Genomic DNA, 115,343 nt, shown 5'->3' with positions numbered 1-115,343 from the left:
AAGCTGCGCGGGGGCTACGGCCAGACCGGCAACCAAGGCATTGGCTCGTACCGGTCGCTGTCGCTGTTCAGCTTCTCGCCCTACCCGCTGGGTAACAACCTACAAGCTGGCTACGCCGAGCCGACGTATCGTGGGGTGTCCGACGAGAACCTGCGCTGGGAAACCACCGGCCAGTACAACGTTGGCCTGGACATGGGCTTCATGCAGAATCGCCTGAACGTGACGGTAGACGTGTACAAGAAGCGCACGGTTGACCTGTTGCAACCCATCCAGACGCCAGGCAGCACGGGCTTTGGCCAGCAGCTGACCAACTTTGGCACCGTGGAAAACAAGGGCCTGGAAATTTCGGCCTTTGGCTCGGTGGTGAACACCTCCCTGCTTAAGTGGGACGTGAACGCCAACATCTCCTTCAACCGCAACCAGATGCTGGACTTGCCGGGCGACCAGTTCTCGCAGCGCCTCTACTTTGGGGTTGATAACCTGTTTTTGCAGCGCAACAACCAGCCCATCGGCGTGCTCTACGGCTTTGTGGAAGACGGTTTTTACGACAACCTGGCCGAGGTGAAAAACGACCCCCAGTACGCCAACAAGCCCGAGAACGTGCAGCGCATGATGATTGGCGAAATCAAGTACAAGCAATTTGACGAGGACGGCTCCACGCTGGGCGCGAAGGACCGCCAGATTATCGGCAACACCAACCCGAAGTACACCTTCGGCGTGACCAATAATTTCAGTTACCGCAACCTCACGCTGAGCGTGTTCTTCCAGGGTGTGCAGGGCAACGACATCGTGAACACCAACCTCTACCAGATTCGGATGGGCAAAGTGGCCAACATCCCCGAGTTTGTGTACAACGGCCGTTGGACCCCCGAGAACGCCGCCAACGCCACTTGGCCCAAGGCCCTGGCCGCCGACACCCGCTACATGCCCCTGTCAAACCGCCTGATTGAGGACGGCTCCTATGTCCGCCTCAAGAACATCAACGTGGGTTACCTCTTCAAAAAGCCGGTGAGCTTTATTGAGTCGGTGAACCTATACGCCAGCGTGAGCAACGTGCTGACCTGGACCAAATACAGCTGGTTCGACCCGGACGTGAACGCCTTCGGCGGCGACCCCTCGCGCCGGGGGGTCGACATGAATTCTTACCCCAACAGCCGCGTGTTCACCCTGGGACTTCGCGCCGGATTCTAACCCTTTAGTAAGCGCCCTTATCCCCATGAAAAAGGTCATCACTATTGCTCTCCTCGCCGTTGCCTCGCTGGCAACCACCGCCTGTAAAGACTTTCTAACCGAAACCCCGCTCGATGCCGTTAGCCCCGACCAGATAAAAGACCCCAACCTGTATGGCAACGGGGCCCTGAATTCCCTCGTGTCGGACGCAATGTTCCGCTACGGGCAGTTCCCTAACCTCTGGGATTACGACAACGACGACGCCACCGGCCCGAGCTGGGCGTTTGGCGATGTGGGAGCGGGCAACTTCCAGAATTACTGGGGCATCGACACCGGCTGGAACGGCCCCTACGTGCTAATTCACCGGTGCAACTATGGCATCTCGCAGGTGCAGGCCATGGCCGGGGCCGACGAGGCCACCAAGAAAAATGTGTTGGGCCAGCTGTACTTCCTGCGCGGCTGGGCCTACTTCCTGCTGGTGCGCTCGTACGGCGACGTGCCGCTGTTCAGCAAGTCGATTTCCGAAGGTACGTCCCCGCAGCAGCCCCGCACCCCGGTGAAGGACATCTACGCTTTCGTTATCGAGAACCTGAAACTGGCCGAGGCGAACCTGTACGGCAAAGCCGATGCCGGCTTCCAGGCGGGCCGGCCCAGCAAGGGCGCGGCCAGCAGCCTGCTCGCCAAGGTGTACCTCACCATGGCGTCGGGCTCGCTGCCAAGCGGCCAAGTTACCGTGCTTGGTGGCCCCACCACCCAGCAGGTAAACGGCAAAAAGGCGCTGCTGGCTCCCCGTGCCATTACGCACAGCAAGACGGTGGTGGCGGGCCTCGATGGCCTGAATTCGGCCGATTACTTTAAGCTGGCCCGCGACAAGGCCCAGGAGGTGATGACCAGCAACCAATACCAACTGTTTGCCACGCACGCCGACCTGTGTACCGCCGCCAACCAGAACGGCAGCGAATACATCTGGACGCTGCAGACCATCTCGGACGACCCGCTCTACGGCAACGAGATTTCGCTGTTTCGCGCCGGTCGCATCGTGCCCACCTCGGGCGAAATCGAAGGCGGCTGGATTGGGGCTTCCGACCACTGGTACAACCTGTTTGAGCCCGCCGACCAACGCATCAATGAAGGCGTGCTGCACCGCTGGAAAATGTGGGGCGGCGTGCATTATTACCCCCTGAGCGACAGCTCCGTTGTGAAGGGCCTCGACAACAGCCCGGCCGCCGTGACGCGCCGTGCCTTCTACGGCTACCTGCCCACCGACCAGTCAGGCATCGACGACGCCCACATTGCCCGCCTTCGCAAGTTTGAGGCCGTGAGCGACCGCGGCAAGAACCGGGCGAACTACAACTTCTCGCTGCTGCGCTACGCTGACGTGCTGCTGATGTACGCCGAAGCCGCCAACGAAGCCAACGGCGGCCCCACCGCTGAGGCCCGCGAGGCCGTGAACAAGGTGCGCCGCCGCAACAGCGCCTCCGAGGTGAGCACCTCACTCAACCAGCAACAGTTCCGCTCGTTTGTTTTGGAGGAGCGCCGCCGCGAGCTGGCCCTGGAAGGCGACCGTCGCTGGGACTTGATTCGCTGGGGCATTTACCTGCCCGTGATGAATGCCCTCGACATCGACGAGAACAGCGTCATCAAGCGCCGGCAGCAAAAGCACCTGCTGTATCCCATTCCACAGGCCGAGCTTAATTCCAACAAAACCATCACCGGCAACAACCCCGGCTGGTAGTGTGTGCCGGCGCGGGTCCCCGACCACCGGGGGCCCGCGCAAAGGCTTTCCCACCCACCTAACTTCAACTATATCATGAACTTTACTACTCAGCTCAATAAATTCTGGGTTGCCGCGCTCGTGCTGGGCACCGTTGCCTTTTCGGCTTGCAAAAAGGAAACCGAAGACGTGTGCGGCACCCCCTCGATTACCGACATCACCAAGACCACCAAGCGCGATACCACGCTAACCACCGGCAACCTGGCCGATTGGATTATCATCCGCGGCAACAACTTCTGCAACGTGAAGCAGGTGATGTTCAATGACGTGGAGGCTCCGCTGGCTGACGCGTATGTGACGACTTCGGAAATTACGATACGCATTCCGCGAGCCGTGCCCAAAGTGGTGAGCAACAAAATCACTGTCACCACCGACGGGGGCATGGCCGAAAAAACCTATACCCTGTCCATCCCGCCGCTGTCGGTGCTGGGCTTGAGCAACGAATACACGGCCCCCGGCCAAACAGCCGCCGTGGTCGGCCTGAACTTCGACCTGTACGGCATCTCAAAAACCTCGGGCAAGGTGCTGTGGGCGGGTGCCCAAGTGCCCATCACCCGGGCCACCAGCGACTCGGTATTCTTCGTCGTGCCGGCTTCGGCCACGCCGGGCAACACGGTGAAAGTAGTGGACGCCAATAGCACGGAAGCGGCCGTGCCCGGCCGCTACAAGGACGACCGCAACGTTGTTTTCGGCTATGACACCGGAGGCAGCGTGTGGGGCGGGACCACGTTTATCACCACCGGGCCCACGCCGGCCCCCGTCAACGGACCGTTCATACGCGTGAACCAGACCATTGGTGCCTGGGCCTGGACCGAGTTTTCGGCCACTAACCTGACCGTACCGGCCGATGTGGTGACCAACCCCGGCAACTACCTGCTTAAGTTTGAGGTGAATACCCTCAAACCCTTCAGTACCAACGTCATCAAGTTTATGATTGACGGCGACGCCGGCTCGACCAACACGTACCAGTGGAAGCCACCCGTGAACACCCGCGGCAAGTGGAGCACGGTCACCATCAAGATGAGCGACATTGTGAACAAGGGCCTGCTGGCTTCGAAGCCGCAGCACGAATTCAAGTTCATCTTCCACGGCGACGGCGCCCTCGATGCCGACATCTCGTTCGACACCTTCCGCGTGGTGCCCAAAAACTAGGCCGACCGGGCAATTGACTGATAAGGGAAAAGAGGTGAGCTGATTACGTTATCATTCAACGGGAGCAGCGGCTTGCAGTGTCAGGCCGCTGCTCCTTCGCTTGGACCCCATCCATCCCGAACCTATTTAGCTACATGAAAAAACTGCTTTTCCTTTCTCTGCTCGGCCTGTGCGCCGCCCGCCCGGCCCGGGCGCAGGGCGACAACTACGTTCAGAACTACAAAAAATACGATGGCCTGGCCCTGACTCCGCCCATGGGCTGGAACAGCTGGAACAAGTTTGCCTGCAACGTCGATGAAAATCTGATTAAGCAGGTGGCCGATGCGCTGGTCAGCTCGGGCATGAAAGATGCCGGCTACACGTACATCAACATCGACGATTGCTGGCACGGCGACCGCGACGCGCAGGGCTTCATCCAGCCCGATGCCAAGCGCTTTCCCAGCGGCATGAAGGCCCTGGCCGACTACGTGCATAGCAAAGGCCTCAAGTTTGGGGTGTATTCCGATGCCGGCTCGCAAACCTGCGGCGGCCGGCCCGGCAGCCGTGGCTTCGAGTTTCAGGATGCCCAGATGTACGCCAGCTGGGGCGTGGATTACCTGAAGTACGACTGGTGCAACACCGAAGGCCTGAAGGCCGAAGGCGCGTATAAAACCATCACCGCCGCCCTACGCAAGGCCGGCCGGCCCATGGTGCTCAGCATCTGCGAATGGGGCAACGACAAGCCCTGGACCTGGGGCCAGAGCGTGGGCCACCTCTGGCGCACCACCGGCGACATCTACAACTGCTTCGACTGCGTGCAGGACCACGGCACTTGGAAGTCGTTCGGCGTGATGGCCATTCTCGACAAGCAGGACGGCCTGCGCCAGTACGCCGGCCCCGGCCACTGGAACGACCCCGACATGCTGGAAGTGGGTAACGGCATGGTGGCCAACGAGGACCGCGCCCACTTCACGATGTGGGCCATGCTGGCCGCCCCGCTCATTACCGGCAACGACGTGCGGGCCATGAAACCTGCCACCGTGGCCATTCTCACCGACAAAGAGGCCGTGGCCGTGAACCAGGACCAACTGGGGGTGCAGGGCTTCCGCTACGCCGCCCAGGACAGCCTCGAAACCTGGCTCAAGCCCCTGGCCGGTGGCAAATGGGCCGTTACCTTCCTCAACCGCGCCAAGCGCCCCCGCCCGGTGCGCTTCGACTGGCAAGCCACGCCGGTAGTGGATGAATTGTCGAAGGCCGAGCTGAAAGCGGCCACCACTACCTACAAAGTCCGCAACGTGTGGGCCAAAAAAGACGTGGGCACCACCAAAAAGCCCTTCATGGCCACCGTGCCGGGCCACGACGTGGTGCTGCTGGTGCTGGGCAAGTAGCCCGTTTCCCGACGCAAAGAAGCCGCGCCAGCAATGCTGGCGCGGCTTCTTTGCGTCGGTTACTTATGCGCGACTACTTTAGCTTGCTGCTCACCAGCGTGGTGTAGGTCCGGGCATCGAGGGTGAATTTGGCTTCGCCCCGGCGCACGCGCACTTTGCGCCCGTGCTGCACGGCGCGCTTTTGGTCGGTGGTGTAGGTGTAGAGCTTGTGCAGGGTGGGGGGCAGGCCCGTGAGAGTGACTTCGCGGGTAGCGGCGTTGTTCACCAGATGGAAGGCGTATTGGCCCCGGGCGGCGTCGCCGAGGGCCGCGCAGGTTAGGTTGGGGCGGTCGGTGGTGATGGGCAGGGCGGCCAGGCCGGCGGGCGTGGCGGCCAACTGCTTCAGGTTGTGGAAGCGCTGGGTGGGGTGCAGGGGCGCGTCGTTGCCGAAGATGCCACCACCGGCCAGCGGCGAATAATCCGACGTAAGCTGCCATTGCAGAATGCTGGCCGGCTGGCAGATGTTGAGCAGGCGGGTGTAGAGGCTGATTTCGGCCAGGGCGTAGGTCTCTTCCTCAAACACCGCCGGGTAGCCCCAGGCTTGCGCATCGATGCTGCCCTCGCCCACCAGCAGAGGCAGTTGCAGCTTGGTGGCGGCATCGGCCCATTTTTGCAGCGTCTCGGTGTCCCAGCCCCGCCACGAGTGGAACGACACGGCCCCGATGTAGGGCCGGGCCGCCGCGTCGGTCATCGCCGGGTAAATGAATTCGTAAGAAGTGGCATCCGAATTATCGCCCAGCAGCAGCTTGGTTTTGAGGCCGCGCGAGGCCAGGTAAGCCCCCAGGCCTTTGATGAGCTCGGCGTGCTCTTGCCCGGTCTGGCGCACGTTGATGCCCAGGTCCGATTCGTTGAACGAGAACATGGTTGCCTCCACCCCATACTGCTCCTTGAGGTATACGAGGTAGTCGGCAATGGACTTATAGCTGGCCGCCGTAGCGCTGGTATTCAGTGGGTTGCCCCAAATACCGTTGGGCCCGGGCCCGTTGTGCGCGGGTGGCCCCACGATGGCCCAGTTTGGGGCCGACCACGCCGTGACTACCACCGGCATGCCCAGCTTGCCCAGGCGCTGGGCCATTTCCATCGATTCGCGCACATGCGGATGCAGCTGGCCGGTGCGAGCAAGGGCCGTGGGGTCGGTATTGGCCTCGGGCTGCCAGAATTGCCACGGCATTTCGACACGGCCCCAGGCCACGCGCAGGTTTTTTAGGGCGTAGTCGATGACCAGCGGGTCGCCCTTTGGGTTTTGCAGGCGGAAGTTGCCCCCGAACCCATCGAATGGCCGGCCCGGCCGGGCCGGGTCTACGGCCAGGCGCACGGGCGCACGGTCAATGTCGCCGGTGGCCATCAGGCCAAAGGTTTTTTGGCCGGTCTGTCCCTTGGTAAGGCTGCCAGCTTGCAGGAGCAGGGCTAACTGAAAGGTTTTAGCATCGGGCGAAACCGGGCGGAGCGTGACGAGCGTCGGCTCGGGTAGGCTCAGCTCGACCTGCCGGCCGGGGGCCCGCAGCCGCACCCGGCTGGCCAGCACCGGCGCAACGGGCGCGGCCGTGAGGGCCTGCTGCGCAACCACGGCCCCAGCCGCGTCGAGCAATTCCAGGGTGCCGGCGGCGTAGCCGTCGCGGGATACGCCCAGCGTGAGGGAGGTGCCTTGCAGGGCGCGGTTGGCCAGGGCCTGCCAAGCCACATTCAGGGTAGCCTGGCCGGGCTGGGTATCGGCCACCGTTTCGGTGAAGGCCACGCTGTCAACCACCGTCGTCACGACCTGCTGGCCGTTCTGGCGGATGTATTTGGGGCGTTGGCGCTCCTTGCCAGTGGCCGCGCCACGGGCACCGTTCAGGCCCACTGTGCGCAGGCCGGTTTCGAACTCGAGCAGCTGGCCTTCTACGCGAATGCCGCTGAGGTTACCCCAGGGCTCCAGTACGGCTTGGGCCTGGGCGTGGGGCAGGGCAAAACCCAGCAGCAGGCTGGTGGTGGCCAGCCACCGCCGGCCTGCTGCCGAAATGGAAAGTTGTTGTTTCATAAAAGCGCTAAAGGAGAAAAGTGAGCAGGGGGGCTTAGCGGCCGAAATCGTCTTGCACGCGCACGATATCGTCCTCGTCCGAGGGCTGCCCGGCGTGGGTGTGCTGCCAGATTTCGGCAATTATACCCCAGTCATCGAGCCCTACCAGGCGATGCCGCTCGCCCTGCTTCAGGGTGATAATATCGCCGGGCGCGAACGTTTTCAGGGGGCCTTCCTCGTCGGTGGAGCTCTTTACCACGCCCACGGTGCCTTGCACTACCTTCCAGATTTCGGCACGGCGGTGGTGGTACTGCCAGCTCAGGCGCTGGTGGGGGGCCACCAACAAAATTTTGGGGCTCAGCTGGCCAGAAATGCGCAACTCCTCTACAGGCATGCCGTCGAAATAAATGTCGGCAAATTGCTGGGCCTGGTCTTCGTTTAGCACGAAAAAACCGCCCCAGGGCCGGGTTTGGTCCTGCCGGTCGATGGTGAGGCCCAAGTGGTGGATTTGTTGCGCCGTTTGCTGGAAAAGATGTACTTTAGAAATCGAACTCATGAATGTTAATTGAATGGTAAGCAGTTTGAATGCCAGGTAATTAAGATAAGATGAAGGGCGTCCTGTTGAGCGGAGTCCCAGCCTCTCTAACGCGCCAGTGGTCCATCGATGCAACCGAGCGGTGGAGATGCTTCGGCTGTGCGCAGCAGGATGCACTGCACGGTCTATGACAGAAGGAATAACACTGCTCGGCTACCGTACGGGTGCTAAGCTGGCCTGCGAGCGGTGCAGCGACGACTCGCGGATGAAGAGCTCGGGCTTGAGGATGAGGTGGGGCGGCACGTAGGCCGGGCCCCGTTTGAGCAGTTGCAGGAACAGCCGCACGGCGGTTTCGCCCATTTGCTCGGGGCGTTGGTCGACCACCGTGATGTGTGGCTGGGTCATGGCCGTGAAGGGGTCGTTGCTGAAGCAGGCCACGGCGATGTCCTGCGGCACGCGGAGTCCCTGCTCGCGCAGCACCTCCAACGCCCCCACCGTGGGAATGGCGTAAGCGGCAAACACGGCATCGAGCGAGGCGTCGAGCGCCAGCAAGTGCTGCATCCCCAGCCGGCCGGCTTCGTTCGTCAGGGCGGGCAGGGCATACGTCCATTCCTCCTCGTAGGGCAGGCTGTGGGCGCGCAGGGCCTCACGGTAGCCGAGGTAGCGGTTGCGGGTGGTGTTCAGGTGCTGCGGACCGGCTAAGTGGGCAATGCGGGAGCAGCCCTGAGCGATGAGGTGTGCCACGGCTTGATACGCGCCCTGAAAGTCGTCCAGAATCACAGCCATGCTGTGCGGGAGCTCGGGCACACGGTCGAAAAACACCAGTGGAATGCCCTGCCGCCGGACTTGCTCAAAATGCTGTAAGTCGAGCTGCGTTGTGGCCGATACGGAGATGAGAATGCCTTCCACCTGCGCGTCGAGCAGGGTTTCCACGTTGCGCTGCTCCCGCGCCAACTCTTCGTTGGACTGGCACAGCAGCACGTTGAAGCCCTCGCGGGTGGCCACCTGTTCGATGCCGTTCATCACGGCCGGAAAAAAATAGCCCTTGATGTGCGGCACAATCACGCCCAGCGTTTTGCTATGGCCTTTGCGCAGAGCGGCAGCCAGCTGGTTGGGCCGGTAGCTCAGCTCCTGCGCCAGCTGCCGCACGCGCTGTTTAGTGGCTTCGCTGATGTCCTTGTGGCCGGCCAGGGCCCGCGACACGGTGGAAATGGACAGGTTGAGCTGCTGCGCCAGGTCGCGAATGGACGTTTGCTGTCTTCTAGCGGCCATGGGGGAAATGTTAATAGAATGGGAGCATCGCCTGCACTACGCCGGTACTGCCGCCGCGTGGCGGCTGCCGCGCAGCCCATACCACACGATGTACAGGTAGCACAGCACCGGCAGCAGCAGGGCCAGACGCAGGCCGCCGTGGTCGGCCACCACGCCAAACAGCATGGGCACCAGGGCGCCGCCCACCACGGCCGTACACAGCAGGCCGGAGCCTTCCTCGGTGTGCCGCCCCAGCCCCGAGAGGGCCAGCGGAAAAATTACCGGCCACATAATGGAGTTCATCAAGCCTACGGCCAGCAGGCTCCACATGGCTACTTCGCCGGTGGTGTTGATGGAAACCAGGACCAAAACGGCTGCCGACACGGCGTTGAAAGTCAATATTTTGGCGGGGGAAAACTTGTTGAGCAGGTAAGCCCCCAGGAAGCGGCCCACCATGGCCGCACCCCAATAAAACGAAACCCGGTTGCCGGCCGCTTCCGGGGCCAGCCCCATCACATCGGGCAGGGCCAGGTAGTTGACGAGGTGCGAGCCAATGGCCACTTCGGCCCCCACGTAGGCAAAAATGCCCACCACCCCGAGCACCAGATGCCGGTAGTTCCAGGCCCGCGTCGAGCCCACGGCCACGTCGCCGGCAGCTTCGGTGGCCAGCTCAATCTGCGGCAGGTTCACCCGGCTCAGCATCAGGCTGATGAGCAGCAGTACCGAGCCAATTATCAGGTAAGGAATCTGTACGGCTGTGACATCGATGGCCGCCGCGCTGGCGGCGGTATTCAGCTTGGGCAGGTGGCTCAGAATGAGGGCGCTGCCGAGCAGCGGGGCCAGCGAGGTGCCCAGCGAGTTGAACGCCTGCGTGAGCGTGAGCCGCGCCGCCGCCGAGCGGGCCGGCCCCAGAATGGCCACGTACGGGTTGGCGGCTACCTGCAAAATGGTGATGCCCGACGCCAGCACGAACAGCGCGCCCAGAAACAACCCGTACACCCGCTGCGCCGCCGCCGGATAAAACAGGTAGGCCCCCAGCGCCGCCACGGCAAAGCCCATGAGCATGCCGCGCTTGTAGCCCACCCGCGCCACCAGCCACCCGGCCGGGATGCTCATAAAAAAGTAAGCCCCAAAAAAGCACAGGTTAATCAGGTTGGCCTGCGCGAAGCTTAGCTGAAAAATGGCTTTCAGGTACGGAATCAGGATGTCGTTAAGACAAGTGATAAAGCCCCACAGGAAAAACAGGGTGGTCACGGCGCTCAGCGCCGTGGTGTAGCGCGGTTGCGTGCCAGTGTCCGTGGCAGACGAAGGGGTCAGAGTAGGGGAGATGGAAGCCATAAGAACAAGCCGAATTAAAAGGAAGATAAAGGAAAGAAGGGACTGTTTAACAGCGGGCTTAGTGCCCGCCCGAGCCCGACGGAACGGCGGAAACGGCGCTTTGGGCCACCGGGCCGCCCGCGTAGCGGAACCGCTTGGTCTGCGAGCCCACGCGCAGGGTAAAGTAGCCGTCTTCCAGTCTCGGCAGGCCATCGGGACCGGGGTAGCTCAGATGCGGGCGCGGCTGGATGTCGAACGTCAGCTCGCGGGTTTCGCCGGGCTGGAATGTTGGCTTCTCGAAATGCTTGAGCAGACGCACGGGGCGCGTGATGCGACCCACCTCATCGGTCAGGAACCACAGCACCGCTTCTTTGCCGGCGCGCGGGCCGGTGTTGGTGACGCGCACGGTGGCCCGCACCGTGCCCGCGCTGTCCACGATGGAATCGGAGAGCTGCAGGTTGGAGTAGCGGAAGGTGCTGTAGCTCAGGCCATCGCCAAACTCGGTGAGCATGGCGGCCTGGTACTTGGGCCCGCGCTGCTCGAATCCCGCGCCAAAGTCGCTCAACTCCAGGCTGTTCTCGTTGTTGTCGTGGTGGTAGTTCGAGATGTGGCCGGCAAACTGCGGGTAGGTGAAGGGCAGCTTGCCGCTCGGGTTCACTCGGCCGCTGATGATTTCGGCCAGGGCCTGGCCCCCGCCAAAACCGGGCAGCCCGGCCCACAGAATGGCACTGGCCCCACCCGCTACCGCCCGGATGATGGTGGGCCGACCCCCAATCATGACGAGCACCGTGGGCTTGCCCGCGCCTTGCGCCGCGCGCACCAGCTGCAGCTGGTCGTCGGGCAGGGTCAGGTCGCTGCTGTTGCCGATGCCTTCGGCGTAGGGCCACTCACCCAGTGCCAGCACAATGGCATCGGCGCGTTGGGCGGCGGCCAGCACCTTCGGCAAGGCCAGCCGGCCGGTGGCGGTTTGGTAGGGCACGGTTTCTACCTGCGCGTTGGGAAATTCCTTTTTGAGGGCCGCGAAAATCGTTAGCACTTCCTTTGGATATGCTTCTTCGGCGCGGCCCTGCCAGGCCAGCGTCCAGCCGCCGGCGAGGTTGGCGCGCGAGTCGGCCGAGGGCCCTACCACCAGCAGGCGCTTCATGGTGGTGGCCAGGGGCAGGGTGCTTTGCTCGTTTTTGAGCAGCACCACCGATTCGCGGGCCGCTTCCAGTGCCTGCTGCTTTAGCGCAGGGTCTCCGATGCGGGCCAGGCGGTCGGCGCGCGGCATGGGCGTGTCGAACAGGCCGATATCGTCCTTCATCTGCAGCACCCGGCCCGCCGATAAGTCGATGCGCTCCGGGGTCAGGCGGCCTTCCTGCACGAGCTCCTTCACAATGCGGCAGAAGTTGGTGTTGTAAGGCGTCATGGCCATGTCGATGCCCGCGTCGAGGCACATAAACGTGGCTTCCTTCTCGTTAACAGCCGTTTTCTGCACCGTCACCAATCGGATAATGTCCTGCCAGTCGGTCACGGCCACACCTTTGAAGCCCATTTGCCGGCGCAGCAAATCAGTGAGAATGGCCTTGGACGAATGCACCGGCTCGCCGTTGATTTCGCCCGAGTTCACCATAATGGATTTCAGGCCCGCATCGATGGCCGCCTGAAACGAGGGCCGGAAAAACTCCTGCAGGCGCTGGTCGGGAATGAGGGCGTTGGTGCGGTCCCAGCCGTTGCGCGGGTCCGAGTAGCCAAGAAAATGCTTGCCGCAAGCCGCCACTTTCTCGGGCAGAATGTCCTGGTTTTCCTGGAGCTCTTTTATGTAGGCGGCACCCATTACGGACGCTACCAGCGGGTCTTCGCCGTAGGTTTCGTACAGGCGCGGCCAGTACACGTTCACGCCCAGGTCCAGCACCGGCGCAAACACCCAACGGTGCCCCAGGTCGGCCGATTCCAGTACCGTGGCGCGGGCCTCCTGCTGCGCGAATACCGGGTTGAAAGTGGCCCCCAGGTTCAGGTTGTGCGGAAAAATAGCCGACCCCGACACGTAGCTGGCCCCGTGCATGTGGTCGACGCCGTAGATGATGGGGATGTGCAGCCGCGACTCGCGCAGGGCAATGCGCTGCATGGCCGCCAGGTACTTAATCCACTGCGCGGGCGGCACGGCCTCGCCGTTCAGGAACGAACCCACATGATAATTCCGGATAAAAGGCACCAGCTTGGCCGAGTCCAGGGTCACGTCTTTCTGCTGCCCCGTGTGGTTAACGGTGGCGTTGGTGAGCTGGGTCATCTGCCCGATTTTCTCTTCCAGTGTCATCTGCCGGAGCAGGGCGGCCACGCGCGGGCTCCATTGCGGGGCGGCGGGCATAGAAGCGGCGGTGCTGGTAGCCGGCTGGGCAATGGCGGGCGGCGCGGCCACGCCGGCGCGCTGGCAGGCCCCGGCCAGCAGCACGGCTCCGATAAAGAGCGGCAAGGCCACTTTTTTCGGGGTGTTGACATGTGGGTAAGGCAAGGTAAACATCGGCGGGAAAGTAAAAAACCGTGATTTAAAATGCGTCCACCAGCGAGCGCACCACTAACTGCTTGCGCAGCTCCTCCAAGGTTATCGGGCCCTGGCTTTTAAAGGTCAGCTCCTTCTTTTCGCCGGGCAGCAGGTCGAAGAAGTTATCCGCAAACACGCCGTCCCGCTCGCGTAGGCCGAGGTGGACTTCGCGGGCCAGGGTTTTGCTTTGCAGCGTCACCTGAAAGGTGCTGTCGGTGGCCTGCTGCCAGGTGGCGGCGATGGCCGGCTGGGGCAGGGCCATGTCCTTCGGAATGGCGAAGTAGTAGGTATTGGTGCTCAGGGCCGGGCCGGTGGCGGGCAGCAGCTCGCAGCTGAGCACCACTTTCCTGGGGTCGTTTTTGCCCAGCAGCTTGCTGCGCGGAATATCGAGGTACACCTTGCTGGTGAGGGGCTCGATTTGCACGGCGGCGGTTTGGGCAAACAGGCTGCGGCCGTTGAAATCGAGCAGGCGCACCTGTAGCTTGGCCGGCAGGTCCGTGGTTTTGTCCGACACCACGTAGAAGCGCACGTTGCCGTCTTCCTCGTGGGGGCTCACCAGCACGTCGGCATAAAAGCGTTTGGCGAAGTATTGCAGCGCCTTCCAACGTCCGTAGTAGTCGATGGATGCCCACGAAGCCACGCCCCAGCAGTCCTCCAGCTGCCAGTACATCGAGCCCATGGTGCGGGGCCGGTTGCGGCGCAAGTGTTCGGCGCTCAGCTTGATGGCGTGGGCCTGCAACACCTGGCTCACGTACAGAAAAGACTCAAAATCCTTGGGCTCCTTATAATCGCGCAGCAGGTATTCTTTCAGGCGGGGGTTGCCCACCATGCTGCGCTGGTGCTCGCGCATCACCGGCGACATGATGTCGCGGTCGGCCGGCGTGGTAAACTGGGCCACCGATTTTAGCTCCGGGAACGACTGGAAACCGTACTCGCTCATGAAGCGGGGCAGTTGCTTTTCGTAGTCGTCAATGGGGGCCGTACCGCCCCACACGTTCCAGTAGTGCATGTCGCCGTTGGTTTGCGAGCCGGGTAGGTCCTCGAACTCGGCCGACGGGCTCGACGACATGTAGGGCCGCGTGGGATCTTCGGCTTTGAGCACGGTCGGAATCAGGTCGCGGTAAAGCTTGAGGTAGTTGCCCCACACCTCGTTTTTGAACGGCCCGTTTTTCACCGGTACGCCCCAGTCCTGCCAAGCTGACTCGTTCTCGTTGTTGCCCACCCAGTTCGACAGGCTTGGGTGGTCGCGCAGGCGGCGCACCTGGTAGGTGATTTCTTCCCGCACGTTGTCGGTAAACTCCTTATTGCCCGGGTAAAATGAACAGGCGAACAGGAAATCCTGCCACAGCAAAATTCCCATCTCGTCGCAGGTTTCGTAGAAATACTCGTTTTCATAGATGCCACCGCCCCACACACGCAGCATGTTCATGTTGCAGTCTTTGGCGGCTTGCAGCAGCCGGTGGTACTTGGCATTCGTGACGCGAGTAGGGAAAATATCGGCCGGAATCCAGTTCGCGCCCTTGGCAAAAATCGGAATCCCGTTCACCACGAACTCGAACGACTTGCCGTACTGGTCGTGCTCGCGGCGCAGTTGCAAGGTGCGCAGGCCGGTGCGGGTTTTCAGCTCGTCGAGGGGCCGGCCGGCTTGCAGCAGCCGCGCCCGAAACGTGTAGAGCGGCTGCGCCCCGTAGCCGGCCGGGTACCACAGCTGCGGATTATCGAGGTGCAGTTCGGCCGTGAGGGTGTGGCGGTTGGGTTGGAGCGTTACTTTCTGCTCGCTGCGCGGGCCGGCGGTCTGGCCATCGGGGCCAATGGTTTCCACCACCAGCGTGGCCTCGCGGCCGGCGTTGGAGGCTCCCTCGTAGGTCACCTCCAGGCCCAGGTCGGCGGCTTGCTTGCTGAGCTGCCGCTGCACCACATGCACGTTGCTGAGGCGGGCGGCATCCCAGGCTTCGAGCTGCACGGGCTGCCAGATGCCGGAGGTCACGAAGCGCGGGCCCCAGTCCCAACCGTATTGGTAGGGGGCCTTGCGGGTGTAGGGGCTCAGCACGGGCCCTTTGTCGCCCACAAAGCCCATTGCCTGCTCGTCGTTGATGGCAAACAGGTCGTAGCCGTACTTTTTAGGCAGGCCAGCCACCTCGTTCAGCGGCGAGCGAAAATGCACGCGCAGGCGGTTTTCGCCGGACTTCAGCTGGGGCTTCACATTGGCCCGCCACTCCCGAAACATGTTGTCGGTGTGCAGAATGGCTACGTCGTTCAGCGTCACGTCGGCGTAGGTGTCAAGGCCTTTAAACACTAGCTCTAGGTTGCTGCGCTGCAACGTGGCCGGGGCCACCGTGAACGTGGTTTCGTAGTCCCAGTCGACCTTGCCAATCCACTGCTGCTTCATCTCGTTGTCGCGGTACAGGGGGTCTTCTATCTGCTTAGTGGCCAGCAGGTCGGTATGCACGCAGCCGGGCACGGTGGCCGGGGCCCAGTTTTCTTTGCCCACCTGCCGGAAGCGCCAGCCGGCATTGAGCGAGGTGGTAGTTTTGCCGCCTGTTGCGGAAGTACTGACGGATTGGGCCACGGCCGGCCCTACGAGCAATAGGCCGAGCAGAACGCCGGCCAATTTGCGCCGGAAATGTACGGGTGGGAGCATAGAAAGGAGTTTTTTCACGAGAAGCAAAGAAAGAAGACGCGCCAGCCGGGCCGGCGACCACCGCTGGAACCAAGCCTACCGCAGGCCCGCCACAAAGGCTTCCAGGACTGCCGGCATGAGCACATTGCAAAGCTAAAAGGTTTTAGCAATTACAAACGTTTGCGGCTACACTTTTTTCAGGGGCTACTGCTACTTGCATAGCTCAGCCCATCGAATTGCAAAGCCTGTATTTATGCATAAAATATTTACCATCAGCAATATAACCTTGGTTTAAGTATTCTTCACGCGGGTCCGAAACTAGCATCCACGTCTAATCTGCGCCCAAAATTCCGCAACAGTTGCATAAGCCGAGCGTTAGAAATGATGGAGGATGAGCGACTGCCACCACCTAAGCCCCCGGAAAATTCCCCGGACCCTTAGCTCCCGACAGGTCCTTTAGTGGTCCAGCCAAAGGCTCGGCACAGCCTCCTGCACAATCAATAATAACCAGTGGCGGGCGCTATTCGAAAAAAAAGCCACATATTAGCTTGCAAATACGTTTTAGCAGGCTGCCGTACGTTGAGAAATCGAGAAGCAAAGCGAAGATTGAAAAACCCATTCCTTAAGAAAGCAGCTTCGGTTGGCTGGCGGCCCACGGCCGATGCTTCTTGTTGCCAACATCACCAAGCCGCCCGGCTTGCCTACCTGCAAACGTTTGTTTGTCAGCACTGCGGATAGGCGTTCGCTTCGCAAAGCGGACGCTTTCCATCCATTACGGCCCGTTCACTTCCATCCTTCATGCTTGTAAAATACCTGCTTGCGCTCTCTTTCGGTTTGCCGCCCGCCGTCGTTACGGCAGCCGTGCGCGTGCCGCCCCTGGTAGGCGACCACATGGTGCTGCAACGCGACCAGCCGCTGGCCGTCTGGGGCTGGGCGGAGCCAGGCGAAAAAATTACCGTTGATTTTCGGCAACGCACGGTTTCGGTGGTAACCCCCACGAGCGGCCGGTGGCAGGCCACGCTGCCCGCTACCGGCAGCGGCGGACCGTTTGTGATGACCATTAAGGGGACAAATACCCTTATCATCAACGATATTCTGGTGGGCGATGTGTGGCTAGCCTCGGGCCAGTCGAACATGGAGCTACCGCTGCGCGACCCCAATGCCCCCAAGCCCGGCGCTTACCCTCTGATTAACAACGCCGAGCAAGAAGTCGCCCAGGCTAATTTCCCGCAAATCCGGCAGTTCACCGTCAAGAAGCAGCCCGCCGCGCAGCCCCAGGCCACTGTGGACGGCTACAACTGGCGGGTGTGCAGCCCCCAAACGGCAGCCGGTTTCTCAGCCGTGGCCTACTTCTTCGCCCGCGATTTGTACCAGCGCTACCACGTCCCGATTGGCATCATCAGCAGCCCCTGGGGTGGCACGCCGGCCGAGGCCTGGGTAGGAGGAAGCACCTTGCTCCAACAGCCCGATTTCAAGGAGAAAGTAGCGATGCTGCAAACCGCGCCCGTCCCGGCTTTGCTCGAAAAAGACCCTCAGAACACACCTACTGCCTCGTTCAACGGCATGATTGCGCCCCTGATTCCGTACACGCTGAAGGGTATTATCTGGTACCAGGGCGAGAGTAACGTGGGCCGGGCGGCGCAGTACCACACCCTGTTCCCGGCCATGATTCAGGACTGGCGGCAGCGCTGGGGGCGGGAGTTGCCCTTCCTGTTCGTACAGTTGGCCAACTGGCAGCCCGCCCAGACCCAGCCCACCGACTCGGACTGGGCGCGGCTGCGCGAGGCTCAAACCGCCGCGCTGGCGCTGCCCCGCACGGGCATGGCCGTAGCTATTGACCTGGGCGATGCCGTCGATATTCACCCCGCCAACAAGCAGGACGTAGGACACCGCCTAGCGCTGGTAGCGCGCTCCGTGGCATATGGCGATAAGCTGGTGGTGGCCGCCGGGCCGTTATTGAAAAAAATGCAGGTGCAAGGCAATACCATGCGGCTTGATTTTGAGCAAGTTGGCTCCGGACTCGTGCTGCAGGCTGGAGCCGGGCTGCCGGCCGCGCCCGGCGGCCTGCGCGGCTTTGCCCTGGCTGGGGCCAACCGGCAGTTTCACTGGGCCAACGGCACGGTGCAAGGCAACACCCTGCTGCTGAGCAGCCCTGAAGTGCCCGCCCCGGTGGCAGTGCGCTACGACTGGGCCGACAACCCCAACGGCAACCTCTACAACCGGGAGGGCCTGCCGGCCGCGCCTTTTCGCACCGATACTTGGTAGGCCGGCTGCCTGCCCCCCCCGCATTTTCATGAAAAAGCTCTTCCTTGCCTTATTGTTGTTATGCACGCGCCCGGCCTTTTGCCGCTCCGCCGATAAATTCTATCCGGCCGATGACAAGCTCATTCAATATGTGGGCCGCGTCGATTTTTCGGATGCCCGCAAGCCCCGGTTCTGGTCGCCGGGCGTGTACGTCACGCTGCGTTTTCGGGGGCCGTCATGCACGGTTAGCCTCAACGATGAGATGCTGTATGGCAAGAATCACAACTACATCGAGGTTGTGCTGGATGGCCAGCCGCGCCGGCTGCAATTGACTGAAAAAACCAACGTGCTCCCCCTGGGCACTGGCCTAGCCGATACCGAGCACACTCTAGTCGTTTGCAAGAACACGGAGTCGAACATCGGTTACCTGGAATTTGTGGGCATCAGGTGCCGGCAGCTGCTGCCACCGCCCGCGCTGCCCCGCCGCAAAATCGAGTTCATCGGCAACTCCATCACATGCGGCACGGGCAGCGACCTTTCGGAAGTACCTTGTGGCCAAGGAGTGTGGCACGACCAGCACAACGCCTACCTGGCCTATGGGCCCACGGTGGCCCGCTCGCTGGGCGCACAATGGGCGCTCACCGCCGTGTCGGGCATTGGCCTGATGCATAGCTGCTGCGGCATGGACGTGGTGATGCCCCAGGTGTTCGACAAAGTGAGCCTGAGGGAAAATAAGATAGCCTGGGATTTTGCCCGCTATCAGCCCGACGTAGTGACCGTCTGTTTGGGTCAGAATGATGGTATTCAGGATTCTACAACGTTTTGCTTGAATTACGGACAATTCCTCCAGACCCTGCGTCAGTATTATCCAAAGGCCGAAATTGTGTGCCTGACCAGCCCCATGGGCGATGCCCGGCTCACAGCCGTGCTCCGGAATTACTTGGCCAGCATCGTGCGCACAGCCGGGGCGCGGGGCGACCAGAAAGTGCATAGCTTCTACTTCGCCCGCCGCTATACTGCCGGGTGCGACAGCCACCCCAGCCTGGCCGAGCACCAACTCATTGCTGCCGAGCTAAAGGCTTATATCCAGTCGATTACCGGCTGGTAGGCTCATTTGTTGCCTCACCCTCCCATACCGAAAACAACTACTATGGAAAAATTAACAACCATTTATCAAAGCACCCTTGATATGAGTGATTTTACGCTAGCAGCTGCAATGCCTACGGCTGAGGCAGAAGCCTCATTCGGTACCAGTGCCCGCACGGTAACCACGTTTGACGAGGGCCTGAACTTATGGGGGCTGGATATGGGCGGCACAAAAATCGAAGGCGTGATTCTGAAATCAGCCCACGACCCGGAAGTGCTGTTTCGCGACCGGATACCCACGGAGGCCAGCCAGGGCTACGAACACATGCTGGGCCAGGTGGCCAGGCTGGTGGCACGCATGGAGCATGCCGCCGGCTACCGGGCGGGGAAGCTGGGCATCGGCACTCCCGGCACGATGATTCCGCAGTCGGGCCGCATGAAAAACTGCAACACCACCGCCCTCAACGGCCGCCTGCTGAAGGCCGACCTGGAGCAGCTACTGGGCCAGCGCGTGAGCCTGGCCAACGATGCCAATTGCTTTGCCCTTTCCGAAACGCGCCTCGGCATCGTGAAGCAGCGGTTCCCGAGCGCTAAGGTCGTATTCGGCATCATTCTCGGCACCGGCGTGGGGGGCGGGCTGGTGGTGAACGGGCAGGTGCTGGAAGGCTTCCACGGCATTGCCGGCGAGTGGGGCCACAACCCCCTGAGCGAAGCCAACGGGCAGCCCTGCTTCTGCGGCAAAACCGGCTGCATCGAAAGCATTCTGGCTGGCCCGGCCCTGGAGCGCTACTACGCCACGCACAGCGGCCGGCCGCGTCCGCTGAAGGAAATCATGGCGCGGGCCACGGCTGGCACCGATGCCGCCGCCACCCAAACCCTGGCCCGGCTCACGCACTATTTTGCCTTGGCCATTAGCGCGGTGGTTAACGTGCTCGACCCCGACGTGATTGTAATCGGCGGCGGCGTGGGCAACATCCCGGAGCTGTACACTACGGGCGTGGCCAACATCAGCCAGCATATCTTCGACCACCACTTTGCCGCGCCGGTAGTTAAACCCTTGTTGGGCGACAGTGCCGGCGTATTTGGGGCGGCCTACCTGGTGGCCTGAGCCGAGAACCAACCAGGCAAAACGGCCCCACCGCAACCTTAGCCACCAGCCCGGCCCATGCGGCCGGGGCACGGAAGGCACTAGCTAAATGGTTTGAGGTGTTCTACCTTTGGCCATATCAAGCACGCTGTGCCCCAAAGATGAGCGAAAAGGTTAAAAAACGTACGCTGATAAACGACATCGCCAGCCACCTGGAGGTGTCCATCGCCACCGTGTCGTTGGTGTTGAACGGCAAAGCCAAGCAGAGCCGCATCAGCGACGCGGTGGCGCAGCGGGTGCTGGCCTACGTAGAAGAAGTGGGCTACAAGCCCAACCAGCTGGCCAAAAGCCTGCGCACCGGCAAAACCAATGTGATTGGGCTGGTGGTGGAGGACATATCCAATCCGTTCTTCGCCACCGTGGCCTGGCTTATTGAAAAACAAGCCTTCGAGCGCGGCTACCGCATCATCTACTGCAGCACCGATAATAACCCGGAAAAGACCCGGGAGCTCATTTCGATGTTCCAGGAGCAGCACGTTGATGGCTACATCATTGTGCCGGCCGAAAACATTGAAAAGCAGATTAATATGATTCTGCGGGCGCACAAGCCCCTGGTGCTCTTCGACCGCTACCTCCCCGAATTGCCCACCAACTACATCGTAGTCGATGGCAAGCAGGGGACGTACGAGGCCACCCAGCACCTGCTGGCCCAGGGCTTTGCCAACATCGCCTTGGTCACCACCGACTCGCTGCAAATCCAGATGGAGGGGCGCCTGGATGGTTACGCGCTGGCCTTGGCCGAGCATCACTTGCCCCAAACCGTAAAGCGAGTGGCCCTGACAAAAGATACGAACGCCATCATCGCCGATATTCAGCACTTTATCCAAGCCAATGAACAGTGTGATGCCATCATCTTCTCAACTAACTACCTGAGCATTTACGGCCTGGAAGCCATTTCTCACCTGGCGCTGCGCATCCCCGACGACCTGGCCGTTATTTCCTACGACGACCACGACTTGTTCCGGCTCTACACCCCGGCCATTACCGTGATTGCGCAGCCGGTGGAAAGCATTGCCAAAAATGTGATTGACATCCTGCTTGAAGAACTCAAGCATAGCTCCGACCAAATCTCGCCGCCCATGCAGCACGTCGTGCTCTCGCCCACGCTCATCGTGCGCAAATCGTCGTTGCGCAACTCCACCCCGGCCGCTAAGCCATCCCCGGCAAGTGCAAGAAGCTAAAGCCAGCGTAAAATCGGGCGCGGTACGGTGATGCGCTATTCGCAACCACCCGCGATACGGAGGCTACAATTGCGCCTGCGATTTCTGGACCGGTGAGAAACTGGTTTGTACGCGCCGAGGCTTGGGCACGGTGTAAAGGCGAGGCTGGTCGTTTTCGAACGTGGTGAGCGAATCCTGGTAGAAGCGCAGGAAACCGGGCACGCTGGCGTGGCCGGGATAGGGGGCGTAAAAGTGGCCCTCATGGGCATTGCGCCATACCAGCAGGTAGGAAATTTGGCGGGCTTTGGGGCTGGCTTTGATTTGCCCCAGCAGGTTTTCGGGGTACCAATTAGGGTTGGGAAGTTTTTCGAGGCCGGTTTCGGTGAGGGCCGCTATTTTGTTGCGGCTGTGCGCTTCGTCAACCATCATTTCCAGCGTGGCGACGCCTCTGTTGGGCGTGGCTATGGTGTTGAAATCCCAGTAATTGTCGTGGCCCAGCACGTCCACGAAGGCATCACCGGGGTAGCGCTCAAAGTACTCGGTCGCGTTGGGCACCCGGTCGGGCGAGTAGGCGTAGAGCAGGTTATGCACCTTCTTCTCATCGCGCAGGTAGCGCACCGTAAACTGCCAGAGCTGCACAAATTCGGCCTGCGTGCAGTGGCTCTTGCCCCACCAAAACCAAGAGCCCGTGTGCTCGTGCAGGGGCCGAAACACCACGGGTACCAACGTGCCATCGGCCGCTTTCAGGTGGCGGAAATAGTCGGCAATAACGTCGAGGCTGCGCGTGTAGGCCGCGTGCTGGGCACCACCCGGCAAAATGGCGGCCACCACAGCCGTCGTATCATAAAAATTGCGCCCCGTCACGAAATTTTCCATGTGCCAGCAAAACGTGTTCAGGCCGCCCCGCTCGTAAGCGGCAATCACCAATTGGCGCGTATGGGCCAGCGCGGCATTGCCTTTGAGCGTGCCCTGCTTGCTGGCCCGCACCACATCGGCCACGTCCCACCCATACACGGCCGGATTGGAGCCGCATACGCTCTTGATGTCGCTGCGGTCGGATTCATTTTTCCAGCCAATGCCGTATTGAGTAGCATCCTGCTGGCCGAAGAGCAGGCCGTTAGCCTCCGGGTGCTGTAAGTTGTAAAAGAGGGCTTTGGTCTGGTAAGTGGCCTTGCCGTCCACGAGCGGGGCAGGGTAGGGGAAGCGCCGCCCCATGCGGACGCTGCTGCAAGCCGCAAGCCCAGTTGTAGCTAGTAGTAGCAGCAGCGTCGCGTTTCGGAGGTTCATAGCTGTCAGGGTAATTATCGCAGGACTATTGTTCAATGAATACCCGTTTGGTAATGGCGGGCAGGTCCGCGCCCTTCACCGTGAGCAGGTACAGGCCGCTGCTTAGCTGCGCGATGGGCAGCTGAAACGTATTGGCCCCGGCGTGCAGATTAGCCACTTGTTGCCGCACCTGCTGGCCCAGGGCATTGGTCAGGGTGAGGACAACGGCCTGCCCGGCGGGCAGCGTTAAGCGGGCATTCAGGCTGTAGCCAGTGGCCGGGTTGGGGTACACGGCCAGCGCATCCGGGGCCAGCGCCTGGGGGCTGCGGCTGGCCGTGGTGGTGCGCGCCCAGTTCGGCAGCTCGTCGAGCGTGATGATGTCCTGGTCGTTGTACACCCGCTGGAGCAGCGCCAGTGGCTGGCTGCGGATATAGTTGGCCCCTTCCCACACACTAAACCACGACCACCACGTAGCAAAAGCACGAATTTTGACGGGGTCGGGCAGGTTGCCACTTTCGGTGAGGGCCACCAGCTTACGGCCCCCAAACTGCGTTTGCAGGCCGGCCCAGTCGCCGCTCATGTTGGCAGTAGGCGGCAGGTAGAGGTCTACGCCCGCGATGTCCACGTAGGCATCGCCGGGGTACCACGGGTTGCTGGGGTTCTGCACGCCTGCGTACACCCAAATCAGGTTGTGCAGTTGGTGGTAGTTGGTGAGGCGGTTGTATAGCAGCTGCCAGAGCTGGCGGTAAGCCGCCGGCCCTTTGGCTCCCCACCAGAACCAAGCGCCTTCCGCCTCGTGCAAGGGGCGCCACAGCACGGGCGTGCCGGCAGCCTGAAACTTGCGCAACTGCACCGCTATACTATCAATGTCACGGAGCAGTAATTGGTAGCGGGCACCAGTGGGGTCGGCCAGCACGGCCTGCACATCGAAGGTGCTGCCGTCGGTGTAAAAGCCGCGCCACCACGGGTTCGAGGCGCTGTTGATGAGGTCGGTGGGTGCATTCCAGTGCCACATCAGGCTCACGATGCCGCGGCCGTTGCCGTGCTGGGCCCAACCGAGGTACTGCTCGGCATAGCCCCGGGGATTGGAGCCGTTGGCTCGGCGAGAGGGCGAGTATTCGATAAGGTCGAAGCTAGCCAGGGCGGCCTCTTTGCCGGTACGCCGCTGCACGTAGCGCAGCGCCGCCAGCGTGTCTTGCGGCGAAGCATGCTGGCCGGCCAGCACTTTGGTGCCGTATACGCCGCGCAAATAGGTGAGCAGCGCCCGGGCCGTCGGGGTGGCCTGCGCGTCGACCAGGGGCGTAGCCACGGCAGCGGGAAGCGGGGCCGTGGTGGACGTAATTTGCAAGTAGTCAACCCCAAAATAACCCCAGCCTTGGCCTATTACTACGGTATTCAGGCCCTGCGTGAGCAAGAAAGTGCCTGCGACGGCGCTGCTAAAGCTGCTGCCGGTTTGTAAAAACTGCCCCGAGCTTTGGTCGCCGTTTACAGTCAGGTCGTAGTTTTTATTTCCAAACGGCGACGTGTACCCCAGGGCAATGGTGTAGAGGCCCGCCGTGGTCACATCAAAAGTGATGCTCACCTTATCGGTAGCGGCGTCAAAACCCGTTACGTAGCCGGTTCCGGAAAAGCCGGCGGGGGTTGCCGACGCCTGTACGCCCGTTAAGTCGCCCAATTCCGCTTCGGCCCGGCCGTTGATAAGCGGCACCGTACTTAAGACACGGGCCGCCGGTGCAGGCGTTAAGCTAATATAGTCGATGCCGAAATAGCCCCAACCACGCTTTAACGTGATGGTGTTGGTGCCGTCCTTGAGCTGAAATCGTCCCACCCGGCTAATGCCGAAGCCGGCCACGGGGCCTGCCAGCGAGTAGCCACTCTGCTGGCCATTCACTGCCAGCTCGTATTCTTTATCACCGAATGGCGATGTGTAGCGAATCGCCAGGTCGTACCAGCCGGCGGCGGCCGCGAAGCTGAACGTTAAAGAGTCTGTGGCACCCTCAAAATTGCCGGCATAGCCCGCGCCCGAGTAGCCCGGCGTGTTGCTGAGCACTCCCACACCGTGTAAAGTGGCGCTCTCAGCCTCCAGCTTGATAGGAGTAGCCGCTCGTAGCGCCCCCGGTAAAAGGACCAGTAACCACAGCAGGAAGTATACCGCATGGCTGCGCACCGGCACAAGGGAGAAGTAAATGTGTTTCATTGGGAAAAGGTTTAGGAGGCGTAAGAATTCGGGTAAGAGCGGCGGCAAACCCACGGCTGCTACCGGTCCGCAATCGGTTTCGGGACAGAAAAGTAGTCAAGCTAAATCGATTTAGCAACTTTACCTGTATATTGCGTCAGCTATTCGCAATAGCGCGTGCCGATTTCCTTGAGTGGTGGGAACAATCCAAGGTTGTCGGTAATTGAAAAAAGGGCCGTACTGCTTTAGAGTGGTGCGGTCCTTTTGTCTTTTAAGCCCTGAAGCACGGCCCGGCAATATCTTGGCATCTCCCTATTGAGTAGCAATGCACCATTGCCAAGTCGCTTTTCTCCGATTGCCGGGCACCTGTTTTCCTGCCGGAACCCAAAGCATTGCCGGGGGATTTCTGCTTCAAAAGGAAGACAGAATCCTCAACAGCTCAACAAACTTTACAGGTGCGACCAGTGAAATGACCATGCATCGTTTGGCGGTTAACCACGCGGAGCCTTGGCTAGCATAAGCAATGATTTTTTCAATGTATTCTCTATCAATTAGTTTCATGCGCTGTACATGTCTCACCACGGTGCTGTTGCTGATAGGTACGGCCGCTTCGGCGCAGTCCACCGCTTCCGAATGGGAAAACCCGGTGATGTTCGAGCAGCACAAGGAGAAGCCCCACGCCAGCTTCATGGTGTATGAGAGCCCGGCCGATGCCGTGGCCAACAACTACCAGCAATCGCCTTACTACCAGTCGCTCAACGGCACCTGGAAATTCAGCTATGTGGACCGACCCGCCAAGCGCCCCTTAGATTTCCAGCAGCCCGGCTTCGACGACCAAGCCTGGAAAACCATTGCCGTGCCGGCCAACTGGGAATTACAAGGCTTCGGCGTGCCGATTTATACCAACATTGTGTATCCCTTCCCCAAAAATCCGCCCTTCATCGACGGGCGCGACAACCCGGTGGGGAGCTACCGTCGCACCTTCGCCGTGCCGGCCGGTTGGGCGGGGCGCGAAGTGCTGCTCAACTTTGGCTCCATCTCGGGCTGCGCTTTTGTGTTTGTGAATGGGCAGCGCGTGGGCCTGAGTAAAGTGGCCAAGTCGCCAGCCGAGTTTGATATTACCCGGTTCCTGCAACCTGGCGAAAACACGCTGGCCGTGCAGGTGATGCGCTGGCACGATGGCAGCTACCTCGAAGACCAGGATTTCTGGCGGGTGTCGGGCCTCGACCGCGACGTGTACCTCTACAGCTTGCCTAAGCAGACCGTTTGGGATTTCTTCACCCACGCCGACCTCGACCCAACCTATAAGAACGGCCAGTTTAGCGCCGACATCACGTTGCGCAACTTCGCGGATGCCGCCGGCCAACCCGGCCGCCTCACCGTGGAGGTGCTTGATGCCAGCGGCAAAACCGTACTGCGCCGGCAGCAGGCCGTAGCAGCGCTGCCGGCCGGCGGCACCCAAGTGGTGGGCCTGCGCGGCACCGTGAAAAGGGTGCAGCCCTGGAGCGCCGAAATTCCCACGCTATACCAGTGCCGCATCAGCCTGGCAGACCAACAGGGTAAGCAATTGGCTGTTACCGGGTGCCAGGTTGGCTTCCGCAAAGTTGAAATCAACAATGCCCGGCTGCTGGTGAACGGACAGCCCATTGAGGTGCATGGCGTGAACCGCCACGAGTGGGAGCCCACCACCGGCCGCGTGGTGAGCGAGGCCGGCATGCGCCAGGACTTGGCGCTGATGAAGAAGTTTAACATCAATGCGGTGCGTACCAGCCACTACCCCAATGCCGAACAATGGTACCAACTCTGCGACGAGTATGGCATGTACCTGATTGACGAAGCTAACATCGAGAGCCACCACATGGGCGCTATGTGGCAGGGCGGATTCGACACCCTGCGGCATGTAGCTTACCTGCCAGCGTGGGCACCTGCGCACCGGGACCGCATCGAGCGGATGATGGAGCGCGACAAAAACCATCCTTCTGTTATCCTCTGGAGCATGGGCAACGAGTGCGGCAATGGTCCGGTGTTTCACCAGGCCTACCAATGGTTGAAGCAGCGCGACCCCAGCCGCCCGGTGCTGTTTGAGCAGGCCGGCGAGCAGGAGAACACCGACATCGTGAGCCCCATGTACCCCAGTATAGGCTCCATGCGTGCCTACGCCGACGCCAAGAACGTCAAGCGGCCGTACATCATGTGCGAGTATTCGCACGCAATGGGCAACAGCAGTGGCAATTTTCAGGAGTATTGGGACGTCATTCGCAGAAGCCACCACCTGCAGGGCGGCTTCATTTGGGATTGGGTAGACCAAGGGCTGCAAGCTACGGACCACGGCCTGCCCTACTTTGGTTACGGCGGCGACTTTGGCGGCTACAACCGCCAGAATGACGAAAACTTTTGCGCCAATGGCTTGGTGGCCGCCGGCCGCATTCCGCACCCGGGCCTGTGGGAAGTGAAAAAAGTTTACCAGAACATTCGCTTCAGCGCGGCGCAGCCCGCCACCGGCCGCGTCACGGTGCATAATGGGTTTACGTTTAGCACTCTGGCCAACTACACGTTTCGCTGGGAGCTGCAGAAAAACGGCCAAATGGTGAAAACCGGCACCTTTGCCCTCCAGCAGTTAAAGCCGCGCCAGCAGCAGGAGGTAAAGCTGCCACTGCCAGCCCTGACCCAGGTGCCCGGCACTGAGTACGTGCTCAACGTATTTGCTCAAACAAAAACCGCTGCGCCCCTGCTGCCCGCCAAGCACGAAGTAGCCCGCGAGCAATTTCTGCTGTCCCCCGCCAATATCTACTTTGCCCGGCCAGCCCTTCCCGCCAACCACTTAAAAGTGAGGCGCGAAGGCGACAAGCTGACTTTTTCGGCCGGCGAAGTGAGGGGGGAGTTCAACACGGCTCAGGGCCGCCTGACCAGCTACCAGTTGCGCGATAAGTGGATGATTAACCAATATCCCGAGCCCTATTTCTGGCGCGCGCCCACCGACAACGACTTTGGCAACAACATGCCCCTGGCGCTGGGCGTGTGGCGTACGGCCCACGCGGCCCGCCAGGTGCTGCAGGTAACGGTGGGGGAGGAGTCGGCGGCTGGCCTGCCCATCAAGGTCAAATACCTGCTTTCTGATATCGACGCGCCCTACACCGTGGACTATCTCATTGCCCCCGACGGCGCTATACAGGTTACCGCCGCCATTACCCTGACCGGCAAGTCCCTGCCCGAAATGCCGCGCTTCGGTATGCGTCTGGAGCTGTCGGGGCGCTACCAGCTGCTGGATTATTACGGCCGCGGGCCTTGGGAAAATTACGCCGACCGTAACTCGGCGGCCTTCCTCGGCGTGTACCGCGATTCCGTGCGCAACCAGTTTGCCAACACCTACATCCGGCCGCAGGAGGGCGGCTACCACACCGACGTCCGCTGGCTCACGCTTAGCAACGGCACGGGCCAGGGACTGCGCGTAGAAGGTTTGCAGCCGCTCAGCTTCAGCGCGCTCGATGTGCGCACGGAAGAGCTGGACCCCGGCCTCAGCAAAAAGCAGCAGCATATGAGCGACGTGAAGCGTCACGACCGGGTGTTCCTCAGCGTGGACCTGAAGCAGCGGGGCGTGGGCGGCGACAATAGTTGGGGTGCCCTCCCGCACGACCCGTACCGCCTGCTGGCCAAGCAGTACCGCTACAGCTACACCCTGCGGCTGGTGGATGAGCAGCGGCCGCCTCAGCCGTAAGCCAGCCACCTGCCGTCGAGAGTACGACGGGCTCTGGAAATGCCCCCACCAGTTCAGCATTACCTGCCTGTGGGAGTTGTGTCGCTTAGCTACTGGCGCTGGGAAGTCTACAGGCATGAAGTAGAGGCGTCCCTTTTTCTTCACAATCCTTTGTGTCGGCTCAAGTTTACATAGATTGCTAAAAAATTGCTAAATCAATTTAGCAATCCACTAGAGATTATGCAGCGTCGCCTAGCCAGATGGCATATCCTGATTTGGAAAACGGATTCAGTAATGACTGTTGGCGCTGCGCGACGGACCGCCACCGTCAGGGCTCATTCACCTTCTAACACGTCACAATGGCTTGCTCGCAACGCAAGTAGTACCCATCGTTTAGCCCACCTTTAAGCGCTATGTTTTCACGCCGACTGCTTGCTTGTTTGTTGCTGCTGATTGGAATTGTTTTGCCCTTTTTATCTTACAGCCAGCAGCTTGCAGGGCGCGAGCACCTGCTGATGGACTTTGGCTGGCGCTTCGCTTACGGTCATCCTTCCGACGCCAAACAGGACTTTGACAACGGCACCGGCTACTTCTCCTACCTCGCCAAAACCGGGTACGGCGACGGGGCCGCCGCCCCTGGTTTTGACGACCGTTCCTGGCGTCAGCTCGACTTGCCCCACGACTGGGCTGTGGAACAGCCATTTGACGAAAAGGCTAGTTTTAGCCACGGCTTTAAGGCCATTGGCCGGCCGTTTCCGAATGCCAGCGTGGGGTGGTACCGGAAGTCTTTTACGGTGCCGGCAACTGACCTGGGGCGGCGCATCAGCATCGAGTTCGATGGGGCGTTTCGCAACGCCATTGTGTGGGTAAACGGGCACTATCTCGGCACCGAGCCCAGCGGCTACCACGGCTTTCAGTACGACATCTCCGACTACCTGAACTACGATGGCCGCGACAACGTGGTGGCCGTGCGCGTGGACGCCACGATGGAAGAAGGCTGGTTCTACGAGGGTGCCGGCATCTACCGCCATGTGTGGATGAGTAAAACCGCGCCCGTACATGTGGCGCCCAACGGCACTTTTGTTACCACCCAGCTGGCGGGCAATGCTGGCACGGTTACCGCGCAGGCCACCATCGCCAACGGCAGCACTACGGCGCAAACCTTCGACGTGGTGCAGGACATTGTGGATGCCGCCGGCAAAACCGTGGCGACGGGGCATGTGGCGCAGCTGCGGCTGGCCGGCGCGGCGCAGCAGGACGTCACGGTTCGCCTACCGGTGGCGGGGCCGCAGCTGTGGTCGTTGGAGTCGCCCTACTTGTACACGCTGGTGACGCGGGTGCGGCAGGGCGGCAAAGAGGTCGACCAGTACAAGACCCGCTTCGGGATGCGCACCATTCGCTTCGATGCGAACGAGGGGTTTTTCCTCAATGGCAAGCACGTGAAGCTAACGGGCACCAACAACCACCAGGACCACGCCGGCGTGGGCACGGCCATGCCCGATGCGCTGCAAACCTGGCGCATTGCCCAGCTCAAGTCCTTTGGCTGCAACGCCTACCGCACCTCGCACAATCCGCCCACGCTCGAACTGCTCGACGCCTGCGACCGGCTGGGCATGCTGGTTATCGACGAAAACCGCCTCATGGGCATCACGCCGCAACACCTGGGCGACTTGAAGCGGCTGATGGTGCACGACCGTAACCACCCGAGTGTCATCAGCTGGTCGATTGGCAACGAGGAATGGGCCATCGAGAGCAACGTGCTGGGCGCTCGCATCGGGGCCACCATGCAGGCCTTTGCCAAAACCGTGGATTCGACGCGGGCCATTACAGCAGCCATCAGCGGGGGCTGGGGCCAGGGTACCTCTTCGGTGATTGACGTGATGGGCTTCAACTACATCGGCCAGGGCGACACCGACGTGCAGCACGCCAAATTCCCCCACCAGCCCAGCATGGGCACTGAAGAAGGCTCCACGCACGCCACCCGCGGCGTGTACGTCACCGACCACGACAAGCATTATATCGCGGCTTACGACGCGAAGCCCAGCCCGAAATTCTACAGCATCGAGGGCGGCTGGCAGCACTACGCGGCGCGGCCCTACCTGGCGGGCATGTTCATCTGGACCGGCTTCGACTACCGGGGCGAGCCCACGCCGTTTGGCTGGCCGTCCATCACCTCGTACTTTGGGATGATGGATTTGTGCGGCTTTCCGAAGGACAACGTCTGGTATCTGAAGTCGTGGTGGACCACCGAGACCGTGCTGCACCTGCTGCCCCACTGGAACTGGAAGGGCCGCGAAGGCCAGCCCATCGACGTATGGGCCTACAGCAACTGCGACGAAGTCGAGCTTTTTCTCAACAAGAAAAGCCTGGGCAAGCAGGCGATGCCCAAGAACTCCCATCTGGAGTGGAAGGTAAATTATGCCCCCGGCACCCTGGAAGCCGTGGCCTACCGCAACGGCAAAAAGATTGCCACCGACGTGGTGCATACCACAGCCGAAGCTTCCGCCATTCAACTCACGGCCGACCGACCAACGGTACAGGCCACGCGGGAAGACCTATCGGTAATCACGGTGCAGCTGCGGGATAAAAACAATCTGCCGGTGCCCGCCGCCAACCAGGAAATCATCTTCCGCCTGAGCGGCCCCGGGCGCATTATTGGCGTGGGCAACGGCGACCCAACCTCGATGGAGGCCGACAAATACCTGGAAAGTGTGCGCTCCCTGCCCATCGACAACCTGAAGGAACGCGGGGCTGAGGGCACGAGCGCCGGCCTGGAAGTAGCGGCCAATTTTGACGATTCTGCCTGGGAAACCTTTAAGTCGCGCAAGTACGACGCCACGCAGCTGGTGCCCGCCGCGAAAGTGTATATCAGCCGGGGCAGCTTCGAGCTGCCGCAGGATTTGACTGGCGCTCGGGTCACGTTCTTCTACCAGCCCATTGGCCGGGAGCAAAGCATTTACGTCAACGGCAAAGCCATTGCCCAGAACCTGACCGGCGAACAGGCCGCCAGAGACGGCTTTGTGCTGAACCCGAAGCTGCTGAAGCCCGGCAAAAACAGCATTGTTTTCGTGGCCACGCCTTTACTCAAAAAACAGGTGTGGGATACGCCGAACACCAATCCCGGCACCATTCAAGTGTTCATCCCGGCCCCCACCTGGAAGCGCAAAACCTTCAATGGAATGGCGCAAGTGCTGGTGCAAACCACGGCGGCCGCTGGCGACATTACGCTTACTGCCACCGCTCCGGGCCTGAAGACCGGCGTGCTGACCATCAAATCCGTGGCCGCGTTCCCGCGCCCCGCTTTGTAGGAAAATGCAGAACTTTTCCAGAACGTCATGCTCATCTGGCGTCCGCGCAGCCGAAGCATGACGTTCTGATGACATTTCACCGACTTTTTCCACACACTCCCAAGTAGTTATTTCCCGCCCGCCTCTCCTTCTTCCATAACGCCATGAAATTCCGACTACTTCTAACCAGTTTCATCCGATTGGTCGCCCTCTTTTTGTGGTTTCTGTCCGTTGGGCACGCCACTCAGGCGGCGGTTATTTTCTACAGCCAAAGCGGAAACAACGTCACGTTTAAGCTGGACAAAGGCCTGATGCGCGTGCGGGTGTGCAAGGTCGACATTGTGCAGGTGCAGTACACGGTGCTGCCCGCTTTTCCAGCGAAAACCTCCCTGGTAGTGAACAACCCTTGGGAGGGGAAAACGCCGTTCAACATAGCGGAGAAAAACGGGCGCATCACCATCACCACGGCCAAGATGAAAGTGGTGGTCGACAAAGCCACCAACGCCCTGACCTACACCGACCTCAACGGCGCGGTTATCGCCGCGGAGGCGGCGAACAACAAGACCATGACAGCGGCCACCATTGCGGGCATCCCGACTTACACCTGCGCAACGCAGTTCCGTTCGCCGGCCGATGAAGGGCTGTTTGGCCTGGGCTGCCACCCCGAAGATTCGCTGTCCATCAACTACAAGGGCCGCAATCAGGACCTGCTGATTAAGTACCTGACCGGGGCCATTCCGGTGCTGCTTTCCACAAAGGGCTACGGGTTGTTATGGGACAATTATTCGGCCTCCAATTTCTACGGCTCCGAGGCCAATAAAACCGCTTACAAGTACGTATCGGAAAGCGGGCAGCTGGTGGATTATTATTTCTTCTACGGCCCCGAGTTTGACCATATTATCGACTCATATCGTACGGCCACGGGCAAGGCGCCCATGTACCCGAAATGGGCTTTCGGGCTGTTCCAGTCGCAGGACCGGTACAAGTCCCAGGCAGAGGTGCTGTCGGTGAAAGACGGGTACCGCAAAAACCACATTCCGGTGGATGTAATTGTGCAGGATTGGTTCTACTGGGAGCCGCTGCCCATTGGCTCGCACATCATGAACCCCGCCCGCTACCCCAACCCCCGGGCCATGGTGGAGGAATTGCACCAAGCCAACCTGCACGCCATGATATCGATTTGGCCGGTGTTCGGCAAAAACACCGCTAACTACGACGCCATGGCGAAAGCCGGCAACCTGACCAGCATCACCTGGGACAATTTCGTGGCCAAAACCTTCGACACGTACTACGACGCCCACAGCCCGAAAGCGCGCGCCATGTACTGGCAGCAGGCCCGCGACAGCCTTGTGAAAAAAGGCAACTGGGACGCATGGTGGGTGGACCAGTGCGAGCCCGACAACGGGGCCTTGCTCGATGAGCGCCGCAAAGCCGTGTTCTCGGTGGGCAAGGGCATCGACTACTTCAACAGCTATTCCCTGGAGCACACCAAAGGCCTATACAAGGGCTGGCGCGCCGACATGCCCGGCCGGCGGGCCTACTTTCTGGTGCGCCAGGCTTTTGCCGGCCAGCAGCGCAACGCCACCACCCTGTGGTCGTCGGACATCCTCACCACCTTCCGGGATTTGCGCAACCAAGTGCCCCAGGGCCTCAACGCCTGCGCGTCGGGCATTCCGTACTGGACCTCGGACATTGGCGGCTATCGGTCGAACACCGCGCCGGAGGGCATTCCCGACTGGAAAGACCCGCAGGCGCGGGAGCTGTTCACGCGCTGGTTTCAGTTCGGGGCCTTCAGCCCCATTTTCCGCATTCACGGCAAGGGCGAGCGGGCGTTATTTTCCGACAATTGGGACGCGCCTACCAAAGCCATTCTGCTGAAATACGACCAGCTGCGCTACCGCCTGCTGCCCTACATCTACTCCCTGGCCGGCCGCGTTACCACCGAGAACTACACCCTGATGCGGGCGCTGCCCTTCGACTTCCGCCAGGACCCGAACGTGTACAGCATCCCCGACCAGTATATGTTCGGTCCCGCGTTTTTGGTTAATCCTGTGACGCAGCAGCTGTATACCGGCTCGAAGGCCGCGGCCCATGTGAGCACCCGCAAAGTCTACTTGCCGGCCGCCACCAAATGGTACAACTTCTGGACCGGCGAAACCCTGGACGGGGGCCAGACCATCGACGCGCCCGCGCCCATCGACACTCTGCCGCTCTACGTGCGGGCCGGCTCCATCATCCCGATGGGGCCCAATGTGGAATATGCCACGCAAGAAGCCACGGGCCCGCTGGAGCTGCGTATTTACCCCGGCGCCGATGGCGAGTTCACGTTTTACGAGGACGAAAACGATAACTACAATTACGAAAAAGGCAGCGCGGCCACGTTCAAATTCCGGTGGAATGATAAGGCGCGGCAGCTCACCATTTCGGGCCGCAGCGGCACGTTCCCCGGCATGCAGGCCACCCGTTCTTTCAACGTGGTGCTGGTGAAGCCCGGCGTGGGCGTGAACGTGGCCCTGGCTACAAAATTTGATAAAATTGTGGCCTATAACGGCCAGGCCACTACCGTCAAATTGTGATTCCTCCCTTGAGCCTTGTTAATGCTTGTCTGTAGTAACGGAACAGCCTGTTGAGCTTGTCGAAACATATTCCCCGCAGAACCAGCTCTGATTAGTTACTCGGGAAAGATGCTTCGAAAAGCTTAGCACAACGGCCTGTTTTGTAACTAGAAGGTTTGTTCACTGGGCTGCACTCTCAGTGGGGCGCAGCGTTCCGAACCTACTTTTCAACGTTATACTTCCGCAGATACTCGCGCACTTTCAGGCCGGCCTCTTTCAGGTCCTCGTCTTTCCAGTGGCCGGTGGCGCTGGCCGTCTTTTTGAGGATGGAGCAGGTTTCGTCCTTGTCCGACACCGACCAGGTGACCCAGCTGAGGCGGTGGGCTTCCATCCAGTCGATGTACTCCTGCCAGGCCGCGTAGTTGAGCGGGCCGTCGCCGGAGGCTTCCATGCCGGCTGATTCGGAGATGAAGATTGGCAGGCCGCTTTTGATGGCTTCATCGGTCCGGTCGCGCAGCGGCTTTTGGTGCGTGGCGGCGTAAAAATGCATCGTGTACATCAGGTTTTGCTGGCCCGTGATGGGGTTGGCCGCGGGCAGGTTCACGTCCTGGTCCCAATGTGGGGAACCAACCAGGATGACGTTGTCCGGGTCGTTCTGACGAATTACCTTGATAACTTCTTCAGCGTAAGCCTTTACTGCGTCCCACGTTTCGTAATCGGGCTCGTTAAACACCTCATAAATGATGTTCGGGCGCTTGCCGTACTTCTTCGATATTTCCCCAAAGAAGGCCTTAGCTTCCGCTAAATTGATGTTGTGGCTATGCCAGTCCACGATGACGTAGATGTCGGATTTGATGGCACCGTCAATCACTGCCGTGGTTCGCTCCATCGAGAAAGCCGGGTCTTTCTGGTAGCTGCGGTTGCCAACTTCAATGCCCATAGCGGCGCGCACCACGTTGCAGTTGAAATCCTCTTTCAGCCACTGCACCGCTTCCTGGTTGTAGAAACGTGGCCACAGGCTATGCCAGCCAAAGCTCAGCCCGCGCAACACAATGGGCTCCCCCTTTTTACCCACGAGCTGCGTGCCTTTCACGCTCAGCTGGCCGTGCCGACGCACGAAGTTTGGCTTGCTCCTGGCTCCGTGTTCCGCCGCACGCAAAGCCATTGGGACAATGGTTTCGGCTGGCTCACGGGGTTGCGCGGCCGCTGGCAGCAACAAAGCTCCCAGCACGACAAGCGCTGCGGTTTTTCTCAAACGCTGCATAGGGGCTGACTGATACAATTGGTGTAATCCAGAACTGCGCGGGTAACGCGGAATAGGCCATTATTAGTTAACCGGATAAATTCGGGCCGCCCAGCCGCCGCCGGGGCTAAGGGCTATTTTCAGCCGGTCTTTCGACGAGATTTTCACTACTTCGCGCTGGTAGTCGGTGGCGTCGCGGTCGGCGTTCATGCCATCGCGGAAAATGACGGCTTCGTAGGTACCATCGCCCAGAAACGAGCAGTCCAGGGTCATTTCGCGGGCGTTCCAGTTGCTCATGGCGCCCACGTACCAGGTGTCGGCTTTTTTGCGGGCCAGGGCCACATACTCGCCCACCTTGCCATCAAGGGCCACGGTCTGGTCGAAGGTGGTGGGAATCCGGGCGATGAAGTCGGTGCTTTCCTGCTCCTTTTTGTACGCCGTGGGGCTGTCCGACAGCATTTGCAGCGGGGCTTCAAACACCACGTACATGGCCAGTTGGTGGCTGCGCGTGCCCTGGCTCATGGGCAGCGAGTGGCTGAGGTGGTATTCCGATTTGATGGCGTTGCGCATGGCACCGGGCGTGTAGTCCATGGGCCCAGCCATCATCCGGATGTAGGGCAGCGTCACGTCGTAGCGCGGCACGTCGTCGGCGGGCGTCCACTTGAAGTTTTCGAGGCCCTTCACACCCTCGTAGCCTATCACGTTGGGGTAAGTGCGCTGCAGGCCGTCGGGCTTGTGCATGCCGTGGAAGTCGACCAGCAACTTGTAGTCGGCGGCTTTGCGGGCGAGTTCGTAGGAGGACCGCACCATCTTCTGGTCGTCGCGGTCGAGGAAGTCAATCTTGAAACCCTTGACGCCCATGGCCGAATACTGCTTGTAAGCCGCCTCCATTTTCTCGGTGAGCGAGCGCCAGTTGGCCCACAGCATGATGCCCACGTTCTTCTGCTTGCCGTAGCTAATGAGCTCCGCCAAATCAATCTTCGGCGAGACTTTCAAAAAGTCCGTTTCCTCCGACCAGCCTTCGTCCAGAATGACGTAATCGAGGTTGTTGGCGGCGGCAAAATCGATGTAGTATTTGTAGGTGGGCGTATTCAGGCCGGCCTTGAAGTCGACGTGCGAAATGTTCCAGTCGTTCCACCAGTCCCAGGCCACTTTGCCCGGCTTTATCCACTTTGCGTCCTTCACCCGCGACGGCGACGCCAACTTGTACACCATGTCGTTGTCGGCCAACTGCTTGTCTTCCGAGCTAATGACCACTGCCCGCCACGGGAAATTGCGATTGCCACTGGTTTTGGCGATATAGTTTTCGCGCCGGGGCACCACCAGTTGAATATCGTGGAAGCCGCCGGGCTGCTCCTCGGCCGGGTACCGGGCAAAATCGCCGTGCAGGCCCGAAGCGGGCACCTCATTGCTCTTGAGGAACATGCCGGGGTAGTCCTCCACGTCGGCCTCCAGAATGACGGCCTTTTTCTGCTCGCCCACGGCCACCAGCGCCGGCAAAAAGGCCAGGGAGTCCTTATTCGCTCGCGACAGCTTTTGGGCCGAATACAAGCTCTCGAACGACGACATGTAGGGGTCGTTCGGCACCCGCAGGTCGCGCACAAACGGAATCAGGGACTCGTAGTCCTGCGCGAAATTGAAGGTGGCCTGCTCGTTGAGTACGGTTAAGCTGCCCTTGCGGCTGGTGAAGAAGCGGTAAGCCACGCCGTCGTTGTAGGCGCGGGCCACCAGGCCGTAGCCGCCCTTCAGCGTGAGCGTGAGCTGGTTGTAGTTATCCGAAATCTGGCTTCGCTTATAGATGGGCGACGCGATGGTGGTATTGACGGAAGTGGTTTTGATGCTGCTCACGACCGGGTTTCTGCCGAGCACTTCGCCGCCGGCCAGGGCCAGTGAGATTTCCGAGGGCGTGATGACGGGCGTGGCTTCGTGCTGCACCGACCAGCGCAGCGTGGACCCGGCCTGCACCAGCAGGTCCAGCTTGCCATCGGGCGACTTGAGGTGATAGTCGCGAGTGGGGGGGGATGCGGCGGCCCCGCCGGTGGCAAAGAACAAGCCCAGAAGGGCAATACGATGGGTCATAGCGAAGCAAGGTGGGTGGGAAATCAGTATCTCAATCGACAACTGAATACATTGCAGCAAAATCGTTTAAGCACCGCCAAGAAACAACTTTTTTGATACAAATGCTGCGAGACTACCTTCGCTTTCGGCTGTGCTTTCTTGTTGAGGAGCGCCAATCCTCTGCCCCCTTGGCTTGCGCTCCCGCCAAAACCTTCCACTAAGTAATCCAGAGGCCTTTATGTACACTTGCTTCCAGCTAAAACTGCCGAGCAGTCGGAGCATTTTTTTTACGAATGGCTTTTTCCATCCCACCCGCAACCATGAATTTCCCGCTCGACAAACGAAAATTTTTATGCGTTTTATTGGGATTATTTCTCTTGACTTGTGCCCCTGCCATGGGCCAACCCACGCAGGTTCAGTACCTCTCCGGCCGCGGCAACGATGACCCGGTGAAGTGGGATTTTAGATGCACCCGCGGACGCAACAGCGGCAAGTGGACCAAAATCGGGGTACCATCCAACTGGGAGGCGCAGGGCTTCGGCACCTACAGCTACGGGTTTGCGAAAGAGGACCCCGAAGAAGCCGGGCTCTACCGACGCACGTTTTCCGTGCCTGCCGCCTGGCAGCAGAAGCGAGTCTTCCTGGTGTTCGATGGCTCCATGACTGACACCGAGGTGAAGGTGAACGGGCAGTTGGCCGGTCCCATTCACCAAGGCTCGTTCTACCGCTTTCGCTACGACATCACGCCGCTGGTGAAGGCGGGCCGTCCGAACAAGCTGGAAGTGACCGTGCATAAGGTGTCGGCCAACGCGACGGTGAACGAGGCCGAGCGCACCGCCGATTTTTGGGTGTTTGGCGGCATTTTCCGGCCCGTGTTTCTGGAAGCGTATCCGCAGGAGCATTTGGAGCGGCTGGCTCTCGATGCCCGCGCCGATGGCTCGCTGCGGGTGGATGCGTACGTGGCCGGCGTGCAGGCGGCCACTACGGTGCAGGCCCAGGTGAAAACCCTCGCCGGGCAACCCGTGAGCACCCCGATTACGGCCGCCATTATGCCGGGCAGCGCGGTGGTGCGGCTGCAAGGGCAATTCCCGAATCCGGCGTTGTGGTCGCCGGAATTCCCCAACTTATACCGAGTGGAAGTGACCTTGAAAAACGGCGCCACTACGCTGCACTCCGTCACCGAAACCTTCGGCTTTCGCACCGTGGAACTGCGCCCGCGCGACGGCTTCTTCGTAAACGGGCAGCGCATTCGGTTCAGGGGCGTCAACCGGGGCTCGTTCTGGCCCACTTCAGGGCGCACCACCAGCCGCCGCATCAGCGAGCTGGATGCCAACCTGATAAAGGACATGAACATGAACGCCGTGCGCATGTCGCACTACCCGCCCGACGAGCATTTCCTGCAAGTGTGCGACTCGCTCGGGCTGTTGGTGATTGACGAGCTGACTGGTTGGCAATACCCGCCCTACGACACCGAAGTGGGCCACAAACTGGTGAAGGAAATGCTGTTTCGCGACGTGAACCACCCCAGCATCGTGCTGTGGGCCAACGGCAACGAGGGCGGCTTCAACTACGACCTGCTGCCCGACTACCCCAAGTACGACCCGCAAAACCGCCCCGTGATTCAGCCCTGGATGAACATCAACGGCATGAACACATCGCACTACATCGGCTACGATTACGGCCTGAACACCTTCTTCAACGGCCCTGATGTGTTCTTTCCCACCGAATTTCTGCACGGCCTCTACGACGGCGGGCACGGTGCCGGCCTCGACGATTTCTGGAACCTGATGCGCAGCCGCCCCACCTCGGCCGGCGGCTTCTTGTGGGACTTTTGCGACCAAGCCGTGGTGCGCCTCGACCGCAAAAATGCCTTGGACACCAACGGCAATTCCGCAGCCGACGGCATTCTGGGCCCCTATCGTGAAAAGGAAGGCAGCTTCTTCACCATCAAAGAAGTATGGGCGCCCATTTTCTTCCCCAAACGCTACCTCACGCCGCAATTTGATGGCAAGCTGGCGGTGGAAAACCGCTTCGATTTCACCAACCTCAGCCAATGCACCTTCCGCTGGAAGCTCAAGAAGTTTAACAGCTTCAGCCCTGCCGATACGGCCACAATCGTCGGCACCGCGCCCGCGACTGACGTGCTGCCCCAGGCCAGCGGCACACTAACGCTGTCCCTGCCCACCGGCTGGCAGACCTATGACGTGCTCTACTTGACGGCGCGCGACCTCTACGGCCGGGAAGTATTCACGTGGTCGTGGCCCATTTCGCGACCTGAGCAAGTGGCCCAGCGGTTGGTAACGAAAGGCACGGGCCCCATAGCCGTCCGCGAAGACGCCGAGCAGTTGACCCTGGAAGCCAGCGGGGTGGAAATAACCCTGGACAAGAAAACGGGCCTGCTCAAAAGCGTGCGCAACGCCAAAAAAGCCATTTCGCTGGCCAATGGACCCGTGCTGCTGGAGAGCGACGCCCAGTTCCAGGGCCTGCGCCACACCGACACGCTGGGCACCCATGTGATAGAAGCGCGCTACACCGGTAAAGACCGATTCCAAGTGCGGTGGACGATGTACCCCTCGGGCTGGCTCGAATTGCGCTACCAGTACCAGCAGGGCGGCGCGCACGAGCTGCTGGGTGTGACGTTCACCTACCCCGAAGCGCAGGTGACGGGCATGCAGCTACTGGCCAACGGCCCCTACCGCGTTTGGAAAAGCCGTCTGAAAGGCACCACGCTCAATTCCTGGAACAAAACCTACAACAACACCGTGACCGGCGAAACATGGCTCTATCCCGAATTCAAGGGCTACTACGCCAACTTCTACGGGGCCCGCCTGCACACCCGCGAAGCCGATTTTACGGTGCTCTCGGGCAGCGAGAACCTCTTCCTGCACATGCTCAACCCGGCCGTGCCCAATGGCGCGGCGCGCACCAATTCCACTGCCGCGTTTCCCGTAGCGGGCGGCATCTCCTTTCTGCACGGCATCAGCGCCATTGGCACCAAAACCCAGAAAGCCGAAACCCTAGGTCCACAAAGCCAGCTGAACATAGTCACCGCCAACGGCCACACCGACGACCAGCGGGGCATTCTATATTTCGATTTCCGCTAGAAAGGCTGTTGTCTTCGGCAGCATCGCGCTCATCATGGCACTGCTCAACGCCCTAATCCTTTATAAGACCAGGCGCTCTTTGAAAGCAAGCCCAATGATGGGCAGATAATCGAGCTTCTGGCTACAGCGTCGGAGACTACTTGCGCCAACTTTGTTTTCCGGCTCGCCCAGCGCCGCGAGTATGTATTCCAGTCACACCCTCTGCAGGCAAACGCCGCAGTTAGGAACCCTACTGAAAGACTCTTTGACATTGGCCGAGCACAGCCAATTCCGCAGGAAGCATTTACGGCAAGCTGCGCCTCAAGACCAAGCAAGCAAAGTAACGGAGCTTCGGTTTCCCATTCCTCCAACTGCTGAGCAGGCTACTTGCTCTTCAGACCTTGGCCGGCTGGAGTCTGCCGCTGTGCCCGGTTGCAACTGTACTCGGCGAAGCAGTCCTCTGTGGGTGAGATAGTGAATATTGAACACCTGACCCGTGCGGCCATTGCCATCTTTAAACGGGTGAATGGCCTCGAACTGGAAATACCATCATGCACTTTTTCGACCGGCTTCCCGAGTCTATGTAAAAACTCGCGTCTCGCATGACGCTCCACTATCACTTACTCGATTAGCATTCTGTTTCGTGACGAGTATAACCCGTTGATATTTCAGTACAACAAGTCTTATCAGCGTAATCATTGTTGTCACTCCTCTTCAAGATGCTGGATTAGACCATTTGATTGAACCTCTTTTTGAATGAGAAAAAATCCTTCTAAACCTCGTTTAGAAAGAGAATCGAGAACTATACCAGCAACTTGTCAATCTAATTATCGACTTGTGTAGCAATACCAAAAAGGGATTGAATCTCCTGAAGGCAAGCTGGCAAACATGATGTATAGTCTATGAAGCTGTTTAGGAAGTAGGTAACGGTATGCAAAAACGCAAAAACCTCCCACAATACAGGCGAAATTTGGGATGCGACCCGACTCATTTCACTTGCCTCATGTGCCTTCTTGTAGCAGCGAGGGGATAAAATTACTCTAAGCGGTCTCGGCTGGCTTTCGCAGGCTGCGCAGCCCGTTGGGCTGCACCTCCACTTGGCTAGGAAAGGTATACTTGCCCAAGCGGTTGATGTACTCGTACCGAGCAGGTGAGAGGCGTGCCAAGTCCTCGTCGCGCACCTCCACGCCTTCGGCCCGTAGTGCTTGCACTACCTGCTGCAGGTAAACCGTATTCCAGAGCACAACGAGGTTGGTGACCAGGTTCAAGGCACCTACGACTTCCTGTTGGGCTTCTTCCTGCTTGCGGCGGATGTGCCCGTCGCCGCCAAACCAGAGAAACACCCGCAACGCGTGCAGCCGCTCGCCCTTGTTGAGTTGCACGTGAATTTTGCGCCGCAAGGGCTGACTGAGCAGGTAGCGCAGGATGAGGTTGGTCTTGATAAGCCACCCATACTGCTGCAAGACATAGGTCAGGTTGTGCTGGCGCGGGTAGGCCTGCAGCTTGCTGACGAAGAGCGAGGCAGTCACGTAGCCGAGCTTAAACGAGCCGGCTACCCACAGTAAGTCGTCGAAACGAGCCGCGATGTAGCCCGGCTGCACGTGGCCCGTGAAGTGCAGGCCGGGATAAGTCAGTTCCCGGCCCTGGATGCGGCAGAGCTTCTGGTCGCCAATGTCACGCAGCCGCGGCGAGTACTGCAAGCCCAGCAGGTCAAAGAGCCCGAAAATCAGGTCGGTGTAACCATGCGTATCGGTCGCGTGCTCAACGATGACCACGTCGGTCTCGTGGCCCAGCACTTCGTCCAGCACGTAGGTGGCGTCGCGTTCGGTGGCGGGGATGACTTTGCTGCCGTACTGGACGTAGTAGTCGGCCGTGTGGGTGTAGAAGCTTACTCCTCGCCGCCATCGGCTGCGAAAAAGCGGTAGCCCTCAACCTGAACACCGCCGCTGCGCAGCTCGTCATCGAAGCCAAGCTTGCCGACGACGGGCAACCCTGCCAGGTGCAGCTGAGCCGCTCGGTGAACTACACCGATTCCAACGTTTACCCGCCCGTGACCGGGGCCGTGTTAGTGCTGCGTTTCGTGGAAGAATTACTGGCCGAAGAAATTTGTCAGGAACTGAGCCTGTCAACGTCCAACCACCAAGCCTTAAGCCGCACATACCTCGCGAGTAGGAGAGTCGCCGGACCAAAGTTTAAGCGCAAAACCCTGGCAGCTGTGCAGCTGCCAGGGTTTTGCGCTTGGATACTACGTAGAAAAACGGTTAGTTGTAGCGAAGCTGCTTAAGTTATTGAATAACGATACGCTGGGTTTTAGTAGTATCACCTTTGAAGCGCAGCAGGTAAACGCCGGGCTTCAGCATTTCGCTGGGAAGGCTAATCTGTGTTTGCTTTCCCACGCTCACCTGCGCCAGCACCCGACCCATAACATCAAGCACCTCAATGATGCTTACATTCATGCTGCTGTTTTTCAACTCAATGTTTATCCGGTCGTTGGCGGGGTTAGGATAAACGGAGATGGCATCGTTAGCTAAAGCGCTGGCCGTTGCCGAAACCACGCTGCAATTGGTGGCTGTAGCGCCCAGGCCAGTAATGGGGGCGCTTGAGCTGGCAACCAAAAGCTTATCCAGTTGCGCCCCGCCGCCGGCACTGTAGGCAATGGTTACCGTGTGCGGGCCTACTGGCAGGGTCGCGTCTTTCAATTTTACCCAACGCCAGGTACCGCCGGCATTCACTTCTTTCACGCTGGCATCGTCGATGTAATAGGTATTGGCAATCTGGCCCATATCGAACAAAAAAGTGGTGGAGGCGAGGGAAGCCGTGATGGTCCAGGACACTTGCTGCCACGCCGTGCCGATGGTTTGGTCGGCTTGGTATTGGGCACTGCTGGGGCCGCTTGACAGCCGGATGGAGCCGCCGGCCGCCGCAGCTTTCACCCAGTAAGAAATCACATATTGTTTGCCAATAGTCGTTGGAAAGGCGGCGCTTGACACCTGCACCTTCCACTGGTTGCCGGTTTGGGCGGTTGGGTTCACCACTTTCAGCGAGCCGCTGCCGGTATGGGCCTCTGCCGCCACCGAATTGGCCGTGATGGTCGCGCCATTCACATTCAGCGTTGTCCAGCCGGTTAGGCCACCTTCAAAGTCCGTGTTGGCTAATAACTGGCTACTCACGGTTTGAAAAGCCCCGTTGTCAACCTTCATCCAGTAGGCATAATCTTCCGTGGCGGGCACGTTCAGCCGGGCCAGAAAATTGTAAGTGCCGGCGCTATCCGTGGTAAAAGGTAGCACTAGGGAGGCCGCCGCCGCAGTGGGGGCGGTGGCCGGGCTGCTCAGCCCGGCCTGGACTTTGACATAGCTTCCGTTGGAGGCGGTGGCATCGCTCACCACGCTCCAGTTCGAGCCTACCGTGGCGCACTCGGCTTCCAGCCAGATTCTTTTCCCCAGCGGCTCGGCCGGCAAAGCCGGTAAAACGGGGTTGTTGGTGCCCCACCACTGGTACCAGCGCTGGTAATCCAAGGTGGGGAATGGATGCACCGCAATATTGGTGTTAACGGTGGTGTTGCCCACTAAGAATTTATCGACAAACGCTTCCATGGCGGGCAGTTGGGTAGCCGGCACCGCGCAGTGATTGTGTGCGCCGTCGATGTAAAAACCAAACCGGTCGCTGATGCCAAACGTGCTCCACACTACGCTCGCCGCCCGGGCCGATACATACGCCGCCGGGTTGGCGAGCCACTCGAAATCGGTGTTGGCCGTCACCAGCAGGGCTCGCGGCGCAATCATGGCCATGAGCTCGTGGTGGTCGTGCGGCATCCTGACCACGTTGGTGTCGGCAAACTGTACCATGTCGTCCTTGAACCAGCGGTAGTCGGTGGCACCCAGCTTTTCCACGGCACCCAGGGTTTCCGATACGCGCCAGGCCGGCGCGCCGCCCCCGCCCGATTCCTGCGCTATGGTGAGGGCCACACGCTCATCAAAGGCTCCGGAAAACAGCGCCATCTTGCCCGCGTAGGAACAGCCGGTGACGCCAATGCGCTGCAGGTTGATGGGCAGGCTGGCCTGCACCAGCTCCAGGCCGTCGATGATGCGGCTCACGCCCCAGGCCCACGCGCTGTACTGGCCCGAATTGGCCAGCGTTTGGTTGGGGTACAGCCGATAGTAAGGGTCCGTGAGTTGGGGGTTGCCGTAGGTGGTTACCTGGTTGTGGTTGAAGGTGATGGTGGCAATATTGCGGCTGGAAAACACGGTGGTCGGCACACTCCCCGAAGGGCTGTTCATGCCAATAATGGCCGGAAATGGCCCGGTCCCCGTGGGCAGGGTCACCTGCGAGGTCAGCGTCATCGTTTGTCCGTTGGCCGTCACGTTCACGGTGAGCACGCCGGCCGCGTAGCTGGCCGTAATGTTCTGCGGTCGGGTCGGCTTGGTGCCGATTTCGTAGTTCTCAATCTGGGCCTTGATTTCATTGCGTCGGCATTCCCAATCGCTGAAACTCGTGGAGCGCCCGTTGCCATTGGCCCACTTGAAGGGGTCGGGGAGGGGCGCTATTTTGGGTAGCTGGCTGAAGATTGGCAAAGCCGGAGCGGCGCAGTTGGCCCCCGTGTTTTCCGCCGAATACACCAATGGGGTTTGCGCAAAAACGCCCAGGCCGCTGACGCTCAGCAACAGGGCTAAAATCGTACTTTTCGTTTTCATGTTCTACTGGGTGGGTGAAAGAAATGGTGTGACAGGATAGCAAAACAGGCCGGTTTGGTTAGGTGGCCGGGCAGGTCATCGGGGTGTAGTCATAGGCGATTAGTGAGGAGCATGGGTAAAAAAGGAGCGAAATCCAGCAAAATGATGGTTGCCAGCTGCTAGCGCTTTTCAATCGTCCGGGTTTCCACCAGATGTCCATGTTGACTGATTTTCACCAGGTAGGCCCCGGCCGGTAAGCCCGTCCCCACTTGCAGGCTGCCGCTGCCCCGGTGAGTGCTCACCAGCTTGCCATCCAGCGAATAAATAGCGGCCTCGAACTGGCCGGGCAGCGCCACGGTCAGTTCCTCGGCGAAAGGGTTGGGCCAGGCGCTGGCGCCCGCGCCGGCCCCCTGGGAGCGGGTGCCGGTCACGGCCGCGTTGGCTATCTGGATGGTCCCCTGGTCGGGGGTGGCCTCAAACACCACGTACCGCACCCCGCCGCTGGTTACCACGCTGGACGCTACCGGCGTGGTGCCCCGCGTGATGGCGGCTCCGGTCCAGGCCGTGGGCAGCTGCCGCCGCACCGTTATGGGCACGTCGTACACCAGGTCGGGCAGGTTGTCGGTTAGCGTCATGGTGAACTGCGTGGCCGACACGGTGGTCTCGGTCAGCACGGCCGCGTTGCGCTCCTTGATGTACTTCACCACGTCGGAAAACGTGCCTACCCAGAAGTCCCCAATGTTGGTGTTCATGTAAGCCAGGTGCCCGGCCAGTTCCGTCGACTGCGTGGGCGAGTAGCCGCCGTCGCTGTTGATGCCGTGGGTCAGGAATACGCACCAGCCCCGGGCCGTTTTAGCCGCATCGACCTTAGCATTGAAGTTAGCCGCAGTCTGCACCATGCCCGTGGTGCCCGTGATGATGGCGCTGAGGTTGTAGAAGTCGCCGGGCGTGGCCGGCATTATCTGGCCGCTGCACACCCGGCCCGCGATGTAATAGCTCTGAATGGTCGGCACGTCCCCCGCCACGCAGTTCGGGTAGGCCACCGTTTCGCATTTGGCCGTGGGCACGTTGGCCTTGATGGTGGCCTGCGACTGCTGCAGCTCCGTGAGCTGCTGGGCCACAGGGAGGCCGCCGAGGCTGGGGTGCGTCACGGTGTGACTGGTCACCTCGTGCCCATTAGCCGAGGCCGTGCGCAGGCCCGCCCAGTTCGGCCCCCAGTTGGTGACGGTGAACAGCGTGGTCTTGAAGTTGTACTGGTCGAACAGCGGGATGGCCACCGGCAGCTGGTTGCTGGTATTATCGTCCAGCGTGTAGGTCACGGCGGCTGTCTTAAAGCCGCGCCAAGGGGCTACCTCATAGGCGGAATTCACCTGGGCCCGCAGCGTGGCGGGAATGCCTATCACCACGCCGGTAGCCAGCAAAAAGGGGTATAACTTATTCATTACAAATGGAATGGAAGACTATAGAAAAGAAAGCCTGATAACACGGTCGGGCATGCCAAACCCTGGGGCTGCCCCGCCGTCCTGCTGGTGGCAGGGCAACCCCGTAATCTGGTCAGTTGGTTGATGCGTTACTCCACCAACAGCTTCTGGCTATTGACGCCCGCCGCGCTTTGCAGGCGCAGCGTGTAGAGGCCCGGGGCTACGCCCGGCAGCGCCAGCGAGCGCACGGCCTCCGCGCTGGCGGGCAGCACGTGGCGAAGCACCGGCTGGCCCAGCGTGTTGAGCAACTGTACCTCCACGGCCTGCTGGCGAAGGGCCACCGGCAAGCTCAGCGACACTCTTCCCGCCGTGGCCGGGTTGGGGTACACGGCGATGCCCGCGCTGGCCGCCGAAGTCGCTTTAGTGGCCAGCGCCATAGTCTGGACATAGTTGCGTAGCCACACCATGGTCGGGCGCTCGGTGGCGTCGGCGTTCACCAGGTTTGCGCCCTGGGCGGTGCGCCAGTGGCCCACGCGGTAGCCCCACATCGTCACGCCCTTCACGCTGGGGTTCTCCCAAAACAGGGGGAACACCCGCTGGTACTCGGCCAGCTGCGCAGCATCGCCAGGGCCGTCAGAGTCGTACTCCGTGACGTAGAGCGGCACGTTGGTAGCGGCCAGCGTGGCCAGATTGCCGTTGATGGTAGCGGCCGTCTGCCCCGCCGTGGAGAAGGCGTGGCCCTGAATGCCCACGCCGTCAATCAGATTGCGGAGTTTGAGCAGGTTGATGATGGTGGCGTATGTGGCCGCCCGGGTGGCGGAGTTCTCCACGCTGTACTCATTTATCATGAGCTTGGCATTGGGGAAATACTGCCGCGCCAGCTGGAACGAGGCGATAATCCAGTCGTAGCCGGTGGTACCGGTGCCGCCCAGCGCGTTGATGTAGCCGCCCCCGTCGGCCGCCGCCGAGCCGGCCGGCGTGCTGGGTGAGCCCACCGTGACAAAGCCCGTTGGCGGGGTATTGATGGGCTCATTCACCACATCAATGTGGTCGATATTGGGGTAGCGGGCCGCCACCGCCGCAAACCACGCGTTGATGGCCGCCAACTGGTCGGCGCTCGACAGGTTCTTGACCCAAGTAGGCTGCTGGGCTCCCCAAATCAGGTTGTGCATCCGAAACAGGTATTGCGGGCCGGTGGCGGGCTTGGCCTGGGCGTAGGCATTGTCGAGGTCGGTCCAGTTGAAGGCACCCTGCGTGGGCTGCACGCTGCCCCACTTGCCGCCATTTTCGGGCGTTACGGAGTTCCAGTAGGCCCCGAAGTTGGGGGCTTGCTGTGCGCTGTGGGCGCAGCCCAGGTACTTGGGCTTGCCGGTGGTCAGCGGCGGGCCGGTGGGCACAAACGTCGAGGGCACCGTGGTCGAGCCCGCCGTGCCGTTGTCGAGGTTGGCCACCGTGAAATACAGGCCCGTTCTACCAAAAGCGAACTTATCGAAGTCCAGACCGTCCTCGCGGGCCCCAATCTGGAAGGTTTGGGTGAGCGCTCCAGTCGGCACCGTGAAGGTGGTGCCGGTAACGCCGTAGCCCGCGTATTTTGACATATTCAGCCATTTCCACACGCCGGTACCGCTGCCTCCGCCGCCGTCGACGGGCAGGGTGGAGTTGGGTTCGTAGCCCACGTTAAATAGGCCGTTGGCATTCAGCCAGTCACTGCCCATCACGGGGCTCTTGGCCCCAAAGCCTGTGGCGTAGAAGTAGCTGTCGTCATTGGCCCCGCCGGCCCCCACCCGCATCCGGGCGTAGAGGTCGTAGGTGCCGGCCGCCGGAAACGTGACGGTGTACGTCAGCACCCGGTTGGCGGTGGCCGGGGCCGAAGCTCCCACACCGCCGCCCGGCGAGGTTGTGGCCGTAAAGGCTGCCACATCTGTCAGCGACGTGGCGTAGGTGACGGCCGGGACCGTACCAGTAGCCGTAGCGGTCAGGAAAGACCAGTCGCCGGCCAATGCACTGGTCGAAGTTGGAGCAGTTGACGTACCGGTTTCGGCCTGCACGACTACGGGAGTATTCTGGGCCAATAGCGGGCTAACATGGCTACTGAGCGCAACTGCTAATGCCAGGAGGTAGGGTTGAGGTTTCTTCATAATGAGGAAGATGGGGTGGGAGTAAGGCGTTCAACCGGAACATGGGCCGCCAGTGGCAACCCCGTTGAATACCTTAAAATTAATTCCCTTATTACCTCATTAATACACTGTTTATTAAGGTTATGTGTTGATTATTTACTGCAAACGTTTGTGATATATATAACAACCGTTTGTGATAGGAAAATAATTTTTGTTTCGTTTATCATTGAGAGTCCGCCGCGCACAAGTGGCGTAGCGCGGAGTAGGTTGTCGCGACTCGGTACCCAGGATATGAACCCGCGCTAAATGCTCAGTCTAAATAAGTCGCCTTGGCCCTTCAGGGATGACTGCCGAATTATCAAGTCGCCAGCGATAACGAACGTGCGCGGCTGAAAAGCTTCCTTCTCCCGAATCTGCTCCAGCATAAGCCGCGCAGCCTGCTGGCCAATGCGGTAGGGGTGAAGGTCGACCGTAGTGAGACTCGGCTCAATCATGGCGGCCATGAACTCATCACCAAACCCTACGACGGCAATATCCTGGGGCACTCGGTAGCCCCGTTTTTTCAGGGCCACCAACAGGTCAAAGGCGTTGGTGTAGTTGATGGCGAAAATGGCGTCGGGGGGCACGGGCAGGGCTAGCCATGCGTCGAGTGTGGCTTCGGTTTCCTCGGTCCGGAACTCAATATGCACTTCGTATTCGGGGTATAGGGGCAAGTTGTAGCGCTTGAGGGCGTGCTGGTAGCCGCTGACGCGGTTGCGGCTAATTAGTAGGGACTCAGGCCCCGCCAAAATGGCAATGCGCCGGGCTCCCTGCTGAATAAGGTGCTCAGTGATGTTGAAAGCGCCATTCCAGTCATCGAGAATGACTTTAGCGCTATCCACTTCGTCGCTCACCCGGTCGAAATGAACGACCGGAATGTTGCGGCAGGCCCGGGATTTTACGTGGTCGAAGTTTTCGGTTTCGCGGGAGTGGCATATCAGCAGGCCATCTACCTGGCTGGCCACCAAGGCCTGCACGTTGCTCACTTCGGTGCGGTACGACTCCTTGGACTGGCAAATCATGACCCGGTAGCCCGCCTCGGTGGCCACAGCCTGAATGCCGCTTACGGCCGTGGCAAAAAATGGCCGCTCCAGGTCCGGAATCAGCACGCCCAGGGTATGGGTTTCGCGGCTTTTTAGGCTCTGTGCCAATAAATTGGGCTGGTAGTCGAGTAGGCGGGCCGCATCCAGAATGGCTTGGCGCGTGACGGGACTAATGTCCGTGTGCCCGTTAAGCGCCCGCGAAACGGTGGAGGAGGCTACCCCCACCGCCTTGGCCACGTCGCCGATGGTAGTCTGGGTTCGGCGGCGGTCCGGGGCGGGGCCGGGTTTCTCCTCCGTGAAGTGGTAGTCGCATGCCTTGCAGAGGTAGCGCTGCCGCCCTCGCACAAAGCCCGCCTTCAATACCGAATCAGCAAGTTTACACTTGACGCAGGTTGTCATGAAAAATTGAATTTAAATTAGAAAATGACCCTAATAGCACTCCCTTTATGACCCTCTTGTGAGTACTCACTCAAATGTAACGTGCAAAAATATTTTTTGGCTGAGTAAATACAAAGTTACCTATCGGCATCGTTTCCGGAAACGATGCCGATAGTTTTGGTTGGAATACATTGAAATTTGGCAGATTTTATCAGAATCGATTTTCTGAATCCTGCCCTACATTCGATAGTAAGTCAGCTAAACGACCTATCGGATGCATTTACGAACATTGTGTCGTAAATGCATCTGGGTATAACACAAATTGTATTTTACTTAAGAAGCACCATGTTGCACACCATGCGTTGGTTCGGTTCTCATGACCCCGTTTCGCTCTTCGACCTGCGCCAGGCCGGGTGCGCGGGCGTGGTGACGGCGCTGCACCATCTGCTGGTAGGAGCGGAGTGGCCAACGGCAGAGATTGAGGCGCGCCAGCAACTGATTGAGGCCCACAATGCCACGCACGCGCCCCCACACTGGGCCGTGGTGGAGAGCCTGCCGGTGCATGAAGACATCAAAAAAGGACGCGCTTCGCGTGAGGGTTATATAGCGAACTACAAAGCGTCGTTGCGCAACCTGGCCGCCTGCGGCATTCGCACGGTGTGCTACAACTTCATGCCGGTGCTGGACTGGTCGCGCACCAACCTGCGCTACGAAATGCCCGATGGCTCGCGGGCCCTGCGCTTTGTGTGGCAGGACTTTGCGGTGTTCGACCTCTGCATTCTGAAACGGCCGGAAGCATTGGCCGACTATGAGGTGCCTGTGGCGGAGGCCGCCCGGCAGCAGTTTGCCGCTATGAGCAGGGAGGAAATTGCCGGCCTGACCAGCACCGTGCTGCTGGGCCTGCCCGGCTCGGAAGAAGCCTTTGAGCTGGCCGGCTTCCAGGCGCTGCTGGACGAATACGCGGCAATCGGTGCGGCCGAGCTGCGCGACAACCTGCACTACTTCATTCGGGAAGTGGCCCCCGTGGCTCAGGAAGTGGGTATTGGCTTGTGCATTCACCCCGATGACCCGCCCTACCCGCTGCTGGGCCTGCCCCGCGTGGTGAGCACTGCCGACGACCTGGCCCAGCTGTTTGCGGCCTGTGACGTGCCGGCCAACGGCCTCACGTTTTGCACCGGCTCGCTGGGCGTGCGGGCCGATAACGACTTGCCGGCCATTGCCCGGCGCTTTGCCTCGCGCATTCATTTCGTGCATCTGCGGGCCACGAAGCGCGAGGAAAACCCGCGCAATTTTCACGAAGCCGACCACCTGACGGGCGACGTGGACATGTACGCCGTGGTGCGTGAGTTGGTGCTGGAAGAGCAGCGCCGCGCCGCGCAGGACGGACACGCCAGCGCCATTCCCATGCGCCCGGACCACGGCCACCAGATGCTCGACGACCTCAAGAAGAAAACCTACCCCGGCTATTCGGCCATCGGCCGCCTGCGCGGGCTGGCCGAATTGCGGGGGCTGGAATACGGCATCCGGCGCGGCCTGATGGACGAGGTACCGCCGGACCGGCACCGCATCGAAACCCCGCACTACGCCTCCTAGCCTCCGCTTCCCAATCCCACCCAATCCCATGTTGCTCCGGTTACTCCTGTTATGGTTGGTTATCGTTGTCGCCGCGCCGCGCTGCCGGGCCGACGACGGCTACCGGCTGTGGCTGAAGTACGACTTGCTGGGCAATGCGCAGCAGCGCGCTCAGTACCGGGCCGGCCTGCAGTTTATTGCCAGCAGCAGTGCGGATGGGGTGGTGAAAACGGCTGCCACGGAGCTGCAGCGCGGTTTGCAGGGCCTGTTGGGCCAGCCGGTGCCGGTGGTAGCCCAGGCGGCTGATACCAAGCGCGGCATCCGCCTTATGGTTGACCCCTCTGCAAACGTTTCCGGTAGCTCGGCCAGCCCGGACGGCTACCGTATTGCAACCCAGGGCCAGCAGCTGCTGGTGACGGGCCGGAGTGGGGCCGGGGTGCTCTACGGCGTGTATGCGCTGCTGCGGCAGCTGCAAACCGGCCAGTCCATCGCGGGCCTGAACCTGAGCAGCAGCCCGCGCATTCAGTACCGCCTGCTCAACCATTGGGATAACCCGAATGGCACGGTGGAGCGCGGCTACGCGGGCGCTTCCATCTGGAAATGGAACGAACTGCCCCAGCGCCTCGACCCGCGCTACACCGACTACGCCCGCGCCAATGCCTCCATTGGCATCAATGGCGTGGCCATCAACAACGTGAACGCCAGCGCGCGCTACCTCACGCTGGAGTATCTGCAAAAGGTGAAGGCACTGGCGGGCGTGTTTCGGCCCTACGGCATTCGGGTGTATTTGTCGGTGTTTTGGGCCGCGCCCAAAGTCATTGGCGGCCTGAAAACCTCCGACCCACTCGACCCGCAGGTGCGGCAGTGGTGGGCGGCCAAAACCGCCGAAATTTACCAGGCCATTCCGGATTTCGGTGGATTTCTGGTGAAGGCCAACTCCGAGGGTGAGCCCGGCCCGCAGGACTACGGCCGCAACCACGCCGAGGGCGCCAACATGCTGGCTACGGCCCTGGGCACCCACGACGGCATCGTGATGTGGCGCGCCTTTGTGTACAAGGCCAACTCCAATGGCGACCGATTCAAGGAGGCCTACCAGGAGTTTAAGCCGCTTGATGGGCAGTTTGCACCCAAAGTGCTGGTGCAGGTGAAAAACGGGCCGATTGATTTTCAGGCCCGCGAGCCGTTTCACCCGCTGTTTGGGGCCATGCCCAAGACGCCGCTGGTGCTGGAAGTGCAGATTACCCAGGAGTACCTGGGCATGGCCACGCACCTGGTGTACCTGGCCCCACTGTTCAAAGAATGCCTGGATTCGGACACCCAAACCAAAGGTCCCGGCTCGACAGTGGCCAAGGTGGTGGATGGTAGCCTCGACCAGCACCGCATCAGCGGAATTGCGGGCGTGGCTAACATTGGGGCCGACCGCAACTGGACCGGTCATCCCATGGGCCAGGCCAACTGGTACGCCTTCGGCCGCCTGGCCTGGGACTACACCCTGACCTCGGCCGCCATTGCCACCGAATGGACCCAAATGACCCTGACCCGCGAGCCCGCGGCCGTGGTCACCATCGTGGAGATGATGGAACAGTCGCGCAGCATCTACGTGCGCTACACCACCCCGCTGGGGCTGCACCACATCATGGGCCAAAGCATTCACTACGGCCCCGAGCCCTGGCTGGCCCAGGCCGGCCGCCCCGACTGGACCGCCGTGTACTACCACAAGGCCGACTCCGTGGGCCTGGGCTTCGACCGCACCGCCACCGGTTCCAATGCGCTGGCCCTGTATTCGGCCGGTGTGCAGCAGATGTGGGGCAACCCCCAAACCTGCCCGCTCAATTACCTGCTCTGGTTCCACCATGTGGGCTGGCGGCAACCGCTGAGCAGCGGCCGCAACCTCTGGAACGAGCTATGCACCCGCTACTACACCGGGGCCGACTCGGTGACGTGGCTGCAGCAGCGCTGGGCCCGCGTGCAGCCCGCCGTGGACGCGGCCGTGTTTGCCGAGGTGGCTGCCCGCCTGCAAATCCAGCGCCGGGAAGCCCTGTGGTGGCGCGATGCCTGCGTGCTCTACTTCCAAACGCTGGCAAAACAGCCCATTCCGGCCCCTTTTGCGCCGCCCGCGCGCACCCTGGCCGATGTGAAAAATCTGGTCGACCTCTACCAGCTCAAGTAATTATTCCCCGCAAAGAATACCGACATGAATAAGCAGTCGCATACCAACGGGCTGGTTGCCGAAAGCCAGCCGGGGGCTTCCAATGATGCAACAACGGCCGCGCAGCAGCGGCACGCCAAGGTGTTTTCGCTGGATAGCAAGCTGGCGCTGGTGACGGGCGGCGGCACCGGCATCGGGCTGGAAATTGCTCGTTGCATGGCCGAGGCCGGGGCCACGGTCGTCATCACGGGGCGGCGCGAGGCGGTGCTGCAAGACGCCGTGGCCGCGCTGGGCGAATCGGTGGAGTACGTGGTGAACGACATCACCGACCTGAGCTCGATTGACGGGCTGGTGGCGCAGGTGGAAGCCACTTACGGCCCGCTCGATATCCTGGTCAACAACGCCGGCATCAACCTCAAAAAACCTGCCCTGGAGGTAACCGACGATGAATTCAGCCGCATTCTGCACACCAACCTGCACTCGGTGTTTGCCCTCACGCGGGCCTGTGCCGCGCGCATGGTGGCCCGCAAAAAGGGCGTCATCCTCATGATTTCGTCGATGGCGGCCTACTATGGCATCGACCGCGTGGTGGCCTACGCCGCTTCCAAATCGGCGGTGGAGGGCATGGTGAAGGTGCTGGCTTCGGAGTTTTCCTGCCACAACGTGCGCGTGAATGCCATTGCCCCCGGCTTCATCGAAACGGCCATGAGCCGCACCGCCATGAATTCCGACCCCGACCGCCGCGACCGTGCTATGCGCCGCACCCCGATGGGCAAGTTTGGTCAGCCCGAAGACATTGGCCACGCGGCGGTTTTTCTGGCTTCGGCGGCGGCGCGCTACATCACCGGGGTCTCGCTGCCCGTGGACGGCGGCAACTCCATCGGTTTCTAATTATTACTCCCACTCACTGCACTCACTAACCCACCACAAACCCACTCAATACCATGCAACTACATTTATCAGACATTGCGCCCCGGCCGGTTCGGCGGTGGGCGCAGCTCCTGGGAGCGGCCGTGCTCCTGATGGGCGGCATGCTGCCCGCGGCCGCCTGGGCCCAGGCGGGCCGCACCGTATCGGGCACCGTGACCTCGGACAAGGGCGAGCCCCTGCCCGGCGTGACGGTCATCGTGAAAGGCACTACGGTGGGCGCTACCACCAACGCGGCAGGTATCTATACCTTGAGCGTGCCGGAGGGACAGAATACGCTGGTCATCAGCTCCATCGGCTACGAAAAAAAGGAAGTGAACGTGGGCAGCTCCGGGCAGATTGATGCCCGCCTGGCCACCGAAACGCAGGCCCTGAACGAAATCCAGGTGGTGGGCTACGGCGTGCAGAAGAAAAGCCAGGTGACGGGCGCTATTTCCTCCGTGAGCGAAGAGCAGCTGCGCGAAGTACCGGTGTCGAACGTGGGCCAGGCACTGCAAGGCCGCGCTGCCGGCATCACTATTTCGAGCGCCAGCAGCTCGCCGGGCCAGAATCCCACCATTCGCATTCGGGGCAACCGCTCATTTGCCGGCAGCAACGACCCGCTGCTGGTGGTGGACGGCGTGCCCTACGACGGTAACCTCAACGACCTGAACCCCGACGACCTGGCAGGGGTGGAAGTGCTGAAAGATGCTTCCTCCACTGCCATTTACGGCGCACGTGGGGCCAACGGCGTCATTCTCATTACCACAAAGCGCGGCAAAGTGGGCGCGCCCAAGGCCACCTATAGCGGCTATTACGGCCTGAAAAAGGCCTACGGCAAGTTCGATTTGCAGAATGGCCGGCAGTACTACGACTTCCGCTACCAGGCCTACAAAGCCAATGGCGCGGCCGACCCCAATACCGTGGCCGGCTTCCTGACCCCCGACGAGCGCGCCAACCTAGATGCCGGCAAAACCACCGACTACCAGGACCTGCTTTATCGGAACGGCCACATCCAAAACCACGCGCTGGGCGTGAGCGGCGGCACCGAGCAAACGCAATACTCGGCCTCGCTGGGCTACTATGACGAAACCGGCATCGTGCCCGTGCAGCGGTTGCAGCGCTACTCGCTGCGTGCAACGCTCGACCAAAAAATTGGCAGCCGGGTGAAAATCGGCTTGAACACGCTCAATAGCTATACCAATCAGGACGACCCCACACTTAATGTCATTAACGCCATCCTGACGGGCAGCCCGCTGGCTTCGGCTTATGATGCGAACGGGATTCCGGTGCTGTTTCCGAACACGGACACCGCGCTGGGCAACCCGCTGACCTTTTATACCACTGATGCCCACCTTGACCAGCGCCGCCGCATCCGGACATTCAACAGCCTGTACGCGCAGGTAAACATCCTGAAAGGACTGGATTACCGTCTGAACATCGGTCTTGATGGCCGCTCCGAGAACAACGACTCGTTCTACGCCTCCAGCTCGGCGGCGCGGGGCGGCGGGCAGAACGCAGCTTCGCGCTCGCAAAGCCTGGCCTTCAACCTGCTGGCCGAAAATATCCTGACGTATAACCGCAGCTTCGGCAAGCACGACTTGAACTTCACCGGCCTGTACAGCGCCCAAGAGTATCGCACCGACGGCTTTGGGGCCGGCGGTCAGAATTTCCCCACCAACTACCAGCTCGACAACAACCTCGGCGCGGGCACGCCCACGGCCCCTTTCAGCTACCAGAGCCAGTTCGACATCATTTCCTACATGGCGCGGGTGAACTACTCATATGACAACCGCTACTCGGCCACTCTCACGGTGCGCGCTGATGGCTCGTCGCGCCTCGCGCCCGGCAACAAGTACAAGTCCTTTCCTTCGGCCGCCGTGGCCTGGAACATTGCCAACGAATCCTTCCTCCGCGACCAGCCCTGGATGAGCAGCCTGAAGCTGCGCGCCAGTCTGGGCCGCGTGGGCAGCACCGCCGTGAACCCCTACCAGACGCTGGGCTCGCTGCAGTCGGCCCTGGGCAATGGGTACTACAACTTCGGCACTACCGGAGTAGTTGGCGTGGTGCCGGCCACCATTCCGAACCCCAACCTAGGCTGGGAATATACGACCACGGCCAACGTAGGCCTCGATTTCGGTTTTTTCAACAACCGCGTGACGGGTTCGGTGGAAGTGTACCAGCAGCGCACCAGCGACCTGCTGCTGCCCGACGCGCTACCGCTTTCGACCGGTTACGGGTCCTTCACCCGCAACATCGGCATGACCCAGAACCGGGGCCTCGAAATTAGCCTGACCACGGTGAACGTGCGTAGCGCCAACCCCAAGGGGTTCGAGTGGAGTACCGACTGGAACTTCACCGTGAACCGCGAACGGGTTCTGGACCTGGGCCTGGGCAACGACGAGAACGGCAACCCCAAGAGCGACCTGAGCAACCAGCGCTTCATCGGCTCGCCGCTGTACGTGATTTACGACTACAAGAAGGTCGGCATCTGGCAGACGGGCGAAGAGGCCGCCGCCGCCAAAGCCGGCTCGAAAGTGGGTCAAATTAAGCTCGACGACCCCAACAACAACGGCATGGTAGACCCCAGTGACCGCCAGATTATCGGTTCGCGCCAGCCCAAGTTTGAAGCCGGCATGACGCAGCGCTTCCGCTTCATGGGCTTCGACCTAACGGCCGTGGGCCTCACCCGCGTGGGGGCCACCATCGTCGACCCGCTGCTGTTTGGCAACTCCTACTTCACCACCTTCGAAGGCCGCCGCAACCAAATAAATGTGGACTACTGGACGCCCAGTAACCCCACCAACGCTTTCCCGCAGCCCCGCCAGGGCAACGGCGACATCCCGCCCTACAGCCAGACGCTGGGCTATGTGAACGGCACTTTCATCAAAGTGCGCAGCATCGACCTGGGCTACACCATTCCGGCGGCCTGGGCCAAAAGTGCCCTCATGAGTTCGGCCCGCATCTACCTCCAGGTGCAGAACCCGCTCATCTGGTCGCCCAACGCGTTCTACAAGAAGAACCCGGCTATCGACCCGGATGCGCTGTCGTACTCCACCCGCTTTGGCGGCAGCGGCCAGCCCAGCGGCATCGCCTTTGCCGAAGGCGACCTCAACGCCAGTGCCATTACCAGCCTGGCCGGCCGTGGCGTGAACTACCCCACCACGCGCGCCTTTATCGTGGGCGTCAACCTGGGCTTTTAATTTCCCCTCACCTCTTCGCGCAATTGCTACGCTTTGCTGATATGAAAAAATCATTTATTACCGTCTCCGCGCTGGCGGTGCTGCTGCTGGCCACCGGCTGCAGCAAGGACCTTCTGAACGAAACACCGCGCTCCATTCTGGTTCCTTCGTTCCTGGGCACGCCTGAGGGCGTGCAGGCCGGCCTCATCGGCGTTTATTCGGGCCTGCGCAACGTGTATGGCAACGAGGAATGCGAATACCTGTGCGTCCAGGGCACCGATGAGTGGATGCGCGGCTTCAACCCCACCCAGGGCTACGAGGACTACAATCCGTCGCTGATTAACTCGAGTAGCTCGGCAGTGAACAACCAGTGGGGCATCATCTACCGCTACATCAACGATGCCAACGGCGTGATTCAGTACGCCGGCTCGGTGCAGGGGCTGGCCCCGTCCGTGCTCAAGCAGACGGTGGCCGAAGCCAAGCTGCTGCGAGCCAACTACTATTTCTTCTTGGTGCAGCAGTGGGGCGATATTCCGCTCTCGCTCAAATTCGTGGATGCGCCCACCAAGGACGTGGTGCGTGCCCCTACGGCCGAGGTATACAACGCCATCATCACCGACCTGACCGATGCGATGAACAACATCACCGACAAGGCCGCGCAGCCCGGCCGCGTGACGCGCGCCACGGCCCTGCACCTGCTGGCCAAAGTGTACCTCACCCGCGCCACCTCGAAAGCCAAGCAAACCGACGACTATACGAACGCCTTGAAATACGCTGCCGAACTCATCACCAACCGGGCGCGCTACGGCGTAGACCTTGAAACCGATGCCGCCACCGTTTTTGCCGAAGGCAACGAAAATGGTAAGGAAGTGCTGATGAACGTGCAGTTTAATCAGGATGCCGTGTTCTCGGGCCAGCAGCCCTTCGATGGGACAGGAGCCAACCAGACCAGCTTCTTCTTCCGCTTCCGCTATGACCTGCTGCCCAACATGGTGCGCGACATTCCCTATGGCCGCCCTTACGGCCGCTTCTGCCCCACGCCGCATCTGCTGGATTCATACATCACGGCGGGCGAAACCGGCAAGCAGCTGCGCACCCTCGACACGCGCTACGGCAAGTGGTTTACCACGATGTGGCGCGTGAACTCGCCGGGCAATAACAGCGGGGCCCCCTTCAACCCTAAGGCTACGGTGGGCGACACCGCCGCCTGGTACCCCGGCCGCGAGCTGACTGCCGCCGAGCAGGCCCGCATCATGGCCCGGCCCGGGGGACCTTTCGTGGTGGGCCCACCCAGCAAGTACTCCACCAATTTCTCGCCGGGAATGAACAAGTATGATGACGCCACCCGCACGGCTCTGAACAACCCGTCGGACCGGCCCCTCATCGTGTACCGCTTCGCCGAAACCTACCTCATCGCTGCCGAGGCTAGCATGTATACGGGCGATATTCCCGGGGCCGTGGGCTACATCAACGCGGTGCGGGAGCGGGCCGGGGCCACCGGCCGCAAACTTCAAATGGACATCTCGGCCGCGACCCTGACCGGTGCCAGCACCCTGACCGACCCCCGGGGCATCGACTTCATCCTCGACGAGCGTAGCCGCGAGCTGTGCGGCGAGCAGATGCGATACTTCGACTTGGTACGCACCAACAAGCTTGTGGAGCGGGTGCAGGCCTTCGTGCCCGCGCAGGTCGACAACAAAGACGTCGTTATCGGCAAGGGCTCCTACGGCTCGGCGGCAGCGGCCAACATCAAGCCCTACCATGTGCTACGGCCCATTCCGCAGTCGGAGATTGACCGCACCGGTGGCAAGGTGACCCAAAATACGGGATATAACTAACGCCTCTGCATCAGGAATAAAATAAGCCCCGATTTCTGGTCGAAACCGGGGCTTGTTTATGAATGGGTACTGCTTTTTAGTTATACCATACGCAGTAATCTGATTATCAATATGAAATCCCAATACCTTTGCCTTTTGCTTATGAGCTTGCCGCTAGCCCGGCCGGCCGCTGCCAACGTGCGCCTGCCGCGCTTGGTGAGCGACGGCATGGTGCTGCAGCGCGACGCGGCCGTGAACGTGTGGGGCTGGGCCGCGCCGCAGGAGGCCGTGACGGTGGCCTTCTTGGGCAAGACCTACCGCGCCACCACCAGCCCCAACGGCCAGTGGCGCGTGCAGCTGCCGCACCTGCACGCCGGCGGTCCGTTCGAGATGAGCATTGCCGGCACCAACCAGCTGACCGTGAAAAACATTCTGGTGGGCGACGTGTGGCTGTGCTCGGGCCAGTCGAACATGGAAACGCCTATGAGTCGCCTGCGCGACAAATACCCCGAAGTCATTGCCCAGGCCGCCAACCCCCGCATCCGGCAATACGAGGTGCCCCTTACCTACGCCTTCAAAGGCCCCCGCCCCGACGTGACCGGTGGCAAATGGATTGCCGCCGACCCGCAAACGGTGCTGCAATTCTCGGGCGTGGCCTACTTCTTCGCCAAGGAAATCAACAGCAAGTACCAAGTGCCGGTAGGTATCATCAAGGATGCCGTGGGCGGGTCCCCGGCCGAGGCCTGGCTGAGCGCCGACGCGCTGAAGCAGTTCCCCACCTACGAGCAGCAAGGCGCCAAATACAAGGATAGCACCCTAGTGGCGGGCATCAGGCAGCGCGAAGGGGCGGCCGTGGCCATCTGGTACCGCAGTTTATACCAGGCCGACCAGGGCGAAGCGCGGGGCCAGCAAAAGTGGTCGGACCCCGGTTACGACGCCAGCGGCTGGGCCAGCATGAACGTGCCCGGCTACTGGGCCAGTCAGACGCCGCTAGGCATGGTCAACGGCGTGGTGTGGTTCCGCAAAGAGGTGGAGGTGCCGGCCGCGATGGCGGGCCAGCCCGCCCGGCTGGAGCTGGGCACGCTCGTCGATGCCGACTCGACCTACATCAACGGGCAGCTGGTGGGCACCACCGGCTACCAGTACCCGCCCCGCAAGTACGAGGTGAAGGCCGGCGTACTCAAGCCCGGCAAAAACGTGCTGGTGGTGCGCCTCATCAACAACGGCGGGCGCGGCGGCTTCACGCCCGATAAGAACTATCAGTTCACGACCGGGGACCAAACCCTGGACCTGCGCGGGTCCTGGCAGTATAAGCTGGGCGCTGCCCTGCCGCCCACGCCGGGCACCACCACGTTTCAGTACCAGCCCGGGGGCCTGTTCAATGGCATGATTGCGCCCGTGCTGCCGTACGCCGTCAAGGGCGTACTCTGGTACCAGGGCGAAAGCAATACCGGCCATCCGCAGGACTACCAGGCCCTGATGACCAGCCTCATTGGCGACTGGCGCCAGCAACTGGCCCAGCCGGCGCTGCCGTTTCTCTACGTGCAGCTAGCCAACTTTATGCCCGCCCGGCCCGAGCCGAGCGAAAGCGGCTGGGCCGCCGTGCGCGATGCCCAGCGCCGCACCCTGGCCGTGCCCCACACCGGCATGGCCGTGATTACGGACGTGGGCGAGTGGAACGACATTCACCCGCTCGACAAGCAGACCGTGGGCCACCGCCTGGCCCTGGCCGCCTACAGTGTGGCCTACGGCGAGGCCAACGTGGTGGCCGCCGGCCCGCTCTTTCAGACCATGAAAACGGCCGGCAACCGGGTCACGCTCAGCTTTGCCAGCACCGGCGGCGGGTTGGTGGCCAAAGGCGGGCCGCTGGCCGGGTTTGTCGTGGCCGGGCCGGACCACAAGTTTGTGTGGGCCCAGGCCCGCATTGAAGGCAACAAAGTAGTGGTTTGGAGCGACCAGGTGGCCCAGCCCGTGGCCGTGCGCTACGCCTGGGCCGACAACCCCACCACCGCCAATTTAACCAACCGGGAAGGCTTACCCGCTTCCCCATTTCGCACCGATGGTATTTAATTTCCCCAAACTGCTCCCCGGCCTGGTGCTGCTGGCCCTGGCTCTGGCCCCGGCCGCCCACGCCCAGACCACGCCCGTATTCCGCGACGTTTCCAAGCCGCTGAATGCCCGCGTCAACGACCTGATTTCGCAGCTCACGCTGGAAGAAAAAACCCAGCAGATGCTCGACCAGAGTCCGGCCATTGTGCGCCTGGGCATTCCGGCCTACAGCTGGTGGAACGAGGCCCTGCACGGCGTGGGCCGCTCGGGGCCGGCTACGGTGTTTCCGCAGGCCATCGGGCTGGGCGCTACCTTCGACGACGACCTGGCCCTGCGCGAAGCCACCGCCATTTCCGACGAGGCGCGGGCCATGTACAACGCCGCCATCGCCAAAAACCACTACGTGAAATACGGCGGACTCACCTTCTGGACGCCCAACATCAACATCTTCCGCGACCCACGCTGGGGCCGCGGCCAGGAAACCTACGGCGAGGACCCCACGCTCACCAGCCGCATGGGTGTGGCCTTCGTGCGCGGCTTGCAAGGCCCCGACCCGAAGTACCTGAAAGTAGCGGCCTGCGCCAAGCACTACGCCGTGCATAGCGGCCCCGAAAAGCTGCGCCACGAGTTCAACGCCGTGGCTTCGCCCCAGGACCTGCGCGAAACCTACCTGCCCGCCTTCAAGGCCCTGGTGCAGGAGGCCAAAGTGGAAGCCGTGATGTGCGCCTACAACAGCACCAACGGCGAGCCCTGCTGCGGCAACACCTTTCTGCTGCAGGATGTGCTGCGTAAGGAGTGGGGCTTCCGAGGCCACGTTGTAAGCGACTGCGGCGCGTTGGACGACCTCTACGAAGGCCACAAAGTGGTGAAGACCAAGACCGAAGCCGCCGCCCTGGCCCTGTCGCGCGGCGTGGACCTGAACTGCGGCGACACCTACACCAAGCTGCCCGAGGCCGTGCGCCAGGGCCTGCTCAAGGAAACCCAGGTGGACACCGCGCTGGCCATTCTGCTGCGCACGCGCTTCCGGCTGGGCCTGTTCGACGGGCCAAATGCTACGCCCTACGACCAGCTCACGCCCGCCGTCATCAACAGTGCTGCGCACCGGGCGCTGGCCCGCGAAGTAGCCCTGAAATCGATGGTGCTGCTGAAAAACAACGGCGTGCTGCCCCTGCGCAACGACCTGGGCAAATACTACGTGACCGGCCCCAATGCCACCAGCGTGGAGGCCCTGCTGGGCAACTACTACGGCGTAAACGCGCAGATGTCGACCGTGCTCGAAGGCGTGGTGGGCGCGGTGCAGCCCGGCAGCCAAGTCGAGTACAAGCCGGGTATTCTGCTGGACCGCAACAACATCAACCCCATCGACTGGACCACCGGCGATGCGAAAACGTCCAACGCCATCATCGTGGTGCTGGGCATCACGGGCCTGCTGGAAGGGGAGGAGGGCGAGTCGATTGCCTCGGCCCACGCCGGCGACCGGCTCGACTACAACCTGCCCCAGAACCAGATTGACTTCCTCAAAAAGCTGCGCCAGGGCAGCAAAACGCCCATCATTGCCGTAGTAACGGGCGGTAGCCCCATGAACCTGGCCGAAGTCCACGAGCTTTGCGACGCCGTGCTCCTGACCTGGTACCCCGGCGAAGAAGGCGGCAACGCCGTGGCCGACCTGCTTTTCGGCAAAGCCTCGCCCTCGGGCAAGCTGCCCATTACCTTCCCGAAATCGTTCGACCAGCTGCCGGCCTACGAAAGCTACGGCATGAGCGGCCGCACCTACCGCTACCTCGCCGCCGAGCCCCAGTACCCGTTCGGCTTCGGCCTAAGCTACGCTAAATTTGAGTATTCCGCGCTGGCCTTGCCCAGGAATGCGGCCAAAAATAAGCCGGTGGAAGTGACCGCCAAAGTGAGCAACACCGGCAAAATGGAGGGCGAAGAAGTCGTCCAGCTCTACCTCACCCACCCACCCAAAAAGGGCACCCAAACGCCCTTCTACGCCCTCAAAAGCTTCAAGCGCATCAAGCTGGCTCCGGGTGCCAGCACCACGGTAACGTTCACGCTCACCCCAGAAATGCTGGCTTTGGTGAACGCCCAGGGCCAGTCGGTAAATGCCGCCGGGCCAGTCACGGTATGGGTGGGCGGCGCATTGCCCGGCGCGCGCAGCGTGGCGCTGGGGGCCAGCCCCGCCGCCTCAGCGGTGCTAACGGTTAAGTAATCTCATTCACCATGAAATACCTCCTCGGCTACGACATCGGTAGCTCCTCTATCAAGGTTTCGCTGCTCGACGTTGCCACCGGCAAGGCCGTGGCTACCGCCATTTCCCCTAAGCAGGAGATGGAAATCAGCGTGCCCCAGGCCGGCTGGGCTGAGCAGCGCCCCGAGCGCTGGTGGCAGGAATGCGTGAACGCCACCGCCCAGCTCAAGGCCGAGTACGGCTTCGATACCAGCCTGGTAGCTGGCATCGGCATCACCTACCAGATGCACGGGCTGGTGTTAATTGACAAAACCGGCCAGGTGCTGCGCCCGGCCATCATCTGGTGCGACAGCCGCGCCGTGGACCTCGGCAACCAGGCGTTTGCGGAGCTGGGTGAAAAGCATTGCCTGGAAAATTACCTGAACTCACCCGGCAATTTTACCGCATCCAAATTGAAGTGGGTGCGGGAAAATGAGCCCGATGTTTACGCTAGGATTCTCAAGATTCAGCTGCCCGGCGACTACATCGCCTTCAAGCTGAGCGGCCAGTTGCAAACCACCGTTTCGGGCTTGTCGGAAGGCGTGTTCTGGAATTTCAAGCAGCAGAACATTGCTCAGGAGTTGTTGAATTACTACGGCATCAGCGCCGACCTGCTGCCCGAGGTGGTGGACACCTTTTCGGTGCAGGGCCAGCTGAGCACCGAAGCCGCGCAGGAACTGGGCCTCACGGCCGGCACTCCCATCAGCTACCGCGCTGGCGACCAGCCCAACAACGCCTTCTCCCTCAACGTGCTGAATCCCGGCGAAATCGCGGCCACGGCTGGCACCTCGGGCGTGGTGTACGGCATCACCGACGCGCCGGCTTCCGACCCCGCCTCGCGGGTCAATGCCTTTGTACACGTCAACCACACGGCCGCGCAGCCCCGCAACGGCGTGCTGATGTGTATGAACGGCACCGGCATCCTCAACAGCTGGCTGCGCAAAATGGTGGGCGAAATACCCTACGACGAGATGAATCACCGGGCCGCGCAAGCACTGGTTGGCTCCGATGGCTTAGTATTCCTGCCCTTCGGCAACGGGGCCGAGCGCATCCTCGAAAACCGCCCCACCAACGCCGAATTGCACGGCCTCAAATTTAACATACACAGCCAGGCTCACCTGCTGCGTGCCGCCCAGGAAGGAATCGTATTCGCCCTGATTTACGGCCTGAACATCATGCGGCAGATGGGCGTGCCGGTGCGCACCGTGCGCGCCGGCAACGCCAACATGTTCCTGAGCCCCGTGTTCCGTGAGGCCTTTGTAAACGCCGGCAACGTGACACTGGAACTCTACAACACCGACGCCGCCCAAGGCGCGGCCCGCGGCGCGGGCATCGGCGCGGGCATATACGCCAGCGCGGCCGAAGCTTTTGGCGGCCTCGAATGCATCCTCACCGAAGTGCCCACCGAGGCGCTACGCGAACAATACCAAGTGGCCTACAACCGCTGGCAAGACGTTTTATCCCAACTAAATATCCCCCAACCAACCACTTTATCCCATGTCTAGCAATACGCTTTCGAAGACGGAATTTTTTACGGGTATCGACAACATTCGCTACGAAGGCCGCGAATCGGATAACCCCCTGGCGTTTAAATGGTACGACGCAAACCGCGTGGTGGCCGGCAAAACCATGAAGGAATACCTGCGCTTCGCCACGGCTTACTGGCACACATTTGTAGGCACCGGCGGCGACCCGTTCGGCCCCGGCACTAAGAACTTCGCCTGGGACGCGCACCACGAAATCGTGGGCCGCGCTAAGGACAAGGCCGACGCGGCGTTTGAGTTCTTCACCAAGCTCGGTACGCCTTACTACTGCTTCCATGACATTGACTTAGTGGACGAAGGCGCGTCGCTGGCCGAGTACGAGCGCAACCTGGCCACCGTGGTCGACTACGTGAAGCAGCACCAGCAGGAAAGCGGCGTGAAGCTGCTCTGGGGCACGGCCAACGTGTTTTCAAACCCACGCTACATGAACGGGGCCAGCACCAACCCCGATTTTCAGGTGGTGGCTCACGCCGCCACGCAGGTCAAGAATGCCATCGACGCGACCATTGCGCTGGGCGGCGAAAACTACGTGTTCTGGGGCGGCCGCGAAGGCTATATGACCCTGCTCAACACCGATATGAAGCGCGAGCAGGCCCACATGGCCCGCTTCCTGACCATGGCCCGCGACTACGCCCGCCAGCAGGGCTTCACCGGCAAATTTTTCATCGAGCCCAAGCCGGCCGAGCCCACTAAGCACCAGTACGATTTCGACGCCGCCACCGTCATCGGCTTCCTGAAAGAGCACGGGCTGGAGAATGACTTCCAGCTGAACCTGGAGGTGAACCACGCCACGCTGGCCGGCCACACCTTCCAGCACGAGTTGCAGGTGGCCGTGGATGCCGGCATGCTCGGCAGCATGGATGCCAACCGCGGCGACTACCAGAACGGCTGGGATACCGACCAGTTTCCCAATAACCTCAACGAGCTGACGGAGAGCATACTCATTATCCTGGAGGCCGGCGGCATCACCCAGGGCGGCATCAATTTCGACGCCAAAACGCGCCGCAACTCGACCGATTTGGAGGATATCTTCATCGCCCACATCGCCGGCATGGACACCTTTGCCCGCGCCCTGGTCACAGCCGATGCCATCCTGGAAAAGTCGGCTTACCGGAAGTTTCGCACGGAGCGCTACGCCTCGTTCGATTCGGGCCAGGGCGCGGCGTTCGAGAAGGGACAGCTGACGCTGGAAGACCTGCGCACCATTGCCCACAAATCGGGCGAGCCGCTGCCTAGGAGCGGCAAGCAGGAATGGCTGGAATCCATTATCAATCAGTACATCTAGGAAGTCGGTAGCAACAAAAACGGAACCGGCCGGCTGCGGAATGGTGGGAAACAGTAACGTGGCTGGCCGGGAAAGTTTTCCGGGAATTTTAAGGTAGTAAAACCAGTAGCTCGCTACAACGGGCCGCCGGTTTCAAAGGCGTTTCGGAGGGACTTTTGGCTTGTTGGTGAGCAGCTGAAAGTCTGCATGCGGTCCAGTGGGCCGGCACCCGGGACGCCTCACTGCCTGGCAAATTTGTGCGGCAGCTGGCCCCAAATCACCCTTTTTAATTGCTCCTTGTATGAATAAGTGCTTGAATGTTGCCGCTGTTTTTGTTTCCCTCAGCCTCTTCGTTTCACTGGGCGCTTCGGCCCAAACCGTGCAGATGAGCGTGCAGGCGGGCGACCCCAGGCTCATCATCAGCAAGCACATTCAGGGGCAGTTTGCCGAGCACCTGGGCCACTGCATCTACGACGGCTTTTGGGTTGACCCCGCCCTGAACGTTCCCAAGCAAGGCCGCATACGGATGGATGTGGTGGAGGCACTGAGGAAAATTCATGTGCCCAATCTGCGCTGGCCCGGCGGCTGCTTCGCCGATACCTACCACTGGCACGACGGCGTGGGCCCCACCACCCAGCGCCCCAAAATACTGAACCTGTGGTGGGGCAACACTCTGGAAGATAATAGCTTCGGCACGCACGAGTTTCTGGAGCTATGCCAGCTGCTGGGCACCGAGCCCTACCTGGCCGCCAACGTGGGCAGCGGTACCGTGCAGGAAATGGCCGGCTGGATGGAATACCTCAACGCTAACCAGGACACGCCGCTGGTGCGGGAGCGCCGCCAGAATGGCCACACCGATACCTACAAGGTTAGCTGGTGGGGCATCGGCAACGAAAGCTGGGGCTGCGGCGGCAACATGACGGCCCAGTATTATACGGATGTATACAAGCGCTACGCCACTTTCGCGCACCAGTATGAAGGTGCGCCACCCCTGAAAAAAATTGTGAGCGGGGCCAACGGCGACGATGCAAACTGGACGGAGGTGTGCATGAAAAACATCCCGCTCAACCAGATGTGGGGCCTTACGCTGCACCAGTATACGCTGCCTACCGGCAGCTGGAGTGGCAGCAAAGGCAAGGCCACCGGCTTTGGCGAGGATATGTATTTCAGCACCCTGCGCAACTGCCTGAAGATGGACGCCATCGTGACCAGGCACGCGGCCATTATGGACAAGTACGACAAGGAAAAAAAGGTGGCGCTGCTGGTGGACGAATGGGGGGTGTGGACCGATGTGGAGCCCGGCACCAATCCCGGTTTTCTGTACCAGCAAAACTCCCTGCGCGACGCGCTGGTGGCCGGCACCACGCTCAACATCTTCAACAACCACTGCGACCGGGTGCGCGGCGCCAACCTGGCCCAGGCCGTGAACGTGCTGCAGGCCTTGGTGCTAACGGACAAGGAAAAGATGCTGCTCACGCCCACCTACCACGTTTTCGACCTCTACCAGGTGCATCAGGACGCGGAGTTTCTGCCGTTAAAATTCAGCAGCCCGGACTATGCCTTCGGCAACGAGAAAATTCCGGCCCTGAACGCTTCGGCATCGAAAGACAAAAACGGGGTCGTGCATATTTCCCTCGTCAACCTCGACCTCCACAAGGCCCTGAGCCTTGAAACTGCGTTGCCCGCCGTGAGCTGGCAGACTGTGACCGGCCGCGTGCTGACTTCGGGCAATGTAAACGACCACAATACTTTCGACAAGCCCACCACCGTGCAGCTAGCGGCCTTCAAAGGGGCCCGCAAGCAAGGCCGCAACCTCGCCGTGACCCTGCCGCCTAAGTCGGTGGTGGTGCTCGAGCTCAAGTAAGAACCCGCTTCACTGGCCGGCAAATGGGCCGCTAAGCCAGCCAAACACCTTCTATGAAAACCCCCATTACCTTGCTGGCTACGGCAATTGTCGCTGGCCTGGCCCTGACCAGTAGCCAAAGCCCGCCGGCCGAAAAGGGCTTGAAAGACTACTACCAGCCATACTTTCCGGTGGGAGTGGCCGTGTCGCCGCAGGCGTTGCGCAACCCGGTTGAGGCGGCCCTCATCCTCCAGCAGTTTAACAGCCTGACGCCCGAGAATGCCATGAAGATGGGTCCCATTCACCCGGAGGAAAACCGCTACAACTGGGCCGACGCGGATGCCATCGTGGACTACGCGCAGGCCCACAAGCTGAAGGTGCGCGGCCATAACCTGTGCTGGCACGAGCAAACGCCCAATTGGCTGTTCAAGGACGCGCAGGGCAAGCCGGCGACCAAACAGGTGCTGCTGAAGCGCCTCAAGGACCACATCAATACCGTTGTGAAGCGGTACAAAGGCAAGGTTTACGTGTGGGACGTGGTGAACGAAGCCGTTTCGGACAACCCGAATGAATTTTTGCGCAATTCGGAATGGTACAAAATATGCGGCGATGACTTCATTGCCAAAGCCTTCGAATACGCCCACACCGCCGACCCCAAGGCGGTGCTCTTCTACAACGACTACAACACCGAGCGGCCCGAAAAGCGCGCGCGCATCTACAAGCTGCTCAAGCAGTTGAAAGAAGCCAAAGTGCCTATCGATGCAGTCGGCTTGCAGGGCCATTGGTCGCTGCAGGAACCCACGGAGCCCGAGCTGCGCGCGGCCCTGGACCAGTACAAGTCGCTGGGCCTGAAAATTCAGATTACGGAGCTCGACGTGTCCATTTACCCCTGGGAGAAGGAGAGCCGGGCCCGGCGGCCCGGCGAAACGGATGCCTACACGCCCGAGCTGGAGCAGAAGCAGGCGGCGCAGTACAAGATGTTTTTCAAGGTGTTCCGCGACTACAAAGACGTGCTGACTGGCGTTACTTTCTGGAATATATCGGACCAATACACCTGGCTGGATACTTACCCCGTGGCCGGCCGCAAGAACTACCCTCTACTGTTCGACCAAAAGCAGCAGCCCAAAAAGGCCTTTTATGAGGTGGTAAATTTCTGACCTTAGATCCTGATTTACAAATTATTACATATGAAAATCATTCGCCTTTATCCGCAATGGCTGGTGCTGCTAATGCTGCTGAACAGCCCCGTCGCGCAGGCCCAAACCAAGCCGGCCGCCGCTAAAGTCGTCAATGAAGCCACCCCTGAATTCACGCTGGTGGCCAACGGCCGCGCGGCCGCCATCTATGCCAGCGCGGCCGAGTGGCCGGGCGTGCTGCGGGCCACCAAAGACCTGCAAGCCGATGTGCAGCGCGTCACCAAAGCGGTGCCCGTTTTCAGCACCAGGCCGCCGAATGGGCCGGAAGTGGTGCTCATTGGTACGCTGGGCAAAAGCCCGCTGATTGACAGGCTGGTGAAGGCCGGCAAGCTCAACATTAGCGGCGTGGCAGGCAAGTGGGAAACCTTTGTGCGGCAGGTGGTGCTGAACCCGATGCCTGGCGTGAAGCAAGCGCTGGTGATTGCCGGCAGCGACAAGCGTGGCACGATTTACGGCATCTACGACCTCTCGCAGCAGATTGGGGTGTCGCCCTGGTACTGGTGGGCCGACGTGCCGGTGAAGCCCCAGACGGCCCTGCACATTCCCGCCGCCCGCCACACCCTAGGCGAGCCGGCCGTGAAGTACCGGGGCATCTTCATCAACGATGAAGCGCCGGCGCTCTCGGGGTGGGCAAAGGAGAAGTTCGGCGGGGTCAACTCGAAGATGTACAGCCACATGTTCGAGCTGATTCTGCGGCTCAAGGGCAACTACCTGTGGCCGGCCATGTGGGGCAACATGTTCAACGTGGACGACCCGCTGAACCCCGAGCTGGCCGATATGTACGGCATCGTGATGGGCACGTCGCACCACGAGCCGCTGACCCGTGCCCATGAGGAATGGAAGGCCTTTGGCGCGGGCAAGGCCTGGAATTACCAGACCAACGACACCACGCTGCGCCGCTTCTGGCGCGGCGGCATGCGGCGCATGGGCATCCGCGAAAACATCGTGACCGTGGGAATGCGTGGCGACGGCGACGAGCCCATGAGCGAAGGCAGCAACATCGCCCTGCTCGAAAAAATAGTGGCCGACCAGCGCCAAATCATCGCCGAAGAAACCCACAAGCCCGCCGACCAAACGCCCCAGCTGTGGGCACTTTACAAGGAAGTGCAGGACTACTACGACAAAGGCATGCGCGTGCCCGACGACGTGACCCTGCTGCTGTGCGACGACAACTGGGGCAACCTCCGCAAGCTGCCCAAACTGAGCGACCAGCCCCGCAAGGGCGGCTACGGCATCTATTACCATTTCGACTACGTGGGCGGGCCGCGCAACTACAAGTGGCTGAACACAAACCCACTGCCGCGCATCTGGGAGCAGCTGCACCTGGCCCACGAGTACGGCGCCAACCAGATTTGGGTGGTGAACGTGGGCGACCTCAAGCCCATGGAATTGCCAATTTCCTTCTTCCTCGACTACGCTTGGAAGCCCGAAGCCATTCCGGCCACGGGCGTGGCCGCTTACACGCAGCACTGGGCCAGCCAGCAGTTTGGGCCGCAATACGCAGTTGGTATCGCCGACATTCTGGCCAAATACGCCAAGTACAATGCCCGCCGCAAGCCCGAGCTGCTGGATGCCAACACCTACAGCCTGGCCACGGGTGAGTGGGCCACGGTGGTGGCCGACTACAACCAGCTCCTGACCCGCGCCGAGGCCCTCAACCAAAAGCTGCTGACCACCAACCGCGACGCTTTTTTCGAGCTGGTGCTACACCCCGTGCAAGCCTGCGCCAACCTCAACGAGCTGTACTACACCGTGGCCCAGAACCGCAAGGCCGCCAAAACAAACCAGCCCAACACCAATATCCTGGCTGAAAGAGCCAAGGCGCTGTTCGCTAAGGATGCAGAAATTTCGCGCCGCTACAATACCCTGGCCGGCGGCAAATGGAACCATATGATGGACCAGATGCACATCGGCTACACCGCCTGGCACGACGAGCGCGCCGATAAAATGCCGGACGTGGTGACGCTGCCCGCCGACGCAGTGCCAACAGCGGTTTCCACGGTCGCTGGCCCAGCCAAAATCGGTAGCTATGTTTCGATAGAAGCGGAGCACTACACCCGGGCTGTAAACGCCGGTGCTGTCACTTGGCAGCGCCTGCCTGACCTGGGCCGCACGCTGGGTGCCGTCACTACTTTTCCCACCACAACCGCGCCCACCACCGCACCGAGCGCCGGCAGCCCGCATCTGGAGTACCGCCTCACGCTAGCCCAACCGGGGCCGGTGATGGTGCAGGCCTACCTCGCGCCAACCCTCGATTTCACCAATACCACAGGCCTGCGCTATGCCGTGTCGCTGGACGATGAAGCGCCGCAAATCATCAACCTGCACACCGGCCTCAACCCCAATAACGGCAACCGATTATGGGAGCAGGCCGTGGCCGAAAACATTATCATCAAATCCTCGACCCACCAAGTGGCTACCGCCGGGCCACACATTCTCAATTTCTGGCGTGTGGACCCCGGCGTGGTACTGGAAAAGCTGGTAGTAAGCCCCGGCGACCTACCGGGCAGCTACCTCGGCCCACTCGAAAACCTGCAACGCATGCCTACGTCAACTCTCAAAAAAGCCAGCCTAGGCAGCCGCTAGGCCAAAAGGGAAGCGTCCGGAACGGGGTGTTTACCTTCTTCTAAATGAAAAGGTCCGCGTGAACTGGTGCATTGACCCGGATATAAAGAACTTGAAGCCTGCTCTCATCACCCTCCGTTATATACTACTGTGCGAGTCAGGGACTCATGAGGTGGTCTAGCTAAGCCGGACAGAGCTGGGACGTGGTTTGCAGGTGAATTTCGAAGTGGTTTGGTGCCGGATAGCCGAGGGCGGAATGGCGGCGTTCGGCGTTGTAGTAGGCGATGTGGTGGCTGATTTCGAGTTTGACTTCGGCTAGCCCAGACAAGCGCCCGCCATCGAGTAGTTCGACTTTGAAGCGGCTGCAAAAGGATTCGGCGCGGGTCGTAGCCGGTAAGGCGTTACCGTATCGTATATGGCAACTCCAGCAGCCCTACGAGCAGGAGTTGCCGGGCCTGATGCATAGTCTGCTTGCCGCGTTTGACCAGGTGCTACGCACTATGCAGTTGATAGCCCAGCAGCTGCGTAGCTATGATGGGTTGTAAACAGTTGAAGAAAGACAAGAGCTTGCAGACCCATAACCAGATTGGTTTAGGTGTGATAACTCTTACACTTGTGATGCACAAAGTCTCAAACGTTACAGTTGCTTCGTTTCTGTTGATAGGGTCCGATAACCTTCTCTTATCGGACCTTATCGTTATCTTCGCTTTTGCCTCCCAAAAGTCGCGTTTTACTCCGTTATATATAGGTCGCATGGAAAACTCCTCAGAACTTACGATTTCCAGTAACGCGTCAGCGGCGCTGGCACAGCTGGCCGAGCACACGTCGCGCTACGTCGAGGCCGGACTGAGCGGCGCGGCCAACACGGTGAAAGCCTATGCCGGGGATTGGAAACGCTTCGGAGCCTGGTGCGCCGAGCACGGGTTGGAGCCACTGCCGGCATCGGTTGAAACGCTCGCGGGTTTTGTAACGCACCTGGCGGAAACGGGTAAAAAGGTGTCGACTATTCAGCGGCACTGCGCGGCCGTGGCGAAGGCCCATGCCTTGCGTGGGATTGACTCGCCGACGGACGACAAGAAATTCAAGGTGCTCATGGAAGGCATTGCCCGGCTCAAGGGTGTGCGGCAGAAACAAGCCCCGGCCTTTACGCTGGCCAACTTCAAGCGCACGGTGAAAAGCATTGATGCCAAAACGCTGGCGGGCTTGCGTGACCGGGTGATTCTGCTACTGGGATTTACCGGGGCGTTTCGCCGCTCGGAGTTGGCGGCGCTGAATATTGAGGACTTGTCGTTTTCGGAGGAAGGCTTGATTGTCAACTTGGCGAAGAGCAAGACGAACCAGTACAGCGCGGCTGAGGAAAAGGCTATTTTCTATTCACCTGATTTTAAGTTATGCCCTATCCGCACGTTGGAAGCTTGGGTTAAGTGGCTGGACCGAACTACAGGGCCGGTGTTCGTGTCCTTTCGCAAGGGCGAGCGACTCACTGAGCGGCGGCTGACGGACAAACACCTTAATTTGATTGTGCAACGGTATTTAGGGCCTAAGTATTCGGCTCACTCATTGCGGGCATCGTTTGTGACGGTGGCCAAGCTGGCCGGAGCCGACGATTCGGAGGTCATGAACCAGACCAAGCATAAGACGAGTGAGATGATTCGCCGCTACACCCGCTTGGACAACGTACGCCAACATAACGCTGCACAAAAACTAGGCTTGTAATTTACTAGCATGTACGTTGCCGGAAGACTAACAATTCCCGCTACTTTTGGCTGTTCGCAAGTACCTCTTTAAGCACAATCCAATCATTTTTCCTACCAAATGCCCTGCTTTATCATCCGAATTGAGCTCGAAGATGTCGAGAAAGACCACAGAGTATACAAAATACTTCACACTAGATTAGAAAATGAGGATATTTTCACGAAAATGTATCATCCAGGCAACCTCAAATGGTATGAGATGCCACATGCCACTTACTATACCAGCGTATCCTACGATGCCAATGCTGGGACTGTAAAGGATAAGGTTCGGAGAATTATGGATATGTCCTTTGAAGAAATGAGACTGCTAGATAAACTATCTGCAGTAAAGGGCAAAGCACTGGTGACCCAGATTCAGCAGGGTGGATATCCCCTTGCAACTGATTACGATATGCTATAGGGTAGTTAGCTATTCTGCCGAAAAGGATTGTATCATCCTGCTGCTGAAAAGAGTGGCAAGTAACAGCCTTTATTTTAAGGTTGAGGATAGCTAGCCTAGCTAAGCTTACAATCAAATACCCCTGCCATAGCTTTACTCAATAAAGCCCGCTCTTTCTTTCCGTCAAGACATTCACTTATCCTACCACTTGGCGATTCTCAGCATCTGCTAATATGCACCTCATCGAAAGCTATATTGAACATCTAGAAAAACTAGCTGTAAAACCGCTCTTTAAGCGGAAAAGGAAAACATATATAAAGAATATTGAGCTTGCCCTTAACGGTCAATTATCCAAAACACTTAGGGAATTTGTTTCAATGCCTGATTTGCTGGAATCGGGCGCATTTTTTACTGGTGAGCCTATGGCCAACCAGTTGGTGGCCTCCATTCCTGCTGAAGAATTAGCATCCATTACCGCATTGGATTCCGCTTGTGGTGGAGGCAATTTACTGCTTGCTCTTGCTCGTCGCCTTGCCTTAGCTGCAACTCTTACCGAAACCATTGACCGCTGGGGCGAACAGCTTTACGGTATGGACATTCATTTACAATTTGTACGAGCAACACGAGCTAGACTGATTCTCTTAGCTACGCTACGTGGTTTGGCAGAAGTTGGACCGAGTTTTTTTGAATGTCCTAAACTCATTTTGGCCGAGACTTTTCCACACGTTGTTGTAGTTGAGAATAGCTTAGAGGTCACTTGGCCAAAGGTTGAGCGTTACCTACTCAATCCTCCATTCAATCGAGTACCAGTACCAGCTTGGTGCAGGTGGGCTACCGGCCGAGTTTCTCAGGCCTCCCTCTTCATTAGCAAGGCATTTGAGCAGGCGGAGCCAGAGAGCATAATCCATGCTATTCTACCCGATGTGCTACGCTCAGGCTCAAACTACAATAGATGGCGCCGCCACGTAGAAAATTCTTCAACCATCGAATTAATAGAGCCATTAGGCCAGTTTGACGACGATACCCATGTAGATGTATTTTCTCTTACGCTAATAGTAAGGGAACAACTCCTTATACAGCCAACCAACTGGGTGAATAATGCCCCAGTAGTCAATATCGCTCATACTGTTGGTCAGTTGTTCCAAGTCAACGTCGGACGCGTCGTCCCACATCGTGATGCTGAAATAGGGACCGTGTATCCCTACTTGGATGTTCATAATGTTCCTGCTTGGGGAACAATTATGGCAGGCCAAGATGAGCGCCGGTTCTCTGGCACAACTTTTACTACTCCATTTGTAGTAGTACGCCGCACTTCCAGAGCAAACTACCCATATCGGGCTGTAGGCACTGTAATTGAGGCGAACGAGTCCGCTAATACGGAACAAGTAGCTGTTGAAAATCATCTAATAGTTCTTCGACCTCACAGTGGAGCACTTGCTGACTGTACTGCTTTATTGGAACGTCTACACGACCAAAGAACTAATGACTGGCTGAACGAATGTATTCGTTGCCGTCATCTGACCGTCGGCTCTGTTCAATCTATACCTTGGTGGCCAAATGTCTGATTCTTCTGCTCATCTTCGTTTTGCTGCTGATATCCTGCAGCGCCTCGGGGAGGAATTGATTCCTAACCCCGAGCAAGGCCTTATTGAGTTGGTTAAAAACTCGTACGATGCAGAATCGAAGGAGTGTACAGTAACTCTAGAAAATGTTACTGAACCAGGTGGCACTATAACCATTAGCGACAAAGGTAATGGCATGCAGAAAGCAGACCTGGAAAGTGGATTCCTGGTTATTGGTCGCTCCCGCAAAGACCCTAAAAAGCCAACTCCTAACTTAAAACGTTTACCGGTAGGTGATAAAGGTCTTGGGCGATTGGCAGCCTTACGCCTTGGTCACAAAGTAACGGTCAAAAGCCGCCCTAAAACACACCCAGGCGTTGAATTTACACTTGTCCTTGATTGGGATAAGATAGAGGCATCTGATTATGTTGAGAAAGTTGAGTTGATAATTAAAGAAGGCAAAACGAAAGTTGAGCCTGGTGTCACTATTGAAATCCAGAAGTTGCGGAAGGCGTTGCCTGAAGCTGCGGTCACAAGGCTAGCAAGAGAACTGCTCCTCATTTCTGACCCATTTAAATCCGATACCGACTTTAAGGTAGAGCTCAAGACTGTTGAATTTGTAGAATTACAAAAGCTTGTAACAAAATCGTATTTTGAAGATGCTATCTATTACTTAGAAGCTCGTACAGACGAAACTGGACACGGTACTGCCAACTTAATAGACAGTGCCACTGGTCTAGTGTTGGCAACTACTACGCTTCCTCTACTAGGTAAAAAAGATAAAGAAATCAAACCTTACCATATGCCAAGCGCCGAACTCCAACTGTGGATGTTTAAGCTGGGCGGCGGATATACAAGTAATTCTGCTGATACACAGGCGGTCAGGAAATGGATAAGTAGCTTTGGTGGTGTATACGTTTACCATCGAAACTTACGGGTACGGCCATACGGCGACCCTGGTTCTGATTGGTTGGATATGAACTTATCCCGAGTAAGCCATCCCGAAGAGCGCCCATCCACCAATAACTCAATTGGTCGAGTAACCATTGAAGACCCGGAACAAAAACTTATTCAACCTACTAGTAGGGCAGGATTTGTTGATACCAAAGTATTTGAGGATTTACGCAGATTCGGCCAAGATGCAATTGGATGGTCTTCTACTTTTCGCTTGAGGATAGCAGAACAGCAACGAGAACTAGCTAAGAAGAATGCTCCACAAGCTAAAAAAGAGGCTATAAATGAACTAGAGGAGTCTCTAGATGAGCTTTACAATACTGTCCAAGACAATCTACCCCAACAGGCTGCTACCAAAGTAAAAGCAGCATTAAGGAAGGTTAAGATTGCGCAGACGCAAGAAGTGGTTGCTCTTAGGGAGGACTTGCAACTCTACCGCAGCTTAGCAACTGCTGGAACGACCGCTGTGGTTTTCGCTCACGAATCTGCCAAACCACTGACCCTCATAGAAATGTTAACGAATGGGATAGAAAAAAAAGGTCGAAGGTTATTAGGAGACAAGATTTATGATAGTGAATTACTCAAGCCAGTCAGTAGAATAAAAGATATTTTTGCTAATTTAAATGTATATTCAAGATTTCCATTATATCATTTAAAAAAAGCGAAACGCCGTGTTGGCCCGACCAATGTTGGTGAGGTTTGGAAAGACATGGTGGAATTGTTTTTGCCAATACTTAAACAATCTGAAATTGAGATAAAAATCGATTTTGAAGACAGCACTGTAGTCAGAGGTAGCGTAGCTTCATTTGAGGCTATAGCAGCAAACCTGATTTCAAACTCAGTTTACGCATTGACCAAAGCCGGTTCGAGATTAGAGGAACGGCTGATAACTATAAAGGGTAGCTGTTCAGCGGATAAACTCCATATTATTCATGCCGACAACGGCCCTGGCATTAAACTTCCATTGGATGAAATATGGTTACCTGGAAAAACTACTAACTCACAGGGTACAGGCTTTGGTCTTACCATAGTACGTGATTCTGTGAATGATTTGAAAGGCAGCGTTGAAGCCATAGCCAGCGGCAAAATGAAGGGAGCAGAGTTTCATTTTAGTTTTCCACTTATAAAATCATCTTAGAATGGGCCTTCTTGATTTTGATAAAATAATAATAGTGGATGATGAAGAAACTGGCGCGGAAATCAGTCTTTCAGCCGTCGATGACCTAGGCATTGATACTAGGCTTATTACCACAGGTAAGTACCAAAAGGTAGACCAGTTGCTTGCTGAGGTAATGAAAGACCATGTTAACATAGGAGTATTGTGTGACCATAAACTTATGCCTGGAGCTCTTGCCAGTTTCTATGGTTCTGAACTTGTTGCCGCACTTTATAAACAAAATGTTCCAGCAATTTTAGTTACTCAGTATACAGAATATGAGATGGATACTTCTATCCGGGAATTTCGTCGTTGGATGCCAGCGCTAATAACCAGAAAGAAATTAAGCGAAGAGAATGTCAAGAAGGCCTTCGGCTTCTGCGCCGATGAACTGTCTGGTGCTATTCCCGCTTCACGCCTGCCTCACAGGACTCTAATTGAGATAATATCATCAAAGAAGGATGATGAGGCAGACGTAGCAGAAGCTATGATACGAGGTTGGAATCCAGACGAAAGAGTTGGTTTTCCAATGGCGCTCATACCAGAAGCAATAAAGAACAATGTCCTTCAAACTCTTAAAAGCAAGTGCCGTGCATTTGTATTTGCAGAGGTAAATATTGGAGCATCACGTTCAAGCGAGCTCTATTTTGATTCGTTTGAATGGGCCGAAAAGCCAAGCGGGCTTACCATTGACAGCTTATTCACTAAATCCTAATTAATAAGAAATTGAACGAGTTAATGATACTAGATGTCGCTCATGGCAGTTCATCTTTACTTATATCCGGTAGTGCATCAGCCATATTTGATGCAGCCCCTAAAGACGTGCTCTTGCGTACGCTTGCCCAGTATGAAGTTCGTACAATTAGCCACCTCTTCCTTTCGCATTTGGACCGCGACCATGTAGGAGGAGTAATTAACCTATTGGCGAGTAAAAATGTACAGGTAGAGAATCTAATTATCAACGCTGACCCAACTAAAACAGGCACCACTAATGAAGAATTATTGACGAGCATTCAGGATGCAGTCATTAATAAAGGACTAAAAATCCACCGGGCGTATTACCCTTCAACTTTAGCAGTCGGAGAAGTGGAAATACGAACTTTGGCCCCATCCGTTTTTGAATCCTTGCGTGGTGCAGGAGGACAAGATGAGCATGGTAATGAAATTGATTCTAATTCTTCATCAATAGTATTACAACTTCACCACCAAGGGCACCCTATTGCCATTTTTATGGGTGATATAGACCAAAGAGCATTAGATAGTTTGATAGCTGGCAAAGAAGACCTCGCTTCAGACGTGTTGCTATTTCCTCACCATGGAGGACATTGCGCTCCTGATAATAGCTCATTCACTAAGCAGCTTGTTGAGAAGGTACAACCTAAAGTTATAATCTTCTCAATGGGCCGCACACGACATAAAAATCCTAGGAAGGAGATAGTATTAGCAGCTAGACAGGCTGCTCCTAATACATACATAGCTTGCACTCAGCTTTCTACTAATTGTTTAAAGGACATACCTGTTGAACGGGATAACTGGGAAAGCCACTTACCAGAATTGCCTGGTGCAGGCATTGAAGATGCTCATTCTTGCTTTGGTGCCTTACACTTACACTTGAATGGTAGTGCCACTATATACCCTAATCCCGCTGGCTTACATAACAAGTTTGTTAAACTTCATGTGCCATCAGCCCTATGTCAATAAAAGCATTACAATTACAGTAGCAAAAACAGGGGCATTTGTACAATGACTTTATCTTTACCCTAAATATTATCCATCGAAACCGCGATTCCAAGCCGAGTAGCTACATTAGCGAAATCTAGATAAGCGACGAGATGCTCCATTTAGAATTTCACTCAATTATATATTTTCTGTTTAATGTTATAATTATCTTATGATTAGCTCTGCCTACAGTCGAGTTAGTACCGACAATTAACTATTATCGGTACTAAGATGAGCCGTGAGTTGGTGCAAGGACGGACCATGCTACGCGCTTTCACCGGCCTGTAGCTGCTGCAGCCGCCGCGCTATTTCACCCTTGCGCCCATAGCCCGAGCCATAGGGCAAGGTCCACTCCACGGCTTCCAAAAAATCCGGGTGGGCCAGCAACTCGGCTAACCGCTGCTGGATATCGGCGCGTACGTCGGGCGCAGCTGCGGCGATGTCGGCACTGAGTTCTTGGCGGTTGTCGACCAGATGCACCAGGTCTTCCAGGTCCTGGCTCAAACGCAGGTCGGCCCAGCCCCGGTCCCGCAGCGCGACCAACTTGGTGGCCATGAAGTATTCAGGCGCGAGAATCCGAATTTGACTGCTATCTGGGAGCGAATAAGCAATGGCCTGCGTGAAGCCTGCTGGGTACCATGCGTTGCTGAACCCCAAGATTTCCGGTTCAGTGGGCATCACGTCAACCGTCAGTCCTTGGTACAGCCAGCGGCAAATGACGCCGGAAGCTACATCATTCATGAAGCCCAGGGCACGCAGTTCGTCCTCCAGTTGGTAGAAAACTGTGCGCGGGGCCACTTCCACGATGCAGTCCACGTCGTCGGTGATGCGCGGCTCCGGGGTATGCGTGGTACTGGTGCTGTATAGATTCACGATGGCTCCCCCCACGAAGACCACCCGCTCGCGCAGCGGCCCCAGGGCCCGGGCGATGGCCATCAGCCGGGGCAGATTCCGGGGCTCAGACAACATAAGGAGCCGTTGACAAAGAACCAATGGCTTCTTCCAGCAGCTTGCCTGCCAGTGCCCGCTCGCGGGGGCGTCCCAGCCGCATGGCATCAGCTAAGGCCAACAGCTCGTGCAGCCGCGCATCGTGACGGGCGGCGGCGGGCACTCCCGGATAGAGCGGTTCAATGGCGGCGCCCCACTGCTCGCCTTTTGCATCCGGCCACACATAGGCTGGCTCCACCCCGAACGTCTGGCTGAGCGGCGGGGCACTGGCCCCCGTCACCAAACCCCGAGCGGGCGGGCCCGGATGGGCCGCGAATACATAAGGGAGCCCATGCAGCAGAAATTCCACCAGCGCTCGGGAATGCACCTGGTACAAACCCGGGTCAGACGTTAGCAGCCGGGCGTAACGGCAACGGGCCAGCGATTCGGATACTTCGGACGGGCTTAGCCATAGTTCACGGGCTAAGTCTTTGCCTAGCCACACTCGATTGCGACCGCCCGCTACTAATTTTAGCAGCAGAACGATATCCTGAGGGCGTATGCCATTGAACTTGCGCATGATGCTTGATTCGCGAATTGCGAATATAAGAGCAATTCTGCTAGAAAGCGCCTTCTGTTATCCATTAAACAGAACAGGGGGTACCGTGTAATCGACACGAAATTGTCTTAAGCTGGACATTTAATGGACCAATGATGCATGCATATTGGCATTATAATCCTCACCTTAGTCTTTTTCATAAAGGCAATACGGTACGTAAAACAACCGGTTTTCGTACGGTACCGCACGGCCCGAAAATCCTTGCGCAACGGGGCGTCGGCGCTGCCGGGGCGGCCCGGTTTTTCGAACGGTCGGCGGGACCCGCCCGGTGCCGTGCCTAACGCGAGCGAAGCAGGCTATCAAGGTACGGGCCGTATTGTGCGATAAACCGGACCGGCGCATCGGCCAGAGCCTGCTCGGGTTGGGCGAGCACTTGTTCGGCCGCGTCCCGGGCCTGCTCCGCTTCCTTCAGGGCCTACTCGGCGTGCTTGGTGCGGACGGTCCATTTCTGGGCCCGCGCCTCGCTCGCCGCCAGTTTCCGCGTGAGGACGGCCACGGCTGCGGCGTCGGCCGGGTCCGGGGTCACCACGGCCACTGTCGGCGGGCCCAGCACCCGGGCTTTGGCGTAGGGCCCAGGTGTGGCGTAGCCGGCGGCGGTGGCCTCCGCGGCCACGGCGTCATATCCGTCGGGCAACAGGTTGAGCGTGAGCGTGCGCCGCGGGTCGTTTTTATAGGGCATGGGGATGGGAACCCGTGCGATGGCGCCGATTCCGACCGCCGGACTCGCCCGCCAAGGCCCGCACAAAGCTAGGCGCTCCGGGTGTATTCTCCCGAGTGGGCGGGGGCGAATACGCCCAGCCACCGGGGTACAGTGGTTCGGCAAAGCAGGTGGCATCCGACACCCAACGGGTCATTGGACGCCAAAAGGAGCCTTTGTGGCCGTCGTTGGCCCCTGCTCGCACAGGTCTAGCGATTCGGACTGTTTTCGTAAACTATCCTGCGGCTTTTCGGACCACGGATAGCTGTGGCAAATTGTACTCACCGTTTCGGTACAGCGGTGGGGCCGTGCCATGAGGGGCAACGATGGCCGCTCGCCCGAACAATGCCTGCTATTGCCCCCCCGAGCCCAAAAGGCGCAAAAAAAGCTGTCGAACGCAGCGGTTCGCCGGCTTTTCATGTATCCCCAGCGGCCGTTTTTACTCCACCACCAGCCTGACGGCGCGGGCACCGGCGCGCACCACGTACACGCCCGCGGGCAGCCCAGCCGGCAGGGCCAGCGCGGCCGTGCCCGTGGCATCGGCCGTGGCCGAAAGGACGACGCGTCCCAGCGCATCGACCACGTAGGCGGCCGCGCCCGGCAACACCCCGGTGAGCGTGGCCGCGTGGCCGGCCGGGTTGGGGTAGAGCATCGGGACCACGGCCGGGCCGCTGCCCGCTTTGCTGGCCAAGGGGATAATGGTAAATCCATAGGCCCCGGTCACATCATTAAACCGCACGGTGTAGAGAGCAGACGTACCGGCCGGCAACGGAATGGGAATGTTCGGGCCATTGGCTGTGCCCGTGCCCGTCGGAAACGTCGCCGCTCCCCAGTTCACCAGCCAACTGTTATCGGTCCGAAACTTCACTTCGTTGGTTCCCAGACCGCCGAATAAAGGCAACCCAATTATCCAGTTATGCACGTCCCCTGCCGAAGCCAAACGCATCGGGGTGTCGGCGCCCCAGCCCGCCGCCGTGGCCGACCCGATGATGGACACCGTTTGGTAAACGGTCGGCGTCTGCGCCTGCGCAACCGAGGCCCAGAACAAAAAGCCCGAAACAAACGCGAGCGGGGGCGTAAAATTTTTCATGCGATACCCTGAAGTGAAAAGAAGGAATGCCGAATGGCCTTTCAAAAATACACGGCCGAAGCCAGTAAACCAGGTGAGCGAAAGCGGGAAGGCTAGGCTATGCCCAAGCGGCGGACTTTGCTAAGTAGCAGTAGTGGGTAAAGCGCACGGAAAACCACGACTATTGAGCTGGGTTTTTTCGTGCCCACCACCGCCCCTTCTCCCAGTGCTTCGGGAACTCTTGCTTGCTGCAATACATGTACAGCCTGGAAACCGGATTGATGATGACCACCGTGGCTGTTGCAGAACTTTATAAGTGGGCATTCATACCCTGTTTAATGGTTCATCAATCGCTTGGACAAGCCCTTGGAGCCCCATTTCCTACCATGCAGCATTGCTGTTTCTCGACGATGCATGCTCTTGGGAGTTCTGCAACAGGCACCACCGTTAAGACGAACTGCCACCCATTTCGTCTTTAGTCCGTTTCTGCCCTCCAACCGTAATTGTCACGCCGTCGTCTTACGACCGTCGAACATGAGTTTTGACTACTTTCTGCCAGCGACCTTGCTGCTCTCTGCGCCGATTGGAGACGACGGGTTGGGTTACTTAGTTGGCAGGGGACTGTTCCTCGTATTCGTTGCGGTGTCGGTCCTACTGTGGCGCTACGGGCTCCGCTGGGTGCGCCGAAAAGAGCAAAGAATACTCGTGGCCGTTGGGGTGTTCATGCTCGTGGTGGCGCTAGCGAGTGGCCTAGCTGCTTACCAGTTGTTTGTAATGCTGGTGTTCGGATAGACAGCCGCCTCCCGCGCATTTCCTGCCTTTCGCTCGATTGACTGTTAAAGTGAACAAGAAAAACGTTAACTATGCTTGCCGAACGCTTCTTGTTGGCCTTGCTATTAGGGGCTGTCGTCAGTAGTTGCGATGCCCCACCCGTTCAGCAGTCGGAGCATGCGCTGGCCAACACGGTGTGGGTGCCGCGCACTATTGCCGGGGAATGCCCCTACCCCCACGATGCGGAGCTGAACGGCATCCAGTACGCCTCGTTTACCCTGTTCGCCTTTCGGGCGCGGGGCCGCTGCCTGCTGGTTTCTCCGACGCACTCCCTCGGCGACAAAGACACGATTCTAGTCGCTACCGAGCCCGGCGTCCGAGTCGATTCCGGGCGTTACCGCGTTGCACTCAACCTGGTCATCATCATGACCCAAAACCAGTCTCGCACCATCACGCCACCGCATCCGGGCACGCTGTACGACGGGCGCACGGATACGCTCTCCTTGACTTTGCCCACGCTGGTGTACCAGGGCATTGAATACCGGCCCTACACGAAGCTAGCAGGGCAAAGTATGAACTCATTTTGGGAGTTGCGGTAATTCTTATTCGCTCGTTATTCTATTCCGACCGTGGCTGCTGCAGAACTCTCCAAAAGCGACCAAAAGGATACCTGATGCGGTGACAAGTGGGTAGTAAGGGCCGTAAAGCGCGCTTTTCGGACGATTACGAGCCCGACCACCCGACGAACGGGGCCTGCCCAAGGGTTCTGCAACAGCCACGACCCTTTCGGTAAACGAACCTGATGAAGCGGTCGAACTGTTTCCACACGTTCCGCAGGACCGCCTTACTGCCTGCCCATTCGCGTATCTTGGCGCCGAACAGGTAAACCCGTCGTTTTAGCCGCCTTGTGCTCATGAAACAATTGCTACTCATTTTGCTGGTGGGGACAGCTTCGACGGCCCAAGCCCAGCTGGTTAACCTCATATCGACCGGTTTGCGGGTGGGCGTGTCCGCCGCGGCGGCCAGCCGCTCCGCCGCGGCGGCCCGGAATTACGTGGAACTGGCCGACCCGCGCGCCCCAACCCCCGACGTAAACGTCACGCAGGCCACCTACCAAGGGCGGGCTTATCCGCAAAAGCGCACGGCACCGGGCAAACTCCAAGCGCCCGGCGGGGAGCAGATTGCCTGGCAGGAAACCGAGCTGCAAAAATGCCAGGCCGCCCTGCTGGCGGATTCGACGGCGGCCATCGGCACGGCCGACACCTGGGCCCGGCTTAAAACGTCCCAGGAAACCATTGCTCGGGAACGCCCCACCTGGAACGTGCAGGCCTACCGCGCCGAAGCCGCCTTCTACCAAGCCGAAGCCGCACGCCGCCAGCGCCCGGTCCCGCCGGTCAACACGCCCTGATGCGCTCGCTGGCCAGGGCAAGAAGCCCGTTTGGCCGCCACACCTTTCATTGGCGATTGGGACCGTTTTCTTGGACACTATAAGTGGCCTAATTGGGGCTGGCTCTTGGTTGTATAGTTACCTATGTGCCTCTTTCGCCGCGCCCACTTAGCCCCATTACATTCCTTCAAGAAAATCAATAGCATCGACTAAGAACTCTCTGCCAGAGGACGGAGGCTAGTTGCTAATCGTCGTCCTTGTCGCGCTTGGGCACTAGGCGCAGGAAGGCCCCGCGCCGGGGCGCCGGCATCACGGCTTGCTCGCCCCGCACGGACTTCCAAATGACCTCGTTCAGGTCGAGGTCGGAGGCGGCGTCTTCGGTGGCGAAGTCAAACTTTTCGGACCGTTCGGCGCTGCGGTTCCAAGCCACGTTGCGCTCTTCCAGGTTTACCTGCGCGGCTTTGGCCTGGTAGGGAGCCGGGTTGGGGGTGGCCTGGAAGCAGCCGAATAGCGGCCGGGCGGCGGCGTCGTACTGGCTCATGGGCGGCAGGCCCAGGATGAGTTCCATGGTGCGGAGCACGCCCGAGGTCGAATACATGGTGTGGTTGACGGAGCCTCGGCGGGTGTAGGGGCTGATGACGAAAGCCGGCGAGCGGTGGGCGTCCACGTGGTCGGGGCCGTTCTGGGCGTCGTCTTCGAGCACGAAAATGGCCGTTTCCTTCCAGATGGCGCTTTTCGAGAGGTATTCCACCAGTTGGCCCAGGGCCAGGTCGTTGTCGGCCACGGCGGCGGTGGGCGTGATTTTGCCCTTGCGTTGGCCGCTGGTGTGGTCATTGCTCAGGCGGATGGTGCTGAAGCGGGGCACGGCCCCGCGGGCCAGCAGCGAATCAAAGTCCTGCTTCCAGAGGCGCACGCGCTCCACGTCCTTCACGTCCATATCGAAGCCCGGCGATTTGGGAGCCACGTGGCCTTCCAGGGATTTCAGGGCCGCTTTGCCGGCTTCGGCAAACTCGCCGTAGCTACGGTAGCTCAGGCCGGCGCGCTGGCAGTAGTCCCAAATGTAGCCGTCGCGGGGGTAGGCAATTTTGCGGGAGCCTTCGTAGTCGTAGGTGCCGCCGCGGCCGCCGTAGCTGGTGGGCCAGGTCTTCTCGGTGTAGTCGGTGGCGTAGGCGGCCATGCTCCAGTTGTGGCCGTCGGCGCTCACTTCGGCGTCCACGTAAAAGTTGTCGAGCAGCACGAACTCCCGGGCCAGGGCGTGGTGGTTGGGCGTCACCTGTTCCGGGAAAATGCACAGCGAGGCGTCGCCGTTGCCCTCCTTCACGTCGCCGAGTACCTGGTCGTAGGTCCGGTTTTCCTTGATGACGTAGAACACGTACTTGATGGGCGAAGCGGCCCCCACGCGCTGCGGCACGGGGTTGCCAGCCTCGCCGGCGGCCTGGGCTTCGGCCTGGGGCGTGAACGGGCTGTTGGCGTACACCTGCGCCGAATAGGCTTTTAGCTGCGCCGCCGTGGGTTGGTTGATAAACGAAAGCGTGCCCTTGAACAGGCCGCCGATGTACTGCGACTCGGTTTTTACCAGGTTGCCCATGGGCAGGCCGGTGTCGGCGGCCCGTTTCAGCGGCTGCGGGCCGCCGGGGTTGGGCAGCGAGGTGAAGCCTTTGCCGTTGGCCACCAGCAGGCGCTTGCCTAAGGTGCGCACGCTGGTGGGGTACCAGCCGGTGGGGATGAAGCCGAGCGAAGCGCTTTTGCCCCGCGCGCTCACGTCGAACACGGCCAGGCAGTTGTTGTCGGCGTTGGCGATGTAGAGGGTCTTCTCGTCGGCTGACAGCGCCAGCGAGTTGGGGGTGGCGCCGGTGAGCCTGGTGGGGTAGAGCGCCGTGGAAATCACTTCCAGCACCTTGCGGGCTTTGGTGTCAATCACCGACACCGAGTTGCTGTTGGCATTGGCCACGAAAAGGTACTGGCCGTTGCGGGTTTGAATGAGCTCGTTGGGGTGGCTCTCGGTGGCGATTTCGCCGGCAATGCGGCCCGTCTGGGTGTCGTAGCACGCAATTTTATCGCCGCCCCAGAGCGCGATGTACAGCGTTTTCTGGTCGGGCGACAGCAGGCAGCCGTAGGCCTCGTGGCCCAGGGCCAGCTTCGAGACAGTGGCCTTGGTGGCCAGGTCCACTACGTACAGCGAGTTGTCCTCCTTGGTCACGGCGTACAGCCGCTTCCGGGCGTCGTTGATTTCCAGGCCCGTGGGACTGATTTTCTCCTTCGGCCAGGCCGCACCCAGGCGAATAGTGTCGGTGCCCGCAAATTTCTGGTTGGCAATGCGATAGGCCAGAATGGTGTTGTCGTTGCCCCCAGAGGCGTACAGCCGTTGCCCGTCGGCGCTGAACTTGAGGCCGTACCAGGACTTGCGAATGGTGGCTTGGTCGAGCAGCTTCCCGGCGCGCGGGTCGATGAGCTGAATGCTCTGCTGGCTCTGCCCGTTGTTGGTCACGGCCAGCAGCTGGCCGGAGCGCGAAAGCTGCATATTCAACGGCAAGTCGCCCAGCGGCAGAGCCGCCGCCGAGCCGGCCGGCGTCAGCGACCAGCCGTTGGACAAGAGGATGCGGGGGGCCTGGGCCGAGTTGGTGGGCACCTGCGCCGCCGCCGTCAGGGCGTGTAGCAGCAGTCCGCCGCCAATAATTCCTTTGCAAGCGTTTCTCATAGGGAGCAAAAAAGGTAGCAGTAGTGCCGGGTGCGGACCAAAAGGCCTGGTCGCGGCAGCAAGGGTTAAAACAGCAAACTCCGGAGCGCAGTGGCCCCGGAGTGCTGATGGCAAGTACGTGTTTCTAAAGTTCTTTCATTTGGAATCCGAGGCCTGACCTTGCCACGAAGGTCGCTGCGGGCCGCTTATTTTTCCCACCACACTTTGGTGTTGATGTTGTCGGCACCCATGGCGGCCACGGCTTTCTGGTAGTTGGCGCTGTTGCTGATTTGCACCGAGGTGGGGTAGCGGAAGCGCCCCGGCATCGCGCCGTTGTTCAGCAGGCCGGGGCCTTTGGGCAGCACCGGCAGGCCGGTGCGGCGGTACTCGAACCACTGCTGGTAGTCGTTGAAGAACAGGGCGTAGTACTTCTGGAGCATGATGCGGGCCAGGGTGCCATCGTAGGCCCCGGCCGAGGGCGTTTGCAGGTAGGTGGCCGGCAGCACGCCACCCCACTGCTCGATGGCGGCGCGCACGCCTTTGTCGTAGGCGGCTTTGGCGTCGCCGGTGGTGTAGCCTTTCAGCGCAGCTTCGGCCTTGATGAACTCGACCTCGGCGTAGGTCATGATGACGCTGACGGTCGGCGCCGTGACCAGGGCAATGCTGAGGTTGGAAGGCTGGTACATGAACTGGGCGTCGCTGCCAGTGTAGGCGCTGGGGATGCCCCGGTAGCCGATGAGCGTGGTACCGTTGCTGGACCGCGCCTGGGTGGCAAACTTGGGCAGGCGCGGGTCGGCCAGCATGTTCAGGTTGTCGATGAAAAACTGGGCGGCGGCGCGGCTGGTCGTGAAATCGATGGCCCGGCCGTAGGGCGAGAGGTTGGGGGCCGCGCCCGTGATTTTGAGGATGGCGGCGTCGCTGTTCTGCGTGAACACCGGATACTTAGTGGGGTTGTTGATGAGGGCCGCCAGCTGGGCGGGCGCGTTCATTTCGGGCCGTTTCGATACCCGCAGCAGCAGGCGCAGCCGCAACGAGTTGCCGAAGCGCTGCCAGTTCCCCACGTTGTTGCCGTAGAGCAGGTCGGTGCCGTAGTTGAGCGGTTTGGCGGCGGCCAGCAAGTCGTTGGCCTTCTCCAAATCGGCCAGGATTTTCGTGTAAATCTCCGCCTGGGTGTTGAAGGCCGGCGTGAAAATGCCCTCCTCGCCGCGACTGGCCTCGTCCATGGGCACGTCGCCGAAGCAGTCGGTGAGCTGCGAGTACGTCCAGGCGTTCAGGATGAGGGCGATGCCTTCGTAGCTGGGGTCGTTGGCGGCCACCGCGGCGGCGCGCATCTCCCGGATGTTGGCCAGCCAGCGGTAGTAGGTGTCCCAGGTGGAGTTGCCCTCGTTCTCGGTCACGTCGTAGCGATGCACGCCCCCGGCCACGCTCGGAAACGGCAGGCTCACCTGCATAATGGAGAACGTGAAGTCGGCGCTGCGCAGGGTGTTAAAGCTGGCCAGCGAGTAAATAATGGGGTTGAGCAGCGTGCCGGGGCTGATTTTCTCAATCCGGTTGGGGTCGGTGTTCAACTCCTCAAACTTGTCGGTGCAGGCCACCAGGGAGCTGCTGCCCACGAGCAGCAACAGGAATAAACGTTTGAACATAGGGAGGCCGCGGGGCGGCGTTAAAATTTAAGGGTGACGTTGAGGCCCATGGTGCGGGTGGAGGGCAGTTGGCCGATTTCCACGCCCGGCAGGATGGTGCCCCCGTTGAGGGCCGCCGTCTCGGGGTCGAAAATGGGAAACTTGGTGACCATGGCCAGGTCGCGGCCGTAGAGGCCGATGGTGGCGCCGGTCAGGGCCTTGGTGCGCGCCAGCAGGGCCTTGGGCAGGTTGAATTCCAGGCGCACTTCGCGCAGCTTCAGGTAGGAGGCATCGAAGGAATTGGCCTCCACGTTGGCCCGGCGGTAGTACTCGGGGTAGTACACGTAGGGGGCCACTTTGGTAGTATTCGGCGAGAAGCTGCCGTCGGCGTTGGCCACCACGCCGTCCCCGATGAGGAAGCCTTCTTCGCGGCCGGCTAGCGTGCTGGTCAGCTTGCCCTGCTCCGAGGACTTGTGGTGCGTCTGCGAGTAGATGATGCCCCCGTATTGCCCATCAAGCAGCACGCTGAGGCGGAAGCTCTTGTAGGAAAATTCGTTCAGGTAGCCGCCCTTCCACTGGGCATAGGCGTTGCCGATGTACTGGATTTCGGCCGGGCGCACGGGCAGGCCGGTGGCCTTGTCGTAGATAATCTGCCCGTCGGGGGCTCGCGAAAAGCCGAAGCCGTAAAGGTCGCCCGTGGTGCCGCCCACCTTGGCGATGACGGTGGCGTTGCCGCCGTAGCCAATCACCTGCTGGTCGTCCACGCGGTCGGCCAGCTTCAGCACGCGGTTCTGGTTGCGGGCCCAGGTCACGGTGCTGCGCCACTTAAAGTTGGGGTTGTCGACGGGCTTGGCGTTGAGCACCACTTCCACGCCCCGGTTACGCACCTCACCGGCATTGAGCACGGCGCTGCTGTAGCCGGTGGCCAGGTTCAGGGGCACTTCCAGGATTTGGTTGCGGGTTACGTTTTGGTATACGTTCACGTCGAAGCCCAGCCGGCCCTTGAAGAACATGGCCTCCAGACCGGTCTCGAAGCTGGTCGTGATTTCGGGCTTGAACGCCGGGTTGTAGAGCGTGCCCGACACCGAGGCCGAACCAGCGAATTCGCTCTGACCGTAGTACTTGCGGGTGCGGTAGGGGTCGGTGTCGTTGCCCACCTGCGCGGCCGAGGCCCGGAGCTTGGCAAACGACACCACGGCCGGCAGCGGCAGCAGCTCGTTCAGAATGAAGCTGGAGCTGATGGAGGGGTAGAAAAACGAGTTGTACTGCGCGGGCAGCGTGCTCGACCAGTCGTTGCGCCCGGTCAGGTCCACGAAAATCTTCTCGTCGAACGACAGCGAAGTCAGGGCGTAGACGCTGTTGATTTGGCGGTTGGCGTTGTTCACCGTGAGCTGCGGCGAGCTCACGCCGTTGGTGAGCTTGTACACGCCCGGAATCACCAGGCCGTTCACCACGCCGTCCTGGCCGCGGTAGCTGCGGGTCATCACGTTGGCCCCCGCCGAGGCCCGCACGTTGAATTTGCTGCTCACCTGCTGGTGGTAGGTCAGCAGGGCGTCGGTGTTCTGCTCGAAGGTGCCGATGTTCTGCTGCTTGTAGTAGCCCCGCTGGAAGTTGGCCGTGCTGAAAGGCCGGCGCTGCTCCCGCTCTTCCTGGCTCATGGCCAAGCCCGAGCGCACGAACACGTCGAGCTTGGGCGAGAAGGTGTATGTGGCTGTCAGGTTGCCCACCGTGGTGCGGTTGTTCACCGCGTTGGTCATCTCGTAGGCAATCAGATACGGGTTATCGATGAACGAGCTGAACGGGTGAATCTGGTCCACCTGGTACTGGCCGCTTTTCCAGATGTCGCGGTAAGCGTCGAGGCTCACGTTGGGGTTCTGGAAAATCATGAAGTAGGAAATCGACTGGTTGTTGTAGCCCGTGGCGGGCAGGTTGTCGCTCTTGCGGTTGGTGAACGTGGCCTTAGCCGAGAGCTTGAGCTTCGCCGAAACGTTGTGGTCCAGGCTCAGGGCCGCCGCCAGCCGTTCGTAGCCCGTGTTGGGCATAATCCACTGGTTTTTGGAATGCGTAATAGACGCTCGCGCCGAGCTATTCGCATTGCCGCCCTCCAGCGCCACGCTGTTCGTGATGGTGGAACCGGTGTGCCAAAAGCCCTTGATGTTGTCCTTATAAGGCACCCACGGCAGCCGCTCCGTCGACTGCGTCTGGGTTGCGGGGTCGTACTGGTAGAAGGACTGCCCGTTGAATTTCGGCCCGAAGGCGCTGCTGGTGCCGCCCGTAGCCGCCCCGTCGGCCGAGGCCGCGTAGGAGTAGTACGGCTCGCCCGCCGCGTTAAACGACCGCCCGGTCCCTTGGCCGTACTCGTACTGGTAATCCGGCCACTTCAGCACGGTTTGCAGGCTGAGGTTGGAGTTGACCGTCACGCCGATGCCGTTGGTTTGGCGAGAGCCCGATTTGGTGGTGATAATCAGGGCGCCGTTAGCCGCCCGGCTGCCGTAGAGGGCCGTGGCGCTAGCCCCTTTCAGCACCGTGATGCTGGCAATGTCGTCGGGGTTGACATCCGCGATGCCATTGCCAAAGTCCACCGGCACGTCCTGGCCCGAGCCCGCCCCGTAGGCGCTGCCCACCCCCGAGCTGGTCAGGCCGCTGTTGAGCGGCACCCCGTCGAGCACCACCAGGGCATTGTTGCCGTTGGGGTTGAGCGAGTTGTCGCCCCGCAGCGACACCCGCACCGAGTTTACCGGTCCCGAGCCGGGCGAAATCAGGTTCAGCCCCGCCACCTTGCCCGACAGGGCCTGGGCGAAGTTGTTGGGCCGGGCCTCCAGCAGGCTTTCCCCGCTAATGGTTTGGGTGGCGTAGCCCAGGGCCTTCTGCTCGCGCTTGATGCCGAGGGCCGTCACCACCACCTCGTTGAGCTGCTTGGAATCAGGAGCTAGCTGCACGTTCAGCACGGTTTTGGTGCCCACTGCTACCTCCTGGCCAAGGTAGCCCACGTAGGTGACTACCAGCACCGCCTCGGGCCCGGCGCTGAGGGCAAAGGCACCGTCGCTATCCGTCGAAGTGCCCACGGTGCTGCCTTTGATGACGACGCTGGCGCCAGGCAGCGGCTGGTTCTTCTCATCCCTCACCGTTCCCTTCACCAAGGGAGTTTGAGCTCCTGCCCTATCACTTAGCAGCAACAAAAACACAATGGCAATAAATGCCACATTCTTTTGGAGCAAGTACTTGTATTTCATGCCATTAGTTTTGGGTTTTCATGCAAAACTAACGGTAGCAAGTTTCCTTAATATTAATCGTAAATCACCAAAAAAGAGGGCCTGACTCTGCTTATATAACAACGTGTCCTTTTCGTGTTGAGTAGGTTATCAAATGCACCACATCGACTCAAATAGGAACCTTTGATATGCTCGCTCGTTCGCGAGTGACGGGTGATTACGGATGCCTTTTTTACTAGGTAAGATGCCCTGCCGACTCCGGACCTAGTGCAAGCCGTGGCAAGACAATACTTACCTGGGCTGGCCGCTGGGTGGTGAGCCATTAAATATTCAGGTCGGCCGACTGAAGACGACCGTGGCTGTTGCAGAAGTCCGATTCGTAGAGGGAAGATGCAAGGCAAGAAGCTGTTTCTCGACAAAGAGGTGACCCGCTTTCGGCTCAGCGAGCGGGTACCGCGCCATAACCGCTACCGGCGCCTGGCCGAGTTGGTGGACTGGTCGTTTCTCTACGACGCGACGCGGAGCCTTTACAGCCACACGGGCCAGCCCTCGTTGGACCCGGTGGTGTTTTTCAAACTGGTGCTGGTGGGGCGGCTGGAAAACCTCGTGAGCGACCGGCGCCTGGTCGAGCCCTGCGCCCTGCGGCTGGATATCCTCTGGTTTCTGGGCTACGAAGTGGACGAGGACTTGCCCTGGCACTCGACCGTGAGCCGCACCCGCCAGCTGTTTCCGGCGGCGGTGTTCGAGCGCCTCTTCGACCACGTCTTTGCTCAGTGCGTGGCCCGGGGCCTGGTCGCCGGCGACAAGCAGGCCGTCGATTCGGCGCCCGTTAAGGTCAACGCGTCGCTCGAAGCGGTGCGCGAAAAACAGGCCGCCGGGCCGACCGGGCCCCACCTGAGCGGCCGCGAGGAAACGCCCGCCGCGGGCGCGGTGCTGACGGCCCCGGCTCACCAGCTGCGCCAGCTGGCCACGGGCCAGCGCCGGCGGCAGGGCGCGCATACCGGCGCGCTGGGCACGCGGCACGACCAAGCACGCTTGCTGACCAACAAGACCCAATACTCGCCCACCGACCCCGATGCGCGCATCTCCGTCAAGTCCGACAATTACCTGGCGTTCAATTACTTCTGTAGCCTGACCGTGGACACGGCCCACGGCGTCATCAGCCACGTACAGGCCGACTTGGCCGATGGGCGCGACAATTTGGACCTGCCCCGCTTGCTCACCGGCCTGTATCGCCGCTTCCGGGCCAACGAGCTGCCCCTGCGCGCGCTGCTGGCCGATGCCGGCTACGCCAATGGCGCGAATTACGCCTTGCTCGAAGCCGCGCACATCACGGCCTGGATTCCCGTGTTTGGCCAGTACAAGGCCGAAATCAAGGGCTTTACTTACCACGCTCCCACCGACGACTACACCTGCGCGGCGGGCAAGCGCCTGTCGTTTCGCAAATACGATACCCGGGCCGACGGCCAGTGGCAAAAAATCTACTGGGCTACCTGCTCGGACTGCCAGCAGTGCCCCTTGAAGCCCACCTGTGTGCTTGGAGCCAAGCGCAAACAACTCACCCGCACCCTTACGCCGCGTACCGGCGGGCATGGCAGCGCCAGCAGACCCGGCGCGGCCAGCGCCTGCGCCGGGTCCGCCAAGGCACGGTCGAGCCCGTCTTCGGGAATCTGCTGCCGCACTACGGCCTGCGGCGGCTGAACGTGCGCGGCCTGGTTGGGGCCCACAAAACCATGCTACTCACGGCCGTCGCCTACAACCTAAAAAAGCTGCTCAAGTACTGAGGTGGTCTAATTACGCTGGACAGTTTAGGGCGTTAGTTTGAAGAAGCTGTTGATGAGCGTGATAGGGTGTCTGATAGTCGATGCTGGAGTGCAGGCGCTCGTGGTTGTAGTAGTCAAAATAGTCGGCGACGCTGGCCTGCGCGTTGGCCAGGTCGGCAAAAACGGGCCGTTCGCGTAGTTCAAGCACCTCGGTTTTGAAGTGGGACCACCGGCTTTCGGCTTGGACATTGTCGTAGCAGTCGCCACGCCGGCTCTGCGAGCGCACGGCCTCATGGTCGTGCAGCAGCTTTCGGTACGCATTGCCGCAGTACTGCCCGCCGCGGTCGGAATGCACCAGCAGGCCCGGCGTAGGTGGCTGGGCCCAAAAAGCGCGCTTAAGGCCCTGATGACCAATTATTCCGGCATCGTCGACCCGACTTGCCAGCTGACCACCTGCTTGCTGGCCACGTCCTGAAAGGCGCACAGGTAGGCCCAGCCGCCATTGGCCAGCGGCAGATACGTGATATCGCTGACCCAGACCCGGTTCGCATGGGTCGGCTTGGGCTGGTCAAGCAGCCGGTTCGGCGCGCACCGCAGCCCGTGGGTTGAGTCGGTGGTGCGCGGGGTATAGGCCTTGGGTTGCAGCGCGCGCAGGCACCGCCGGCGCATGGCCCCGCGTAGGCGGTGACGGCCGACACGGTGGCCTTTTCGGCGCAAAGCGACCTGCAGCCGGCGCGTACCATAGCGGCGTTTGTGGTGGCCGAACACCTTCACCAGCGCCGTTCCCCAAGCCGGTACGCGCAACACGTGGCAGAGCAGGCGCACGGTGTGCGTGGCCCGCTGCCCGTCGATGAAGCGGTAGCAGCTCATAGGCTGTCGGTCGCCGAGAAGATGGCAATGGCTTTTTTTAAAATGTCCCGTTCCTGCACCTGCCGCCGGGCCAAGGCCCGCAGCTGGCGCAACTCCGCGGCCGTGGCCGGGTCCAAATCGGCCCCGCGAGCCGCCGCAACGGGCGTGAGGGCCTCTTTCTGCCACTTGTAGAGCAGTTTGGGGCTGCTATTTAGCGCGCGGGCGGCTGCCTGGGTCGAGCGGCTCTCGCCAGCCAGGCGCAGGGCCTCGACGCGGAAGGCGGCGTCATAACGCCGACGTTTGGCGGGCGGGGGACTGTCTTTCATGACATTCGAAAGTTAAGACCCTATTCTGTCCAGATTTATCCGACCACCCCAGCCCGGTGTGGTACATATCGGCAAAAATGGCCTCGAAGCCCTGGCCCGCCACTTCGGGCAGGGCTTCAAAATGGGGGCGGCCCATTACCTGGTCCAGGGGGCGGCCCCAAATCAAGCCCACTTCCGCGTTGGCAAAGCTGATGTAGTAGGCCGGCCCTTCAAAGATGGCGATGGACATCGGGGCCTGGTCAACGGCGTGCCGCAGGGTGGCCAGCTGGGCTTCGGCCGCAGCGTGGGTGGCCGGCTCGCGGGGCTGGTCGCGGCCAGCGGTGAGGCTCACCAGCAGGCCGGTTTCCAGCCGGACGGCCTGGGCACTGCTGACGCTGTCGTAACCGTCGGCCGGGTCAAACTGGTCGCACTGCGCCGGCGTGCCGGCCAGGTACGTATCGCAGTGGAAGGCAAACGCACCGCTGGCCACGCTGCCGGGCCACTACTCCCGGTAGCTGGCGGTGGGCTGGGCGGCGGCATTGAGATAGGCGGACCGGAAGTCCACGACCCTCGCCGGCCCCATCAAGTACCGGGGTGTAGTACACGATTCCGTGGGGCAGCAGCGCCAGCAGGGCCGAGAGCGTAGAGGCGGGCAGGCCCGGAAGCGGAGCGAGGGTAATCGGAAAATGGAAGCGGGCAATGGATACCGAAGATACCAGCCTCCTCCTGAGCAGAACCGTACCGAACCTGTTGCGGGCTCAGCAGCCGGCGTGCCGTTTGGGGCCGGCTTACGGTTGGGGGTAGCGCACCGGGGTTGCCAGTTTCCCAGCGTTGCCAAGGCAATTCCCGGCGGCTGCGCGGTTTCGGCCGGCGCGGCAGTATCCGCCCTTCCGGCCACGGCAATGGCCCGCCCGGCCTAGTGCTCCAGGCGCTTTATCATCGCCTTCATCTCTTCGATTTCCCGCTTCTGGGCCGTGATGATGTCATCGGCCAGCCGGCGCACTTCGGGGTCCTGGATGTTGGCCCGCTCGCTGGTGAGAATGGCGATGGAATGGTGCGGAATCATGGCCTTCAGCCAGCGCGTGTCGTTCACGAAGGTCTGGCTGCGCACCAGCAACAGCGCGCCCACGAACAGCGTAAGGCTGGCACCCATGATGAGGCCGTTCGTCGTTTTGTTGGGGTACATCATGGGCATCATCAGCAGCATCACCACGGCCATGGCCGTCACCATCAGCACCGTCATGTAGAAGCGGGTGAGGCTGAAATAGACGTGGTCGAGCGCATAGGTGTTGAGGTACATCACCACGTACATGATGACGAAGGAGATGCCCAGCATCAGCAGGAATTTGCGGTAGTGGCCTTGGGGCATGGGGGCGGAAGGGGGCGTGGGGTGCAGCATGAAGATGGGGAGCAAGGTAAAAACGCGTGCCGATTCCAACCCTTGGAATGACGGTCCTGGTAGTGCGAACGGGCAATGGGTGGCAGTGGTTGGGCCCCGAGTGCCCCGAAGGGCGGCCGAATTGGTTGAAAAGAAGCCCCCGTTTCGGTAGCCCCGCTCAAATTACCCGACCTTTGCCCCCTATGCCCGATTCTCCCTCCCGTTATGCCCGCGTCCTGGCCGGGTTCGACCGCGTTTTTATTCAGCCACTCTATACGGCGCGGGTGCGGCGGCTCATTCTGCAAAGCTTTCCCTTCTGGATTGCTTCGCTGCTGACCGGGCTCATGGCCGTGGGCTACGAAAAGGTGTTTGCCTGGGCCGAGGAAGTGAGTTTTGGCTGGCTGCGCCGCACGCCGCTGCTGGCCTTCGGGCTCACGCCGCTGGCCTTCCTGGGGGCGTGGGCGCTGGTGAAGTGGCTGGCCCCGGCGGCCCGGGGCAGCGGCATCCCGCAGGTGATGGCGGGCATCGAGCTTTCGAACCCCGCGCAGCACCGCCACACGGCCTACCTGCTGAGTTTGCAGGTGGCGGTGGTGAAAGTGATGAGCAGCGTTGTGCTGCTGCTGGGCGGCGGCGTTATTGGGCGCGAGGGGCCGACTATTCAGGTGTCGGCGGCCATTTTCCGGACCATCAACCGGCTGCAGCCGACGGGCTGGCCGCAGCTTTCGCGCCAGATTGCGCTGGTGACCGGCGGGGCGGCTGGCCTGGCGGCGGCCTTCAACACCCCGCTCGGCGGCATCGTGTTCGTGGTGGAAGAGCTGACCCAGATTCACCTTTCGCGCTTTCGGATGGCCGTATTCAGCGCCGTCATTATTGCCGGCCTCACGGCCCAGCAGTTTCTGGGTTCCTACCTGTACCTGGGCTTCCCGAAGGTGACTTCGCCCGCCGGCTGGTACCAGGTGCTGGTGATGGTGGCGGCCGTGGCCTGCGGGCTGGCGGGCGCGTATTTTGCCAAAACCCTGCTCTGGCTCAACGGCTTCCGCAAGCGCTTCACCACGCCGCTGACGCAGGCCGGCTGGGTGGTGGGCTGCGGCCTGCTGCTGGCCGGGCTGGCCTACCTGGTGGGCCCCGATGGCGTGGGCACGGGCAAACCCATCATCAACCGGCTGCTGTTTCAGAACGACGGCGTGACGCCGGGCTACTTGTTTCCGGTGCGCTTCGCGGGCATGGCCCTGAGCTACAGCAGCGGCGGGGCGGGCGGCGTATTCGCCACCTCGCTGAGCGCCGGCGCCCTGCTCGGCGACTTCATTGCGCAGCTGGCCCACGTAGCCGTGGCCGACCGCAACCTGCTGATATTGGTGAGCATGGTGGGCTTCCTGACGGGGGTGGTGCGCTCGCCGTTCACGGCCGCCATTCTGGTGCTGGAAATGACGGACCGGCACTCGGCCATCTTCCAGCTGCTGATTGGGGCCATGCTGGCCCAGGCCGTGGCCGCGCTCGTCGACCCGCACTCGCTGTATGAGCACCTGCGCCAGGGCTTCATCCGCGAAACCCTGAGCCAGGAGGCCCCGCCGGCCCCGGCCGAAACGCCCGCCGCCCACCCCGCTCAGTCCTGATAAAGCGCTGCCAACGGGAACCTCTGCCTTCATCAGCCGTTCAGCATACCCATGAGTTTATTTTCCTTTTCGGCCGCGTTGCTGACGCTGGCCGCCTTGTTTTCGTATTTGAATGCCCGTTTTTTGCGCCAGCCGGCGGGCATTATGTTTCTGCTGCTGGGCGTGGTGGCGGCGGTGGGCGTGCTGGCCGGGGGCCGCATCGTGCCGGGCTTCACCGATGCCGTGCGGGCCGCGCTGCTCCAGTTCGATTTCACGGAGTTTCTGATGGGTTCGGTGCTGAGCTTCCTGCTCTTTGCCGGCTCGCTGCACGTACGGGTAGAAGCCCTGAAAGCCGTGTGGAAGAGCATCGCGGCCTATTCGACGCTGGGCGTGCTGCTGGCCACCGCCCTGGTGGGCCTGGGCACCTACGGCCTGCTGGACCTGGCCGGCGTGGCGCTGCCGCTACTGCCGTGTATGCTGTTCGGGGCCCTCATCGCGCCCACCGACCCCATTGCCGTGCTGGGCATTCTCAAAACCACGGACCTGGATAAGAACATCGAAACCAACCTGGCCGGCGAGTCGCTCTTCAACGACGGTTTCGGGGTGGTGGTGTTCGTGACGCTGCTGGAGCTGGCCACGCCGGGCGAAATGCCCAGCGCGGGCTCGGCGGCTCTGCTGCTGCTGCGCGAGGCCGGGGGCGGCCTGCTGGCCGGGGCTGCGCTGGGCTACGCCGGCTACCGGCTCATCAAAACCGTGGACCATTTTCAGACCGAAGTTATTCTGACGCTGGCCCTGGTGATGGGCGGCTACGCGCTGTGCCACCACCTGGGCGTGTCGGGGCCGCTGGCCATGGTGGTGGCGGGCCTGGCCATCGGCAACGTGAGCCGCAGCGCGGACGTGTCGGACGAGACGCGCGACTACCTGGAGAAGTTCTGGGAGGCGCTGGATGAGGTGTTGAACGCCGTGCTCTTCGTGCTCATGGGCCTAGAGCTGGTCGTGATTGGGTTCAGCCCGTTCTACCTGGGGCTGGGCGTGGCGGCGGCGGTGCTGGCGCTGCTGGTGCGCTACGTGGCCCTGGCGCTGCCCACGCGGCTGCTGGGCCTCTCGAAGCAGCTGCCGCCGCGCACACTGGTTATTCTGAGCTGGGGCGGGCTGCGCGGGGGCATTTCGCTGGCCCTGGCCCTGGGCCTGCCGGCCGGCCTGCACCCGGAAGTATTCGTGCCCATGACGTTTGCCGTGGTGCTGTTTTCGGCCGTGGTGCAAGGGCTTACGTTAACGCGACTGTTGAGCTGGCTCACCCCGCGCGCCGCCTGACCGGGCCCCCGGCCTCCTTGTTGATTGTTGTTCCCCCTAATCCATGCTTCCCACCCAAAACTATTTTTCCAACGCCGTCGGTTCGGTCGATTTTTCGCCCGAGGATGGCTACCTGCACCTGCACTGGTCGGGCGCGCCCATGACCAGCCCCGAGTTTCGGGCCCTTTACGTGCATGCCCACAACCTGCTGCGCCGCTACCAGCTGCGGGGCATCCTGGCCGACCACCGCGCCATGCCCGCCGCCCCCGACCCCGCCGACCGCGAGTGGCTGCTGACCACCTGGCTGCCCGACGTGCTCGATGACACCGCCTTCGAGCGCTACGCCGTGGTGCCTACGTTGGCCCCCGAAAACCGCCTGCACACCCCTGCCGTGGCCGCGCAGCTGCGCCGCATCGTAGCAACCTCCTTTTTTGAAGACATTCCGCTCGCCGCCGACTGGCTGCGGGCCGACGCGCCAGCGGCGTGATTTGCGCCGGGAGCAGGCAGCAGGCGCATCGCCTTGTAAATAGGGTGCCGCGAGGGTAGTTAAGTGCTTTGCAAAAGCACCGTTCTGGCATTCGCTGGTGATTTTGCTGACATTCAGTGCCCCCGAAAAGTAATTCCCTCCCCCACTGCCCATGCTGGACGTTCTGCGCCGCTTTCTGCACACCCGCTTCCTGCTCACCGACGACATGGCCGACGCGGCCGAGATTCAGGCCGACGTGGAGGCTGGCATTCCCTTCCGGGGTACCAACCTGTGGGTTTTGATTTTCGCCATCCTCGTGGCCTCGGTGGGGCTGAACGTCAATTCCACGGCCGTTATCATCGGGGCCATGCTGATTTCTCCACTCATGGGGCCGATTGTGGGCATCGGCTACGGGGCGGCCACGCTGGAGCTGGGCCTGATTGAGCGCGGGCTCAAGAGCCTGCTCACGGCTTCGGTGTTCAGCCTGGTGGTGTCGGCGGCCTACTTCCGCCTCACGCCGCTCACCGACGCGGGCTCCGAGCTGCTCTCGCGCACCCAGCCCAGCACCTGGGACGTGCTCATTGCCTTGTTTGGCGGGGCGGCCGGGGCCGTGGCCCTCACCCGCAAGGGCCACACCAACGCCATTCCGGGGGTCGCCATCGCCACCGCCCTGATGCCGCCGCTGTGTACGGCCGGCTACGGGCTGGCCACGGCGCACTGGTCGTTCCTGTTCGGGGCACTGTACTTGTTTTCGATTAACTGCGTGTTCATTGCCTTGGCCACGTTTCTGGTGTGCCGGGTGCTGCCGCTGCCCCGGCACACCTTCGTGAGTGTGAAGCGGGCGCGGCGGGTGCAGCTGGGCATCTGGGTAGTGGCGCTGCTCACGGCCGCGCCCAGCGTGTACTTGGCCGTGGGCATTGTGCGCGATGGCACGTTCACGCACAACGCCCAGCGCTTCGTGGACGAGCAGCTGAACCTGCCCGGCACCTACGTCGTCACCAGCCGCATCGCCGCCAAGCCGCGCACGCTCAACGTGCTGCTGGCCGGCCAGCGGCTCACGCCGGCCCAGCTGCTCAAGGCCCGCACCCAGCTGCCGCGCTATCGCCTGCAAGGGGCCGTGCTCACCGTGCGCCAGGGCCTGGCCCGCCTCGACTCGGCCGACACGCAGGCCCTGCGCAGCAGCGTGCTCGAAGACGTGCGCAGCCGCCAGGAGCAAACCCTGGTGGGCTACGAAAGCCGCCTGGCGCAGCTGCAGCTGCTGCTGGCCCACCCCGACAGTGCCACCGCCGGCCTGCCCGGCGCGGTGTCGCTGTTGCGCGAGGTGCAGGTGGAGCACCCCGCCGTGCGCCAGCTGGGCCTGAGCCGCCTCGTGCGCCCCGCCACCGACTCGCTCCGGGCCGATACCACCGTGCTGGTGGCCGTGCGCACCCGCCGCCCACTGCCCGCCGCCGAGCAGCGCCGCCTGGCCGCCTGGCTACGTCTGCGGGCCGGGGACCGCCAGCCAGTGCGCCTGTTGATAGAAACCCAGAACGACCCGGCTCCCCGGCCGGCCCCGGCCCGCCGCAAAGCCTCCCGCCGCAAGTAAGCACGGTGCAGTTGCACGGCCCGCACCGGCCCGCATCCAGGCCAACCTACCGCCCTCAAACCCGTAAGGCTAAACAATCGGATGGGATTTCGGGCTCATTTTCAAAAAAATAATCCTTCGGATTTTGAAATACTTCCCTCGGGCATCCGCTACCTAGTTGCCCTGGTATGCCTGGCCGGGAACGGCTGGGCGGACGCGCCAAGGGCCGCGACGGAGCCAAGCAGAACCTGAAGGGTGCCAAAACCCAAGCCCCAACGATATAAGGGTCGGGCATTCGGACGTCGGTGGTCAGGGCTGAAAACCAACCCGGCTGCCGACAATCAACTTCTTATCTATGAAGTATTTCCTGACCGGGCTGCGCTACCTGCTGGCATTTCTGGGTACGCTGGCCCTGCTGCTGACGCTGGTGTCGTTGGCCCCGTCCAATAAATGGTGGGTGCAGATGCTGGGGTTTCCCCGGCTTCAGTTGCTGGGAGTGCTGGCGGCCACGCTGCTGGGGTGGCTGGCGCTGGCCTGGCCGGCGCAGCGGCGGGTGCGGCAGGGGCTGCTGCTGGGCCTGGGAGCCGGCGTATGCGTGCAGGCTTTTTTCCTGTGGCCCTACCTGCCCTTTGCGCCCAAAGCAGTGCCTGATGCCGCTGCCGGCGCAACCAGCCGGCTGCGCATTCTGGTCATCAATGTGTTAATAACCAACCGTCAGGACGCCCGCCTGCGGCAACTGGTGACCGATACCCGGCCCGACGTGCTGCTGGCCCTGGAGCCCGATGCCTGGTGGGCACGGGCGCTGCGGCCCTTGCAGCCCGACTACCCCTACCGCGTCGAGCTGCCCCGCACCGATGCCTACGGCATGATACTTTACTCGCGCCTGCCGCTGGATAGTACGCAGGTGCAGAACCTGCTCCAGCACGGGGTGCCGTCCATTCGCACGCGGCTGCGGCTGCCCGACGGCCGCCGGGTCACGTTTTTCGGCATTCACCCCACGCCGCCCATCCCCGATACCTACCCCGACGGCGTGGGCCTGCGCGGCCTGGCGCTGCAAAAGGTGACCGACGCGGTGCGCCAGAATGAGCGGCCCACCATCGTGGCCGGCGACTTCAACGACGTGAGCTGGTCGGGCACCATTCACCAGCTCACCCGCGAAGGCGGGCTGCAAGACGTGAGCCTCGGGCGCGGCCTGTTCAACACGTTCAGCGCCCACTCGGCGCTCATGCGCTGGCCGCTCGACCACTTTTTTGTCAGCGCGCCGTTTGAAGTAGTGGCGCTGAAGCGCCTGCCCGACGTGGGCTCCGACCATTTCCCGCTCTACATCGAGTTGGCGCTGCCCAACAAGTAATTATCAGCCTGATAATCCGTTTTTTTTCACAAACCCTTATTTCAAAATCCTCCCGCTTATGCCAACGTTTTCTTTCTTCAATGCCCTGCTGTTGGCCGGTGCCCTGGCTTTTTCGGGCTGCCAGTCGGGGGCCGAAGCGCCCGTGGCGGCCGACCTGAACTCCGCCAACCCCGCCGTGGCCGAGCAGGCCCGCAAAGTGCAGGAGCTGTCCACCCAGATAGCCCAGCAGAAGGCCGTTATCGAAACCGAAAAGAACAAACTCTCCGCCATGGAGCAGCAGCTGGCCGGGTCGCAACAGAACCTGGAGGGCCTCAAAAAAGAAGTGCAGGCAACGCCCTAAATCCCCGCAAGGCCCGACCGGCTGACGCGGTAGCTTCCGCGCACACTCCCTTCTCCCGTCCTTCCTTTTTAAATACATGGACTTTTCCATCGCCTGGCAAAAAATCAACCAGATGGGCCGCGATTTTATGGCCCTGCTGCCCAACTTGCTCTTCGGGCTGGTGGTGTTCGTGGTGTTTATTTTCATTGCCCGCGGGGTGCAGTCGCTGGTGGAGCGGTTGGTGCAGAACCGAGGCCAAAGCCAGAGCCTGAAGTTGCTGCTCAGTCGCTTATCGTACGTGGCTACCCTTATGCTGGGCATCCTGATTACGGTCACTATCATGGTGCCCAGCTTCACGCCGGCCAGCCTGCTTAGCGCCTTGGGCGTGGGGGGCGTGGCCATCGGCTTTGCCTTCAAGGACATTTTTCAGAACTTCCTGGCCGGGGTGCTGCTGCTGGTCACCGAGCCCTTCAAAATTGATGACCAGATTAGGTACAAGGACTTTGAGGGCACGGTCGAAACGATTCAGACCCGGGCCACCACCATCAAAACCTATGACGGCCGGCGGGTCGTCATTCCCAACGCTGAGCTGTTTATCAACGCCGTAACGGTGAATACCGCCTACGACAAACGCCGCCTGCAATACGACATCGGTATTGGCTACGGCGATGACATTGGCCAGGCCCGCCAGCTGATTATCGAGGCCATGAAGGGCGTGGAAGGGGTGATGGCCGACCCCGCCCCCGAGGCGCTGGTGGTCGATTTGGCCGGCAGCAGCGTCAACATCCGGGCCCGGTGGTGGATAAACCCGCCGCGCCGCGCCGACATCATGGGCGCGCAGGACCGGGTGCTCGAAGCCATCAAAAACACGCTCACCGCCCACGGCATCGACCTGCCGTTTCCCACCCAGCAAATCCTCTGGCACGACCAGACCGAAGCCACCGACGGCGACCGCAAAACCCAGCGCGAAGGCTGGCCCGCCGGCGAGGGCGACATGCCCCCGTCGCGGGCCGCCGTGCGGCAGGAGCAGCCAGCGGTACCGGCCACCGCGCCGGAGCCGGCGGAAAAAGCGGCCGAATAACGCCCGCCGCCCGCCCGTAGCCGCCCGCCGCCCGCGCCCCGAATGGGCCGAAGTCGGGCGCAGCCCCGTACCAGCGGGGGTATTCCGCTTCTATTTATTGCTGCATGATTGAGATTAACCGCACGTTTGCGTTGCTTTCGCATAAGCTGATTGGCTGGGTGCAGGGGTTTATCCTGCTGTTGCCCAATCTGCTCATCACCCTGCTGCTGCTCACGGCCACGGTGTTTGCCGCCCGGCTCACGCGGCGGGCGCTGGCCAGCGTGCTGCCGCGGGTGTCGCCGGGCGCGGTCACGCTGCACAGCCTCATCAGCACGCTGGCCTACGTGGCGGTGCTGCTGGTGGGCACCTTTTTCGCGCTCGAAGTGCTGGGGCTGGACAAGACGGTGACTTCGCTGCTGGCCGGCGTGGGCATCATCGGGCTGGCGCTGGGCTTTGCGTTTCAGGACATTGCGGCCAATTTCATCAGCGGCATCATCATCGCCGTGCAGCGGCCCTTCACGGTGGGCGACGTGATTGAAACCGACAAGTTTTTTGGCACCATCGAGCGCATCAACCTGCGCACGCTGGACCTGCGCCAGGTGACCGGCGAACTGGTGCGGGTGCCCAACCGCAAGGTGTTCGAGAGCGCCGTGACCAACTACAGCGTCACCACCCGCCGCCGCGTGGACCTGGAATGCGGCGTGGCCTACAACTCCGACCTGGCCCGGGTGCGCGCCGTGGTGCTGGAAGCCATGCAGGACTTCCCCGAGCTGCTCACCGACCAGCCGCCGCAGGTGATGTTCACGAGCTTCGCCGACAGCGCCATCAATTTCAGCCTGCGCTTCTGGATTCCGTACCGCCGGCAGGTCGACTACGTGGGGGCCAAAAGCGAGGCCATCATGCGCATCAAGCAGGCGTTTGATGGGGCCGGCATCGTCATTCCCTTCCCCATGCGCACCCTGGAGCTGCCGCCCGAACTGCTGGCCCGGCTGGGCGGCACCACGCCGGGGCCGGTGGCCCCGTAGCACCGGGGCGGGGCAGAGCCGGATATTCTGATGCAGCTTTGCGCGGTCATCGTTTGCTTTTCTCCGATTGTATGTCCCTCCCCCTCGTTGCGCCGCTGCCGCCCGATGCCAACCCCGAAGTGGCGCAGCTGGCCACCTTCTTCAACGAAACGCTGGGTTTCTGCCCCAACAGCGTGCTCACTATGCAACACCGGCCGGCAATTGCCACGGCCTTTATTGGGCTGAACAAGGCCGTGATGGCCAACCACGGCCGCGTGAGCAGCGCCCTCAAGCGCCTCATCGGCTATGTGAGCAGCCTGGCCGCCGGCTGCCAGTACTGCCAGGCCCATACCATGCTGGCCGCCGGCCGCTACGGGGCCGGGCATGAGCAGATGGACCACATCTGGGAATACGCCACGCACCCGGCCTTCGCGCCGGCCGAGCGGGCGGCCTTGGACTTTGCCGTAGCCGCCTCGGCCGTGCCCAACGCCGTGAACGAAACCATTGCCCACAACCTGCGCCAGTACTGGAACGAAGGCGAAATCGTGGAGATGCTGGGAGTCATCAGCCTCTTCGGCTACCTCAACCGCTGGAACGACTCGATGGGCACGCACCTGGAGCCCGGTGCCGTGGCCCTCGGCGAGCAGCAGCTGGCCGGCCACGGCTGGACGCCCGGCAAGCACGCCTGAGCCGGTGGGCCGGGTTCGGCCTCCGCTTCCGGCAACGCCGGGCATTGTGCGGGCTTTCTCGGTCTTTCAGGTCCTGGCCAGCCCGGCGGCTACCGGGCGCGGGCCGGCACGAAAACAATCGGGCAGTCAACGATGATGCCGGCGGCATTGAGCCCGCCCTGCGAAGCATTGCGGGGGCCGGTTGGGGCACCGGCCGCCGGCTCGTCATTCTTATTGCAGGAAAAGACCAGTATAAGCAATGCACAGCGCCCGCCAGGGCAGATGAACCGCTCAACCGCCGGCGGGCGTTGGGCATGAACGAGAGCCCCTAGCGCCTTTTTTTAGTCACGTTTTGATGCTCGTTGTTGCGCCGGGACACCAGGCGGCGGGGTGCCAAAAAAAAGAAGTCCCGGCGCACTGCCGGGACTTCTTTCCAATGCTTACGGAACCGCTTTGCGGCCCCCGCAGGCTACATTTTGGACTTCATCTTGCCCATTTTGCCATCGTGCATCATTTTGCCGCCGTGGTGCATCATGGTGCCGTCCATGGCCATCATGTCGCCGTTTTTCATCTTCATCGTGGTGCCGTCCTTCATTTTACAGGTGCCGTCCATCATGCACATGCTGCCGTCGCTCATGGTCATGTCTGCGGTCATGGCCATCATTTTGCCGTCTTTCATCATCATCATCTTGCCGTCTTTCATCATGGTGCCGTCGTGCATCATGCCCTTTTTGCTCATCGAGCCGGACTTCATCTTCATCTTGTCGCCGCTCATGGGGGCGGTTTGGGCCTGCGCGGCGAAGCACATAACGGCCAGGGCCAGGGTGGGGAGGGCTTTCAAAAGGAGCTTCATGGGAATGGGGTTGGGGTGAAATGGAGATTATCTGCCCACCACCGGCAAGGCAGGGAGTCAGGCTGTTACAACGTCAAAGCTAACCGGTAGTTGGCACATAATGGTCACAAAATCAATTTTTTGCTGTATTTATTCGTGATGAGGTCGCGGGTCCGGGTCCGGCCGGCGGGCAGGGCTGGCCGGCCTCATGCACTGGCACCGAAAAGGAAAAGCAGGTGCCCTGCCCTTCCACGTTGCGTATGGTGCGCACGCCGCTACGATAAAGGCGGCTTTTTGCCCCAGGCGTGTACCCCGGGCCGCTTGGGCGCGGGGCCGCTTCAGCGGATTTCCAGGTCAGTCCGCAGCTCCTGGTAGCGGGCCTGCACCTGGTCAAGGTCGTAGCGGGCGGTGAGGTTGGCTTCGGCCGCGGCCAGGTTTAGGTCGGCCTGCCGGCGCAGGGCGGCGCGGCCGGCCGGGGCGGCGCATTCGGCGGCAATGGTGCGCAGGGCGGCCAGCTGGCGCAGGTAGATGGCCAGCGCACTCGCCGCGTTGGCCCGAATCTGGTCGAAGGCCGTGCCCAGGTAGCTGGCAAAATCCGGGTCGGTGGTGAGCACGCGCACCTGCCCGGCCTCGGCGCGCACGGAGCTGGCCAGGTGCCGGCCGGCCAGTATGCGCAGCAGCGCGCCCAGCCGGTCCACGCACATCACGGCCGTGGTCACGTCGTTGATGCCCGGCGAGAGGGCTTTCAGGGCAATATCCACCAGCTGGCGCAGCCCGAAGCCCACGTCCTGGTCGAGGGTGCGCTGATTGCCCAAGCGGTAGCAATCGGCCAGCTGCCTGGTTAGCTGCCTGATGTCCGGCAGGGGCTGGCCTTCGGGACTGGTGACCGAGGCCAGTGGGCTGCCCGCTACTACGAAGCTGCCGATGGCGTATTCCATCCGCACGACCACGCCGGCCTGCTGCGCAAAGCTCAGCAGCGCATCGTGGTCGATGCCCTGCACGTATCCCGTGTCGGGGGCCGGTAGCGGCCGCCAGCGCAGGTCCGGGCCGGCGGCCAGTTCGGCGCGCTCGGCGGGGGTGGCGGCATCGCCCAGGCGCCGGGGAAACACTTTATCGAGCAGCTTCTCGGTTTCGGCAGCCACCCCGGCCACGATGTTGGCCGCCTGAATGGACGAGGCGATGTGGTGGATAAAAAAAATCAGCATTCCGATGCTCACCAGGGCCAGCAGCAGCCCGAAGGCCACCGCCAGCGACGGCACGAAGCTGCCCTCATCGCCGCCCCGGATGGTGCGCAGCACCACGAGGCAGTACACGAAAATGCTCACGAAAAAGCCCATTACCACCTGGTTGGTGCGGTCGCGCATGAAGTTGCGCAGCAGGCGCGAAGTGTACTGGCTGGCCACTTGGGCCAGCGTGGCCAGCGTGAGCGAGAATATCAGGCCCGCCACCGTAATCATGGAGCCGGCAATGGCGGCCAGCATGCCGCGCGCACCGGCCGCGCCCGCCCCGAACAGCAGTGGGTAGCGCCCCGTCCAGCTGCCGCCCACGTAGAGGTCGAGGTGAACCAGCCCGTAGGCGGCAAACAGGGCCGCCACCACCATCAGCGTGGGCACAAACCACAGGCTGGAATCGAGGGTCAGCCAGAGGGCTTTCAATTTATTCATAAGCCTTGGTTTACTGCCGCGCCGGCCCTACGGTTGTGCTGCCAGGAGCGGATCTTGCCTCAGCACCGGGCCGGGTTACGCCCCCCCCCACCCCGCCGCTTCATGCGTATTCCTTCGCCCTTGTTCAACGGCCAGCAGGCCGCCCTGCTCATCAAACGCCGCAACGACGAGCCCCGCCCCAACGCGCGCCCAGGGCTGGGCCCGTACTGCCGGCGCTACGGATTTCAGAGCGCCCGCCCGGCTTATGCTGCTGGAGTAGCCCAATGAAAAGTTTTTTAAATCCCCGGTGTAAGGCCGTGGCCCGGCGTTCGTCTTTATCCGCAACCGTTTCACATTCACCATTTTTTCCAACCCCAACCCATGCGTAAGTACCTCGTTTCCGCTTCCCAAGCCCTGCTGGTCGTTGCCCTGCTGCTGGCTGCCCCCCTCGCCTACGCCCAGGACGGCGGCAAAATGAAAGACGGCAAGATGGCCGACGGTAAAATGGCCGATGGCAAGATGATGAGCCACGATAAAATGTCGAAAAGCGGCAAGATGTCTCATAGCAAAATGTCGAAAGGCAAAATGAGCCACGACAAGATGATGAAAGACGGCAAGATGGCCGACGACAAAATGGCGAAAGACAAAATGTAGTTTTTGGGCTGCCGCAAGCAGCTATCCAAAAAGGCCTGCCCTCCGCGTGAGGGCGGGCCTTTTTGCTGAAATTGCGGGCCGGCTGTGGCGTTTGCTCAAACCAGCCCATCATGCTGACCATAATTCACACCATGCGCCTAACCGTCGCGGCCGTGCAGGCTGCCCCCGTGTACCTCGATTTGCCGGCCTCGCTGGCTAAGGCCGAAACCCTCATTGCCCAGGCCGCCGCGCAGGGCGCGAAGCTGGTGGTTTTCCCCGAAACCTGGCTGCCTGGTTACCCCGCCTGGCTCGACTGCTGCCGCGACGTGAACCTGTGGGATTCGCCGACCGTGAAGCAGGTGTACCGCCGCCTGGTGGAAAATAGCGTGGTCGTGCCCGGCCCCGTCACCGAGGCGCTGGGCGCGGCGGCCCGCGCCCACGGCGTGGTGCTGAACATGAGCGTACACGAGCGGGTGCTGGCCGGCCCCGGTCGCGGCACGCTCTACAACACCATGCTCACCTTCGATGCCGACGGCATGCTGGCCCACGTCCACCGCAAGCTGATGCCCACCTACACCGAGCGGCTGCTGTGGGGGCAGGGCGATGGCCGCAGCCTGCACGCTGTGCCCACGGCCGTGGGCCGGGTGGGCGGCCTCATCTGCTGGGAGCACTGGATGCCGCCGGCACGCCAGCGCCTGCACGAGTCGGGCGAGGACATCCACGTCGCCGCCTGGCCGCAGCTCAAGGAAATGAACCTCGTGGCCAGCCGCCATTACGCCTTCGAGGGCCGCTGCTTCGTGGTGGCCGCCGGGGCCATTATGCACGCCCGCGACCTGCCCGCCGAGCTGGAGCCGGCCGGTGCGCTGGCCGGCCACCCCGAGGCGCTGGTGCTGCGCGGCGGCAGCGTCATCATCGGCCCCGACGGCACCATCCTGGCCGGCCCGGTGTACGACGAAGAGCTGATTCTTACCGCCGAAATCGACCTCGCCCGCATCCCGGAAGAGCAGATGACGCTGGACGTGGCCGGCCATTATGCCCGCCCCGACGTATTTGGGCAGGGCTGATTCCGGCTAATATTTACCCTTTGTTTTTTTGCGAATGACGTTCAATTATCTGCCTGATACAGCTGCCAAAGCCCCGGTCATCATCGTCGGGGCGGGCCTGGCGGGCCTCACGGCCGCCGTGGCCCTGCACGCGGCGGGCCAGCCGGTGCGCGTACTCGAAGCCCGCGACCGGGTGGGGGGGCGCACCCTGGCCCTGCCCGCCGAAGCCCGCCGCCCCGGGGCGGACCTGGTGGATGTGGGCGCTACCTGGGGCTGGGCGCATCATCCCTACCTGAGCAACTTGCTCACCGAGCTGGGCATCCGGCCGGTGGAGCAGTACAGCACCGGGGCCACGGCCTACGAAACGGCGCAGGGCGTACACCGCCTGCCCAGCCACCCCTCGGGCTCGGCGGGCTACCTGCGCTTTGCCGGCGGGGCCGCCGCGCTCTGCCAGGCGCTGGCCCAGCGCCTGCCGCCGGAGTGCCTGGCGCTGAACACCCGCGTCACGCGGCTGCGTCAGCTACTCGGCCCGGGCGGCGTCGAAATTCAGGTGGAGCAGGCTGGCCACGCAAGCGCCCTCGTGGCGGCCGCCGTGGTGCTGGCCCTGCCGCCGCGACTAGTGGCGCACACCCTGGCCTTCGACCCCGCCCTGCCCGCCGCCCTGCTCCAGACCATGCGCGCCGTGCCCACCTGGATGAGCCACGCCATGAAGAGCGTGGTGGTGTACGCGGAACCGTTCTGGCGGGCGCGGGGCTGGTCGGGCTTTGCCGCCAGCCAGCTGGGGCCGCTGGTCGAAATCCACGATGCCTCCCCGCCCGATGGCCACCAGGGAGCCCTGTTCGGGTTCTTCGCCGCCGGCCATCCGCTGCGTGCCGCCCCGCCGGCCGAGCGGCAGACGGCCGTGCTGGCCCAGCTCACGCAGATATTTGGGCCGCTGGCCGCTACGCCCGTCGCCTACCACGAGCTGGACTGGACCCAGGAGCCGCTAACCAGCGTGCCCGGCGATGAAGAGCCGCCCGCGCAAGTGCCTTTGCAAGGCCCGGCCCTGCTGCGGCAGCCGCACTGGGGCGGAGCCCTGCACTGGGCCGGGGCCGAAACCTCGGCCAGCGAATGGGGCCGGCTGGACGGGGCCGTGGAATCGGGCCGGTGGGTGGCCGCGCAACTGCTGCGTCAGCTACAAGCTCCGCACGACCGTGCTGGGATAGGTGCTTAGTAGTGCAGGCTCACGCCCACGGTGAACTGGCTGCCGGGCGTGGCGCTGGCGCGGCCCAGGCCGGTATTCCAATTGGAAATAGCCCGCACGGCCGGCGAAATCATGTAGCCAACCCCCAGGCCGGCCTGCGAATACGCCGTGCGGTCGGCGTTGCTGGTTTCGGAGCTGAAAGGGATGCCCGTGGGCAGCGTGTGTACGCCGCCCATCACCCACAAGTGGCGCTGCACCATATAGTTGAACTGCTTGGGGCTGCCACCGGTCCGTGCGGCCGCACCCAGATGAGCAGTCGGGGCCATAAACGTCCACGGAGCCGCTGCCCGGCCCGGCGTAGTTTCCGCAAGTGGTGCGTCCGGCTCGTGCGGGGTGCAGCACGTTGCGGCCACGGCTGGTGATTGCAGCCCGGATGATAGAATAAAAGTCGCTAAAAACGCGGCCCGAAAACGGGATAATAAAAACATGACTCGGCAAAAAATAGCAGTTCGCGCCTACGCCTAAGTAGCGGCGGGGCACGGGTGATTGACGCTCTCGGCAGACAATCCTTACAGCAACAGGAATTAACGGAGGAGGTTTGCGACGATGTGGAAAAGCCGCCTTGCCGGGGCCGCCTAAGTGGGATATTGCCCCGACTCGCTATTACAGCACGCCCACCAAACCGCTGATGCTGAGCGCCACCACGGCCGTGTTAAAGGCAAAAGCCAGCAGGCCGTGTACGAGCACGGTGGCCCGCAGGGTGGGGTCGTAAATGCAGACGTCGGCGGTCTGGGCGGTCATGCCAATCACGAAGGCGAAGTAGGCAAAGTCCAGGTAGCGCGGGGGCGGCGAGCCTTCGGGAAAGGTGAGGCCGCCCGGCGCGGACGTGCCGTAGTAGTACAGGCACGCGTAGCGCAGGGCAAACACGGTGTGCAACAGCAGCCAGGCCGCCGCTACCCCGCCCACGGCCAGCGCGACGTGCATCACCCGCATCGCAATCGGCAGCGTGGGCATCATGCCGGTGCTGAGCAGCAGCACCACGGCAGCCAGGCTGCTGGCCAGCGCCAGCGGCACGAACCCAAACGACACCAGCGCCCCCGGCGACTCGCGGGCCGCTACCACCCGCGTCTGCCCCGCATCGGCGGTGAGCATGAGGGGCCAGAGCAGCAGCAGGGAGCCCCCGGCGAACGCATCCCAGGCCACCACGGCCCGTCCGGCAGTGGTCAGCTCGGCCGGAGCGGCGGCGTAGCCGGCCAGGCCCAGCACCACCGCCGCGACGAACCGCACCTGCGTTGGCAGCCGGCCCACATACCCCAGGGCCTGAAAAAGGTGCGAACGAGCCATAAGGAAATCAGTAAAAGCCAGCGACCAGGAAGTACGACCTGCCCGAACGAAAAAAAATCGCGGAGTCGGACGCTCCCGATAGTGCCGCCTTACACTTTTAGGAGTTGCTGGACTTTAGGTAAGGGGCCAACATGGTCCCGCTTGCTTGCATATCGAACATCGGTTTTGCTTCCTTATCTGTCGCCTATGAAAGTAGTTATCGAAAATCATTCGCTGGCCATTCGGTGGTTTCACTGGGCCAGCTTTCCCGTGCGGGGTTTTAAAATTGGATGCGAAATTCGTATCTGATAGTCCAGCAGATGCTTACGTCGCTTAGAATGGGCTGGTAGTGGTTAATAAATAATAAAAACGTACAGACTTGTCTGTTTTGAATATTTTCCCGTATATTTGTTCAGTGAAAGCGAAAGACACCCCCAACGTACGCCAGCGCATCATCGACACGGCTGCCCGCCTATTCTACCAGCAGGGCTACCCCCTCACCGGCATCAACCAGCTCATTGCCGAAGCGGGCGTGGCCAAGGCCAGCCTCTACCAGCACTTCCGTACCAAAGACGACATTCTCCAGGCCTACCTCCGGCAGGTGAGCCAGCAGTGGTTTGAGCAGGTAGGGGAAGCCGTGGCCGCCGCCGCCACGCCCAAAGCCAAAGTACTGGCCGTGTTCGACTTGCTGAATGATTTTCTGGTGGGCGCGAATTTTCGCGGCTGTAACTTCCAAAATGCCCTGTTGCAGCTCGCCCCCGAGGAACAGGACGTGCGGGCCTTCATCCAGGAACATAAAAGCAAGATGGGCCGGGTGTTCGCCGGCCTGCTCAACGATGAGCCGCTGGCCGAGGAAATAACCTTGGTATTTGAAGGAGCCCTGATTTCCAGCCAGATTCGGGGCGACCGCACGCCCGTAATAACGGCGCGCCGCCTAGCCGAGCGGCTGCTATAATTTTGGGCCTCAATAAAAACAGACTGTTCTGTTCGATCTCCCCATCATTTTCACTATTTCCCTCATTTTTCAATCATGACCAATTTCCCCGTTCCCACGCGCGACCAAGTGTCCGAAAGCAGCCAGGCGCAATTCGATAACCTGCAAAGAGGCCTCGGCTTCGTGCCGAACCTCTACGCCACCATTGCCTATTCTGACCATGCCTTGGCCAAGTACCTTGCGTTTCAGGGGGCCAAAACCTCGCTCAGCAACAAGGAGAAAGAAGCCGTGAACCTAGTAGTGAGCGAGCTGAACGGCTGCCGCTACTGCCTGAGCGCCCACACCGTGCTCGGCGGCATGAACGGCTTTTCGGCCGAAGAAATCCTGAACCTGCGCGCCGGTCACAGCTCCGATGCCAGGCTTAATGCCCTGGTGAAGCTGGCCCAGGCCGTGACTGAGCACAAAGGCCACGTAGCGCCCAAAATCCAGGAGGCCTTTTTCGCCGCCGGCTATACCAAAGGCAACCTAGTGGATGTTATCCTGCAAGTGAGCGACAAAATTGCTATGAACTACCTGCACAACCTGACCGAAGTGCCCATTGATTTCCCCGAGGCCGCTGAGCTGCAAACGGCCTAGCGGGAACAAAAAGGAAACACGCCATCCGGCGGAGCTGGTCGAGGCAGCTTGCTTGCCTAAGTAATTCATTTACCGGTGCAGGGGAGGTGCTTCGACCAACTCCGCCGGATGGCGTGGCGATTGTGCCAACTTTCCCTTTAAAATCCTCACCATGAACTTGCCCGACCCTGCCCCGCTGCCCGCCGACGAAGTGCCTTTTGTACACGAAGAATGCGGCGATACCCGATGGGATGCCGTGCTGGCCCAGCCCGCCTACGCGCCCGAAGCCCGCCCCCC

The 115,343-nt window shown here is 60.7% G+C and carries 79 protein-coding genes and 3 pseudogenes (1 of these 82 running past the window's edge); 49 read left to right on the top strand and 33 right to left on the bottom strand.

Going from position 1 to position 115,343, the window contains the following annotated elements; all coding sequences use genetic code 11:
- The 4 genes from ACVWYF_RS21810 to ACVWYF_RS21795 all read left to right on the top strand — a co-directional run.
- Window positions 1–1,191, top strand: the 3' portion of a protein-coding gene (locus ACVWYF_RS21810; RefSeq protein ID WP_457072181.1) for a SusC/RagA family TonB-linked outer membrane protein. Its footprint begins 1,929 nt before the window's first position; only the last 1,191 of its 3,120 coding nucleotides appear in the window; the start codon falls outside the window, past its left edge; its stop codon occupies window positions 1,189–1,191.
- Window positions 1,192–1,216: 25 nt separating this feature from the next.
- On the top strand, window positions 1,217–2,905 hold the full coding sequence (locus tag ACVWYF_RS21805; protein ID WP_457072179.1) for a RagB/SusD family nutrient uptake outer membrane protein: 1,689 nt from the start codon (window positions 1,217–1,219) through the stop codon (window positions 2,903–2,905).
- Window positions 2,906–2,980: 75 nt separating this feature from the next.
- Window positions 2,981–4,096, top strand: a complete 1,116-nt coding sequence (locus tag ACVWYF_RS21800; protein ID WP_457072177.1) for a glycan-binding surface protein — start codon at window positions 2,981–2,983, stop codon at window positions 4,094–4,096.
- Between the two features lie 134 nt (window positions 4,097–4,230).
- Entirely contained in the window at window positions 4,231–5,463 is a 1,233-nt protein-coding gene (locus ACVWYF_RS21795) for a glycoside hydrolase family 27 protein (RefSeq protein ID WP_457072175.1), read from the top strand.
- A gap of 73 nt (window positions 5,464–5,536) precedes the next feature.
- On the opposite strand, the gene ACVWYF_RS21790 is transcribed toward ACVWYF_RS21795, so the two are convergent.
- From ACVWYF_RS21790 to ACVWYF_RS21765, 6 genes are all read right to left on the bottom strand, one after another.
- Window positions 5,537–7,519: a hypothetical protein gene (locus ACVWYF_RS21790; protein ID WP_457072173.1), complete on the bottom strand. Its 1,983-nt coding sequence runs from the start codon at window positions 7,517–7,519 to the stop codon at window positions 5,537–5,539.
- A gap of 34 nt (window positions 7,520–7,553) precedes the next feature.
- Window positions 7,554–8,054 carry a phosphoheptose isomerase gene (locus ACVWYF_RS21785; protein WP_457072171.1) on the bottom strand — a complete coding sequence of 167 codons (501 nt, stop codon included), beginning with the start codon at window positions 8,052–8,054 and terminating at the stop codon, window positions 7,554–7,556.
- Window positions 8,055–8,246: 192 nt separating this feature from the next.
- The gene (locus ACVWYF_RS21780; protein WP_457072169.1) at window positions 8,247–9,305 is read right to left on the bottom strand and encodes a LacI family DNA-binding transcriptional regulator; all 1,059 of its coding nucleotides are present in this window, start codon (window positions 9,303–9,305) and stop codon (window positions 8,247–8,249) included.
- A 36-nt stretch (window positions 9,306–9,341) separates the two neighbouring features.
- Window positions 9,342–10,622 carry a sugar MFS transporter gene (locus tag ACVWYF_RS21775; RefSeq protein ID WP_457072167.1) on the bottom strand — a complete coding sequence of 427 codons (1,281 nt, stop codon included), beginning with the start codon at window positions 10,620–10,622 and terminating at the stop codon, window positions 9,342–9,344.
- Window positions 10,623–10,680: 58 nt separating this feature from the next.
- Window positions 10,681–13,101: a glycoside hydrolase family 3 N-terminal domain-containing protein gene (locus tag ACVWYF_RS21770; RefSeq protein WP_457072165.1), complete on the bottom strand. Its 2,421-nt coding sequence runs from the start codon at window positions 13,099–13,101 to the stop codon at window positions 10,681–10,683.
- Window positions 13,102–13,126: 25 nt separating this feature from the next.
- Entirely contained in the window at window positions 13,127–15,781 is a 2,655-nt protein-coding gene (locus tag ACVWYF_RS21765) for a beta-mannosidase (protein ID WP_457072163.1), read from the bottom strand.
- A gap of 759 nt (window positions 15,782–16,540) precedes the next feature.
- On the opposite strand from ACVWYF_RS21765, the gene ACVWYF_RS21760 reads away from it, so the two are divergent.
- The 4 genes from ACVWYF_RS21760 (at window position 16,541) to ACVWYF_RS21745 (ending at window position 21,400) form a co-directional block, all read left to right on the top strand.
- Entirely contained in the window at window positions 16,541–18,007 is a 1,467-nt protein-coding gene (locus tag ACVWYF_RS21760) for a sialate O-acetylesterase (protein WP_457072161.1), read from the top strand.
- Between the two features lie 28 nt (window positions 18,008–18,035).
- A complete protein-coding gene (locus ACVWYF_RS21755; protein ID WP_457072159.1) occupies window positions 18,036–19,094 on the top strand; it encodes an SGNH/GDSL hydrolase family protein in 1,059 nt (352 codons plus the stop codon).
- A gap of 108 nt (window positions 19,095–19,202) precedes the next feature.
- Complete coding sequence (locus tag ACVWYF_RS21750; protein WP_457072157.1) at window positions 19,203–20,180, top strand: ROK family protein; 978 nt, start codon at window positions 19,203–19,205, stop codon at window positions 20,178–20,180.
- Window positions 20,181–20,320: 140 nt separating this feature from the next.
- Entirely contained in the window at window positions 20,321–21,400 is a 1,080-nt protein-coding gene (locus ACVWYF_RS21745; RefSeq protein WP_457072155.1) for a LacI family DNA-binding transcriptional regulator, read from the top strand.
- Between the two features lie 63 nt (window positions 21,401–21,463).
- Here the strand turns inward: ACVWYF_RS21745 and ACVWYF_RS21740 are convergent, their stop codons facing one another.
- Both ACVWYF_RS21740 and ACVWYF_RS21735 read right to left on the bottom strand, forming a co-directional pair.
- Window positions 21,464–22,666 carry a glycoside hydrolase family 26 protein gene (locus tag ACVWYF_RS21740; RefSeq protein ID WP_457072153.1) on the bottom strand — a complete coding sequence of 401 codons (1,203 nt, stop codon included), beginning with the start codon at window positions 22,664–22,666 and terminating at the stop codon, window positions 21,464–21,466.
- 25 nt (window positions 22,667–22,691) lie between these two features.
- Window positions 22,692–24,842, bottom strand: coding sequence for a glycosyl hydrolase (locus ACVWYF_RS21735; RefSeq protein WP_457072151.1), 2,151 nt, complete (start codon window positions 24,840–24,842; stop codon window positions 22,692–22,694).
- A gap of 538 nt (window positions 24,843–25,380) precedes the next feature.
- Between ACVWYF_RS21735 and ACVWYF_RS21730 the strand changes: the two genes are divergently transcribed.
- From ACVWYF_RS21730 to ACVWYF_RS21720, 3 genes are all read left to right on the top strand, one after another.
- Window positions 25,381–28,536, top strand: a complete 3,156-nt coding sequence (locus ACVWYF_RS21730) for a glycoside hydrolase family 2 TIM barrel-domain containing protein (RefSeq protein WP_457072149.1) — start codon at window positions 25,381–25,383, stop codon at window positions 28,534–28,536.
- Between the two features lie 443 nt (window positions 28,537–28,979).
- Window positions 28,980–31,823 (top strand): beta-galactosidase GalA, encoded by a 2,844-nt coding sequence (gene galA, locus ACVWYF_RS21725; RefSeq protein ID WP_457072146.1) that lies wholly within the window; start codon window positions 28,980–28,982, stop codon window positions 31,821–31,823.
- A 143-nt stretch (window positions 31,824–31,966) separates the two neighbouring features.
- Window positions 31,967–34,378, top strand: coding sequence for a glycoside hydrolase family 31 protein (locus tag ACVWYF_RS21720; RefSeq protein ID WP_457072144.1), 2,412 nt, complete (start codon window positions 31,967–31,969; stop codon window positions 34,376–34,378).
- Window positions 34,379–34,577: 199 nt separating this feature from the next.
- On the opposite strand, the gene ACVWYF_RS21715 is transcribed toward ACVWYF_RS21720, so the two are convergent.
- On the bottom strand, window positions 34,578–35,474 hold the full coding sequence (locus tag ACVWYF_RS21715) for a glycoside hydrolase family 5 protein (RefSeq protein WP_457072142.1): 897 nt from the start codon (window positions 35,472–35,474) through the stop codon (window positions 34,578–34,580).
- A 210-nt stretch (window positions 35,475–35,684) separates the two neighbouring features.
- A complete protein-coding gene (locus ACVWYF_RS21710) occupies window positions 35,685–37,679 on the bottom strand; it encodes a glycoside hydrolase family 97 protein (RefSeq protein WP_457072140.1) in 1,995 nt (664 codons plus the stop codon).
- A gap of 374 nt (window positions 37,680–38,053) precedes the next feature.
- Between ACVWYF_RS21710 and ACVWYF_RS21705 the strand changes: the two genes are divergently transcribed.
- Window positions 38,054–40,762, top strand: coding sequence for a glycoside hydrolase family 2 TIM barrel-domain containing protein (locus ACVWYF_RS21705; protein WP_457072138.1), 2,709 nt, complete (start codon window positions 38,054–38,056; stop codon window positions 40,760–40,762).
- A 300-nt stretch (window positions 40,763–41,062) separates the two neighbouring features.
- Here the strand turns inward: ACVWYF_RS21705 and ACVWYF_RS21700 are convergent.
- The 6 genes and pseudogenes from ACVWYF_RS21700 to ACVWYF_RS21675 all read right to left on the bottom strand — a co-directional run.
- Window positions 41,063–41,275 (bottom strand): annotated as a pseudogene (locus ACVWYF_RS21700) (hypothetical protein); the annotation flags it as partial.
- 506 nt (window positions 41,276–41,781) lie between these two features.
- A pseudogene (locus ACVWYF_RS21695) lies at window positions 41,782–42,630 on the bottom strand (Tn3 family transposase); the annotation flags it as partial.
- A gap of 396 nt (window positions 42,631–43,026) precedes the next feature.
- On the bottom strand, window positions 43,027–45,432 hold the full coding sequence (locus ACVWYF_RS21690; RefSeq protein ID WP_457072136.1) for a glucuronyl esterase domain-containing protein: 2,406 nt from the start codon (window positions 45,430–45,432) through the stop codon (window positions 43,027–43,029).
- Between the two features lie 158 nt (window positions 45,433–45,590).
- Window positions 45,591–46,853, bottom strand: coding sequence for a polysaccharide deacetylase family protein (locus ACVWYF_RS21685; protein ID WP_457072134.1), 1,263 nt, complete (start codon window positions 46,851–46,853; stop codon window positions 45,591–45,593).
- A gap of 128 nt (window positions 46,854–46,981) precedes the next feature.
- Window positions 46,982–48,970 (bottom strand): endo-1,4-beta-xylanase, encoded by a 1,989-nt coding sequence (locus tag ACVWYF_RS21680; RefSeq protein ID WP_457072132.1) that lies wholly within the window; start codon window positions 48,968–48,970, stop codon window positions 46,982–46,984.
- 281 nt (window positions 48,971–49,251) lie between these two features.
- Window positions 49,252–50,430, bottom strand: coding sequence for a LacI family DNA-binding transcriptional regulator (locus tag ACVWYF_RS21675; protein ID WP_457072130.1), 1,179 nt, complete (start codon window positions 50,428–50,430; stop codon window positions 49,252–49,254).
- Window positions 50,431–50,766: 336 nt separating this feature from the next.
- Between ACVWYF_RS21675 and uxuA the strand changes: the two genes are divergently transcribed.
- The 12 genes from uxuA (at window position 50,767) to ACVWYF_RS21615 (ending at window position 72,744) form a co-directional block, all read left to right on the top strand.
- The gene (gene uxuA / locus ACVWYF_RS21670; protein WP_457072128.1) at window positions 50,767–52,002 is read left to right on the top strand and encodes a mannonate dehydratase; all 1,236 of its coding nucleotides are present in this window, start codon (window positions 50,767–50,769) and stop codon (window positions 52,000–52,002) included.
- A gap of 28 nt (window positions 52,003–52,030) precedes the next feature.
- A complete protein-coding gene (locus ACVWYF_RS21665; protein WP_457072126.1) occupies window positions 52,031–54,151 on the top strand; it encodes an alpha-glucuronidase family glycosyl hydrolase in 2,121 nt (706 codons plus the stop codon).
- 24 nt (window positions 54,152–54,175) lie between these two features.
- Window positions 54,176–55,021, top strand: a complete 846-nt coding sequence (locus tag ACVWYF_RS21660; RefSeq protein WP_457072124.1) for an SDR family NAD(P)-dependent oxidoreductase — start codon at window positions 54,176–54,178, stop codon at window positions 55,019–55,021.
- Between the two features lie 53 nt (window positions 55,022–55,074).
- A complete protein-coding gene (locus ACVWYF_RS21655; protein ID WP_457072122.1) occupies window positions 55,075–58,239 on the top strand; it encodes a SusC/RagA family TonB-linked outer membrane protein in 3,165 nt (1,054 codons plus the stop codon).
- 41 nt (window positions 58,240–58,280) lie between these two features.
- Window positions 58,281–60,056, top strand: coding sequence for a RagB/SusD family nutrient uptake outer membrane protein (locus tag ACVWYF_RS21650; protein WP_457072119.1), 1,776 nt, complete (start codon window positions 58,281–58,283; stop codon window positions 60,054–60,056).
- A gap of 141 nt (window positions 60,057–60,197) precedes the next feature.
- Window positions 60,198–62,105, top strand: coding sequence for a sialate O-acetylesterase (locus ACVWYF_RS21645; protein ID WP_457072117.1), 1,908 nt, complete (start codon window positions 60,198–60,200; stop codon window positions 62,103–62,105).
- Window positions 62,095–64,293 carry a glycoside hydrolase family 3 N-terminal domain-containing protein gene (locus tag ACVWYF_RS21640; RefSeq protein WP_457072115.1) on the top strand — a complete coding sequence of 733 codons (2,199 nt, stop codon included), beginning with the start codon at window positions 62,095–62,097 and terminating at the stop codon, window positions 64,291–64,293. Before ACVWYF_RS21645 ends, ACVWYF_RS21640 begins: the two co-directional genes overlap by 11 nt.
- An 11-nt stretch (window positions 64,294–64,304) precedes the next feature.
- Window positions 64,305–65,816: a xylulokinase gene (locus ACVWYF_RS21635; RefSeq protein WP_457072113.1), complete on the top strand. Its 1,512-nt coding sequence runs from the start codon at window positions 64,305–64,307 to the stop codon at window positions 65,814–65,816.
- Window positions 65,809–67,140 (top strand): xylose isomerase, encoded by a 1,332-nt coding sequence (gene xylA / locus ACVWYF_RS21630; protein WP_457072110.1) that lies wholly within the window; start codon window positions 65,809–65,811, stop codon window positions 67,138–67,140. The genes ACVWYF_RS21635 and xylA overlap by 8 nt, the downstream gene beginning before the upstream one ends.
- A 280-nt stretch (window positions 67,141–67,420) precedes the next feature.
- Entirely contained in the window at window positions 67,421–68,983 is a 1,563-nt protein-coding gene (locus ACVWYF_RS21625) for an alpha-N-arabinofuranosidase (protein WP_457072108.1), read from the top strand.
- 53 nt (window positions 68,984–69,036) lie between these two features.
- Entirely contained in the window at window positions 69,037–70,119 is a 1,083-nt protein-coding gene (locus tag ACVWYF_RS21620; RefSeq protein WP_457072105.1) for an endo-1,4-beta-xylanase, read from the top strand.
- Between the two features lie 30 nt (window positions 70,120–70,149).
- The gene (locus ACVWYF_RS21615; protein WP_457072103.1) at window positions 70,150–72,744 is read left to right on the top strand and encodes a glycosyl hydrolase 115 family protein; all 2,595 of its coding nucleotides are present in this window, start codon (window positions 70,150–70,152) and stop codon (window positions 72,742–72,744) included.
- Between the two features lie 160 nt (window positions 72,745–72,904).
- Here ACVWYF_RS21615 and ACVWYF_RS21610 read toward each other — a convergent pair whose 3' ends face one another.
- Complete coding sequence (locus tag ACVWYF_RS21610) at window positions 72,905–73,138, bottom strand: integrase core domain-containing protein (RefSeq protein ID WP_457072225.1); 234 nt, start codon at window positions 73,136–73,138, stop codon at window positions 72,905–72,907.
- Window positions 73,139–73,341: 203 nt separating this feature from the next.
- Between ACVWYF_RS21610 and ACVWYF_RS21605 the strand changes: the two genes are divergently transcribed.
- From ACVWYF_RS21605 to ACVWYF_RS21580, 6 genes are all read left to right on the top strand, one after another.
- Window positions 73,342–74,439 carry a site-specific integrase gene (locus ACVWYF_RS21605; RefSeq protein ID WP_457072223.1) on the top strand — a complete coding sequence of 366 codons (1,098 nt, stop codon included), beginning with the start codon at window positions 73,342–73,344 and terminating at the stop codon, window positions 74,437–74,439.
- A gap of 99 nt (window positions 74,440–74,538) precedes the next feature.
- Window positions 74,539–74,877 (top strand): hypothetical protein, encoded by a 339-nt coding sequence (locus ACVWYF_RS21600; protein ID WP_457072101.1) that lies wholly within the window; start codon window positions 74,539–74,541, stop codon window positions 74,875–74,877.
- A gap of 212 nt (window positions 74,878–75,089) precedes the next feature.
- On the top strand, window positions 75,090–76,421 hold the full coding sequence (locus ACVWYF_RS21595) for a hypothetical protein (protein WP_457072099.1): 1,332 nt from the start codon (window positions 75,090–75,092) through the stop codon (window positions 76,419–76,421).
- The gene (locus tag ACVWYF_RS21590) at window positions 76,414–78,510 is read left to right on the top strand and encodes an ATP-binding protein (RefSeq protein ID WP_457072097.1); all 2,097 of its coding nucleotides are present in this window, start codon (window positions 76,414–76,416) and stop codon (window positions 78,508–78,510) included. Before ACVWYF_RS21595 ends, ACVWYF_RS21590 begins: the two co-directional genes overlap by 8 nt.
- A 1-nt stretch (window position 78,511) precedes the next feature.
- On the top strand, window positions 78,512–79,243 hold the full coding sequence (locus ACVWYF_RS21585; RefSeq protein ID WP_457072095.1) for a hypothetical protein: 732 nt from the start codon (window positions 78,512–78,514) through the stop codon (window positions 79,241–79,243).
- Between the two features lie 11 nt (window positions 79,244–79,254).
- A complete protein-coding gene (locus ACVWYF_RS21580; protein ID WP_457072093.1) occupies window positions 79,255–80,229 on the top strand; it encodes a ComEC/Rec2 family competence protein in 975 nt (324 codons plus the stop codon).
- Between the two features lie 282 nt (window positions 80,230–80,511).
- On the opposite strand, the gene ACVWYF_RS21575 is transcribed toward ACVWYF_RS21580, so the two are convergent.
- The 4 genes from ACVWYF_RS21575 to ACVWYF_RS21560 all read right to left on the bottom strand — a co-directional run bounded on the left by ACVWYF_RS21575 (window position 80,512) and on the right by ACVWYF_RS21560 (window position 83,580).
- Window positions 80,512–81,216 (bottom strand): nucleotidyl transferase AbiEii/AbiGii toxin family protein, encoded by a 705-nt coding sequence (locus ACVWYF_RS21575; protein ID WP_457072091.1) that lies wholly within the window; start codon window positions 81,214–81,216, stop codon window positions 80,512–80,514.
- Entirely contained in the window at window positions 81,206–81,754 is a 549-nt protein-coding gene (locus ACVWYF_RS21570) for a hypothetical protein (RefSeq protein WP_457072088.1), read from the bottom strand. Before ACVWYF_RS21570 ends, ACVWYF_RS21575 begins: the two co-directional genes overlap by 11 nt.
- A 454-nt stretch (window positions 81,755–82,208) precedes the next feature.
- Entirely contained in the window at window positions 82,209–82,472 is a 264-nt protein-coding gene (locus ACVWYF_RS21565) for a hypothetical protein (RefSeq protein ID WP_457072086.1), read from the bottom strand.
- A gap of 457 nt (window positions 82,473–82,929) precedes the next feature.
- Complete coding sequence (locus tag ACVWYF_RS21560) at window positions 82,930–83,580, bottom strand: T9SS type A sorting domain-containing protein (protein ID WP_457072084.1); 651 nt, start codon at window positions 83,578–83,580, stop codon at window positions 82,930–82,932.
- Window positions 83,581–84,443: 863 nt separating this feature from the next.
- Between ACVWYF_RS21560 and ACVWYF_RS21555 the strand changes: the two genes are divergently transcribed.
- Window positions 84,444–84,929 carry a hypothetical protein gene (locus ACVWYF_RS21555; RefSeq protein ID WP_457072081.1) on the top strand — a complete coding sequence of 162 codons (486 nt, stop codon included), beginning with the start codon at window positions 84,444–84,446 and terminating at the stop codon, window positions 84,927–84,929.
- A 314-nt stretch (window positions 84,930–85,243) separates the two neighbouring features.
- Complete coding sequence (locus tag ACVWYF_RS21550) at window positions 85,244–85,738, top strand: hypothetical protein (RefSeq protein ID WP_457072077.1); 495 nt, start codon at window positions 85,244–85,246, stop codon at window positions 85,736–85,738.
- 223 nt (window positions 85,739–85,961) lie between these two features.
- Here the strand turns inward: ACVWYF_RS21550 and ACVWYF_RS21545 are convergent, their stop codons facing one another.
- From ACVWYF_RS21545 to ACVWYF_RS21535, 3 genes are all read right to left on the bottom strand, one after another.
- The gene (locus tag ACVWYF_RS21545) at window positions 85,962–88,415 is read right to left on the bottom strand and encodes a beta-propeller fold lactonase family protein (RefSeq protein ID WP_457072075.1); all 2,454 of its coding nucleotides are present in this window, start codon (window positions 88,413–88,415) and stop codon (window positions 85,962–85,964) included.
- 185 nt (window positions 88,416–88,600) lie between these two features.
- Window positions 88,601–90,037, bottom strand: coding sequence for a SusD/RagB family nutrient-binding outer membrane lipoprotein (locus ACVWYF_RS21540; RefSeq protein WP_457072072.1), 1,437 nt, complete (start codon window positions 90,035–90,037; stop codon window positions 88,601–88,603).
- A gap of 20 nt (window positions 90,038–90,057) precedes the next feature.
- On the bottom strand, window positions 90,058–93,249 hold the full coding sequence (locus ACVWYF_RS21535) for a SusC/RagA family TonB-linked outer membrane protein (RefSeq protein WP_457072070.1): 3,192 nt from the start codon (window positions 93,247–93,249) through the stop codon (window positions 90,058–90,060).
- A gap of 369 nt (window positions 93,250–93,618) precedes the next feature.
- Here ACVWYF_RS21535 and ACVWYF_RS21530 point away from each other — a divergent pair.
- A pseudogene (locus ACVWYF_RS21530) lies at window positions 93,619–93,981 on the top strand (transposase); the annotation flags it as partial.
- A gap of 716 nt (window positions 93,982–94,697) precedes the next feature.
- On the top strand, window positions 94,698–95,012 hold the full coding sequence (locus tag ACVWYF_RS21525) for a transposase (RefSeq protein ID WP_457072067.1): 315 nt from the start codon (window positions 94,698–94,700) through the stop codon (window positions 95,010–95,012).
- A 10-nt stretch (window positions 95,013–95,022) separates the two neighbouring features.
- Here ACVWYF_RS21525 and ACVWYF_RS21520 read toward each other — a convergent pair whose 3' ends face one another.
- The 5 genes from ACVWYF_RS21520 to ACVWYF_RS21500 form a co-directional block, all read right to left on the bottom strand.
- A complete protein-coding gene (locus tag ACVWYF_RS21520; RefSeq protein WP_457072064.1) occupies window positions 95,023–95,346 on the bottom strand; it encodes a transposase in 324 nt (107 codons plus the stop codon).
- Window positions 95,347–95,405: 59 nt separating this feature from the next.
- On the bottom strand, window positions 95,406–95,861 hold the full coding sequence (locus ACVWYF_RS21515) for a DDE-type integrase/transposase/recombinase (protein ID WP_457072061.1): 456 nt from the start codon (window positions 95,859–95,861) through the stop codon (window positions 95,406–95,408).
- Window positions 95,858–96,166, bottom strand: a complete 309-nt coding sequence (locus ACVWYF_RS21510; protein WP_457072059.1) for a transposase — start codon at window positions 96,164–96,166, stop codon at window positions 95,858–95,860. Before ACVWYF_RS21510 ends, ACVWYF_RS21515 begins: the two co-directional genes overlap by 4 nt.
- Window positions 96,126–96,635, bottom strand: a complete 510-nt coding sequence (locus ACVWYF_RS21505; protein ID WP_457072056.1) for a hypothetical protein — start codon at window positions 96,633–96,635, stop codon at window positions 96,126–96,128. Before ACVWYF_RS21505 ends, ACVWYF_RS21510 begins: the two co-directional genes overlap by 41 nt.
- 426 nt (window positions 96,636–97,061) lie before the next feature.
- Window positions 97,062–97,559 (bottom strand): DUF305 domain-containing protein, encoded by a 498-nt coding sequence (locus ACVWYF_RS21500; protein ID WP_457072053.1) that lies wholly within the window; start codon window positions 97,557–97,559, stop codon window positions 97,062–97,064.
- A 167-nt stretch (window positions 97,560–97,726) separates the two neighbouring features.
- Between ACVWYF_RS21500 and ACVWYF_RS21495 the strand changes: the two genes are divergently transcribed.
- The 9 genes from ACVWYF_RS21495 (at window position 97,727) to ACVWYF_RS21455 (ending at window position 106,861) form a co-directional block, all read left to right on the top strand.
- Entirely contained in the window at window positions 97,727–99,136 is a 1,410-nt protein-coding gene (locus ACVWYF_RS21495) for a chloride channel protein (RefSeq protein WP_457072050.1), read from the top strand.
- 51 nt (window positions 99,137–99,187) lie between these two features.
- Entirely contained in the window at window positions 99,188–100,429 is a 1,242-nt protein-coding gene (locus tag ACVWYF_RS21490; RefSeq protein WP_457072047.1) for a cation:proton antiporter, read from the top strand.
- 43 nt (window positions 100,430–100,472) lie between these two features.
- Window positions 100,473–100,895, top strand: coding sequence for a hypothetical protein (locus ACVWYF_RS21485; RefSeq protein WP_457072044.1), 423 nt, complete (start codon window positions 100,473–100,475; stop codon window positions 100,893–100,895).
- A gap of 151 nt (window positions 100,896–101,046) precedes the next feature.
- Window positions 101,047–102,459, top strand: a complete 1,413-nt coding sequence (locus ACVWYF_RS21480) for a DUF389 domain-containing protein (RefSeq protein WP_457072041.1) — start codon at window positions 101,047–101,049, stop codon at window positions 102,457–102,459.
- A gap of 334 nt (window positions 102,460–102,793) precedes the next feature.
- Complete coding sequence (locus tag ACVWYF_RS21475; RefSeq protein WP_457072038.1) at window positions 102,794–103,789, top strand: endonuclease/exonuclease/phosphatase family protein; 996 nt, start codon at window positions 102,794–102,796, stop codon at window positions 103,787–103,789.
- A 58-nt stretch (window positions 103,790–103,847) separates the two neighbouring features.
- Window positions 103,848–104,129 carry a hypothetical protein gene (locus ACVWYF_RS21470; RefSeq protein WP_457072035.1) on the top strand — a complete coding sequence of 94 codons (282 nt, stop codon included), beginning with the start codon at window positions 103,848–103,850 and terminating at the stop codon, window positions 104,127–104,129.
- Window positions 104,130–104,205: 76 nt separating this feature from the next.
- Window positions 104,206–105,189 carry a mechanosensitive ion channel family protein gene (locus ACVWYF_RS21465; protein ID WP_457072032.1) on the top strand — a complete coding sequence of 328 codons (984 nt, stop codon included), beginning with the start codon at window positions 104,206–104,208 and terminating at the stop codon, window positions 105,187–105,189.
- Between the two features lie 104 nt (window positions 105,190–105,293).
- A complete protein-coding gene (locus tag ACVWYF_RS21460) occupies window positions 105,294–106,193 on the top strand; it encodes a mechanosensitive ion channel family protein (protein ID WP_457072029.1) in 900 nt (299 codons plus the stop codon).
- Window positions 106,194–106,264: 71 nt separating this feature from the next.
- Entirely contained in the window at window positions 106,265–106,861 is a 597-nt protein-coding gene (locus ACVWYF_RS21455) for a carboxymuconolactone decarboxylase family protein (protein ID WP_457072027.1), read from the top strand.
- A 448-nt stretch (window positions 106,862–107,309) separates the two neighbouring features.
- Here the strand turns inward: ACVWYF_RS21455 and ACVWYF_RS21450 are convergent, their stop codons facing one another.
- Window positions 107,310–107,693, bottom strand: a complete 384-nt coding sequence (locus ACVWYF_RS21450; RefSeq protein WP_457072023.1) for a DUF6799 domain-containing protein — start codon at window positions 107,691–107,693, stop codon at window positions 107,310–107,312.
- Window positions 107,694–108,010: 317 nt separating this feature from the next.
- Window positions 108,011–109,336 carry a DUF2254 domain-containing protein gene (locus tag ACVWYF_RS21445; protein ID WP_457072021.1) on the bottom strand — a complete coding sequence of 442 codons (1,326 nt, stop codon included), beginning with the start codon at window positions 109,334–109,336 and terminating at the stop codon, window positions 108,011–108,013.
- Window positions 109,337–109,438: 102 nt separating this feature from the next.
- Between ACVWYF_RS21445 and ACVWYF_RS21440 the strand changes: the two genes are divergently transcribed.
- The 4 genes from ACVWYF_RS21440 to ACVWYF_RS21425 all read left to right on the top strand — a co-directional run bounded on the left by ACVWYF_RS21440 (window position 109,439) and on the right by ACVWYF_RS21425 (window position 112,204).
- On the top strand, window positions 109,439–109,603 hold the full coding sequence (locus tag ACVWYF_RS21440) for a hypothetical protein (RefSeq protein ID WP_457072019.1): 165 nt from the start codon (window positions 109,439–109,441) through the stop codon (window positions 109,601–109,603).
- A gap of 93 nt (window positions 109,604–109,696) precedes the next feature.
- Complete coding sequence (locus ACVWYF_RS21435) at window positions 109,697–109,969, top strand: hypothetical protein (protein WP_457072016.1); 273 nt, start codon at window positions 109,697–109,699, stop codon at window positions 109,967–109,969.
- Window positions 109,970–110,079: 110 nt separating this feature from the next.
- Window positions 110,080–111,012, top strand: coding sequence for a carbon-nitrogen hydrolase family protein (locus ACVWYF_RS21430; protein ID WP_457072013.1), 933 nt, complete (start codon window positions 110,080–110,082; stop codon window positions 111,010–111,012).
- A gap of 34 nt (window positions 111,013–111,046) precedes the next feature.
- Window positions 111,047–112,204: a flavin monoamine oxidase family protein gene (locus ACVWYF_RS21425; RefSeq protein WP_457072011.1), complete on the top strand. Its 1,158-nt coding sequence runs from the start codon at window positions 111,047–111,049 to the stop codon at window positions 112,202–112,204.
- On the opposite strand, the gene ACVWYF_RS21420 is transcribed toward ACVWYF_RS21425, so the two are convergent.
- Both ACVWYF_RS21420 and ACVWYF_RS21415 read right to left on the bottom strand, forming a co-directional pair.
- Window positions 112,201–112,500, bottom strand: a complete 300-nt coding sequence (locus tag ACVWYF_RS21420) for a hypothetical protein (RefSeq protein WP_457072008.1) — start codon at window positions 112,498–112,500, stop codon at window positions 112,201–112,203. The two genes, ACVWYF_RS21425 and ACVWYF_RS21420, sit on opposite strands and share 4 nt — an antisense overlap.
- A gap of 337 nt (window positions 112,501–112,837) precedes the next feature.
- Window positions 112,838–113,518, bottom strand: coding sequence for a DUF1345 domain-containing protein (locus ACVWYF_RS21415; protein ID WP_457072006.1), 681 nt, complete (start codon window positions 113,516–113,518; stop codon window positions 112,838–112,840).
- Window positions 113,519–113,912: 394 nt separating this feature from the next.
- Here ACVWYF_RS21415 and ACVWYF_RS21410 point away from each other — a divergent pair, with 394 nt between their 5' ends.
- Entirely contained in the window at window positions 113,913–114,452 is a 540-nt protein-coding gene (locus ACVWYF_RS21410; protein WP_457072003.1) for a TetR/AcrR family transcriptional regulator, read from the top strand.
- Between the two features lie 75 nt (window positions 114,453–114,527).
- Window positions 114,528–115,067 (top strand): carboxymuconolactone decarboxylase family protein, encoded by a 540-nt coding sequence (locus ACVWYF_RS21405; RefSeq protein WP_457072001.1) that lies wholly within the window; start codon window positions 114,528–114,530, stop codon window positions 115,065–115,067.
- The last annotated feature ends 276 nt before the right edge of the window (window positions 115,068–115,343 follow it).

It is taken from the genome of Hymenobacter sp. UYAg731, from assembly GCF_054061335.1.
This window is presented reverse-complemented; position numbering and strand designations above follow the sequence as displayed.

Coding starts and splice junctions, on each gene's coding strand:
- ACVWYF_RS21805 (WP_457072179.1), top strand. CDS start 1,217: ATGAAAAAGGTCATCACTATTGCTCTCCTCGCCGTTGCCTCGCTGGCA.
- ACVWYF_RS21800 (WP_457072177.1), top strand. CDS start 2,981: ATGAACTTTACTACTCAGCTCAATAAATTCTGGGTTGCCGCGCTCGTG.
- ACVWYF_RS21795 (WP_457072175.1), top strand. CDS start 4,231: ATGAAAAAACTGCTTTTCCTTTCTCTGCTCGGCCTGTGCGCCGCCCGC.
- ACVWYF_RS21790 (WP_457072173.1), bottom strand. CDS start 7,519: ATGAAACAACAACTTTCCATTTCGGCAGCAGGCCGGCGGTGGCTGGCC.
- ACVWYF_RS21785 (WP_457072171.1), bottom strand. CDS start 8,054: ATGAGTTCGATTTCTAAAGTACATCTTTTCCAGCAAACGGCGCAACAA.
- ACVWYF_RS21780 (WP_457072169.1), bottom strand. CDS start 9,305: ATGGCCGCTAGAAGACAGCAAACGTCCATTCGCGACCTGGCGCAGCAG.
- ACVWYF_RS21775 (WP_457072167.1), bottom strand. CDS start 10,622: ATGGCTTCCATCTCCCCTACTCTGACCCCTTCGTCTGCCACGGACACT.
- ACVWYF_RS21770 (WP_457072165.1), bottom strand. CDS start 13,101: ATGTTTACCTTGCCTTACCCACATGTCAACACCCCGAAAAAAGTGGCC.
- ACVWYF_RS21760 (WP_457072161.1), top strand. CDS start 16,541: ATGCTTGTAAAATACCTGCTTGCGCTCTCTTTCGGTTTGCCGCCCGCC.
- ACVWYF_RS21755 (WP_457072159.1), top strand. CDS start 18,036: ATGAAAAAGCTCTTCCTTGCCTTATTGTTGTTATGCACGCGCCCGGCC.
- ACVWYF_RS21750 (WP_457072157.1), top strand. CDS start 19,203: ATGCCTACGGCTGAGGCAGAAGCCTCATTCGGTACCAGTGCCCGCACG.
- ACVWYF_RS21745 (WP_457072155.1), top strand. CDS start 20,321: ATGAGCGAAAAGGTTAAAAAACGTACGCTGATAAACGACATCGCCAGC.
- ACVWYF_RS21740 (WP_457072153.1), bottom strand. CDS start 22,666: ATGAACCTCCGAAACGCGACGCTGCTGCTACTACTAGCTACAACTGGG.
- ACVWYF_RS21735 (WP_457072151.1), bottom strand. CDS start 24,842: ATGAAACACATTTACTTCTCCCTTGTGCCGGTGCGCAGCCATGCGGTA.
- ACVWYF_RS21730 (WP_457072149.1), top strand. CDS start 25,381: ATGCGCTGTACATGTCTCACCACGGTGCTGTTGCTGATAGGTACGGCC.
- ACVWYF_RS21720 (WP_457072144.1), top strand. CDS start 31,967: ATGAAATTCCGACTACTTCTAACCAGTTTCATCCGATTGGTCGCCCTC.
- ACVWYF_RS21710 (WP_457072140.1), bottom strand. CDS start 37,679: ATGACCCATCGTATTGCCCTTCTGGGCTTGTTCTTTGCCACCGGCGGG.
- ACVWYF_RS21705 (WP_457072138.1), top strand. CDS start 38,054: ATGGGCCAACCCACGCAGGTTCAGTACCTCTCCGGCCGCGGCAACGAT.
- ACVWYF_RS21690 (WP_457072136.1), bottom strand. CDS start 45,432: ATGAAAACGAAAAGTACGATTTTAGCCCTGTTGCTGAGCGTCAGCGGC.
- ACVWYF_RS21685 (WP_457072134.1), bottom strand. CDS start 46,853: ATGAATAAGTTATACCCCTTTTTGCTGGCTACCGGCGTGGTGATAGGC.
- ACVWYF_RS21680 (WP_457072132.1), bottom strand. CDS start 48,970: ATGAAGAAACCTCAACCCTACCTCCTGGCATTAGCAGTTGCGCTCAGT.
- ACVWYF_RS21675 (WP_457072130.1), bottom strand. CDS start 50,430: ATGACAACCTGCGTCAAGTGTAAACTTGCTGATTCGGTATTGAAGGCG.
- uxuA (WP_457072128.1), top strand. CDS start 50,767: ATGCGTTGGTTCGGTTCTCATGACCCCGTTTCGCTCTTCGACCTGCGC.
- ACVWYF_RS21665 (WP_457072126.1), top strand. CDS start 52,031: ATGTTGCTCCGGTTACTCCTGTTATGGTTGGTTATCGTTGTCGCCGCG.
- ACVWYF_RS21660 (WP_457072124.1), top strand. CDS start 54,176: ATGAATAAGCAGTCGCATACCAACGGGCTGGTTGCCGAAAGCCAGCCG.
- ACVWYF_RS21655 (WP_457072122.1), top strand. CDS start 55,075: ATGCAACTACATTTATCAGACATTGCGCCCCGGCCGGTTCGGCGGTGG.
- ACVWYF_RS21650 (WP_457072119.1), top strand. CDS start 58,281: ATGAAAAAATCATTTATTACCGTCTCCGCGCTGGCGGTGCTGCTGCTG.
- ACVWYF_RS21645 (WP_457072117.1), top strand. CDS start 60,198: ATGAGCTTGCCGCTAGCCCGGCCGGCCGCTGCCAACGTGCGCCTGCCG.
- ACVWYF_RS21640 (WP_457072115.1), top strand. CDS start 62,095: ATGGTATTTAATTTCCCCAAACTGCTCCCCGGCCTGGTGCTGCTGGCC.
- ACVWYF_RS21635 (WP_457072113.1), top strand. CDS start 64,305: ATGAAATACCTCCTCGGCTACGACATCGGTAGCTCCTCTATCAAGGTT.
- xylA (WP_457072110.1), top strand. CDS start 65,809: ATGTCTAGCAATACGCTTTCGAAGACGGAATTTTTTACGGGTATCGAC.
- ACVWYF_RS21625 (WP_457072108.1), top strand. CDS start 67,421: ATGAATAAGTGCTTGAATGTTGCCGCTGTTTTTGTTTCCCTCAGCCTC.
- ACVWYF_RS21620 (WP_457072105.1), top strand. CDS start 69,037: ATGAAAACCCCCATTACCTTGCTGGCTACGGCAATTGTCGCTGGCCTG.
- ACVWYF_RS21615 (WP_457072103.1), top strand. CDS start 70,150: ATGAAAATCATTCGCCTTTATCCGCAATGGCTGGTGCTGCTAATGCTG.
- ACVWYF_RS21605 (WP_457072223.1), top strand. CDS start 73,342: ATGCACAAAGTCTCAAACGTTACAGTTGCTTCGTTTCTGTTGATAGGG.
- ACVWYF_RS21600 (WP_457072101.1), top strand. CDS start 74,539: ATGCCCTGCTTTATCATCCGAATTGAGCTCGAAGATGTCGAGAAAGAC.
- ACVWYF_RS21595 (WP_457072099.1), top strand. CDS start 75,090: ATGCACCTCATCGAAAGCTATATTGAACATCTAGAAAAACTAGCTGTA.
- ACVWYF_RS21590 (WP_457072097.1), top strand. CDS start 76,414: ATGTCTGATTCTTCTGCTCATCTTCGTTTTGCTGCTGATATCCTGCAG.
- ACVWYF_RS21585 (WP_457072095.1), top strand. CDS start 78,512: ATGGGCCTTCTTGATTTTGATAAAATAATAATAGTGGATGATGAAGAA.
- ACVWYF_RS21575 (WP_457072091.1), bottom strand. CDS start 81,216: ATGTTGTCTGAGCCCCGGAATCTGCCCCGGCTGATGGCCATCGCCCGG.
- ACVWYF_RS21570 (WP_457072088.1), bottom strand. CDS start 81,754: ATGCGCAAGTTCAATGGCATACGCCCTCAGGATATCGTTCTGCTGCTA.
- ACVWYF_RS21565 (WP_457072086.1), bottom strand. CDS start 82,472: ATGCCCTATAAAAACGACCCGCGGCGCACGCTCACGCTCAACCTGTTG.
- ACVWYF_RS21560 (WP_457072084.1), bottom strand. CDS start 83,580: ATGAAAAATTTTACGCCCCCGCTCGCGTTTGTTTCGGGCTTTTTGTTC.
- ACVWYF_RS21550 (WP_457072077.1), top strand. CDS start 85,244: ATGAAACAATTGCTACTCATTTTGCTGGTGGGGACAGCTTCGACGGCC.
- ACVWYF_RS21545 (WP_457072075.1), bottom strand. CDS start 88,415: ATGAGAAACGCTTGCAAAGGAATTATTGGCGGCGGACTGCTGCTACAC.
- ACVWYF_RS21540 (WP_457072072.1), bottom strand. CDS start 90,037: ATGTTCAAACGTTTATTCCTGTTGCTGCTCGTGGGCAGCAGCTCCCTG.
- ACVWYF_RS21535 (WP_457072070.1), bottom strand. CDS start 93,249: ATGAAATACAAGTACTTGCTCCAAAAGAATGTGGCATTTATTGCCATT.
- ACVWYF_RS21515 (WP_457072061.1), bottom strand. CDS start 95,861: ATGAGCTGCTACCGCTTCATCGACGGGCAGCGGGCCACGCACACCGTG.
- ACVWYF_RS21510 (WP_457072059.1), bottom strand. CDS start 96,166: ATGAAAGACAGTCCCCCGCCCGCCAAACGTCGGCGTTATGACGCCGCC.
- ACVWYF_RS21495 (WP_457072050.1), top strand. CDS start 97,727: ATGCCCGATTCTCCCTCCCGTTATGCCCGCGTCCTGGCCGGGTTCGAC.
- ACVWYF_RS21490 (WP_457072047.1), top strand. CDS start 99,188: ATGAGTTTATTTTCCTTTTCGGCCGCGTTGCTGACGCTGGCCGCCTTG.
- ACVWYF_RS21485 (WP_457072044.1), top strand. CDS start 100,473: ATGCTTCCCACCCAAAACTATTTTTCCAACGCCGTCGGTTCGGTCGAT.
- ACVWYF_RS21480 (WP_457072041.1), top strand. CDS start 101,047: ATGCTGGACGTTCTGCGCCGCTTTCTGCACACCCGCTTCCTGCTCACC.
- ACVWYF_RS21475 (WP_457072038.1), top strand. CDS start 102,794: ATGAAGTATTTCCTGACCGGGCTGCGCTACCTGCTGGCATTTCTGGGT.
- ACVWYF_RS21470 (WP_457072035.1), top strand. CDS start 103,848: ATGCCAACGTTTTCTTTCTTCAATGCCCTGCTGTTGGCCGGTGCCCTG.
- ACVWYF_RS21465 (WP_457072032.1), top strand. CDS start 104,206: ATGGACTTTTCCATCGCCTGGCAAAAAATCAACCAGATGGGCCGCGAT.
- ACVWYF_RS21460 (WP_457072029.1), top strand. CDS start 105,294: ATGATTGAGATTAACCGCACGTTTGCGTTGCTTTCGCATAAGCTGATT.
- ACVWYF_RS21455 (WP_457072027.1), top strand. CDS start 106,265: ATGTCCCTCCCCCTCGTTGCGCCGCTGCCGCCCGATGCCAACCCCGAA.
- ACVWYF_RS21450 (WP_457072023.1), bottom strand. CDS start 107,693: ATGAAGCTCCTTTTGAAAGCCCTCCCCACCCTGGCCCTGGCCGTTATG.
- ACVWYF_RS21445 (WP_457072021.1), bottom strand. CDS start 109,336: ATGAATAAATTGAAAGCCCTCTGGCTGACCCTCGATTCCAGCCTGTGG.
- ACVWYF_RS21440 (WP_457072019.1), top strand. CDS start 109,439: ATGCGTATTCCTTCGCCCTTGTTCAACGGCCAGCAGGCCGCCCTGCTC.
- ACVWYF_RS21435 (WP_457072016.1), top strand. CDS start 109,697: ATGCGTAAGTACCTCGTTTCCGCTTCCCAAGCCCTGCTGGTCGTTGCC.
- ACVWYF_RS21430 (WP_457072013.1), top strand. CDS start 110,080: ATGCTGACCATAATTCACACCATGCGCCTAACCGTCGCGGCCGTGCAG.
- ACVWYF_RS21425 (WP_457072011.1), top strand. CDS start 111,047: ATGACGTTCAATTATCTGCCTGATACAGCTGCCAAAGCCCCGGTCATC.
- ACVWYF_RS21420 (WP_457072008.1), bottom strand. CDS start 112,500: ATGGCCCCGACTGCTCATCTGGGTGCGGCCGCACGGACCGGTGGCAGC.
- ACVWYF_RS21415 (WP_457072006.1), bottom strand. CDS start 113,518: ATGGCTCGTTCGCACCTTTTTCAGGCCCTGGGGTATGTGGGCCGGCTG.
- ACVWYF_RS21405 (WP_457072001.1), top strand. CDS start 114,528: ATGACCAATTTCCCCGTTCCCACGCGCGACCAAGTGTCCGAAAGCAGC.